Here is a 115,343-nt window from a genome sequence, read left to right as displayed (position 1 = left end):
GCCTCGATGTCCTTGATCTGGTAGCTGACGGCGGCGGGCGTCAGGCCGAGTTCGTCGGCGGCGCGACTGAAGTTCAGATGGCGGGCGGCGGCCTCGAAGGTGCGCAAGGCCCGGCCGGCGGGAAAGACGCGGCTCATGATCTTCAAATTCTGCTTGATGGTGCTTCGAAAAATACTCGTTTCCCATGCCAGCATCAATAAGGGATATTGAACGCCATCTCATTCCGTTCAAACATCCCATGACGACAGATCCGCTTTCCCCGAATATCCGCTATGTCTCTCAGGTCGACGGCCAGGACGCAGACGCCGCCGCGCTGGCGCCGCTGGCCTTCGCCGGCTATGCCCACTTCACCGCCCTGCAGATCCGCGACGGCCGCGCGCGCGGCCTGGACCTGCATCTGGCCCGGCTGCGGGCTGGCTCGCAGGCGCTGTATGGGCAAGCGCTGCCCGACGAAGCAGTGCAGGCGCGCCTGCGCGCGGCGATCCAGGCCGGGCCGCCGGACCTGTCGCTGACGGCCACGGTGTACTCCCCCGCCGGTGAATTCACCATCGCCGGTCCCGGCGCGCGCCCGCGCCTGCTGGTCCGCACCGCGCCGCCGTCCAGCGGGCCCGCCGGCCCCTTGTCGCTGGCGCTGGTCGAGCACGAACGCATGCTGCCCGGGGTAAAGCATGTGGGCGAAGTGGCCAAGACCTATCTGCTGCGCGAGGCCGCCAGCCAGGGCCACGACGACGCGGCCTTTGTCGATCGGCGCGGACGGCTGAGCGAGGCCACGATCTGGAACCTGGCGTTCTGGGATGGCGAATACGTGGTGTGGCCACGGGCGGCGATGCTGGGCGGCACCATGATGGGCATCGTGCGCCGGCAGCTGGACCGGCTGGGCGCGCCGCAGCGCGAGCAGGAGCTGAAGGCTGAAGACCTGCGCGCGCTGAAAGGCGCCGTGGTGATGAATTCGTGGACGCCCGGCGTGCCCCTGCGGCGCATCGGCGCGATCGACGTGCCGCCGGCGCCCGGCTTCCTGGCGCTGCTGCATCGCGCCCACCAGGCCGAACCCCTGCTGCCGGTCTGAGGCCACGGCGGAGCGTAGGGGGATAATGCGGGCAGGTTTCCCCACGATTCATACAGAGAGATCCGCATGCATTACACGCAAGATCCCGCGTCCCCGCCCGCCGACGCCATCGGTTTCGACGATTTCATGAAGGTGGACATCCGCGTCGGCACGATCCAGACCGCCGAGGCCTTTCCCGAAGCGCGCAAGCCCGCCTACAAGCTGGCCATCGATTTCGGGCCGGGCGTGGGCGTGAAGAAAAGCTCGGCGCAGATCACCGCGCACTACACGCTGGAAGAACTGCCGGGCCGGCGCGTGATGGCCGTGGTGAATTTCCCGCCGCGCCAGATCGGCCCGGTGCGCTCGGAAGTGCTGGTGCTGGGCTTCGCCGACGCGGCCGGCGACATCGTGCTGGCCGCGCCGGACGCAGACGTGCCGAACGGCGCGCGGCTGACCTGAGCGCCGCGCGCCACCCAAAACAAAACCCGCGCCGTCTCCATGGAGACGGGCGCGGGTTTCGCGCAAAACCGGCGGGGCGCAGGCCCCACCAGGCTTAGCCGGCCACGCGGAAGCGCTCGGCGTCGTCCATGAAGGCCTTTTCGCCGAAGCCGGCTTCGTTCGAGCCGAACGGCATCTGCGCGCGCAGCTTCCAGCTGGCGGGAATGTTCCACTCGCGCGCCACGTCGGCGTCGACCAGCGGGTTGTAGTGCTGCAGGCTGGCGCCCACGCCGGCGTTGGCCAGCGCGGCCCAGACCGACAGCTGGGCCATGCCGCCAGCCTGTTCCGACCAGACCGGGAAGTTGTCGGCGTACAGCGCGAACTTCTCTTGCAGGCTGCGGACCACGTCCTGGTCTTCGAAGAACAGGATGGTGCCGGCGCCGGCGGCGAAGCTCTTGAGCTTGGCTTCGGTCTTGTCGAAGCCTTCGGCCGGGGCGACCTTGCGCACGGCTTCGATGGCCAGATCCCAGAGCTTCACGCTTTCGGCGCCGAACAGCACCAGCGCGCGCGAGCTTTGCGAGTTGAACGACGAGGGGCTGTGCTTGACCGCGTCCTTGACCAGGGCGACCAGCTCTTCCTTGGACAGGGACAGGTTGCGGCCCAGCGCGTACTGCGTGCGGCGCTTCTTCAGCGCGTCGATATAAGCGTTGCTCATGAGAATATTGCCTTTCGACTGGTAGATAGAGAGTTCGATGTGGACGAATTCTACCGTCGGGCACATGACATGAACCATCGGAAACGCATGTTCTGGTCGGAACAAACTGTTCTACCGATGGTGTTAATCCCGCCTCGCTTTCATCACCGACAGGACAGCGCGCCGGCGCTGACCGGACCTTGCCTGCGGACTTCCAGCGCCGTACAACCCCTGGGCGCGCCACCGGCGCGCGCCAGGGCATCGCCGCCGGCACGACGTTCCCGCCTAGATCCACACATCGTTTGGCGCGGTCCGCTCCCCTTCCCGGTCGCCGGTATTGCGCACCCCGCGCGGCTCGATCAGCAGGACGCAGGCTTCGCGCTCGGCATGGGGCCTGTGTTCGACGCCGCGCGGCACCACCGCCATTTCCCCTGCCGCCAGCGTCACGGCGCCGTCGCGCAGGTCGATGCGCAGCTCGCCGTCGATGACGATGAAGGTCTCGTCGGTATCGGCGTGCGAGTGCCAGACAAACTCGCCCTGGATCTTGACGAGCTTGAACTGGTAGTCGTTCATCTCGGCAATGACCTTGGGCGTCCATTGCTCCTTGATGAGGTTGAACTTGCGGGCGAAATTGATGGCGGCGGACATGCTGCGACTCCTGGAATGTGAAAACTCCAGGCTACCGGTCGACGGGATAGCGGTCTTGTAAGATCGTGCAGCTTGGGCGGCCCTGCCTGGCCGCACCGCTGCACGTCTCAGGCGCCCGCCCTCAGCATCGCCAGCCAGCGCCCCGGCGGCATGCCATAGGCTGCCGAGAAATGGCGGCTCATGTGGCTCTGATCGGTGAACCCCGCGGCCAGCGCGGCCTCGGCCAGGCCCTGCCCCGCCAGCATCAGCCGGCGGCACACATCCAGCCGACGCAGCGTGGCATAGCGATAGGGGCTGACGCCGTACAGCGCGCGGAAATCGCGCGACAGGCTCCAGCGGTCGCGACCGCTGGCTGCTTCCAGGTCCGCCAAGGTCAGCCGGCCGGCCAATCCATCATGGATGCGCTGGCGTGCCCGCTCGGCCGCGCCATAGTCGAACGCGCGGCGACCGCCACGCTGGCCGGCGACGGTGGCCAGCGCTTGCGCCAGATCGTAGAGCGCGTCCGCCTCTTCCAGCGGATCCAGGGGCTGGCTCATCGTCCGCAGCAGCGGCTCGGCAGCCGCGCGCAGGCGCGGATCGTCGGACAGACCGCCCGGCACGAAAGGCAGGGGCTGCCCGCCCAGCATGCGCTGCACCAGGGCGGGCTCGACATAGAGCATGCGATAGCGAAAACCCGCGTCGGTGCCGGCCTGACCGTCGTGCGCCTCGTCCGGATGAAGCACCAGCGTGCCGCCGGGCAGGCTGTGGCGCAGTCCGCGCCGGTAGTGAAAGCTCTGCACGCCGGACAAGGTGCGGCCGATGGCATAGGTGTCGTGGCGATGCATCTCATAGCCGCGACCGCCGAAATAGGCTTCGATCCGTTCCAGCCCGGCGGTCCGCGGGGCGCGCGCCACCCAATCCTTTCGCCTGTCTTTGCCGTCCATGCACTCGCCCCCGCCGTCCCCGGGCCGGCAACAAGCCGGCTCCGGCTTCATGGTAGCAAGCCCGCGAACCCTGCCCTTCCGCAAGCCGCCCCAGGCCCGCGCCCGCGCTTGGCGGCACCGGGGATTTCCCTTGGTTTTCCCCCGCGATGCCCCGAGCAGCCATCCGATTCCGCCGCAGTGAAAGCCAATCGGAAGTCTCGCTCCCTAGACTCGCGTTCAACTGAAATTCAGTTTCTTTTAAACCAAGCGTCAGCAAGGCGTGCGTCCGGCGCCTGCATGCCGCAAAAAGGGAGGATCGAACCATGCAGCAACAATCCCGCGCCGTGCGGCGCGAATGGTGGGCCGGAGGCGCGATGATCGCGCTGGGGCTGGGCACCGCCATCCACGCGGCCAGCTACAACGTCGGCTCGCTGGCCCGCATGGGCCCGGGCATGTTCCCGATGATCCTGGGCGTGCTGCTGGCGCTGCTGGGCGCGGCCATCGTGCGGGCCGGCTACGCGCCGCAGGCGGCAGACGAAGAGGCCGAGGTCGACGCGGCGCCGGACTGGCGCGGCTGGGGCTGCATCATCGGCGGACTGCTGGCCTTCATCGCGCTGGGCAAGTTCGGCGGCCTGGTGCCGGCCACGCTGGCGCTGGTGTTCATCTCGGCGCTGGGCGACCGCCAGCACACGGTCAAGAGCGCGGCGCTGCTGTCCGTGGGCGTGACGCTGCTGGGCCTGGCCGTGTTCTCCTGGGGGCTGCAGTTGCAGTTCCCGCTGTTCCGTTGGGGTTGATCGGCCATGGAAATCTTCAACAACCTGATGCACGGGTTCTCCATCGCCTTCGCGCTCGACAACCTGATGTGGGCGGCCTTCGGCGTGTTCATGGGCAACCTGATCGGCGTGCTGCCCGGCATGGGCGTGCTGGCCGCCATCTCCATTCTGCTGCCGCTGACCTACACCATGACGCCGACCGCGGCGCTGGTGATGCTGTCGGGCATCTACTACGGCTCGCAGTATGGCGGCGGCATCACCTCCATCATGCTGAACCTGCCCGGCACGGCCTCGCACGCGGTCGCCTGCCTGGACGGCAATCCGCTGGCGCGCAACGGCAAGGCCGGCTCGGCGCTGTTCATGCTGATGTTCTCGTCGTTCTTCGGCGCCTCGATCGGCATTCTGGCGATGATCCTGTTCTCGCCGCTGCTGGTGGACGTGGCCTTCAAGTTCGGCCCGGCCGAGTACTTCTCGATGATGATGCTGGGCCTGTTGGCCGGCGCCACGCTGGCCAAGGGCTCGGCCATCAAGGGCGTGGCCATGGTGGTGGTGGGACTGTTGCTGGGCGTGGTCGGCACCGACGTCAATACCGGCGTGATGCGCTTTCACTTCGGCGTGCTGGAACTGAGCGACGGGCTGCAGATCGTGGCGCTGGCGATGGGGCTGTTCGGCGTGGCCGACTTCCTGAAGAACATCAACCGGCTGGGCGGCGACGCCAAGGTCACCGCCGCCAAGATCAGCATGAAGTCCATGCGCCCCGAGGCCGGCGACATCAAGCAGTCGCGCGGCGCGCTGGTGCGCGGCACGGCCATCGGCGCGGCCTTCGGCATCCTGCCCGGCACCGGGCCGACCATCGCGTCCTTCATCTCGTATGCCACCGAGAAGAAGGTCGCGCGCGACCCGCGCCGCTTCGGCCGCGGCGCCATCGAAGGCATCGCCGCGCCCGAGGCCGCCACCAGCGCGTCCACGCAGACCGGCTTCATCCCGACCATGAGCCTGGGCATCCCCGGCGATCCGGTCATGGCGCTGATGCTGGGCGCGCTCATCATCCACGGCATCCAGCCCGGACCGCAGATGATGGTCGAGCACGCCGACATGTTCTGGGGGCTGATCGCCAGCTTCTGGGTCGGCAACATCCTGCTGCTGTTGCTGAACCTGCCACTGATCGGCATGTGGGTGCGGCTACTGACGGTGCCGTTCCGCTACCTGTTCCCGGCGGCGCTGTTCTTCGTCTGCGTGGGCGTGTACAGCACCAACAACAACCTGTTCGACGTGGGCATGGTGACGCTGTTCGGCGTGGCCGGCTACGCGCTGATGCGGCTGCGCTTCGAACCCGCGCCGCTGCTGCTGGGCTTCGTGCTGGGACCGATGGTGGAAGAGAACTTCCGCCGCGCGCTGCTGCTGTCGCGCGGCGAACTGTCGATCTTCGTGACGCGCCCCATCAGCCTGGGCTTCGTGGCCGCCTGCGTGCTGCTGATCTGCCTGTTGATGGTCTCGGCGGTGCGGCAGCGGCGGCGTCGGGAAGTGTCGTTGCTGGCGGCGCAAGACCGCTAGGGGATATGGCATCGCGCCGCACGCCAGCCGGTACGCGCCCGGCCTGGCGGCCGCGTTGCCGCACAGGCGGCGCAGCAGGGCCTTCTGCACCCGACCGATATAGCCGCTGAAATCCGCGTCGCCGCTGCGCGGGCAGCGCACAGGCATGGCGCTCTCCGGCCAGACGGTCCGCTTGCACGGCAGCGGACGGCGGCTCACCCCCGCCGTTCGCCAGGGTGGACGCCTCGGGGTACATCAGACACACTCCTGCCGGTGCCAACACACTGAGCAGTGCCGGGATGCAACTCATCGCGCGAAATCGGGCATGGGATGGGGCAAATGGCCCTGCCATGACAATTGCGGCAGAGGGGTGGCCGGGATCTCAGGGGGCTCGCCGGGATTCTCCCACGGGAGCCAGCATCCTTGCCGTTTCCCGGGAAAGATCGACGCTCTTCTCGTCGCGCTTCACGTCACCCCAGATATACGAACCCACGCGTGGCAGCTTGCCCACGCATTCCGCCACGCCATGCGTATCGCTCAGGTCCACGATATTGACCCGTAGCCGGGGCTTTTCCCGGATGATCTGCTTTACGTACGCGCAGATGTCCTGGCCGCACGCGTCCGTACCTCCCAGGAACAGGAAAACCAGGGCGTCGCGCTTGACGCCGTCCACGGATGCCGCCGCCATCTTGAGGCCTTCGACCAAGGCGGCTTTCCCGTCGTCCGGCGCTCCTTGCACCGTCTTCAACAGATCCGGGCGCTTCTGCGCCGGAAATACGCCATGGCCCACAGGCGATCTGCACTCACCAGCAGGAAACGTGAATAGTTGCGTATCGGTATCCTTGGGCAACCTGCCGACGATCCGCTGGATCTCACCGCGCCCGATAGCCGTGCGAGACAGACCGCCTCTCTTGTTCGGCTGCGAACTCATGCGATCCGACGTTTCCAGGACAAAGGCGAGCTCCGTAGGCCACTCGGAATCTCGTTTGGGCTCGGGCTTTGGCTCTGGCTTGGGTTCGGGTCTTGATTCTGGCACCGGCACAGGCACAGGCACCGGTACGGGCACGGGCACGGGAGCAACGGCCGCAACGGACGGCGGCGCCACGGGATGCCTGAACCACCACCACAGCACGGCAAGCATCGCCGCCAGAAGGAGCAGCGCGCCCAGCGCCACGCGCCACCAACGCACCGGCGGCGCGCTGGGCGCCACCGCGATGATGGGTGGGGGCTCAGGATCCTGTTGCAGGCGCACCAACAATCGCCCGTCGACGCTGTACAGTCTGTCCAGCGCCGGCGGCGTGCGCAGCGCCTCGATCTGTCCGGCCTGTTCGGCCAGTCCTCTCGCACGCATGGCCTCGATCAGGCCATCGAGCGTGGCAAGGTGGGCATCGTAAGCACGCAGCAGCGCCTGCTGAGCGTCGGCGCTCAAGGCTGCATAGGACGTCACCATTCCCTGCTGCGACGTCCACCATTCGAGCACGCCATCCGCGCCCAGCTGCGGGGTGGCGTATACCGCGGCAACCCCCGGCGGGAAGTGCTTGCGAATGAGCGCAATCCGCTGTCCGTAGGCGCTGGACAGCGCCGACTGGGACATGTTCCCTCCCAGGTCCCTAAAAAAGCGTTGCATGACGATGTCTCGAATGATGGGCGTTGCAGGGCGCGGGTATGCGATTTCGCTAGGGAACGAGCTCCATGCTCTTCTGCAGCTTGTAGACCTCGGCCTGCTTGGCCTTGATCTGCGCCTCCAGGGCGGCATCCGAGGCGTTGACGTTGACCGGCGTCTTCAACGCCTTTTCGGACTGGGCCAACTGCCGCTTGAGCTCCGCACTGTGCTGTGACTTGGCCCTGGCCTGATCCAGCAGCTTCTTCACTGAAGCCGACAACGCGTCGCGCGCCTTGGTTTTCTCCGCTACGGACTTGCCGATAGCCTCACGCTGAGCTTCCAGATCGGCCAGCACCTGCCTGGCCTGGGCGTTCTCGACCTGAGCCGCCCTCACCTCGTCCTCGCGCTGAGCGACGTGCTTGCCATAGCCTCCGCCCGCGTCGCAGTTCATCTTGGTCAGAAAACCCGCATTCCTGTTCGAGGGATCGCAATCGGCCGCCGTGGTGGCGCAGCCCGCCAACACGACCAGAGTCAGGACGGGCACGGCCCGCAGGATTCGAATTGACATGCGCGTCATGCCTTCTGCTCCCCGAGATCAATGGCGCTACGCAGGGCGAAGTAGCTGTCCGCTTCCTTGTTGAGTTGGGCAATCTTGGTCTCCAGCGCGGCGAGCTGCTGCTGCATTTCCCGGGTTTCCTTGGCGGAGCCTCGGGTCTGCGCGCCAGCCTGGCGATACTGGTCGGCCACATTCTTCATATTGCTCAGATCCTTCTTGATGACGCCGATGTTGGCGTCGATCTGCGCGAGTTCCTTCTTCGCGGCGGCCTGATCGCCGGTCTTGGCCGTAATGTCGGACTGGAGCCTCTCCAACTTCCTCTTGTCATCGGCCATCACGGCCTTGATGGAATTGCTGCGTGCCTGCACTTTCTGCGTATCGGTCTTGATGTCATCGCCCATCGCCTTGAGCTGGTCGGACGTGTTCTGGTACTGGCCGCGGCGGACATCCAGGTAGTAGTTGGCGCCCATCGCCACGCCGCAAGCCGCGACCGCGCCAACCACGGCGGCCGTCCCCTTGTTCTTTCCTCCCGCCAGCAGGCCTACCACCGCGCCCGCTGCCGCGCCCATCATGCAAGCCTCCAGGCCAGACTGACTGAAGAACTTTGCGTCGTTGCCCTGCGTCAGGCGGGGATCCGGCCTGACACCTTTGCCAAGCATGGAACTGCCCGTACTGGCGCATCCGCTGATCGCCACCGAGCAAGCCACCATGAGCGCGACGGGTATACGCTTCCACTTCTGTGCGAGAAAAGACATATGAACTCCTTGGTTTTTATTTATTGACGGCTATACACGAATCCAGCCACGCGGCGCGGTCGATTTTCCTGTTCCCCAGATATGCCTTCTGATGCGACCAATAGGCGACGAGGAACGGCCGCAGACCGTTGAGCTGCTTGTTCTGTTCGAACATCTTGTCCAAGACAGGCACCTGCCTGGCCAGGTTGTCCGCGCCATAGAGAATGGCGGAGTCGACCAGGCTGCTGGCGTAGTACTGGGTCACGCCTTCCACCCGGCGTTCATGGTTCGTGAGCAACTGCTTGCGGCGTTCGCAGGTGGCATCCGCATTTCCGCCCTCGCAGGTGGATTTGTAGACGTCACGCAGGAAATTGCGATGTTCGCCGTCATCCTTGAGCTTCGTGCACAGGAATGCGCCCAGGTTCAGGCTGGCCCGGATAGCCTGGTCGCGCGCTTCTTCCTGTTGCTGATTGCTGGCACGCAGCTTGCCTTCCAGGCTGGCCAGTTGCTCCTTCAATTTCTTGTCCGTGACCGTTCCGGCCAGCGTGTTCAGTTCCCTCACGGCCGAAGCGCCCTTCTCGGATGCATCCGACGACACCTGACCGTCGCCCAACTTGTTGTAGCTGTCTTCCAGGTCCTTGACGTGCTTGGCGGATGTCATCTCTCTGGACGCTATCACCCAGCGGAAACCCACGGTCTTCTCCTGGATCTCGCCGTTCTCATCATAGAGATTGCCCTCGCGGCGCAAGGCTGCGCGCAGGTCCGATTCCGGCTGCATGTAGTCCGAACCGCGGATCACGTAGCTGCCTGCGGAGCCGTACTGGCGATCGAACTTGTTGAGCCGGAACGCGTCCAGCGTCATTTCGGAAACGTTGCCCAGCATGTCGTGCAGCCCCAGCGGGTTGGGCAGTAGCACGCCGATGCGGTTGATCTTGCTGTTGGAGGACTGCGTCCCGCCAAACCACTCGTATTGGTTGATCTTCCCGTCCGGCATGGGATATCGTGGCTCGGCGAACTCGGCGGCATTGACCTTGATGCCGCCGCGCGCCGCAAACTCCCACTCGACCTCGGTGGGCAGCCGCACAAAGCCGGAAATCAGATCCTCCTTGGGCAGCACTCCCTTTGCATGCTGGCGCAGCCAGACGTTGTACTGGTGCGCCGTGCGCAAGGCGTCGAACCAATTTACGTTGGTGACGGGAAAGCGCCCATCCGAGGCCTCGGGATTTGGACACTGCGCAGCGCCACCATTGAGAGTATTCAAGGCCTGATACTGCGAGATCGTCAGTTCATACTTGGCCATCAGGTAATAGCTGGACTTCGACTTCTTGTCCGAGCTGCTTTCAGTGAATCCGCCGGCGATGAACGCCGGGCGGCTCTTTTCCACGAAAGAGTAGGCGCCGCCCTCCTGCCCCACCTGGATGGGCAGGTCGGCCAGCGGCCCGCCTACCGGGACGATCACTTTCCTGAAGACAATGCCGCCGTCGCACGGCAATGGCAGCACGATATCGCCGTCCGCCGGACGCGGATTGTAGAAGCGCGCATCCCATTTCGGCTTGGCGACCGGTGCATCCGCGGCCTGCACTGCGTGGCATGCCGGCAACGCCAGCAGCACTGAAACGCCCCATCGGGCAAGCAATCTATATTTCACGCAGACTCTCCGCGGGTTGAATACGTTTGGCGCTGGCCGCGCCGATCATTGACGCCAATACCGCTACTCCCAGGGCCAGCATGAACGCCAGCACGCCATGCGCCGGCGTGATCCGGCAGGCGAATTGCCCGGATGACCTGACCACACCGAGCACGCTGTTGAACACGGCGCTCCCCATGAAATACACGGTCAGTCCGGCCCCCATGGCCACGACCGTGAGCGCGATCGCCTGCGTCGCCAGCAGGGTTGCAATCTCACCTCCGCCCAGGCCCAACAGGCGCAGGGTTGCGATATCACGCCGCTTGCGCCTGACATTGGCCAGGAACGCACCCGCCAGCGCCGCCACGCAGCCGGCGATCGCAGTGAGGGAAATAATGCTGAACACCGTCGTCAACAGATGGTTGATCGCCTTTAGATTGCGTATGTCGGCCAGTCGACTGCTGGTCTCGATGCGCCGGTCGATCAGGCTCTGCTCCAGGCCTTCCACGGCATCTAGATCCGTTGCGTAGATGCGTGCGCGGGCAAACCGCTGCCGTGCGCCATTCACGGGCTGGCCGTCCTCGGCGCCCATGGAGGCGATCGCGAATCCGTCCCGATACCATTCCATGTCGCGCAACAGGGCCGGCTGGACGAATGCCGCCGGGCGTTCATAGGCATCGCCGGGCAGAACCGCGAACACGCCAAGCTCAACCACGGCTTGCTGATCCACTCCGTTCATGCGACGCGCGATCCGCATGCGCAGCGTATCCTTCGCCTTGACATCCAGGCGCTGCGCCGCCTGAGCGCTCAATACCACGCCCATGCCGCCCAATGCCGACACGTCCATGCCAGCCAGCAGGGGATCGCCTGCGGACGTAGGCAGCACTTCGACGTTCTCGAGGAATCTGGTCGCGGAGCGGATGAAATCGGCCTGCGTGTTCAGCGAGCGCGTCATGCCCACGACAAAACCAGCGCCCGGCCGCCGAGCCAGTTCATCCACCCACGCCTGGTCATAGCTGCCGCTGCTGAGCATACGGATCTCCAGGTTGCGCGGATCCCTGGCCAATTCATCCTGCATGGAACTCACCACGCCATGCTTTAAGCCAAGCAACAGGAGCAGCGGCGCGATCACCGCCACCAGCGTGGCAATCATGCACAGGGAGACGAGGCGGTCGTGCCAGAGATCCTGGCCTGCCAGTCGAGCGATCTGCCATGCGCGCATCACAATTCCCCGCGCATGCTGAAAGTGCTTAGTCCAGGCTGCAATGCGGGCTCCAAGCACGGCAGGCCGAACCGGCGCACCAGATCCCAATCATGCGACACGACCAGCGTGGCCAAGCCGCAGTCTCGCGCCAGGTCGATGAACAACTGGAACAGCTTGCCCGCATTGTCCGGATCCAGCGCCGAAGTCGGTTCATCGGCCAACAGCACGTCCGGATCGTGCGACAGCGCGCGCACCACCGCCACACGCTGCCGTTCGCCGATCGACAAGTGGGCGGGTCGCTTTTCCAGCAGCCGCCCCAGAGACAGCACCTCGATGGCATGGCGCACGCGCTCGCCATCCGCCGGCAAACTGAGCAGGCGGCGAGGCAGCAGAATATTCTCCCGCACAGACAGGTACGGCAGCAGGCCGCCGGTCTGCAACACAAAACCGATGCGCGATGCGCGCAAGGCTGCCAGGGCGGGCTCGTCATCGCGGCCCAGCAGCGCCGCGACATCGGCGTTTTCTCCCAGCGCATACGCGCGGACCCGCTCGGGCTTCAACAGCAAGCCGATGCCTTCCAACAGAGTGCTTTTGCCACAGCCGCTGCCGCCCACGACCGCCAACACGTCGCCGCGCGCCATGCGCAAGGCTGGCAGACGGACTTCGTAGGCAGAATCGCCCTGCCCGCGCAGCAGGCGCAAATCATCAATAGCAAGCATCGTCTTCCCGTCAGGGCATCATTTCCAGAGGGACGGGGTAGACGTGATCGCGCGGGTCGCTATTCGGCGCAAGAGACACCCAACGGTCTACATCAGCGTTGTAGACCTGGTAATGACGCAGTTTGGTCGACAGATTGCGGATGAATTTCTCCTGGGCCAGGCCATCCCAGCTTTTCCACGTCTGCTCATCCAGATTCAACACCTCGCTATGGTAGGGCAGGCCTTCCAGGTACTCGGCCATGAAACCCATCTCGGCCAACTTCTTGTCCGACTTCTGCAACTGGTTCGGGTCGGCCCCCATTGTCGCCGCCACGTTGCGCAATTGGTTGAACATTTCGGTCGGTGAAATCAGCCCTTGATTGGCGGCATCGACGATCTTCTTCATGATGTCGTTCAAATCGCTGAGCTGCCCCTTGGTCAAAAGCACCCGTACATCGGTCGTCGGCACGGTCTGCTTGATCGGATCGCGGTCGCTGATCCAGGCTTGGAACACGGGCGGCGCCTTGGCGCCAATGCGTTCGCCCAGATATGCCAACTTCATCGCATTGCCAACCAATGCAGCATCCGCCAGCATTTTTTCCTCAGCGGTGACGGGCTTCTTGCCAGGGTCCGCCGCGTTGGCCGCACTGCCGATGGCATCCTCGCCCTGGTAAGCCGCCTTCACCTGTTGAGTGATGGCTTCGGACAAAGCGTCCACCTTCTTGCCGAACTCGTTCACGTCGCCGGCGTTGACCGGGTAATAAAGCGACAGGTTGGTACCGCCATACGAGGACAAATTGCGATACTGGGCTTCCGCGTTCGCATGATTCTTTGCCCCTGCCGGCGTTTTCAGATGCAGCGTGTAGATGGCCACGCCCGGCTTGGCAGCCTCAAGCCGTACCTGGCTGGCACTCATGCCAGTGGAAGAAAGCTTGTCGCCCCCTTCAATGGCGCCCGCATCAGTGATCAACACCACGTAGCGCGCGCCATAAGGCCGCCAGTCGATACTATTGACCGCGTCCATCACGCCGGCATAGGCATCTTCGTCGAACGCACTGCTGGACACCTTGGCCTGCTTTAGCTCGGCCACCTTGGCCATGAAATCTGCGCCATCCTTGACCTTGTTTGGATCGGCGTAGATCTTGCTGACGTACTCCAGCGCAGGCACGGCCTTGGTGCTGGAACGGAAGGCCACCAGGCCGAACTTGACCTTGTCGCCCAGCTTCTCGGCCTCGACCTTGGCGTAGATCTTCCTGACCGCCTCGCGCGTGCGTTCGATGTAGGGGTCCATCGAAATGGTGGAATCGATGACGAACACCACCGCCGAACTGAACTCCTTGATCTGCTTGGTGCGTTCGTGCGCTGTGGACTGATCCTGACCCGCCTTGGCCGAGTCCACTGCGTCCGCGGCGCTGACGGATGCCACGTTCAGCACCCGCACCCGCATGTTCTGTTCCGTCATGACTTCTTCGCCACCGAGAATTGGCAGCAGGTAGAAGTTCTTGGCCATGTCCACAAACAACTCGGGCTCCTGAGCCACGATGCCCGGCGCCTGCCCCTTGGTCTTCAGCTGCTGGCGCACAGGCGCGATCTTTTCGACTGGGTCAATGGCGTTGAACACCGCGTCCAGGGCCGATCGGTCCTTGAAAAACAGCATGCGATCGCGCCCGGCGGGATTGGTGAACGCCAGGGACATCTGCATCCTCCAGTCCACCGTGCACGACCTGTCGAGCCAACCCAGCGTCTTGCCAAAAGAGTCCGGTCCGACCTGCACCCAGCTCTTGCCTGCTTCGTCCTTGCCTGCATAGACGTAGAAGCGGCTGAAAGTCGGCTGCACGGCGCCCGGCTTGCCACCCGGCGCCTCGTGCAATGCGCAACCTGGCGTAGTCAGCACTCGCTGATAGAGCGTTTTCTTGCCTTCCTGCAACAGCGGAGGCGCTGCGTGCGCAGCAGTGACCAGGCTGATAAGGCCCAGGGCCAGGGCAATGTTCCTCATTTCGGCAGATCCTTCAGGCGTGCCAGCGCCTGTGCGTTGTCCTTGTCCTTGTCCAACACGGCCTGATACCAGTACGCAGCTGTAGCGGCGTCCGCCTTGAAGCAAGCGTTTTCCTTGTAGCCCGCGGGGTCGTACTCCTGCGCATAGGCCAGGGCGATGGGCACGTCCCCAGCCTGCGCCCGATTGGCGTAAAGGCGCTGTGCGATCGAACATTTGCCCGCCTCGCGCGCCGCCTGGATGATGCCCAGCATGGCGGCGGCGTCCTTTACGTCACGCACGCAATCCTGCACAAAGGCCATTTCCGCGGCGGAAGCCAGATTCTCCTTCGAGCAGGCAGCGGCCGCAGGCACAGGCGCAGCGGCGGGTGCAGCGGGTTTGGCCGGCGGCTGCGGAGTCTCGTCCTTCTTCATCAAGAACCATGCCGCCACACCCGCGGCGACGAGCAGCGCCAACGCACCGCCGATGATGGCACCCATGCGTTTAGGTTTGGGCATCGTGGGAGCTTGGGGTTCGGCCGGCGCGACGGCCTCCTCCTTGACCACTGACGGTGCGAGCGGCTCCTCGGCGGGCGGCGAGACGGGCTCGGGCGACTTCGGCGCGATATCGACGACGGTGGCCTGCACCGGCGCCTCGCCGGCGGCAGTGGATGGCGTCACATCATTGGGGATCGGACGAACCGGGTACTGCCGCAGTTCACCCCCGGGCTTGCGCACCTCGATGCGGAAGGATGCGTTGCGCCTGACCTCGAGCAGGGCGTCGACGATCGCCGGGCCGACCTCGATGACCAGCCGGCTCTCGCGCGCCTGTCCGTCTCCAAATCGCAACCACTGCTGCTCACCGCTCCACTTGCCCATGGCATCAAGGTGGGCCGGCGACGAATTGCGCCGGATGCTGAGCTCGACGTCCTGCGCGCCGCCGTTCCAACCCTCGACGTGGAGTTCAGCGTAACCTGCGCGCTTGCTGGGCAGCGGATTGAAAGAAACGAATACAGCCATATATCAACCCTTTTTGATGTCGGCGATGATGACGCCCAATGCCTCGTTTTGATCGTCGCTGATTTCCTGCCCAGCCGTGAAGCCGGCATTCTTCATGATCATGTCGATCAGGCACGCCACCCAGTCCTTCAGGAACTCACGCCCCTTGCCCATGTCATTCTTCTCGGGCAGGTCGGGCAGGCCGGAAGCAGAATCCAGCGCCGTGGTCCTGGCGAACACCTTGCCGTTGGCAACCGACGCGCTTGCAGGCTTGGCGCCTTCATTCATATCCAGGTAGCCCAGCCAGGCGATGAAATCGCGCAGCACCATCTGCACGCGCAGCACCTGGCTCATGACCATCTGGTCGCGCTTGGACGCGCTGTCCGTCCGCGAAAGCAGGCTTTGCAACATCTGGGCCGGCAAGTTCAGGCCCAGGGCGTTCTCCCGGTAGGCGGCGTTGCGCAGCTCTTCGACGACGATCTCCAGGATGTCCTGGGGAATGTTCTTCAGCATCGAATGCTGGCGCGTGCGGCCCGGGATCTCGCTCAAGTGGTTCAACCACAGCTTGAACGCAGAATCGGCGAACCAGTGTTCATACGTATCCACTCGCGCGGCATCCGCCGTCGATCCGGCCTGTGCGCTGTCCTCCGCGCCGCCGCCCAACAGGCTGGCGAACAGGTCATCGGCATCGCCGCTGGCGCTGCTAGCAGCCTGCGCCCCGGTCTCGGCAGTCGCCGCCTGCTGCACATCGGCACCGCTCAGATACAGGTTGCGCAACGCCTCGCTCGGCAGCTCCAGCGCATGCATCAATTCCGACAGGATGAAGTAGGCCTTGGGATTGTCGGCGATGCTGCGCAACACCGGAGCGACCTTGTCGGCCAGCGCCCTCTTCTTTTGCCTGGCGCCTTCGGCGTCGCTGCCTTCACGATGAAACAAACCAACGCCCACGTCCACGATCTTGCGATGTGTCTCGTCGAGCTGCATTCCCAAGCGGGCCAGCTTGAACTCGATGTCACTGATATCCGAGATGGCCCCGGCCAGTCGACCCATGCCACCATCATCCAGCTGCATCATCGCATCCCAGGACTCCCCCGCTTGCGGGAAGCGGCCGCGCAGTACGTCCGATTCGACGAAGCTAGCGCGCATCAAACCCAGGATTTCCTTCTTGTCGGGCGACACTCCCACTTCCTTGTCACCCTGCTTGACCGTGAAATCGGTATAAGACGGGGTGCGCACCATGAAGGTATTGCTGAATGGCCTGCCGCCTCGCCAATCCCGCATGAACTCCAGGCTTTCGTAGATCTTGAAAGCGATGTCATTCAGGCCTTTCCACTCCTGATGCCATTTATCCTGCTTCTGCAGCATGTCCGTGACACGCGCATTGAACATGGTCACCGCCCACAGCAATCCCGAGCGTTCGGCGCGGTCTCGGGCGGTATCTCCCTGCGTACGCCTGACCCAGCGGTCGAGCACGGGCACCACCGCGCTCGTTTCGGGCTGCTTGTGCGCGGGCGTGCACAGCACGAGTCCGTTCATTTCCTGGTTCTCGGTGTACAGCTCGAACAGATAGGCAACCTTCCCGCGACGCAGCAGCTCCCCCACGGGGTTGTTCGGAATTTCACTCAGCCTGGCCTTGTCGTAGCGGCCACGGTAGCCCGGAAAATCCAGCAGATCCACAGTCTCCAGGCACTTTTCCCGGGGTGAATTCGCCAACGGAAAAACCAGCTCGGTCGTCAACGCGGCCAGGTGCGAGCGCCGAATGGCGACCGGCTCGCCCAGCTTTCCGTCCTTCACTCCGCGTATCTTGATCATTGCGCTGTCGCCGCCGATCTGATCAAGCATCGTGACATTCATGATGCTGGGCGGACCATCGCTGTGATCCTGCACCGCTTCCAACGGAATATGAGCGACACCGGCGTTGCCGATTTCCTGTAGGCTTTCGGCGATCTGCGCATAGGCTTGCGTTAGCTGCCGCTCCTCGCCCCACAGTATGGAAAAGAACTCCGCGCGGTCGCCGGGAGACAGATAGGGCGCCAGCGCGGCAGCCTGGGGCCAATAGCCGCCCTGCAAATCACCTTCCAATGCCTGGACATGGTTGCCGAACGATTCCACGACGTAGTCCCAAAGGGAAACGACGTCATCGGCGTCGACGCCAGGCTGGCGTTCGCCTCCGGCGCGGCCGGCGAACCGGTCCAGCATGGACTTGCAGCGATTGGCATCGATCTTGTATTCAACCTTGCCCTGGTCGAAGTCCTTGAACCACGCGTTGGCCAGTATCTTGGCCAGGTCGATTTCCCGGAACAACCGGACTTCTATCGGATAGCCGCTATCCTGGATCTCGGGTTTGACGCGCGTGAATCGCGTCACCAGTCCAGTCGCCTCACTGCCGCCCCCGGAGGGGTTGACCGAGGTAAGGAAGTCCACTCGCTGGCCGCCATATTCGGTTTCCAGGCGGCCGTTCTCACCCGCCGCCAGTGTGGAAATCAAATAGGACTTGCCCGCCTGGGACAAGCCGAAAAAGCCGATAGCCATGGGATGGCCAGCCGCCCGCTCCAGGCTGCGCGCCTTGTTGCTCGCCCGGCGCAAACCGTAGATCAGGCCGTCAGCCTTGTCTTCAAGTTTTCGGGAATTCCCGCGCACCGCATCTATCCATGCAATCGCGCGGCCCGCACCTTCATGAATCGCACGCCACTGGCGTGCAAGTTTTTCCTGAGATTCGCTCATGTCGCCATCAACCCTGAATCAACCTTTCACGCTGCCGCTGTCCAGCCAGTAAAAATTCGCCTTCCCGATCCGGAGCTGGGTATTCAATTGCAGCCTGACGCTGGGCTTTCCGCGGCCGTCATCGGTCAAGGGCGCCGTCTTCGCGACCAACAACCGGTCGCTGATCAGGCCTGCCTTGCGTTCCTGGTCAGTCGGCTTGGCCACTTTGAAATACACGCGCCCCGAAGCATGGGACTTGTTCGGATTGGATTCCTGGGAGCGCTTGTATTCCTGCTCCCATTCCCGATCGAAGCCCAGGACATACGTGGGCGTGGCGGGCCAACGTTCGGCCTTCAACTGCCGATAACCCAGGCGGGCGGTGTTTTCAATCTTGAAGGGGATGACCTCGCCATCCGCATCTACTGGCAACTCGATGCTCTGGTCCATGGATGTCTTGCCATCGTCCGACTGCTGCGTACGGATGTCGGAGAACAGCACGTTGCCATGCTTGAGCATGTTGTCATTGCCAATCTCGCCGAAGTAGCGGATCAGCGGTTTCGGCCGGAGCGTGCCGGTATTGATCTTGAAGGTCGGAATACGATTGTTTTCGCACAGCCAGATGACCATGGCGCCGACCGAGGCCGTCGTCTTGGGATCGTCGATGCAGCCCGCCTTGCGGAACGGGAACCAGTCGCCCGTGCGGTAGTTGTGCATGGGCACCAAACGGCCCGGCGGGAGCGGCACTGCCTTGCGTATGACGGCCTGCACGCCTGGCAGCACCGACGGCCTGCCAGTCAGCAACAGTACATCGCAATCGTAGTAGTTGACGATTTCGCACAGGTTCCGCAGGGTATTGCAGATGTCCAGGTTATCCGTCAGGAAGTCGAAATGCATCTTGAGCGGCTCGCAGGTCAGCAGCACGCCCTCTAGATCGAAATTCACCGGCCGGCCGGCAGACTCATTGAGCGCCTTGCCAACGAACCCGCGTACCGCGGCGCTCAAGGGCTGCCTGTCGCACAACCATTCACCTATCGTCTTTTCCTTGCGCTCCGTCGGCACTTCCGGATCGTAGCCCTCATACTCCTTGAGCAGGACCAGCGCCAGGGGATAGAAGCACTGCAGGGTAAGCTGCTGTCGCAGCAGACGTTGCCTTTCGTCATCACCCGTGCTGCCACACAGCACGTCCATCAGCGCGGCGGCATCCCTGGCGCCCGCCGCCTTCAGTGCAACCTCAAGATAGGGCAGCACATATTTTCGAATGACTTCCAGCACTATGTCGTCACCGGCCACCTTGAAACCATCGCGAAAGCGCTGCGTAGGCGTGATGGGAACGAAGCTGTTTGCCGATTGCCGCGCGCCTCGATCGAGCTTGTAGTCGGTAATGACCAGATCGGTCGTGCCACCGCCTATATCCAGCGAAGCCACAGTGATGCACTCACGATCCGCCTTTTCCCGGCGCGCCAGCGCGTCGAAGAACTCTTCGGCATAACCGCTGAAATTCGTCACGACCTCGGTGTACAGATACACCAGCTGTCCGCAGGTCGCCTCGTCCCACTTGATGACGATCTTGGGCAAGGGGAGGACGAAAAGATCAAGCTTCTCGTCCTCGTCGTCCTCGACGGGATCTCCTTCGCCAACATGCCAGCCCATGCTCTTCCATAGCAGGCTCAGGGCACGCTGCGCGTGCTGCTTGAAAATGCCGCGCTCGACTTGTGGCATGCTGGGCGGCACGGTCAGGATGACGGCGCGCAGGTAGCGCGGCAAGGTGCGGTCCTTCTTGCGCGAACGGTATAGCCAGCTGTTGATCTGCGAAACCGCTTGCGCAAACACCTCATTGAGCATGAATCCCATCAATGAACTGCGCGTGTAGTGCGCTTCGAACGCGGGAAAGCCCGAGGTTTCCTCGTCCTCGTAGAGCGGGCACGGCCCATACAGGGGAATGCCCTTTTCATCGATCAGATTCTTCAGGGGACCGAGCGTCGCCCATTCCGGCGATTCGCCCTTGATCGTCGACGAGTTGGGCCGCCATCCGGACTCATACGCATCCTCGGCATCCCACAAATAGCGTTTGGGGCTGGACAGTCCAGTGGATCCTTCTGTTCCTTCCTTGCGCGCGGCCAGGTTGCTTGCTTCGGTGCCGACGCGCGCCATCGAAACCCACACGAACGCGTCATCCCGCCCGCCCTGCATGGACAGATCGTCCTTGCCAAAGCTTACCGGCGCGAACTCCACGCGCGATTCGAACGGATGGTGATAAACATGCTCCGGCCTGGTCATGTCGCGCAAGGTCAGGAAGCTGTAGTCATTTAGCCCATTGTCGTTCTGCTTGTGCTCCTCGATCAGGATGCCGCAGGTACGCGAATTTCCCACGTCCAGCACCAGATCGACCGGGATGCTGCCACCCTTGATGACCTTGCGGCCATCGCTGTTGGGTGCCAACATGTTCAGCACCTTGATGCGCGGCAGCTTGATCTTGACCTTTTCCTTCAGTTCTTTGTTGGAACGCGTGGTAGGCGCAGCTTCGCGCATCAAGCTGAGCAAGTTGAGGTAATGGGCGAGATGTTCCTTCTTCGCCAGCGCCTTCTCGATTTCCCGGTTCTCAAGATCGTCGCGACGTTCGCGGAAAATGCTCTCCAACCATTTGACAACCCACTCCTGCTCGTCCAGGAACCACTCCATTTCGTGCAGATTGAAGGCAAGACGGAACAAGGCGCCGGTTTCCATGTCTTCATCGTAGGGCTCGATGTAGTCACGGGCGTCATCCCTGGCACGGGTACGCGTATCGAAAGCCAAGGTCAGGCGGTGCGTATTGCCATTGGCGTCGGCCTGCGCCAGCTTGACGAAGCGCAGGCGGGCCCAGTTCTTGGGGCCCCGATCGAACTGGCTGTCCGACTTATAGCGAAAGAACGGCACCGGCAACCAAAAGCCGTCGAAAAGCTCCAGGCTTTCCTGCATAGGCAATGAGAACGCAGCCTTGGTTTCGAAGAAGCTTCCTGGTTTGTCTTCATAGCCAGGCTTACCGTCAGCGGGCACATAAAGGCGAATGGGCATCCGGCCCGATGGATGCATGCAGAACTCGCCTTCCGGCTCGCGCTTGAGGTCTGGCAACGCGCACGCCAAATCCAGGAACTGGACGCCTGTATTGCCGAAAAGCTCGACGTTATCCTTGTCAGCATCGTAGGTATCAACAGGGGGCAACATGGCAAATACTCTCGACGATTAGGGTTGGACGCGGCGCATGGATATGGGAAAGCTCTCATTCCCATAATTGCCGGCGCATGAGGCGATGTTGGTCATGCCCGGCTTGCACTGGATCAAGGGCATGTCGTAAGTGCCACCATCCGTGCATCTAGCAGCCACGCTATTGCTGATCGATAGCGCGCCCTTGTCCACTGCAGCGCTGACCGGCGCCGCACATTGCACGCCGTTATGGCGATTGACCGTGACCTGCCCCTCGCCATTCTTGAACTGATAGTGCAAGCGCAACGGTTCACCCGTGTCGCGGTCCTGGATGCCGGCCCCTGCACGCCAGTTGCCGTTGAGGAAATCGGCATTGCCATCGCGGGCATCCGTCGGAATCCGCAGGTCATCCTGGCTGTCGGGCAAGGTAGGAGGCGCGACATAGCCATGCTCGCCAGCCCCTTGCGCAGCCTGCCGAGAGGGCAACGTTCCGGGGCCTTCAACCGCGGACTGCGCGGGCAGCTTTGCGTCACCGTTCGCCGCAACACCTGGAGGCAGTGTGCCGACAGCCGGAGCATCAACCGATGCCGGTGCGTTGGCCACAGAGGCTGCGCCACGCTGCGCGCCGGGTAATGCGAAATCGCCTCCCGTGCCGCTACCCGTCAGCGCTGCGCCACCGGGGATGCCCATACCCGAAGTGCCGGCATGCGGCAGCGACGGCGTGGACAGCTTGACATCTGGCAAGGTCGCGTCACGCGGAGCGGAACCCGGCAAGGATAGGCCCGGCACCAGATTCGGGGCGCAAGCGCGCAGGCCGAACAACAAGGCCAGCAACAGCAGCAGCAGTGCCAGCCAAAGCCACCAACGCTTCCACCATGGCCGGCGTTCGAGCGTCGCGTCAAGGAGGGTGGTAGTCGCCGCCGCCGTTTCAACTGCCGGCGCACGCACTGGCGCGGCCACGGGCACGGCGGGACGCAAGGCATGCAAGGGGTCGAGCGTGCGGTCGGCGCCGTTGTGGACGAATCCCCAGAATGTGATGACGGGCTGCCCGTCGACCAGGAAAACAAAGCTGGAGTCGGGATGATGCAGAATCCACTTCAGCAACTGCCCCAGCAGAGCCGCGTCGTTGCCGCTACCTTTGGCCAGAACGGAGTCGCGCAGTTGCGCAACGCCGGCGCGCACTGCGTCTAACCGGACCAGCGCACCGGCTTGCTCGGTTGCGGTCGCCGCATTCCAGGAGATCACCGAACCGGGAGTCGGCGCATACCAGTCTATGCGGCGACCATTTTCGCTCGGTTGAGGCACCGCGAAATTCACAAGCAAGTCGGGACGCTTGTTTTTCAAAACGGTGAGAATCTGGCTCGCGACCAGATGAATGGCTTGTCCCCGCTCGCCCAGAACATCGAATTGATCGATTTTCTCGCTACGTAATTTTACGCCCAGCATATTTTGTTACTTCTCTGCTACAGATGGCCAGAAATGGGGAACAAACGATGGACCTTGCCCAGCCCTTGAGCAAGACGATCGCCTCAAGCGTTAATTTGAGATAATGTTAGATTATAAGGAATATGTTAACAATGCGTCACAAAAATTTGCATCGTTACCTTCTTTGCCTATTGGTGCCATTCTTGCTGGCGGCCTGCTCGCGAGAACCCGAGTTCGACCGGAACTTCAAGAAAAGCTGCGAAGCGACGAGCTACGGCAAGACTAGCTATTGCGAGTGCGCATTAGGGATCGTGAAGCGGAATATCAAGGGAGACGCGCTATTGACCATGTCCACAAAGGACCTTGAGCCACTGGCCCCCGAAATTCTCGGAACCTGCCCGGCAAAATAATCAGGATGAGGCAATAAAAAACCCACATTTCCATACAAGAAATGCAGGCATTTAATCTAGCCAGACGACGGTTCGAAAAACCCTATTCCGACGGCAACCAGGATCAGGCCATACCCCTGTCGACAAAATGCCGTGGCGGCCAGCCCTTGCAGCAAAGCACATGCCCCATCGATATGGCGGACCAACAAACAAAAACAGCTCACCCACAGGCCCAGATAGCAGAAAACCCGCAATCTCGCGGCGGAGATGCGGGTTTTATACTCCCAGGACGGAGCCCGGACAAATTCTTGGTGCCGACGGCGAGACTCGAACTCGCACAGCTTTCGCCACTACCCCCTCAAGATAGCGTGTCTACCAATTTCACCACGTCGGCGGGGTCATGCGTCTTGCTCGTTGCCTCAAGCCCGAAGGCCGGCACCTGCTATTCGCATGCCATTCTGGCGCTTGTCATGAAGGCAATGCCAGAAAGTCGAGCATTCTAGCATGAAATTACGTAATCAACTCACGCTACTCACGGCCCAATGTGCTTGACGCCCACCAAGCAAAAAGCCGGCTCACGCCGGCTTCTCGCTGCGTAGCCACAGCCGCCCCCTGTGCACAGGGGCCGGCCGCGAGCGCATGCCTTACTTGGCAGGGGTTTGCGCCGGCTTGTCGCCCGAGGCGGGAGCCGCCGGAACCGAAGGCACCGAGGCGTCGGGCTTGGCCGGGGCGGAAGCCGCGCCGGGAACCGACGAAGCGCCAGGAACCGACGAAGCGCCCGGAACCGAGGATGCGCCCGGGACGGACGAGCCGCTGGGAACCGATGCGCCGCCCGGCACCTGGGGCACGGAACGGTCGGCCGGGAAGTTCTGCATCACGCCGCCGTCCAGGACCGAGGAGGAGCCCTTGTGGCTGACATAGGCCAGGCCGGCGGTGGTGGCAAAGAACACGACGGCGGACCACTTGGTCATGCGCGACAGGAAGTTGGCCGCGCCGGTGGCGCCGAACAGGCTGCCGGCCGAGCCGCTGCCAAACGCGGACCCCATGTCGGCGCCTTTGCCTTGCTGCAGCAGGACCAGGATGATGATGGCCAGCGCCGAGATCACTTGGACGGCCAGCAGAACTTTGAGAATCAGGGGCATTACGGACTCCGGAACGGAAACTTTTAGATGGCGGCGATGCGCAGGAATTCATCGGCCACGAGCGACGCGCCGCCGACCAGGGCGCCGTCGATGTCGGCCATGGCGAACAGGCTGGCGGCATTGGCCGCCTTGACGCTGCCGCCGTACAGCACTTGCACCTGGGCCGCGCCCAGCGCGCGCAGGGCGGCGCGGATGGCGCCGTGGACTTCCTGGGCCTGCTCGGGGCTGGCGCTGCGGCCGGTGCCGATGGCCCAGACCGGCTCATAGGCCAGGACCATGCGCGACACGGCTTCGGCGCCCAGGGCCAGCACGGGCTTGAGCTGGCGCTCGATGACGGCCAGCGTGTTGCCGGCGTCGCGATCGGCCAGCGATTCGCCCACGCAGACCACGGGAGTCAGGCCGGCGGCCAGCGCGGCGCGCGACTTGTCCGCCACGATCTGGTCGGTCTCGCCGTGCAGCACGCGACGCTCGGAGTGGCCGGCCAGGGCCCAGCGGCAGCCGAATTCCTTCAGCATCGCGCCGGAGACTTCGCCCGTGTAGGCGCCCTTTTCCTGAGCGCTGACATCCTGCGCGCCCCAGCTGACGCTGCTGCCGGTCAGGGCGGAAGCGGCCTGGGCCAGGTACGGGAACGGCACGCAGACGCCGATCTGGCAATGGCTGGCGGCATCCACGGCGCGCAGTTCGGTCAGCAGCGCGGCGTTCTCGGCCAGGTTGCCGTTCATCTTCCAGTTGCCCAGCACGAGGCGGGCGCGGTTTTCGACTGAAGTCATGGCGCAAAGGTCAGAAAGGGTGAGCCCGGGAGGCCGGCCGCCGGCCAGCCGCGAGGCCAGACCGCCGCCGGACGGGTGCCTCCGGGCCGGGGGGCTGCCGCTTGGGCGGCACCAGGAGTGCGCCGACGACGGCAGGCTGCGGCCCATGAAACATTCGCCCACGGGTCTGCCTGGAAAAAATTCCAGGCGAAACCTGCGATTGTATCCTGTTGTGCGCCGGCGTGCCGACGCACCCGAGTTTCCCTATACGGTCAGGATGATCTTGCCGATGTTCTCGCCGCTTTCCATCATGGCGTGGGCCTGGGCGGCCTGGGCCAGCGGGAAGGTGGCGTGGACGATCGGCTTGATGGCGCCCTGCTCCAGCAACGGCCAGGCGCGCTCGCGCAGCGCGCGGGCGATGGCGCCCTTGAAGGCCACTGGGCGCGGACGCAGCGTGGAACCGGTGATGGTGAGCCGGCGACGCATGACCTGCGCCGTGTCCACATTGGCATGGGCGCCGCCCAGCTGCGCGATGATGACAATGCGGCCGTCGTCGGCCAGGCACTGGATGTCGCGACCGATGTAGTCGCCCGCCACCATGTCCAGGACCACGTCCACGCCGCGTCCGCCGGTGGCGTCCAGCACTTCCTTCACGAAGTCCTGGGTCTTGTAGTTGATGCCGCGCGCGGCCCCCAGCGCTTCCACGGCGCGGGCGCGCTCATCGCTGCCGACGGTGGCGTAGACCGGGTTGCCCATCGCGCGGGCCAGCTGGATGGCCGTGGTGCCGATGCCGCTGGCGCCGCCATGGACCAGCAGCGCCTCGCCCTCGGCCAGACCGCCGCGGTCGAACACGTTGCTCCAGACGGTGAAGTAGGTTTCGGGCAGGCCGGCGGCTTCGATGTCGGAAAGGCCGCGCGGAATCGGCAGGCACTGGGCCGCGGGCGCGACGCAGTATTCGGCATAGCCGCCGCCCGCGACCAGCGCGCAGACCTTGTCGCCGATCGCCAGGCCGCCGGCAGCCGCGTCGCCGGACACGATTTCGCCGGCCACTTCCAGGCCGGGCAGGTCCGACGCGCCGCGCGGCGGCGGATAGGCGCCCTTGCGCTGGAATACGTCGGGACGGTTGATGCCGGCCGCGCTGACCTTGATCAGCACCTCGCCCGGACCGGGCTCCGGCATGGGTCGTTCCACCGGCACCAACACGTCCGGACCGCCGGGGCGGGAGATTTCAACAGCCTTCATCATGCCTCCTGGGTAGCAAATGGATTATTATTGCGCCCTTCGGATGGCATGCAAGCCATCGCCGGCAAAACGTTTGCCTGGCGATCGGCGCCGTCCCGACACCAGGAAGCGTGGCCGAGCGGTTGAAGGCACCGGTCTTGAAAACCGGCAAGGGTTTACGCCCTTCGTGGGTTCGAATCCCACCGCTTCCGCCAACACGATGCCGCGCATGGCCCTATCCCTAGCCTCCCTTCCGCTACCCGACGGCTTCGAACCGCGCGGGGAGCTTGCCGTCGAGCACGACGAAGAATCGGGCAAGGTCTACGAGATGTGGATGCTGGACACGGCGCTGCCGTTCGACGCGGCGGTCGCCGCGCTGTCTGAGTTCGCGCAGCGGCACTTTGGCGGCCAGAAAAGAGAAGCCGCCACCAAGCTGCCGGGCGTGCGCAGCTGGGCCGCGAACTGGACCCTGGGCGGCCAGGAAGTCTCGGCGCAACTCACCTGCGCGGACGCAGACAGCGCGGGCTATCTGCGCAATGCCTACCCCTACACGTCGTAGGATTGCTCGCCCAGCCGGAACCCCATGTCCGTGCCCCAGCGGTCGACATAGCGGATCCAGCGCGTCTGGCATGACACACAGCAATAGTGCTCATAGCGGTTGACCGGGTCGCCGTCGACCTCCACGCAATCCACCAGGCCTAGCCGCGGATGCGACTCCATGCTGACCGCCATGCCCAGCGGCAGGCTCAGACAGGACTCGCACATGGATGCGGCCCGCGCCTCGCCCGAGGCCGGCTCCCCCCTTCCGGTCCCGGCGCTCCCCCCGGCGCCGGGACCGGGCGCGCTCGCGCCGTCGGAATGCGCCTCGGCCTCGGCGCAGATCCGGATCAACAGATCGAGCACGGTCAGTTCGCTAAGACTCACCACGGCGCGCCCCTCGGATACATGGGCGACACGCTAGGCATAGGCTTTCTGGCTGGCGGCGAGCGCCATCACGGGCATCAGGCGGAATCCCTGCGCGTAGACGCTGCTGAGCTGGAGCCCGTTTTCAGGCTGCAACTGCAGCTTCACCCGCAAGCGGTAGACATGCGTGTCCAGCGTCTTGGAATCGAATTCCAGCGAGCGGCCCCAGATTGCTTTTTCCAGCACGATGCGCGGCACCAGACGACCAATATGCCGGAACAGGTACAGGCCCAGATCGAATTCGCGGCGCGACAGCTTCACCGGCTGGCCGCGCAACATGGCGGTCCGGCCCACGGGATCGATTTCATAGTCGCCGACCCGGATCAGATCGGCCGGCAACGCCTGATCGGGATACGCCCGGCGCAGCAGCGCGCCCACCCGCGCCGCCAGCTCGCCGGCGCGCACCGGCTTGCTCATGCAATCGTCCGCGCCGTCTTCCAACGAGGAGGTCACGCAGTTTTCCAGATCCGCCGCCTCCGCCAGCAGCAGGATGGGCTGGGCGCGCCCCGCCGCCGCGCGGACCTTGCCCACCAGCAGCGGATCCATGCCCCCCGTCGACAGGCCCGCATCCACGACAAAAAAGTCGTAGTCCTGCGCCTGCCCGGACTGCAGGAACACGCTGCCCTGTCCGTGGACGGAGCACTCGTGCCCAATCGCGTTCAACAAGATGGCCGTCACTTCGGCCTGTTCGCGCTTGCCACCCAACACTGCGATCTTCATGATTCACCTCAATGCGCCGCATGACCAACCGGCCCGTGCGCCTAATCCACAATTCGGGATAAACCCTGTACTGCCTAAAGCTGCGTTAATTGATATAAATTGAAAAATATTCAGCCGCCGCTTCGACACCCCCAACATCCAGGGCCCGGAACAAGCCCGACGCCCCTCCTGAAACCGCCTCGGACCCTCGATCACCCACTTCGAAACAAAACGACATAAAGTGACGATGCAAGGCATTCGAAGCAGATGCGTGCGTTTTCAATATCTGAATTACGCAACGGTTACTAATCTAAGCAGAGTCTCAGCGCGTAACAATCGACAATGCAGCTCCAACCTATGACCTAACGGAATACCTTTCGGGCTTTTTCCATGCGATTGCTGCTCCCTTCCATGCCCGAACTCCATGCCTTTCTCGCCGTCGCGCAGGTGGGCAGCTTCTCCGCCGCGGCACAGACCCTGTGCGTTACGCAAGGCGGCGTCAGCCGTTGTGTGCAGCGCCTTGAAAGCCGCCTCGGCATGCCCTTGTTCCTGCGCAACGGCCGTGGCGTTTCGCTGACACCGACAGGGCAACGGTTGTACGAACAGATCGAGCCCGCGATGCGCACGCTGGCGGACGCGGTCGCCAGCGTCCAGGCCCACGCATCGCCGCGCGGCGTGCTGCGCCTGCGCACCGTCTCCACGCTGTCGATGCGCTGGCTGGTGCCGCGCCTGCCCCAATTCCATGCGCGCATGCCAGGCGTGCGCGTGATCATCCAGCCCAACGTGCTGGACGACGATTTCCTCGAAAAGGACGTGGACTGCTGGCTCTACTGGCGCAAATCGGCCACCGGTCAATGGCCCCGGCATCTGCGCAGCACCTACATCATCGGCCGCGAGATCGTGCCCGTCTGCCACCCTTCGGTCCTGCCCGGCATCCATTCGCCCGCGGACCTGCTGCGCCAGCCACTGCTGTATCACGTGGAAGCGCCGGAGATGTGGCAGCAATGGTGCGAGGCCTACGGACAGCCCGCTCCCAAGATGCTGGATTCCGAGTTCAACATCATGGCCGCCGCCATTGACGCGGTGGCCAACAACTTCGGCGTCGTGCTGTCGCCGCGCTGCCTGGTGCAGATGGATGAGCAGGCTGGCCGCGTCGCGGTCCCCGCCGGCATGTCGATCTCGAGCCGCCGTGGCTACTTCCTGTGCACGCCGAAAACGCGCGACGGCGATCCGCTGATCGATGCATTCCGCAGCTGGCTGCTGGAATGCGCGGCCACCGACTTCGAACAAGACTGAAGCAAGGGTCCGCACGCGCGGGCAGGCCCGGCCATTCTCATGGCCGATAGAATTTGAATTTCAACGCGAATTGCCCGCCTACACTGACCAGGCCCTTAACCGCCGCGTGCCCGGCGCGCAGGCGTCCGTCCAGATTCCTGCAGGCGCATTGCCTGCACGCACAGGGCGCATGCCTGACGTCGTCCGACATACGCAATACGCCATGCGCCTGCAGCTTCCCCCCATGCCAGAATTGCACGCCTTCGTGTCCGTCGCGCGCTCCGGATGCATCACCGCGGCCGCGGACGGCCTGGAGATGACACAGGGCGGCGTCAGCCGCAGCATCAGGCGCCTGGAGTCACGGCTGGGCGTCATACTGTTCCTGCGCGGCGGCCGCGGCGTCACGCTGACCGAAGCCGGACGCCAGCTGTTCGATCGGGTCGAGCCGTCGCTGCGCGTGCTCAGCGACGCGATGATGGAGATCGATACGCAGGCCTCGCCGCGCAGCCGGCTCACGGTGCGATCCGTATCGACGCTGGCCACGCGCTGGCTGATCCCCAAGCTGCCGGAGTTCAACCAGCAGATTCCGAATGTGCGTGTCGTATTGCAGCCCTACGCGCCCGACGACGATTTCCTCGATACCCAAACGGATTGCTGGATCGTGCCTCGGCCGCCCAAGGGCAATCCCTGGCCGCGTCATGTCATGGCCACGTACCTGGCGGGGCAACACATCGTGCCGATCTGCCATCCCGATCTCGCGCCCCAGATCCTCAAGCCAGAAGACCTTTTGCGCCATCCGCTGCTTTATCACCTGGAGCAACCGGACGACTGGCGCATCTGGCTGGAGACGCAGAGCGGCGTGCAATCCTTCTCGGTGGATTCCGGCTTCAGCACGGTCGCAGGCATCATCGACGCGGTGGCCGACAATTTCGGCGTCGGCATCGTGCCGCGCTGCCTGCTGGACGCGGACCTGAAGACGCAGCGCGTGGCCTTGCCCTTCCCGCACCCGGTGCCCTCTCACGGCGGCTACTATTTCTGCATGCTGCGCTCGCGCGGCGACGATCCGGTCCTGGACGCGTTCTCGCAATGGCTGCAGCGCCGCGCGCAGCAGGATCTGAACGACTTCTGACTCCCGGCCCGGCAGCCGTCAAGGCCCCAACGCCAGCCCTTCCGCCAGGCTGTGTTCGTTCCTGCCCACGCTCAGGTGGCCGACGAACACATAGCCACGGCCTCGCACGCTCCTGATCGGCAATGTGACGCCCAGCATTTCGGCCCGGCGCTTCAGGCGGCTGATCACCACGTCGATCGAGCGCCCGGTAATGCTGGAGCCATCGGCGGCCGATATCGTGTCGTTGCGCCGCGCCTCCATTCCCTCATGGTGCGCGAACCATTGCAGCAGCGTGCGCTCCGACTTGCGCAGGTCTATGCGCGTGCCATCGGCGGCCGCCAGCATCCAGCCGCCGTCCGAAAGCACCCAGACGCCCTGCCTGCCGCCGTCCTCGTCGGCCCGCGCCACGGCGACCGCCTGGGCCATGTCGACACGCCGGGCATCCGCGCCACCCTTGCGCCGGATCGCCTGCAGGACCGCGGCCAGTTCTTCCGGGCCGGCCTGCGCGGACAGGCAATTGTCGGCACCCGCCATATAGGCGTGGATGCGCCGATCAATGGCGGAGAACTCGCCGACCGCCAGTACGGTCGCGTCCGGAAAGCTGCTGCGCACCTGACGCAGCAGAAGCAGGAAATTCAGTCCCACGGGCAGGATCAGGTGCGTGATCCCGCGCCCCAGGCGCCACTCGCCGGCCAGCGGCGCGGGGCCGACGTCGACATCCTGGAACGGCAGGCCCAGGCTGTTGAGCAGGAATGCCTGGCGCGTCCTGGCATCAGGCTCCTCGAAGATGACGAATATTTCGGCAGTGGCACGCATCATGGTTGGATTCATCCGATCTCGCACGGCCCGATCCAGGACGGGCCGCGGCTTGCTCAAGACAGCGTCACCACCTGGATCAGGCGAAAACCCTGCGCATACACGCTGGCCAGTTGCAGGCCGTTTTCCGGTTGCAATCTGAGCTTGACCCGCAGGCGGTAGATGTGCGTGTCCACCGTCTTGGAATCGACGCCCAGCTCCCTGCCCCAGATCGCCTTCTCCAGCGTCGAGCGACTGACCAGACGGCCGACGTTGCGGAACAGATACAAGGCCAGGTCGAACTCGCGACTCGACAGCTTGACGGGCTGCGCATTGAGATGGAGCCGGCGCGCGGCCACGTCGATGACATAGGCGCCTACCTTCAGCACGTCCGTCTGCAGCTCCTGGCTTGGATAGACACGCCGCGCCAGCGCCAGCACGCGCGCCGCGAACACGGCGATGCGCAAGGGCTTGAACATGACATCGTCGGCGCCCGCGTCGTACAGGTCCGCCAACTCGGATTCCGCCACCGCCGCCGTCAGGGCCAGGATGGGAGGCATGTTCCTGACCTGAGAACGGATGCGCGCGATCAGGTCCACGCCATCGCCAGCCATGGCGTCCCCCAGGTCCAGCACGATCAGATCCACGCCACCCGGGCTGACTCGCTCCGGCCAGGCATCGAATACGCCGACCTGGAAGCCTTGCTGTGTCAACAGGCGCGCCAGTTGGTCCGCCTGCTGCCGCTCATGTCCGACGAGCGCGACATACAGCGATGAGCCGGCCGTTCTGGCTCCGCCAGCATCCTCTGGTTTATGCCCGATGTGGGCTTCCTCGCGATCCTCGGGCAGATAGGAAGCGTGTGTCCCGGTGTGCATGCGCACATCAAGGGATTCCTGAACGGCATGGCGATTCCAATGCATATACCTTCCTGCAAATCTCGGACCTCACGGATCCCGCTTTCGTGGAACGCGCGCCGCGACCCGCGAGTCGCTTGCGGGCGGAATGCTCCGCCACGGCCCTTGTCGCTCCAACACCGCGTCGGGGTCTGCCGCCCCGTGAGCAGTGATATTTGAAACTTGTGGACACCGCGTACATGTCGAAATACTACTGACCGAAAGGGGTTGAAATTCGAACAATAGTCAAAGCAAGGAACTTTCCTTTCCACCTCGCCATAGGCGCGCACGGCGCATGCCGATCCATCTTGCAAGCATGTAGGACCAGGCTGATTCAAGCGCGCGAAGCGCGATGGAAGAATGCTCTCGACTCATAAGGCGGCCACCGCGCAAGCAAACCATGATCGAGACCATCCTCGTCGTCGATGAATACGACACGCACCGCGTGGGCCTGGCAAGCGTGCTGCGCAAGGCCACTGGCGCGGACGTCATCGCCGCGCGCAACGGCAGGATCGCGCTGGACGAGATCCGCCAGCAGCGATGGGACATCGTGGTGCTCGACCTCGACCTGCCCGACATGACCGGCCTGCAATTGATCGACGCATTGGCGCGGCACGGCGGCGCCGGCGGCATCATCCTGACCAGCGGGCATCCCGCCCGCCTGGTCCAGGCCGCGGCGGCCTACGCGCAATCGCGCGGCATCAGCGTCCTGGCCACGCTGGAAAAGCCGCTGAAGTCCGGCCGCGTGCGCGCCGTGGCCGCCACGCTGCAAGGCGAGCTGCGCATGCAGCGCGACGCCGCGCTCGTCAGCAAACCGCAAGCGGCTGTTTCAAGGCTGTCGCGCGACGACCTGCTGCTGGCGCTGGCCACCGGCCGCATCGAAGGCCACCTGCAGCCACAGCACCATGTCGACAGCGGCCGCCTGCGCGGCGCCGAGATACTGGCGCGCTGGCGCAACGACGACGGCACGCTGCTGGAGCCGGCCGTCTTCCTGCCGGCGTTCGAAGGCGCAGGCCTGATGCGACCGTTGACCGACTACATGATCGAGCAGGCGCTCGCCGCCCAGATCCGGCTGGCCTGGATACGCGACCTGAGCATCAGCATCAACATTCCCACCGGCATCGCCAGCTCCGTCGACTGGGCGCAACAGCTGGCCCAGCAGGCGAGGCTGGCTGGCGCCACGCCCAGCCGCCTGGTGATCGAAATCATCGAGGACGGCGACGCCTCGGCCATCCCCGCCCTGACCGGCGCGGTGACCCAATTGCGCCTGCGCGGCTTCAATTGCGCGATCGATGACTTCGGCACGGGCAGCTCATCGCTGGACCGCCTGCTGTGGGTGCCGTTCAACGAACTGAAGATCGATCGCCACATGATCAGCCAGGCGCGCCACCATCCGCACGCGCGGCGCATCCTGTCCAGCACGATAGGCATGGCGCGCGGGCTGGGCATCGCGGTCGTGATCGAAGGCATCGAGTCCGAAGACGACCTGAAGCTCGTGACCGGCCTGGGTGGACAGATCACCCAGGGCTATCTGCACGGCAAGGCCATGACGCTGGAAGCGTTTGAAATCTATGCCGCCACGCAGCGGACCCGGCAACGCCCGCCCGCCACGCTGGCCGCCATCGCGACCTGCTGATCTCGGGCGCAGCGCGGACCACCCGTGCCCCGGCGCGGGCCCGCGGCTAGGCGCGGAGTTCGTGCGGCCGCATCTGCAAGGCAGCGCCCTAGGCGTCGGCCAGACCCGTCTCTATGCCGTAACGCAACAGCTCGATATCGCTCTGCACGCCCAGCTTGAGCATGGCGGTGCCCTTCTGCGTGCTGATGGTCTTCTTGCTGCGGTCCAGCCGCTGCGCGATCTCGTTGACCGTCAGGCCAGCCAGAAACAGCCGGACCACTTCCATCTCGCGCAAGGTCAACGCCAGCAGGCCCGCCCGGCCATAACCCGCGGCCTGCGCCAGCGCCTCGATGCGCGGCGACAGATAGCGCCCGTCGCCGCGCGCGCGCAGGATCGCCGGCAGCAGATGGCTAAGCTCGTCGACCTTGCTAACGATGCAATGCACGCCCCGGCTCAACAGCATGTGCACGACGCCAGCGTTCTCCAGCCGCGTGAGGATGACAATGCGCAGGCCCGGATAACGCTGCCTGATCACCTCCAGACAAGGCGCTGAGCCGGCGCTCAAGCCGCCCAGCATCGCGTACTCGCATACGAGTACGTCATAGGCCGCGGCTTCGAGCGCCTGCTGCATGCCACCCGCGCTGCGCGGCGCACAGCTGACGTTGATGTTGGGGGATTGGATTAACGCATGCCGCACGCCGGCACAGACCGCGGGATGATCATCCGCGACCAGGACTTTCACGCTTTGTGGACTCATGATCCGACACTACGAATAAAACGCCATCGAGGCGCCCACTTGATACGGCCGCGGAACATTTGTGCTGGCGCGGCCCTCAAGACCTTACATAGACAAGACAACTCATGGAACTTGTCCGACGTGGGGCGCAGTGTAGGAGCGCGGGCAGGGTCAAAGATTGAACTTTGACAATTGTTCAATCTTCAATTCGGATGATCAAAAAGCGCGCACGGAAGTTCCACCGAACGGAATTCCGCGCATGCTTCAATGCGAGTGTTCGTCTTTGCTTGGTCCTCCGCAGCGCACGTCCACGATCGGCAACCACGGCTCGAAGCGCTCGCGGTTTTCTTGACGGAAGCGACCGGCGCGCAGCCGCGTTCAAACGGACAGGGTGCGCCAGAGATACTGCTCCAGCAGCGGCTGCAGACATCGCCGCAACGCAGACGCGGCCGGATCGCGCAAGGCATCGGCGCGCCAACCCAGCTCGATGGCATAGCCCGGCATGGCGACGGGACACGGCAGCAGCGCCAAGCCTGCCGCCCGCGCCAGGCCGCGCGCGGCATGCTCGGGCAGCGTGGCCAGCGCCGCGCCGCCGCGCAACAGGAAGGCCAGCGCGGAAAAATGCGAGGTCGAGGCCTGCACGCGACGCTTCAGGCCCATGCCGTGCAGCACCTCGTCCACCACGCCGATGAAGCCGCCCGACGACACCAGCACATGTTCCCGGCGCACGAACTCCTCGACCGACAGCGCTTTCTGGCCACGCCGCAGGCTGGCGGGATCCAGCAGACAGGCGTAGCCGCCATGACCGACCAGCGCCTTCTGCAAGGCGGCCGCGCTAAGTCCTCCGGACGCGATCACCAGATCGGCCTCGCGCGCCATCAGCATGTCCGCCGCCATCCGGCTGTGCGCCTGCCGGAAGATCACGCGCAGGCCCGGCGCCTCGATGGCCAGCCGGTCCATGAGGTCCCGTCCCAGCGCGATCTCGAAGTCATCGGACAGTCCCAGCGTGACCGAGCGGCCCGCCACGCCCGCGCGGCCTGGCCGCGCCAGCGCCAGGCTCTGGCGGCACTTGTCCAGCGCCTCGCCGATCACGGGCCGCAGTTCGCGCGCCCGCAGGCTCGGGGCCAGCCCGCGTCCGGTGCGCGTGAACAGCGGATCGCCGTAGAGCGCGCGCAACCGTGCCAGCGCCGCGCTGACCGCGGACTGCGTCACGCCCAGCCGCAAGGCGGCGCGGCCCGCGCCGCCTTCGTCGTAGATCGCCTCGAACACCTTGAGCAGATTCAGATCGGGCAGATTCCAGTCCGTCGGATCCCCAGCCGCCACGCGCGGGGCCGTCGATGCGATATCAGTTTTCTTCATATCAATTATCTTCAGACAGGATTGATTGATTTTAGGCAGGGCGGGAGACTGACGAACACATCCACCCCATTCCAGGAATCGCCATGACCATCAGCACCGTCGCCGCCCTGCAAATCGGCTCGTCCCCCGAAGGCAAAACCCGCACGCTGGAACACGTACTCGCATTCGAATCCGAGATCGCCGCCGCCGGCGCCGCGCTGGTCGTCATGCCCGAGGCGCTGCTGGGCGGCTATCCCAAGGGCGAGATCTTCGGCACCCGGCTGGGCTACCGCCTGCCCGAAGGCCGCGAGGCCTATGCGCGCTATCACGACAACGCCATCGACGTGCCGGGACCGGAAACCGAGGCGCTGGCGGGCCTGTCGCGGCGCACCGGCGCCAGCCTGGTGGTGGGCGTGATCGAGCGCGGCGGCAGCACGCTGTATTGCACTGCGCTGTACTTCGATCCCTCGGCCGGCCTGGTCGCCAAGCACCGCAAGCTGATGCCCACGGGCACCGAGCGCCTGATCTGGGGCCAGGGCGATGGCTCCACCCTGCCGGTGGTCGACACGCCGGCCGGCCGCGTCGGCGGCGCCATCTGCTGGGAAAACCACATGCCGCTGCTGCGCGCCGCCATGTATGCGAAAGGCGTGCAGATCTGGTGCGCGCCCACCGTGGACGAGCGCGACATCTGGCAATGCTCGATGCGCCATATCGCCCACGAAGGCCGCTGCTTCGTGATCAGCGCCTGCCAGGTGCAGCCCTCGCCCGCCGAGCTGGGCCTGGACGTGCCGGGCTGGGACAGCCAGCGTCCGCTGATCAATGGCGGCTCGGTCATCATCGGCCCGCTGGGCGACGTGCTGGCCGGCCCGCTGCATGGCCAGACGGGCCTGCTGACCGCCCGCATCGACACCGCCGAGCTGGTCCGCGCGCGCTACGACTTCGATGTATCCGGGCACTATGCCCGGCCCGACATCTTCAGCCTGACGGTGGACGAACGGGCCAGGCCGGCCGTCCGCTACCTCTCCTGAGTCGCCCGCGCGGGCGGCATGACCCTCACGGCAGTGATGGTATAGTCACGCCCTCTGGACGCCCCCTCGCGGACGCGTCCCGCCGCCGGCGCAGTCAGGCCGGCCGCGCCCGAGTGGTGAAATTGGTAGACACAAGGGACTTAAGACAATTTGAGCCCTCCGGGGGAAACCCCGAAGGTGTAGCCCGTCAAACTCGGCGAAGGCCCTGGACCCGTTCCGCGCTGACACCGAGCCAAGCCCGGCCCGCAAGGGGCGGGAAGGTGTAGAGAGCAGACGGCGGGCGCCTAAGGCCGCAAGGCTATGGCGAAGGCGTGCTCCAGACCACGAACGGCGCGTGACGCGCCGGCGGCGAAAGCCGAAGTGGTACGAAAATCCCTCGGCCGCAAGGCCGTACCGGTTCGATTCCGGTCTCGGGCACCACCTCCCGCCGGCACGGCATGCCTGCCGTGATGACGGCTCAAGCTGCTGCCGCCATGGCAGTCCTTCCGCTAGAAGGGCGGCAAACGCATGAGCATGCTGTCGCACGCCGAGGTCGACAGCGATGCGCTGTAGTCAGTCGCATAGATGATTCCCTGGTGGTCAAAGGAAAAGCTGATCGTGCACGAAGCCGTGCCCGCCGGTTCATAGGTGTAGCTCTTTCCCGAGAACGGCATTTTTCCCTTGTCCGTCTTGACCTCTCCCGTCAAGTACGTCGCTTTCTCCTGGTACAGATCGCGGCTGGCCCTCCAGGACCAGACCTCTGTCAGTTCTCCATTCTGCCGGGTCACAAGTCCTCGCTCTTGCGGCAGTCCCAGCCGATCAGCGATTCTGCCGATATGCCTGCCATGTGAGTACTTCAGCGCCGAATCCACCGGCATCAACCAAACGCACCCGCTCAACACGCTCGCCGCCGTCACGCCGATAAGCCACTTCATGTGAGATTTCCTGGTTGTTATTCAGCCTCCCGGAACACGCGGGACAAGCCTTGCTGAGGTCCCTCGCATCCGGGCCTATGGATTATCTCCAGCGCATTCTCGCGGGCCAACAGGAAGCCGCACGCCGCGCGCACGCTTCGATTTCACTGCATTACGAAGTACCTCGTACCAGCTATGGCGCGGTCCGCATCGGCACGCAGGCCTGGCGCGATGCCTTGCCTCGCCCGCATCGCGCGGATCCGAAGAAAAAGCACTATTCTTGCGCCTGCCCATCTTCTTATCGCCTTCCGGCCCCGCATCCGCCGGGCCCAGCCCATCTTGACCGCCAACCCGCTCCCCGCCCCCTTCATCGTCCTGGACGCCTGCGTCCTCATGTCCGGCATCGTCCGTCGACTGGTTCTCCGGCTGGCCGAGGCCGGCGTCTACCAGCCGGTCTGGACCGAACGCATCGGCGAGGAATGGCGACGCAACGCCTCGCGCATCTGGGAGATCCCGCCGGAAGTCATGGCGGAGCAATGGGCGGACATGAACGCGCGCTTTCCGCAGGCCCTGGAGCGTGACGCCCAGGCCTACGAAGCCTCGCTGCGCTACAGCGACCCCAAGGACTTCCACGTGATCGCGGCCGGGCTGGCCAGGCGCGCGCGCTGCGGCCTGCAGCAAGTGCCCGTGGTGCAGGTGATGACCTGGAACCTGAAGGACTTCAACCGCTCGGAACTGCGCCGCCAGGGACTGGACGTCTACAACCCCGACCGCATGCTGGCGCAATGGTGGCAGGAAGACGCCGGGCGCATGCGCGCCGCCGTGGCGCGGATACCCGCGGACTACGTGGCCCTGGGCCGCGAACCCGAGGCGCTTGCCGCGACGCTGCACCGCGAGCGCCTGTACCGCCTGAAATCCCTGGTCGCGCGCGATGCTGCCAGCGCCGAGGCCACGCAAGTCTGAACGGCGTTGATGCGCCGCGTGCCGCGAGGCGTATCGCAGGCGCAAGTCCTGTGACTAGGACAAAGGGAAATCTGCCTGTGCGTCCGCGCAACACCCAATCTCCACGAAAGCGCATCAAACGGAAACTATCCGCGGGTTTCCGTTGAATCATTTCAAAAAAGCGCGCATCGCTGCCCGGCGCCGTCGGTTGAATTCCGAACAATCGTCAAGCGATGATTTTCAACGCGTTTCCGCTGCCTAGACTGGCCTGCCATTTGGCAAATCCTTCAGTCCACGCACTCTCAGGAAACGCAGATGAAATCCCTCTCCCTCACCAAGGCCGCCGTGCTCATCGCGCTGGCCGCATCCGCCCAGGCTGCCCTCGCCGCCGACGGCACCGTGAACTTCGTTGGCAAGCTCATCGACACGCCGTGCTCGGTTTCGCCCAATAGCGCGAACCTGACCGTGCCGCTGGGCTCCGTGTCCACGACGTCGATGAACGGCGGCGTGGGCAAGCGCTCGACGCCCGCCAAGTTCACCATCGATCTGCTGAATTGCAGCCCCGCCGCTGGCGCCACCGCCACCGTGTCGTTCACGGGCACGGCCGACGCCAGCGGCAACAGGCTGCGCGTCGGCGTAGGTGAAGCGAGCGGCTTCGCCACCGGCGTCTCCATCGAAATCGCTGACTCGGCGGGCACGCCGATCAACCTGGGTGCGTCGTCGGTCGCCTATCCGCTGGTGGCGGGCAACAACCCCCTGCGATTCCAGGCCTCGTATTACTCCACGGCGGCCACGGTAACTGCCGGCACGGGTAACGCGGTCGCGCAATTCACTGTCGCTTACCAGTAAGCCGTGTTTTGAGCCTGGCTCTTCCCGGCGGCTCTCTCCCTCGCGCGGACGAAGCCGCCGGCGGCGATCCAGTGCGCCACCCTTGCATACGTATTCGCCACGCCGCGCTGGCGCCCCGGACTTATCGTGCATCAGAGAACCGCAATGTCCTTCATCACCACCACGCGAGCCGTCACCTGCGCCCTGACGGCTGCCAGCCTGTGCGCCGCGATAGCCGCGCCCGCGCATGCCGCGGTCCTGCTGGGCGGTACCCGCGTGATCCTGAACGAAAAAGACCGGGAAGCGTCGATCTCGATGAAAAACGAGGGCAAGGCGCCCTACGTGGTGCAGGCCTGGCTGGACGCCGGCGAAGGCAAGAACAAGACCCCTTTCCTGATCACGCCGCCCCTGTCGCGGCTGGATCCAGGCATGGAGAACCTGCTGCGCATCATGCGCGTGTCCTCCAACGACCTGCCGGCCGACCGCGAATCGGTCTTCTGGCTCAACGTCAAGGAAATTCCTGAAAAGGCCGAGGGCGAGAACGTGCTGCAGATCGCCGTGCGCACGCGCATCAAGCTGTACTACCGTCCTGCGGCGCTGCGCGGCGGCGACGCCTCGCTGGCGCGCAACAGCCTGAAGTGGGCCGTGGCGGCCGGCGCCAATGGCCAGGGCGCCGTGTTGAAAGTGGTCAATCCCACGCCTTATCACGTGACGTTCACGGGCTTCCGAATCAACAAGAATCAGCAGGAGATCCGCACGGAAATGCTGCCGCCCATGGCGGAGCAGAGCTATCCGCTGAAGGCGATCAAGACGCCCCAGGCGATCACGGTGACCTACACCACGATCAACGACTACGGCGGAGAAACCCCCGTGGAAATGGTGAACGTGCCCGCGGCCAGCGAGCCCGTGCCGCTCAAGCCCGAACCCGTGCCCGACAGCGCGGGGAAACCCTGATACATCGAGGGTACGCCGTGACTTCCGCTCCATGCTCCGCGCCGATTCGCAACTACGCCTTGCTGGCGCTCGCCCTGGCGCTGGCGCCGCAGGCTGGCAGGACCGCGCAGCCGGCGGCCAGCATCTTCAACGAAGGCTTCCTGGGCATCGGCGGCGATCAGCCCAACGCGGACCTGTCCGTGTTCAAGTTCGGCAACCAGGTACTGCCGGGCTCATACATGGTCGACGTGGTGCGCGACGGCAATGCGCTGGGCCAGTCCCAGCTGCGCTTCGAGGAAGCGCCGGGCAAGCGCGACGCGCAACCCTGCCTGACCCGGAGCATGCTGGAATCGTGGGGAGTGAACGCGGCCGCCATCGGCGGCCTGGCGACGCTGCCGCCGGAAAGCTGCGTGGATCTGGCGACCAGCCTGCCCGATGCCTCGTATACGTATGACGCGGGCCGCCAGCAACTGTCGCTGAGCATTCCGCAGGCGGCGCTCAAGCGCACGGCGCGCGGCGCGATCGACCCATCCAAATGGGACCGAGGCATCAATGCCGCCATGCTGGATTACCAATTCAACCTTACGCAGTACGACGGCACGCGTCCGAGCGCCGGTCCGGGCCCGACCATCAACGGCCCCTATGGTCCGCAGCCGGGCAGGGCCGCCAGGAACAACGCCGTGTTCGCCGGCCTGCGCGGCGGCTTCAATCTTGGCGATTGGCGCTTCCGCAACTACTCGACCTACAACCGCGACCAGTATGGCCAGGGCCGCTGGCAGGCGGTGCAGACCTATGCGCAGCGCGATCTGCGCTCGATCCGGGGCCAATTGCTGCTGGGCGACGGCAGCACGCCGGGCGAGCTGTTCGACAGCGTGCAATTCCGGGGCGTGCAGATCGCCTCGGACGATTCCATGCTGCCCGACAGCCTGAACGGCTATGCGCCGACCATACGCGGCGTGGCCCAGACCAATGCGCGCGTCACCGTGCGCCAGAACGGCTACATCATCTACAGCACCTATGTGCCGCCCGGCCCCTTCGCGCTGGACGACCTGTATCCCACCTCGGCCGGCGGCGACCTGGACGTGACCGTCACCGAGGCCGATGGCCGCGAGACGCATTTCGTGCAAGCCTATGCCGCCGTGCCCACGCTGCTGCGCGACGGCGCCTGGCGCTACAGCGCCACGGTCGGGCAGTATCGCAACGGCTACGTCTACAACCAGGGCGACATCCGCCGGCCTTACTTCCTGCAGGCCACGGCGGCCCGCGGCATGCCGATGGATTTCACGCTCTATGGCGGCACGACGCTGGCGCAGAATTACCAATCGCTGCTGGCGGGCGCGGGCAAGAACATGCGCAGCCTGGGCGCGGTGTCGCTGGATCTGACCCAGGCCCGCACGCAGCAGGACCAGGGCGGCACGCTGTCCGGCCAGTCGCTGCGCTTCCTGTACGCCAAATCGCTGGAACAGACCGGCACCAACTTCCGCATGGCCGGCTACCGCTATTCGACCAGCGGCTATCGCACGTTCCCTGAATCGGTGCAGATGCGCTATGCGCAGGAATACGGCCTGCCCTTCGCCAATCGTCGCAACGAGATCCGCCTCGACGTCTCGCAGCCGCTGGGAAACTGGGGATCCGTGTACGTGTCGGCGCGTCAGCAAAGCTATTGGAACAGCTCGCACACGGACAAGCTCGTCCAGCTCGGCTATTCCGGCAGCTATGGCCAGGTCAACTACAACCTGTTCTACAACCAATATTCGAACCAATATGGCCCATCGAACCGGCAGGTCATGCTGACGCTGTCGATCCCGCTGGGCAAGACCGGCGCGACGGCCATGTACTCAGCGTCTCACGACAGCAACGGCCGCGTGGCCCAGCAGGCCAGCCTGTTCGGCAGCGCGATGGACGACTACCGCCTGACCTACGGCATCACCGCGAACCAGTCGAACCAGGACAGCAGCAGCGGCAGCGCCAACCTCAATTACAAGGGTCGCTACGGCAATGTGACGCTGGGCCGCAGCCAGGGCTCGGGCTACGGCCAGACCAACCTGGGATTATCCGGCGGCGTCGTCGCCCACGGCGACGGCGTGACCCTGTCCCAGCCGTTGGGAGAAACCATCGCGCTGGTGCGCGCGCCCAAGGCCTCGGGCGTGGGCGTCGAGTCCCAGGCCGGCGTCAGCACGGACGGCGCGGGCAATGCGGTGGTTCCGAACGTCACCCCATACCGCAGCAACCGGTTGGCGCTGGTCACCCAGGACCTGGACGACTCGGTGGACGTGAAATACGCGGCCCGCGACGTGGTGCCCACGCGCGGCGCGGTGGTGCTGGCGCCGTTCGAGACGTCCGTGGGCTACCGCCTGATGCTGACGCTCAAGGGGCGTGACGGACGAGCGCTGCCCTTCGGCTCGCGCATCGAGAACGAAGCGGGCCAGGAAGTCGGCATCGTCGGCCCGGAGGGCCAGGCCTATGTGAGCGGCGCGCCCGAGGCCGGCACGCTGAAGGTGATCTGGGGCCAGGACGCGGCCGCGCAATGCGAGGTCAAGTACGCGCTGCCCCGCGAGGAAAAACCCTTGCCGATCCGCCAGTACGAAGGCAACTGCTCATGATGCCGCGCGTCCATCCCTGCATGCCGGAATGCTTGCGCCTTGAGGCCGCGCCCACGTCGCCCTGCTCTGGCCAGGTTCTCGTGGCTGAAAACGGAGTTTTCGAATGAAATGGCTACACACGCTCTTGCTGCGCGGTCTGTTGATCGCGGCGAGCCTGCTCTGCGCCGGGCAGGCCTGGGCCGTCTGCTCCTACTCGTCGCGCATGAATCTCGGCGACATCGTCATCAATCCCGGCTTGGTGCGGGTCGCCCAGGCTGCCGCCATCGGCGCCACCGTGGGAAGCCAGACCGTCACAATCCCCAACACCGGCGGTCTGATCTGGATCGGCCAATGCGCGGCCAACGGCTACGGCGGTTTCTACATCGCCCTGGATGTCAACCAGGGAACGGCCGTGGCGGGACTGAACAAAGTCTACAGCACCAACATCCAGGGCATCGGGTTTCGGATCAGCACGCTGGGCAGCAACGCGAACACCTGGCCGACCGGCACCGGCGTCTTCTACTCCTCCGCAGTCTCCGTGTATATAGGCTGGAGCCAGATTCAGTTCGAACTGGTGAAGACCGCCTCCATCGTCGGCAACGGCCAGCTGACGCCAGGGGAATACGGCCGGGTCAATGTCTCCGGCAACCCTTTCGATCAGTACTTCCGCGTCGTGGTGGCCGGCGGCAGCATCCTCACCCCCACCTGCAGCGTCGATGCCGGCTCGCAGAACATCACCGTGCCGCTCGGATCGGTCTACCGCAATGCGTTCGGAGGCGTGGGCTCCACCACGGCGCCCAGCGCTTTCTCGATCCGTCTCAACTGCAATTCGCTGCCGGCGGGGCAGGGCAACACGGTCATGATGACAATGGACGCGACCGCCGACCCGTCGGGCCAGCCCGGAACATTGCGCCTGGCCACCGCCGGGCCGGGTCCGATCGCGGGTGGCGTGGGCATACAGGTGCGCAATGCGCTCAACAACCCGGTCGTGTTCGGCCAGGCGGTCGACGTGGGGCCGTCGCAGTCTACGGGCTATGTCGTGTCCTTCACCGCGCGCTACATCCAGACCACCGGCACGGTGACGGCGGGCCAGGCCAATGGCCTGGCGACCGTGACCCTGACGTACAAATAAGACGGCTCGGCCGGCTTCAGTGGTCGTGGTTGCTGGCGGCGAAGCCTGCGTTGTTGAGCACCTCGATCACTTCCTGGATGTGATCGTGGCCCCGGGTCTGCAGCACGAAGTCCACTTCCACGTTGCGCACCGGCAGCGAGGTGAAGGCGCGCTGGTGGTGGACCTCGGTGATGTTGGCCTGGGCGTCGGCGATGAGCTTGGTGGCATGCGCCAGCGCGCCCGGCAGGTCGCGCAGGTCGACGCGGATGCGCGCCAGCCGGCCGGCGCGCACCATGCCGCGCTCGATCAGCTCGCCCAGCATCAGCGGGTCGATGTTGCCGCCGGTGAGCACCAGGCCGATGCGCTTGCCCCTGTAGCGATCGCTGCCCTCTTCCTGGGCGCGCAGCAGCGCGGCCAGGCCGGCCGCGCCGGCGCCTTCGACCACGGATTTCTCGATCTCCAGCAGCACCACGATGGCGTGCTCGATATCGCTCTCGCTGACCAGCTCGATGCGGTCGACCAGCCGGCCGGCAACCTCGCGCGTGATATCGCCGGGCGATTTCACGGCGATGCCCTCGGCGATGGTGTACGGCCCCTGCGGCATGGTCACGCCCTTGAGCGCGGCGTACATGGACGGGAAGCGCTCGGTCTGCACGCCCACGATCTCGATGCCGGGCTTGAGCGCCTTGGCCGCGGTGGCGATGCCCGAGATCAGGCCGCCGCCGCCGATGGCCACGACCAGCGTGTCCAGCTGCGGCTGGTCTTCCAGCATCTCCAGTCCCACCGTGCCCTGCCCCGCGATGACGGCCTCGTCGTCGTAGGGGTGGATCATGATCAGCCCGCGCTCCTGCGCCAGCTCGTAGCCGCGCGCCTTGGCATCGTCGAAGGTGTCGCCGGCCAGCACCACCTCGGCGCCGAAGCGGCGCGTGTTGGCGACCTTGACGGTGGGCGTGAAGCGCGGCATGACGATCACCGCCGGCACGCCCATGCGCTGCGCATGGTAGGCCACGCCCTGCGCGTGGTTGCCGGCGGACACGGCGATCACGCCCTTGGCGCGCTCGGCCTCGGACAGCGTCAGCATGCGGTTGAGCGCGCCGCGCTCCTTGAAGCTGGCGGTGAACTGCAGGTTCTCGAATTTCAGCCAGATCTCGGCCCCGAAGATGTCGGACAGCGTGCGCGACAGCGTGAACGGGGTCTTGAGCACCTGGCCGCGCAGGTTCTCGCGGGCGGTCTGGATGGAGGCGATGTCAATCACGGTGAACGGTCCTGTGGGCGCCTGCGTGGCGGTTGTCCTGTGGAACGCGGACGGCATCGAGAGGACTGCGCGCCGCGCCCTACCGCACCGGCAGGAAATTGAACAGCAGCAAGCCCTGCGCGTAGTTGATCCCGATGCGCCTGGAGTTTTCGCCCAGCAGGTTGGCGATCAGGTCCAGCCGGCCGATGATGGCGCCGAACTCGCGCTCGAAGCTGAGATTCGTGGCGTTCTGCGACATCTCGTTGGCCAGCAGCAAGGGCTCGCCCTGGCTGTTATGGCGCGACGCCAGCAGCCAGGCGGCGGCCTCGACGTTCCGAGCGGCATTGTAGACCCGCTGGCCGTCCAGCGCGTCGGACACGTACAGCCGGGTCTTGCCGTTGTGGGCGGCGATGATGGTGTCGGCCAGGCCGTAGATGAAGGCGGCGACACGGTCGCCCGAATAGTTGGGGTCCAGCGAGACGGCCAGGATCTGGATGTCGCGCAGGCCGGACAGGCCGGGCGGCGGGCGGCGCTCCTCGATGGCGCGCTTGACCCGCGCCACGGCGGCGGGCTGGTCGGCGGCGTCGGTCTTGCGCCATTCGCGGGGATTGCGGCGGTAGAGCTTGTCCAGCAGGACGTAGAGGCTGGCGAGGTTGTCGCGGACCTCGAGCGTGACCGTGCGATTGAAATCGGTCTGGCCGAACTGGTCCGCCGACATGCTTTCGCTGCGGGGACCCTTGCCGTCAGGCGGCGGACTGCCGGCGCAGCCGGCCAACAGCGCGGAAAACGCCACCGACATCAGCGCCGCGATGCTGGCGGCCATCAGTCGTTCCGTCATGCCCAGACCATCCGTTTCCCCCCGAATCCCGCGTCCGGACGCCTGGCTCGCAACGCGCCGCGTCCTGTCCTGTGCGCTGAACTTTACCGTAAGAAGCGCGAGGATGGGAACCGTAGCGATCGCCTCCGAGCCAGGGACGGGGGCATCAGAAGCGATGGGTGATGCCCATCGTCATCAGCGTCTGCCGACTGGAGTCCGAACTCATGCCCACCCCCGCGATTTCGGCTTGCGCGGCGCGCCCGATCACGGCGCCGGCGGCGCCGCGCAGCGGCGCGATGCCATCGCCCGCCGCCTTCTGGAAGATAAACACGCCATACAACTCCGTTCTTTTCGACAGCGAGTAGCTGGCGCCCAGGTTGATCTGATGAAACTTGGGCCGCAGGCCTTGATAGTCCGCCTTGCCGATGTTGTAAATGTAGGCCGCGCCGACAGACAGCGCGGAATTCAGCCGATAACTCGTCATCAACTCGTAGCTGTCCATCGTGAAGTCGCCGCCGCTGCCGGCTCCGGGAAAACCATTCACCACGAAATAGCGGCTGTTGCGCAGCAGGGTGTGGGCATAGGTGAATCCGATGGTCGCCGCCCCCACCGTGTAGGACGCTCCCGCCCCGATCACCTTCATCGCATCGGCATCCTGCAGGCCGACATACTGCCCCAGGGAGCCGACGTAGTTGCCGTTGGACTCATACACGCCGCCCGTGCCATTGGCGCGCGTCGCCGGCGGATGAATATCCAGGTAACCGATCGCCATGGAGAGCGGTCCGCTCGTATAGGCCGTTGCCAGCGCCCAGGAGCGATTGGCCGCGTAGTTGCCGAACTGCCCGCCGAAGCTGTACATGCCATGCATGCGCAGGCCGCCGAACTCCGGACTCACGTATTTGACGGCGTCATTGATGCGGATGGATTGATTCAGATTGTTCAGATCGCCGAAATGCGATCCATAGCCCGTCGCGAAATTGTTGCTCGACGGGAACATGCCGACCGTATCCGACAACGAATCGTACTGCCGCCCCAGCGTCAGCGTGCCATAGCGCTGATTGGCAAGGCCGACATAGGCCTGCCGGCCGAACATCAGGCCGCCCTGGCCGGACTTGCCATTCTGAAGATTGAAACCGCTTTCCAGCACGAACAGACTGGACAGGCCATCGCCCAGACTTTCCCTGCCCCGCAGCCCCCAGCGGTTGCAGCCCTGCGGACCGCAGCCGTCGGTCCGGACCGAACTGCCGCCCGCGCCATTGCTGATGTATGTCATTCCTGAATTCACCATCCCGTAAAGCTGGACGTTGTTTTCGTCGGCGGCAGCCTGCCTGGCACAGACGAGGAACAGCAGGAACAAGCCAATGTTCTTCATGGAAAATTCTCGAGCACAAATCATGGAAATCTCTCTAGCACTAGGTTTTCAGGGACGCAGCCGCCCCCACCAGGCAATGGCTGCCCGGACAACAGGAGCAACGGCGTATTCATGCTTCGGGAGGCGAACGCATCCCGAGGGCTTTACCGGGTCAGGTTGTTTGATTTCCGGCGCGGACTCGGGGCGACGTTGAATGAATGCCGATGGCCACCGCGGACGGTCGCGGCATCGGCGTCAGAAGACTCACGGCTATCAGGACCAGCGCATTGATGGCCATGGCGATCAATCCCGGCTCCCATTCGGGCACGGCGCGGGACCAATAGCTGGACGCGAACGGCGCCAGCAAGGCGACGAAACCCGCCACCAGCCCGGCCAGCACGCCGTATGCCGTCGCGCGCCGCCACAGGAATCCCAAGAACACCGGCGGCGCCAGCATGCCGATCGCCGCGTAGGCATTGAGCAGGATGCGCACCAGGGAGCTGCCGTCGGATATGGACAGGAACGCCGCCAGCGCGGCAAAGCACACCAGCGCCGCGCGCGACAGGCGCAGGGAAGCCGCTTCCGACAGGGCCCCGCAGATCGGCTGCGCGATATTGCGCGTGAAAATCGTGCCGGCCGACAGCAGCAACAGGGAGCCGGGCACCAGCGCCAACAGGAACCCCGTTCCGGCCACCAAGCCGATCACCCACGCCGGATAGGACGTGGCGACGAATTGCAGCAGCGCCGCGTTGAGATTGTTGTCGGGCGGCTGCACGCCCGCGAGCAGCGCGGCGAAGCCCAGCAGGATGATGAAGAAATACGCCAGCGAGTACAGCGGCTGCCACACGGCGTTGCGCCTGATGGCGGTGGCGCTTTGCGCCGAATAGCACATCTGGAACAGGTGCGGAAACACCCAATTGCCCAATGCGATGTTCACGGCGGAAGTCATGAGCCAGACGGACGTGGTCGGCGAGGCGGGATCCTTGCCCGGAAAGGCGCCGATGCCCGGGTAGGCCTGGTCGGCCATGTGGAAGATGTCCAGCAGGGACGCCGCGCCGACCTTGCCCGCCACGGTGGCGCTGAGCACGACCACGACCACGATCATCAGCACATCCTTGACGCCGGCGGCGAAGGCCGCCGAACGCAGGCCGGCGATGAAGACGAAGGCGATCATGAGCGCCGCGGCGATGAGCGTGGCGGCGACCGTGGACAGGTCCGAGCCCAGCGTGAGGCGAACGATGAGCCCCAGGCTGATGAGCTGGATCTGCACGTAGATCACCAGCGAGGCAATGCCGATCACGCCCGTCAGCACACCCAGCCAGGGCGCCTCGTAGCGCGCGGCGAAGTAGTCCGCCTGCGTCACGAAGCCTTCCTGGCGGCCCGCGCGCCAGATCCTGGGCATGAGCCAGTAACCGACCGCGTAGCTCAACGACACCGAACAGAAAGCCAGATAGGCAGGCGCGCCAAGCGCCCAGGCATAGCCTGAGATGCCGAGCACCGCGAAGGTCGTGTATACCTCGCCCGCGTTCATGAACCAGAAGATCAGCGTGCCCAGGCTGCGTCCGCCCACGGCCCATTCAGTCAGCGTGTTCTCGCCGCGCGCGCGCCGGCCGTAGCCCAGCGCCCCCGCGAGCGTCGCCAACAGGATGGCGCAAACAATAGCGAGCGTCATGAGTGTCCCCTTTCCTGCCCCGCCGTCGCGGCGAGAAGGCCCGCCTCCTCATCCCCGAGTCCGGCGCGCTGGTCGAGATGGAACACCAGCCCGATCACCAGGCTCGCGTACACGATGCCGGCCATTTGCCAGGCCATGGGAAAGGGCAGGCCCAGGGGCTGGTACCCGATGTCGTTCACCAGGGGCGCCAACGCCGCCTGCCAGATGAAGGGCGTCACTAACAGCCAGCGATACCAATGGCGCGGAGCATGGCCGGCCGTGGAGGTCGAATTTGTCATGAAGGTCTCACGTAAAGTGAAGCTATACAAACGTCGCGATCTTTGTGCAGTCAAACTGCACGAAAGTCTAATCTGAGAACACCAAACCCTGGCATAGGTGTTTTCGATAGGGTTTTAATTTCTGAAAAAGAGAGATCGACAACGTTGTATATGTAAAATTCAAGTGCACAACCCATGAAGTTTTTGTACATTAGTAGTGCACAAACATCCCATGATCCACGGAAACAAGCAGCATGATTGGTGAACGCCTGAAGGAACTTCGAACCGCGAGAAACCTGTCGCTACGCGACCTGGCGGCCCAGGCCGGGGTATCCGCCACCCTGCTCAGCCAGGTCGAACGCTCGGTCACGGACCCCAGTCTGGAAACAGTCCGCCGGCTGGCGGCCGTCTTCGGCGAATCGATCACATCGCTATTCGCCGAGCCCAACGCCCCGGCCGTCTGGATCAGCCGGCCGGGCAATCGCTCGAAGCTGACCGCGCCGGCCGGGCGGGTCAGCTATGAGCGACTCACCGCGGGCCAGAGCGACCTGGAAGTGCTGCGGGCCGTCCTGGCGCCCGGCCAGGTGTCCGCCGACGAGCCTCGCGGGCATCCGTCCACCGAGTGTGTCTACGTGATCCAGGGGGAATTGGTGGCGCAGATCGCGGGCGTCGACCATCTGGTCAAGAGCGGCGAGAGCATCTCCTTCGACGCGCGGCTCGCGCACCGCTACCGCAACGACTCATCCGGGACGGTGGAGATCATCCTGTCCATCACGCCGCCCAGTCCCTGAGTCCCCCCTCCCCGCGCCAGCGCCGCCAGTGCGGGACAAACGCAACCGTGTTCATCCTTTACCCTGTCCTGGAGCAACGCCGTGCAGACCAACCCCTTGGGCATACTCCGCCTCGATCACGTATCCTGGACCGTCAGGGAACTGGAGCCCGTCGTCGCCTTCTATGAGCGCGTGTTCGGCGCCACCGTGCAGTACCGGCTCGGTCCGGTTGACAGCGCGGCGCTGCCTCGCGCGCAGGACGGGCGCGACTGGACCGACGCTCATCTTGGCGTCGAAGGCGCCAGGCTCGAGCTTGCGATGCTGGCGCTGCCGGGCGGCGCCAGGATAGAGATCTTTGCCTATGACCAGCCCGCCAGCCACGCCACCCGACCCGCGCCCAGCCATCAGATCGGCAGCTATCACCTCGGCATAGAGGTGCAGGACCTGGAGGCGGCCGCGCAGATCCTGCAAGACAACGGCTGCCCCCTGTTCGACCGCATCGCGTTTTCCGAAGGCCCCACGGCCGGCTCGCGATTCCAGCGCTTTCTCGACCCCTGGCAGAACATCTTCGAGCTTTCCGTCCATACCCGGCCCAATTGAAACGCGGCCATCCACGCCCGCATGCCTTCCGGAGATCCCTCTCGTGACACGCCACGCCATCAACCCTGAATCGCTATACCCCAGCCTGCCGTTCGGCTTTTCCCATGCCACCGAGCACACGGGCACGCGCAGCCTGCACCTGGCCGGGCAGGTCGCCTGGGACAAGGACCGGAATCTGGTGGGCGCCGGCGATGTCGCGGCGCAGGCCCGCCAGGCCCTGGAAAACCTGCGCCAGGTCCTAGCCGAGGCCGGCGCGACGCCGGCGGACGTGCTGCGGCTGCGCACCTATGTCGTCAACCACAGGCCCGAGCTGCTCGAACCGATATGCGCGCAGATCAGCGCCTTCTATGGCGACGCGCTGCCGGGCGCCAACACTTTCATCGGCGTACAGGCGCTGGCCCTGCCGGAGTTCCTGATCGAAATCGAAGCCGACGCGGCGCTGAAGTGACACGGAGCGCTTGCCATGGATCGCAATGACATCGCCTGGACAGGCTACATTCCCGCCATCACGACGCCGTTCACCCGCGAGGGAAACCTGGATTGGCCCGCGCTGGCGCAGCAACTCGAGTGGTACGTGCAGGAGCGCATGCATGGCGTGATCCTGGCCGGCACCTCGGGCGAGTGGTTCAGCCTGAACGAAGCCGAGCGCGCGCAACTCTTCGCCGAGTCAGGCCGCAATATCGGCGGACGCATCACCGTCCTGGGCGGATGCAACGCCTACACCGCCGCGGAGGCCATCCGCCATGCGCGCGCCGCGCAACGCGCGGGGCTGGACGGCATCATCCTCACCCCGCCCCCTTACATCGTGCCCAGCCGCAGGGAACTGGTTCAGTTCTACCAGGACGTCTCCGACGCGACAGACATCCCCATCTGCATCTACAACTGGCCGCGCGGCTGCGTGGTGGACATGGACGTGGAGCTGCTGGAGGAACTGTCCGACATCGACCATGTCGTCGCCATCAAGAATTCCACGCCGGACTTCGGCATGTTCCTGCAAGGCGCATATCGGCTGCGCCACAAGGTCCGCTACTTCAACATGCCCACCTCGGCGCTGGGCGCCGATCTGGCGGCGTTGGGCGTCGGCGACGGCCTGATGGGCGCCGGCGGCGTGCTGGGCGCCGATCATCCGGACTTCTGGCGCCGGATCGCCGCCGGCGACAAGGCCGGCGCGGTCACGCTGGGCGAGCGCGACCGCGTCATCATGAAAGCCTGGTTCAACAAGGACTTCGCCGGCAACTTCGGCAGCGCCCAGGCCATCCTCAAGACAGCGCTGCGCCTGCGCGGCGTTCCGGCCGGCCATGTGCGGCGTCCGCTGCTGGACTTGAGCGCGGCTGAAATCGAGCGGGTGCGCGCCACGCTCGAAGGTCTCGGCATCGAGACCAGGCCCCTGGACCCCGCCTGATGGATACGTCCCGGCCCGTCGCCGGCGCGCACGCATCGCCCGCTGTCCTGGTCATCGGCGGCGGCCTGCTCGGCTGCGCCATCAGCTATTACCTGGCGCGCGCCGGCGTGGACGTGATGCTGGTCGAAAAGCGCCAGCTCAACAGCCAGGCCTCGGGACGCAATGCCGGCAGCCTGCACTTCCAGCTTGAGTACCGCATGATCGAGCATGGGCTGGACAGCGCGCGCAAGGCGGCCGAAGCCCTGCCGCTGCATCTGCATGCCCAGCATGCATGGAGCGATCTGGCGACCGAGCTGCAGGAAGATCTTGGCGTGATCCAGCACGGCGGCCTGATGGTCGCCGAGACGGCCGAACAAGTGACGCTCCTGGAGCAGAAGAGCGCGCTGGAACGCGAAGCGGGCCTGGAAGTCGAGATGCTGGACCGCGACGCGTTGCGGACCCTGGCGCCTTACCTGGGCCCGTCCATCCTGGCCGCCGCGTTCTGTCCCGGGGAAGGCAAGGCCGATCCCAGGCGCTGCACGCTGGCGTTCGCCAGGGCCGCGACGCGACGCGGCGCCTGCATCCGCAGCGGCGTCCGCGTGCAATCCCTGCGGCGCAACGGCCACGGATGGCGCGTCGGCATCGACGACGGCGCATCGATCCAGGCCGGCGCCGTCGTGCTGGCCGCGGGCATCTGGTCCGGCCGTATCGCGCAGATGGCCGGCGTGACGCTTCCCGTCAGCGCGGTGGGGCTGACGATGGCGGCGACCGCAAGAACCGCGCCCTTCATCAAGCATCTGGTTCAACACGCGGGACGCCGACTGTCGATGAAGCAAACCCAGGAAGGCAACGTGCTCATCGGCGGCGGCTGGCCAGCGGCGCTCGCTCAGACCGACGGCGTCATCGACCTGGAGAGTCAGCCCGAATTGCTGCTGCCGTCCCTGGCGGGCAGCATGAACGCCGCCGCGGCGGTCGCGCCCGACGTCGGCAAGCTGCAGGTCCTGCGGGCCTGGACGGGCGCCACCGCGCTGGTGGCCGACCAATTGCCCTTGATCGGCGCGGTCCCCAAAGCGGCCGGGCTATTCATCGCCACCGGCGGATCGGCCTTCACGCTCGGTCCCACCTACGCTCAAATCCTGGCCGACGACATCCTCAACCACCCCAGGATGTTCGATACCACGCCCTATGACCCCGGAAGATTCGGGAGCCTGACCTTTGCCTAACGCCACGCTTCGACTGCGGGATGGAGTCTCCAGGCCCGCTCCGATCACCATCCATATCAATGACGCACCGTCACAGGCCTACCCTGGAGAATCGGTCGCCACCGCGCTGCTGGCGGCCGGCGTCTCGGTTTTCCGTCGCTCTCACGGCCAGGCCGCCCATGCGCCGGTCTGCAACATGGGAGTCTGTTTCGAATGCCTGGTCACGATCGACGGACGGCAGGCCATACGCGGCTGCATGACGCAAGTGAAGGAAGGCATGCGCATAGAGGTACCCACCCATGAGGCCTGAAGCACTCGCCAGCGCCCCAGGCCGGCAAAGCGCGGGCTTTGACCTCATCATCATCGGCGCGGGCCCGGCCGGCGTATCGGCGGCGCTGACCGCCGCCGAACAAGGCCTGCGCGTGGTGGTCATCGATGAACAGCACGACCTCGGCGGCCAGATATTCAGACAGCCCCCGGCCGCGTTCCAAGGCCCGCCAAACAGCGCTTTTGAAAGCAATCCCTTCGGCAAGCCGATGCTCGACGCCGCCCGCCGGTCGAGCCAGGTGCAGTGGCGGTTCGGCACGACGGCCTGGGGAGTGTTTCGCACGACGGCGCATCCCGGCGTCCGGGTCGCCATCAGCCGCGACGACGGCGCCGCCTTGATCGACGGCGCCGCCCTGCTCATCGCCACCGGCGCCTATGACCTGCCGGTCGCCTTCCCGGGCTGGACGCTGCCGGGCGTGATGTCGGCCGGCGGCGTCCAGACCTTGATGAAGAGCCAGTTCCTGCGTCCCGGCCAGCGCTTCGTCCTGGCCGGCTCTCATCCCTTGCTGCTGCTGGTGGCCGATCTGCTGCTCAAGTCCGGCGCACAGGTGGCCGAAGTCGCCTTCGCCCGCCCGGCGCCAGGACTCGCCGACATGCTGTCGCACTGGCGCGCCCTGCCCGGACATTTCGCGCCGCTGAAAGAGGCCGCCCGCGCGCTGCTGAACCTGCGGCGCCAGCGCGTGTCGATACGCTTCGGCACGCTGATCACGCGCGCCGAGGGAGAGCAACAGGTGCAGCGCGTCACGCTGAGCCGCGTCACGCCAATGTGGGAACCCGTGGCGGGCAGCGAAAGATCGCTCGAGGCCGACACGCTGGTTGTCGGCTATGGCTTGCTGGCCTCCTCCGAGCTGGCCCGCCAGGCCGGTTGCGCCATGCAATGGAAGCCGGCCGAAGGCGGCTGGACCGTCGTGCATGATGAGCAGATGCGCACGAGCCAATCGCGCATTTTCGTGGCCGGCGAACCCGCCGGCGTCGGCGGCGCCGAACTGGCCGCGATCGAAGGCCGCATCGCCGCCTTGCAGGCCACGCTGGACCTGCGCGGCCCAGGCTCCGCTTCCCTGACCTCGCGCTTGCGCCAGGCACAGCGCGCCAGGCAACGCGCGCTGCATTTCAGCCACGCCGTGCAGCGGTTCTTCGAACCTCGCCTGGACGCGCTGGCCCGATTGGCGACGCCGGATACGACCCTTTGCCGCTGCGAGGAAGTCACGGCCGGCGCCATACACGCATTCCTGGCCGACAATCCGCACGCCTGCGACGTCAACAGCGTCAAGCTGGCCTGCCGCAGCGGAATGGGGTATTGCCAGGGGCGCTATTGCCAGCATGGCGTGGCGCAGCTGCTGGCGCAGACGCGCGGCAAGGACGTGGCGGAGCTGGGCGCATTCACGGCGCGGGCGCCCGTCAAGCCGGTAACGGTGGCGGCGCTGCGACAGCTGGACCCGTCAACGGACGAAACCCCATAAAAAACCCGGATCCGGTGTAATACCGGATCCGGGTTTTCGGCCCCGCGCCTCTGACGACTCAAGGATCTGATGTCGGTTCAGCGCGGCGCCATGCTCCAGCGTATGCGTAAGCCTTATTCGGGCTGCGCCTCGGCTTGCGGAGCGGCTTCGGCAGCGGCCTGCTGCTGCTCGATGCCACCGATGGCCTTGATGGACAGGCGCAGGCGGCCCTTGTCGTCGGCCTCGATGACCTTGACGCGGACTTGCTGGCCGACCTTCAGCACATCGTTGATGTTGGCGATGCGGTAGTTGGCGATCTCCGAGATGTGCAGCAGGCCGTCGCGGCCCGGCAGCACCTGGACGATGGCGCCGAAGTCCAGCAGGCGCAGCACGGCGCCTTCATAGACCTGGCCCACTTCCACGTCGGCGGTCAGCTCGACGATGCGGCGCTGGGCTTCCTTGGCCTGCGCTTCGTCGACGCTGGCGATCACGATCGTGCCGTCGTCGGAGATGTCGATCTGCGTGCCGGTCTCTTCGGTCAGCGCGCGGATGGTGGCGCCGCCCTTGCCGATCACGTCGCGGATCTTCTCGGGGTTGATCTTGATGGTCAGCATGCGCGGAGCGAAAGCCGACAGCTCGCCGCGCGAACCGTCCAGCGCTTCCTTCATCTTGCCCAGGATGTGCAGGCGGCCTTCGCGGGCCTGGGCCAGCGCCACCTGCATGATTTCCTTGGTGATGCCCTGGATCTTGATGTCCATCTGCAGGGCCGTGACGCCGTTCTCGGTGCCCGCGACCTTGAAGTCCATGTCGCCCAGATGATCTTCATCGCCCAGGATGTCGGTCAGCACGGCGAACTTGCCGCCGTCCAGGATCAGGCCCATCGCCACGCCGGCGACGTGGTCCTTGACCGGCACGCCGGCGTCCATCATGGCCAGCGAACCGCCGCAGACCGAAGCCATCGACGAGGAGCCGTTGGACTCGGTGATTTCCGAGACGAGGCGGATGGTGTACTGGAAGTCTTCCGGGGCCGGCAGCAGCGGGATCAGCGCGCGCTTGGCCAGGCGGCCGTGGCCGATTTCGCGGCGCTTGGGCACGCCGATGCGACCGGTTTCGCCGGTGGCGAACGGAGGCATGTTGTAGTGCATCATGAAGCGGTCGCGGTACTCGCCCATGAGCGCGTCGATGATCTGCTCGTCCTGCTTGGTGCCCAGCGTGGCCACGACCAGCGCCTGGGTTTCGCCGCGGGTGAACAGGGCGCTGCCGTGAGCGCGCGGCAGCACGCCCAGGCGCACGCTGATCGGGCGCACGGTGCGGGTGTCGCGGCCGTCGATGCGCGGCTCGCCGTTCAGGATCTGGCCGCGCACGATGGCGGATTCCAGCGAGAACAGGATGTTGTCGACGGTGACGGCGTCAGGCGCCGGCTCGCCCTTCTCGGCGGCGGCGGCGTTCAGCGTGGCCGACACGTTGGCGTAGACTTCGCGCAGCTGCGTCGTGCGGGCCTGCTTTTCGCGGACCTGGTAGGCGGCGTTCAGGCCGGGCTGGGCGGCGGCGGTGACGGCGGCGATCAGGGCCTCGTCCTTCGCCGGAGCCTGCCAGTCCCACTCGGGCTTGCCGGCGTCCTTGACCAGGTCATGGATGGCGTTGATGACGGCCTGCATCTGCTGGTGGCCGTAGACCACGCCGCCGAGCATGACTTCCTCGGACAGCTGGTCGGCTTCCGATTCCACCATCAGCACGGCGTTCTCGGTGCCGGCGACCACCAGGTCCAGCTTGGAGGACTTCAGCTGCGAGGCGGTCGGGTTGATGGCGTACTGGCCATCGATGTAGCCCACGCGCGCGGCGCCGATCGGGCCGTTGAACGGGATGCCCGAGATGGCCAGCGCGGCCGAGGCGCCGATCATGGCGGCGATGTCGGGGTCGATTTCAGGGTTGACCGACAGCGTGTGGATGACCACCTGGACTTCGTTGTAGAAGTCTTCGGGGAACAGCGGACGCAGGGGACGGTCGATCAGGCGGGAGGTCAGCGTTTCCTTTTCGGACGGCTTGCCTTCGCGCTTGAAGAAGCCGCCCGGGATGCGGCCGGCGGCGTAGGTTTTCTCGATGTAGTCGACGGTCAGCGGGAAGAAGGTCTGACCCGGCTTGGCCTTCTTGGAGGCCACGACGGTCGCCAGGACCACGGTGTCCTCGATCGACACCACGACGGCGCCGGAGGCCTGGCGAGCGATCTCGCCGGTTTCCAGGACGACCGTGTGCTGGCCGTACTGGAACGATTTAGTCACTTTATTGAACATGACGGTTATTCCTTACAAATGAAAAACCGTGGCCGCCGCGACAAGAGTCGCACCGGCCACGGTTGCGTCATGGGGAGCCAGCCCCGTCGATCACTTGCGCAGACCGAGTTTTTCGATCAGAGCGCGGTACGAATCGGGATTGCGGCCCTTGAGGTAGTCGAGCAGCTTGCGGCGGCGGCTGACCATACGCAGCAGACCACGGCGCGAGTGATGGTCCTTCATGTGTTCCTTGAAGTGACCAGTCAGTTCGTTGATACGGGCGGTGAGCAGAGCCACCTGAACTTCGGGGGAACCGGTGTCGCCTTGAGCGCGTTGGAATTGCGCAACGATATCGGCTTTCTTGATGTCAGCAACAGACATTTATGACCTCTTCGGACATGCGACAGGGCCGAGGCGCCCTGACGTGGTTGGGAAAAAAATCGCGGACCGGATTGGCGTATTCGCTTTCTCACTGCTGCCTGCAGAGGCTGGTGGAACCTGGCTCTTGGCCTGGCCCGCCGCCGCTGCCGCCGGCGCGATTCGGCATCATGCGAAACGGATGCCTGGATAAAGCCCGACGATTATAGCTGATTCGATAGAATTGCCCTACTGGCGCCCCAGGGGCGCCCTTCCGCCTTCGAGGGGAGCAAAATATGACACTTCATTACAAAACGGCCCGCATCGCCCTGGCGGCGGGCGCCCTGCTGGCCCTGTCGGCCTGCGCCAACCTGGCCCAGGTCGCGCCTGGCACGCCGCTGGCCGACGTGCAGGCCCAGTTCGGCCGGCCCAACTTCGAATGCCCGCAGGCCAACGGCGGCCGGCGTGTCATCTGGACGCAGCAGCCCATGGGCCAGTACGCCTGGGGCGCCAATGTCGGCGCCGACGGCCGGGTGGACAAGGTGCTGCCGCTGCTGACCGACCCGCACTTCAAAGTGCTGGAGACCGGAACCTGGAGTCCGGACCGGGTGCGCTGCGAATTCGGCCCGCCGGCCAGGATCGATGAAGCAGGCCTGGGCGAGAAGCGCGAAGTGGTCTGGTCCTATCGCTACAAGGAAAACAGCGTCTGGAATTCGCTGATGTACGTGTACATGGGCCGCGACGGTTCGGGCGTGACGCATTTCCATCCCGGGCCGGATCCGATGTACGACGAAGACAGGTTCATGTGGCGCTGAATGCCTCGGCCATGAAAAAACCCGCCCAACGGCGGGTTTTTCAATTGCATCCCAGCAATGATGTCACGACCCCTGCCCGCGCCGTTCCTGCTGCAAGCGACGCGCGCGGTTCCAGCGCAGCGCCCAGATGATCCAGCCCGACAGGCCGTACAGCACGAACAGGCCGAACAGCACCACCGGAGGATCGCTGGAGACGAACACGAACACGGCCACCACCAGCAGGATGCCCCAGAACGGCACGCTGCGGCCCAGGGCGAAGCTCTTGCCGCTGAAGAACGGCGCGTTCGACACCATCGAGATGCCGGCGTACATGGTCACGGTGAATGCGACCCAGGCCATCACGCTGTCATGGATGGGCAGCTTGTTGTCCACGGCCAGCCAGACGAAACCGGCCACCAGCGCGGCGGCGGCGGGGCTGGGCAGGCCCTGGAAGTAGCGCTTGTCGACCACGGCGATATTGGTGTTGAAGCGCGCCAGCCGCAGCGCGGCCCCCGCCACGTAGACGAACGCGGCCAGCCAGCCCCAGCGACCCAGGTCGTTCAGAATCCATTCGTACATGACCAGCGCCGGCGCCACGCCGAACGAGGTCATGTCGGACAGCGAGTCGTACTGCTCGCCGAAGGCGGACTGGGTATTGGTCAGGCGCGCCACGCGACCGTCCATGCCGTCCAGCACCATGGCCACGAAAATGGCGATGGCGGCGACCTCGAAGCGGTTGTTCATGGCCTGCACGACGGCGTAGAAGCCCGCGAACAGGGCCGCGGTGGTGAACGCGTTGGGCAGCAGGTAGATGCTGCGATGGCGGTTCTCGGAATCGCGCATGGAGAAATTGGGCATGGTCTGGAAAACTTGCGGCGGACAGATCGAAAGGTTAACCCATCTGGCCCCGCTTGCGGGCCGGACGGCCTTACGCGCCGGCGCGGCGCGGGGCGTGCTACGCCTGCGGGGAAAAGAAAAGCGGCATGCCCTCGCAGGCATGCCGCCGTGACGCAGCCTGGGGCGCCGGGCAGGCCCGGCGCCCTGGCGGGCATCAGTTCTTGGACTTGTCCACCAGCTTGTTGGCGGCGATCCAGGGCATCATGGCGCGCAGCTTGCCGCCCACCTGCTCGATCTGCGATTCCGCGTTGATGCGGCGGCGCGAGGTCAGCGTCGGGGCGCCGGCGGCGTTTTCCAGGATGAAGCGCTTGGCGTACTCGCCGTTCTGGATGTCCGTCAGGCACTGGCGCATGGCGGCGCGGGTGTCGTCCGTGACGATCTTCGGGCCGGTCTCGTATTCGCCGAATTCGGCGTTGTTCGAGATCGAGTAGTTCATGTTGGCGATGCCACCTTCGTAGATCAGGTCGACGATCAGCTTCAGCTCGTGCAGGCACTCGAAGTAGGCCATTTCGGGCGCGTAGCCGGCTTCCACCAGCGTATCGAAGCCGGCCTTGATCAGTTCGACGGTACCGCCGCACAGCACGGCCTGTTCGCCGAACAGGTCGGTTTCGGTTTCTTCGCGGAAGTTGGTCTCGATGATGCCGGCGCGGCCGCCGCCGTTGGCGCTGGCGTAGGACAGGGCCACGTCGCGCGCGGCGCCGGACTTGTCCTGGTACACGGCCACCAGGTGCGGCACGCCGCCGCCCTGCTTGTAGGTGTTGCGCACGGTGTGGCCCGGGGCCTTCGGCGCGATCATGATGACGTCGATGTCTTCGCGCGGCACGACCTGGCCGTAGTGCACGTTGAAGCCGTGGGCGAAGGCCAGCGCGGCGCCGGCCTTGATGTTGGCGTGCACTTCCTTGTTGTAGACCGAGGCGATGTTCTCGTCGGGCAGCAGCATCATGACGATGTCGGCGGACTTGACGGCGTCGGCGACTTCCTTGACGTCCAGGCCGGCGCTGGCGGCCTTGTTCCACGAGGCGCCGCCCTTGCGCAGGCCGACGACGACCTTCACGCCCGAGTCATGCAGGTTCTGCGCGTGCGCGTGGCCTTGCGAGCCGTAGCCGATGATGGCAACGGTCTTGCCTTTGACGAGGGAGAGATCGCAGTCTTTGTCGTAGAAAACTTTCATGTTGTGCTCCAGATTCCAGTATGTGGATATTCGATTGATTCAGTTGCAGGGTGCGGCCGGGAAATCCCGGCCTCAGATCTTCAAGATCCGTTCGCCGCGGCCGATGCCGGACACGCCGGTGCGCACGGTTTCCAGGATGGCGCTGCGGTCCAGGGCCTCGAGGAAGGCCTGTACCTTTTCCTGCACCCCGGTGAGTTCGATGGTGTAGGACTTGTCGGTCACGTCGATGATGCGGCCGCGGAAGATGTCGGCCATGCGCTTCATTTCCTCGCGTTCCTTGCCCACCGCCCGCACCTTGACCAGCATCAGCTCGCGCTCGATGTGCGAGCCTTCGGTCAGGTCGACCACCTTCACCACGTCCACCAGGCGGTTCAGGTGCTTGGTGATCTGCTCGATGATTTCATCCGAGCCGGTGGTGACGATGGTCATGCGCGACAGCGTGGCGTCCTCGGTCGGCGCGACGGTCAGCGTCTCGATGTTGTAGCCCCGCGCGGAGAACAGCCCCACCACGCGCGACAGCGCGCCGGGCTCGTTCTCGAGGAGGACGGAAATCACATGCTTCATGGTGGCCTCCTTACAGGTCTTCAGAGCCGAGCAGCATTTCGGTCAGCCCGCGGCCGGCCTTCACCATGGGCCACACGTTCTCGGTGCGGTCGGTGATGAAGTCCAGGAAGACCAGGCGGTCCTTGTGCTTCTTGAACGCTTCGCGCAGCGCCGGCTCGACGTCGGCCGGGCGCTCGATGCGCAGGCCTACGTGGCCATAGGCCTCGGCCACCTTGACGAAGTCGGGCAGCGAATCCATGTACGACTCGGAGTAGCGCGAGCCGTAGTCGATCTGCTGCCACTGCCGGACCATGCCCAGGAAGCGGTTGTTCAGGCAGACGATCTTGGGCGTCAGGCGGTACTGCGCGCAGGTCGACAGTTCCTGGATGTTCATCTGGATCGAGGCTTCGCCGGTGATGACGGCGATCTCCTGGCCCGGATTGGCCATCTGCACGCCCATGGCGTACGGCAGGCCCACGCCCATGGTGCCCAGGCCGCCGGAGTTGATCCAGCGACGCGGCTTGTCGAACTTGTAGTACTGCGCCGCCCACATCTGGTGCTGGCCCACATCGGAGGTGACGAAGGCGTCGCCGCCGGTCACTTCCCAGAGCTTTTCCACCACGTACTGCGGCTTGATGACTTCGTCCGAGCCCGCGTACTTCAGGCATTCCTTGCCGCGCCAGGTCTCGACCTGCTCCCACCATTTCGTGATGGAGGCCGGCTTGTGCTCGGCGGCTGCCGCCTCGTACTGAGCGCTCAGATCGGCCAGCACGTCCTTGACGTTGCCGACGATGGGCACGTCCACGCGCACGCGCTTGGAGATCGACGAGGGATCGATGTCGATATGGATGATCTTGCGGGCGTTCTGGGCGAAATGCTTGGGATTGCCGATCACGCGGTCGTCGAAGCGCGCGCCGATGGCCAGCAGCACGTCGCAGTGCTGCATCGCCATGTTGGCTTCATACGTGCCGTGCATGCCGGGCATGCCCACGAACTGGCCGCTGCTGGCGGGATAGCCGCCCAGGCCCATCAGCGTGCTGGTGCAGGGCGCGCCCAGCTGCGTCACGAGCCTGTTCAGCTCGGGCGCGGCGTTGGACAGGATCACGCCGCCGCCGGTGTAGATCATCGGACGTTCGGCGGCCAGCAGCATCTGCACGGCCTTCTTGATCTGCCCCTGGTGCCCCTTGTTGACGGGCGCGTAGGAGCGCATCGTGATCTCGCCCTTGGGCGGCGCGTACTTGCACTGCGCGACGGTGACGTCCTTGGGGATGTCGACCAGCACCGGGCCGGGACGGCCGGTGCGCGCGATGTAGAACGCGCGGCGCATGGTCTCGGCCAGATCCTTGACGTCGCGCACCAGGAAGTTGTGCTTGACGCAGGGACGCGTGATGCCGACGGTGTCGCATTCCTGGAAGGCGTCCTCGCCGATCGCCGCCGTGGGAACCTGACCGCTGATGATGACCATCGGGATCGAGTCCATGTAGGCAGTGGCGATGCCGGTGACCGCGTTGGTCACGCCGGGGCCGCTGGTCACGATGCAGACGCCGACCTTCTGCGACGAGCGCGAATACGCGTCGGCGGCATGCACGGCGGCCTGCTCATGGCGGACCAGGATATGCTGGAATTTGTCTTGCTTGAAAATCGCGTCGTAGATGTAAAGCACCGCGCCGCCGGGGTAGCCGAAAACGTGTTCCACGCCTTCTTCGGCCAGGCAGCGCACGACGATATCGGCGCCATTCAGTTCCATGTTGTCATTCCTTTCAAAACCGGCCCTGCTAACCCTGCCTGCTGCCCGCCCGGATACGGCGGCAACTGAACCCATACCGGCTGCGACAACATGATCCGGCGCTTTGCGGCTCACGGAGCCACGCCACCCGGACACCTTGCCGACCCGGCATACGTTCGACAGAACGCAGCGCGAACGCCCCTTGGGGACGCTGGAGGTCGAAATGGAAGCCTTGGCAACACACGCTTGTGGCGCGGCCAACGGCAGGTGTAACTGCTGCGGAAGATCCTGGAAGGTGGTCCAGAAAATCCGCCTCAACGCGCCGGCTTCGGATAGGCAGGCCAGCGCAAGGCAACGACTCTACCGCATTGCGTCATCCGTAGCAAATCATGCGTGGCGCGGTGTTGCGCCCAGGTATCGCGGAAGATCCGACCCCGGATTCTGCGGCGCGGGCGGGCCGCTGCCGCAGGTCCACATGCTGGTCCTTTGAGGTCCATATTGTGGTCCCGCATCATTTTGGAATCCGGCTCGGACTTGTCCTGCCTCGGCCCCCAAACCCGGACCAGGAACCAAATCCGAAGCGACGCCAAAGCGCCATCGCGGCAACAATCTGGCGCAGTAATCCGGCCCCGAAAAGCCCGCCGCTCTCTATACTTGTCGCATCAATCAGCCCGCACGCCGCTCGCCCATGGATTTGCGCATTGCCAGCATTCGCCGCTTCCTCTACAGCCACTACTTTTTCGGAGGGGTGCGCCAGGCGATAGGCATGCTGTTGCCGGTGCTGGTGCTGGGCGGACTGTTCGGCCACTACGCCACGGGACTGGTGGCCACCTTCGGCGCGCAGTGCCTGGCCATCATCGACCAGCCCGGCGGTCCGCAACGCCACCGCACCAACGAAATGCTCGGCGGCGCCTTGCTGGGCACGCTGACCGTCATCATCACCGGGCTGGCGTCCACGCACCCTGTGCTGATCTGGCTGGCGGTCATCGCCCAGTGCTTCGTCTTTTCCATGTTCACGGTCTTCGGCAAGCGCGGCGGCCTGATCGGCTTCGCCGCCCTGCTGCTCATGACGCTGACCATGCATTCGCCGCTGGAGCCCGATCAGGTCCTGGCCCATGCCGCCGCGACGCTGGGCGGCGCGCTGTTCTACGTGGCGTTCAGCCTGGGCTTTTCACGCCTGTTCTGGCTGCGCGAGGAACAGCAGGCCATGTCGGTGGCGCTGTTCGCCACCGCCGACTACGTGGCCGCGCGCGCGGCCTTCTATGACGCGACCGCCGACCTGGACGACGCCTACCGCGCGCTGATCCAGAGCCAGTCCGTCATGACGGAAAAACACCAGGCGGCGCGCGACATGGTGCTGCGCGCCCTGCCGCGCGGCAAGGGCCTGGGCGACCGCCAGCGCGTGATGATCTGGAACATGTTCGTGGACATGTTGCAGCTGCTGGATACGCTGGTAGCCACGCACACCGACTACGCCGCGCTGCGGCGCGCGCTGGCCGGCAACGACTGCCTGATCTTCATGCGCGACGCGCTGGTGAAGATGTCGCTGGAACTGAACCGCATCGCGCTGGACGTGTCGCGCGGACGCAAGGTGCAGTACCGCAGCAGCGCCAAGGCCAAGCTGCGCGCCATCGAATACGAGATCGAGCAACTCAAGCAACAGGGCTTCGGCGAACGCGAGCCCGAAATGCTGGCGCTGATCATCCAGGTGCTGCGCCGCCTGCGCAATTCCACCCGCATCGTCGACCGGCTGGCCGACCACACCGCCGCCTCGCCCGATGCCAAGCCCACCGACGTGCTGCGCATCAGCAAGTCGCTCACGCGTTTCATCTCGCGCCAGGAATTCCGCTTCGGCCTCTTGACCAGCAACCTGCGCCTGGATTCGCCGCACTTCCGCTACGCGCTGCGCGTGACGGCGGCGGCGGCGCTGGCGATGACGCTGGCCAGCCGCTGGCTGTCGCCGGCATTCTCGGCGCACAACTACTGGATCATGCTGACCATCGTGATCATCATGAAGCCCGGCTTCGCGCTGACCCGACAGCGCAATGGCTGGCGCCTGACTGGCACCGTCATCGGCTGCGTCTGCGCCCTGCTGCTGTTCAACCTGACCGACAGCCCCGAGATCCTGTTCGCCGTGCTGCTGGCCGCCTGCATCATGGGCAACAGCCTGGTGCAGCTGAACTACATGGCCAGCGCCATCTTCAACACGCTGTTCGTGGTGCTGGTGTTCCACTTCGTTTCTCCCGGCACGGTGTCCATGTCGGTGATCGGCGAACGCGCCATCGACACGCTGATCGGCTGCGCGCTGGCGCTGGTGTGCAGCTACATCCTGCCCTGGTGGGAGGCCCGCTACCTCAAGCCGCTGGCGGCGGCGGCCACGCGCGCCAACCGCGAGTACCTGCTTGCGGGCATGCGATACGCCGACGCGATGCAGGCGCCGGCCGATCCCGCGCCTGACGCGGCCAGGGACGGCCAGGCCCCGGCCATCGCCGACGCCGACCTCGCCTGGCGGCTGGCGCGCAAGAACGTGCACATCGCCTTCAGCAATTTCGCCGAGGCGTTCTATCGCATGATGAGCGAACCCACGTCGCATCAGGTCAACGTGCCCGAGCTGAACAACCTGCTGATCCAGAACCACGTGCTGGCCTCGCAGATCACCGCCACCATTCCGATCCTGGCGGCGCTGCCGCAGACGCCCGTGCCGGTGCGCGAGGCGCTGGACGGCATGGCCCGGTTGCTGGACGAAAACCGGATGCAAGGGCCCGCGCCGGTCCTGCCGAGCCAGTTCGACACCGACGGCGAGCAGGCGGCGCTCGTCTACCCGCTCAAGCAGATGATCAAGGCCACCCACATGATCCGCCAGGAACTGCTGGCGCTGGACGAGCCGGCGCACGCGCCGGGCGCGGCGGCGCCGGCCTGAGCGGGCGGCGCCGCCGCGCCGATATCGCGACGCCCCAAGAAAATGACCACCCCGAAGGCGGCCATTCTCGTTACAGCAAGCCGGAAGCTCAGAGCTTGCGGCGGAACACCAGCTTGTCGTCAGACGATGCCGACGCGTCGTAGGCATAGCCTTCAAGATCAAAGCCCTGCAGCCCTTCGGGCTTGGCGACCTTGTGCTGGATGGCATAGCGCGCCATCAGCCCGCGCGCCCGCTTGGCGTGGAAGCTGATGATCTTCCAGGCGCCGTTCTTCCAGTCCTGGAACACGCACTGCACCACCCGCGCCTTGAGCGCCTTCAGGTCCACGGACTTGAAGTATTCCTCGGACGCCAGGTTGACGATGACCGGCGACTTCTGGCCTTCCTGGCGTTCGTTCAGGTACTGCGCGATCGAACTGCCCCAGTAGTCGTACAGCGTCTTGCCCTTGGGCGTTTCCAGGCGCGTGCCCATTTCCAGGCGGTAGGGCTGCATCAGGTCCAGCGGACGCAGCACGCCGTACAGACCGCTGAGGATGGCCACGTGCTCCTGCGCCCAGTCCAGCTGCTTGGCCGACAGCGAGGACGCGTCCAGCCCCTCATACACATCGCCATTGAAAGCCAGCACCGCCTGGCGCGAATTGGCCTGGGTGAAGCTGCGCTTCCAGCTGGCGTAGCGCTGCACATTCAGCTCGGACAGCGCCGGGCTCAGGCTCATCAGCGCGGAAATGTCGTCGGCGGACTTGGTTTTGAGCACCTTGATCAGGCCGGCGGCCTGATCGACGAACAGGGGCTGGGTATGCGTCTCGACGTGCAGCGGCGAGTCATAGTCCAGTTTCTTGGCGGGGGAAAGCAAAAACAGCATGAGAGGGGTTCCTACCTGATGTCAGCGCGCGGTCCAGCCGCCGTCGACGGAAATGGTGGTGCCGGTGATCTGCGCGGCGGCGTCGGAAGCCAGGAAGACGGCGGTGCCGCCCAGCTGTTCCGGCGTGACGAATTGCAGCGAGGGCTGCTTTTCGCTGAGCAGCTCGCGAGCGGCGGCTTCCTGGTCCACGCCGTTCTTCTCGGCCAGCGCGGTGATCTGCTTCTCGACCAGCGGGGTGCGTACCCAGCCCGGGCAGATGGCGTTGGCCGTGATGCCCTGGCCGGCGGTTTCCAGCGCGGTGACCTTGGTGAAGCCGACCACGCCGTGCTTGGCGGCGACATAGGCGGACTTGTAGGCCGAGGCCACCAGCCCGTGGGCCGAGGCAATGTTGATGATGCGGCCGAAGCCCTGCTTCTTCATGTGCGGCAGCGCGGCGGCGGTGCCGTGGAACACGGCCGACAGGTTCAGCGCGATGATGGCGTCCCACTTCTCGACCGGGAAGTCCTCGATCGGCGCGGTGTGCTGGATGCCGGCGTTGTTGACCAGGATGTCGATGCGGCCGAGCTGGCGCACGGCGTTGTCGACCAGGCCGCGCACGGCCTCGCCCTTGGACAGGTCGGCGCCGTCGTACACGACGCGCACGCCATGCTGGCTGGCCAGCCCGGCGCGGATCTTCTCGATCTCGGCGGCGTCGCCGAAGCCGTTCAGAACGATATCGGCGCCCTGCTGGGCGAGCGCGCTGGCGATGCCGAGGCCGATGCCGCTGGTGGAACCGGTGACGACTGCGACTTTTCCTTTGAGCATGGGAATTCTCCTGTGATCTGGCGCGAGAGGCGGACGGTGAGGCGAAGCCTCGAGTGTAGCTGGCCCGGCATCACGGGCCTCACGGCCCTAGCCAGGCACGCAGCCCATCCGTGGCGCGGTCCATCGCGGCCGGCCTGGACATTGCCGGATTGTTGGCGCCGCCGGCGAATCCATCGGCAACGCCGGGAATAATGAAAGCGCTCTCAAAATAAACAGTCAACTTTATATATTCGACAATTTAATTTATTGACAAATTATTGATCGCTCGTTAATTTTTTCGCGCACCCTTTCATTCCGCTTTCACAAATAAAAAATGTCATGCATGCGGATATGGGTGAGACGGATGCTGGCGCTGCTATCTCAAGATGGTTGATCAACCAAGGATGCTTCACAAGCAATGAGACAGATTCTGCCCTATGCCCTATTGCTCGGAATATTGCTGGTGGTGCTCTATGCGGTCTACGACCTCTATCGGATATACCGCCACAAAAAGAAGCGCCCGGACACTCCGTATATCCCGAATCAGAAAATCTACAACTACATAGCCGTTTTTCTTGTGATTTGCGGGGTTATTGCGCTCTATCTCCGCCACTCTTGATCAAGGAGTTCGCATGAGTTGGGTCAACCTATTCGTCGTAACAGGTTCAGGCGCGGAAGGCATCTATTCCGCTCATGCCGATGGACGACCTGTTGCCATCATGTCCGGAGACGGACAAGCCCTGGTTGGCATCGTCAACGGCGTTGCCTCCGTCGCAGGCAACCGCATACCAGGCCTTGCCCAAGCGGTAGCCCTCGCCACCAACCCGATGGCAGCTACATGGACAGTCGCAAAGATCGGCATGGATATTCGCGACTTCAGGAAATTGTCCTTGTCGGATGCGATCTCAATTGTTGGCAACGGCTTTGCCATGGCGGCGGCAGTCATCAGCGTGAGTGCCGGAGGCGCGGCAGCAGCCATCCCGTTGCTCGCTATCGGAGCTGGCCTGACTATAGCGGGGACCCTAGCCAGCTTGACCGGCCATACATTTCCCCTCGGGGGACCCGGTCCCGGTCGCAGCCCCCAGGATCCAACCGACCCCTCTGACCCATCCAACCCCGACAACCCCGCCGCCGGCATGGGCGGTGCAAAAAAGGCGGTCAGCCCGCTCATCCTCGACCTGGACGGCGACGGCGTGGAAACGCTCTCGTATACGTCGGGCATATTCTTCGACCATGACGGCGATGGCTTCGCCGAGGAAACGGGCTGGGTGGGCAAGGACGACGGCCTGCTGGTCTGGGACAGAAACGGCAACGGCCAGATCGACGACGGCAGCGAGCTTTTCGGCAACAACGCCTACCTGCCCGGAGGCGGCCGCGCGTCCGACGGGTTTGCGGCGCTGGCGCTGTTCGACAGCAACGGCGACGGCAAAATCGACGCCAACGACGAACGCTTCCATGAACTGCGGGTCTGGCGGGACAGTAACAGCAGCGCCGGCGTGGACGCGGGCGAACTGATGACCCTGTCCGAGGCCAACGTGCGCTCGATCGACTTGGGCTACACCCGCAACCCCGGCGGCGTGGACGCGCAGGGCAACAACCATGCGCTCGCCAGCGGTTATACGCGCACCGACGGCTCGGTTCGCGGCATGAACGACGTCTGGTTCGCGATCGACCCCGCCATGACGATCGAGAAGGACACCGTGGCGATCAACAGCACCATCGCTGCCCTGCCGAACGTCAGGGGATCCGGCACGGTGCACAGCCTGCATCAGGCCATCGCCCGCGATGGCAGCGGCCAACTCCAGGCGCTGATCGCGGCGTTCGTCGCCGAGCAAAACCGCGATGCCCGCCTGCTGGCGTTCGATCAGTTGGTCTTCGCCTGGGCCGGCGTCGCCGGGATTGCCCCCACCAGCCGCGGCGAATACATGCACGACGCCCGGAAACTCTACGCGCTGGAAGCCTTTCTGGGCGACAAGTTCCTGCAAAGTGCCGGAACCAACGCCGGCACGCCCAATCCAGGGCCCAATTCGGCGGCCCTGCTGCTGGACGCCTACGAATCATTGCGCGAAATGCTGTATGGCCAATTGATGGCTGCATCGCACTTCTATTCCTTGATCGGCCAGGTCACGATCACCGACATCGTCGACAACAAAATCCTGTTCGATCTTTCCCAGGTGGCCGCCAGCCTGCGGAACTCCTATGCGGCGAACCCCGCCGAAGCCCAGCACCTGATCGAGGAATTCGGCCTGGCATTGCACGGCCTGGGCGAACGCGGCGCCGAATTCATGCGGGCCCTGCGCCAAATCGGAGCATCGGGCAGCGACGACTTCTCCCGGCTGCTGGCCGATATCGGTCAATCAGGCTCTGACGTACTCACCGGGGACGACCAGGACAACACGCTGTCCGGGGAAGGCGGCAACGACATCCTGCGCGGCGGCGGCGGCAACGATACGCTCCTGGGCGGCGCCGGCAAGGACCAGCTCTACGGCGACGCCGGCGATGACATCCTGGACGGCGGCGTCGGCCGCGATTTCCTGAGCGGCGGAACGGGCGCGGACACCTATCTGTTCGGCCTCGGCTCGGGCGTGGATACGATAGACAACTACGACGCGGACCCGTTGGGCGTCAATGCGGACACGATACAGTTCAAGCCGGGCATCGCACGCGCCGACGTGTCATTCCTGCGCTCGGAAAACGATCTGCACATCATGATCAAGGGCACGACGGATCTGCTTGTCGTGTCCAACTACTTCCTGCTGGACGCCACCACGTCCTATGCCGTCGAACGCATCAGATTCGACGACGGCACCGTCCTTTCAATTGGCGAGATAAAGAACATCGTCCTCGCCGGCACCGAACAGTCGGACCGGTTGACCGGCTATGGCAGCGACGACGTGCTGAACGGCGGCGGCGGCAACGACCATTTGCAGGGCATGGGCGGCAACGACATCCTGGATGGCGGAGCGGGCGACGACACGCTCGAGGGCGGCAGCGGCTCGGATACCTATCTGTTCGGCCGCGACTCCGGCAACGATCGCATCATTGAACTCAACGACGCGTCGCCCGCGGACCGGGTGCTGTTCGACGCCGACGTAATGTCGTTCGATGTGACGATCTTGCGCACAGGCGCCGATCTCCGAGTCACCATCACCGGCTCGGGCAACACCCTGCTGATCGAAGGATACTTCTCGCGCGACACCCTCCATGCCGGCATCGACACGCTGGAGTTCTCGGACCGCGTCCTGAACTTCGACGATGTCGCGAACCTGACCATGCAGGCTTCCGCCGCCAACGACGTCATCGACGGCACCTTCCGCGATGAGACAATCGCGGGGCTGGACGGCAACGACACACTCTACGGCCGGGCGGGCAGCGATACGCTGCTGGGCGGCGCCGGCAACGACATCCTCGACGGCGGTGAAGGCAACGACACGCTGGACGGCGGCAGCGGCGACGACATCCTGCGCGGCGGCATCGGCGATGACACGTACCTGTTCGGCCACAACGCCGGCCACGACACCATCCAGGACGAAGGAGGCCTGGACCGCATCGTGTTCGAGGCCGGCATCGCGCCTGCCGACCTGCGCATCGCGCGCGACGGATCCTCTTTCGACCTGCTCATCACGCTGCAAGGCGGCGGCAGCTCCCTGCGGATCAAGGACTACTTCTTCGGCACCAATGGGCGCTACGTCGTGGATCGGCTCGAATTCTCCGATGGCTCCGTCCTGACCTACGACGACATCGTGGCGGGGATCCTCGGCGCGACTTCCGGCGACGACATCATCTATGGCACCAATGCCGGCGAGACCATCCGCGGGCAGGAAGGCAACGACACGCTGTATGGCGAAGGCGGCGACGACATCCTGGACGGCGGCGCGGGCGACGACACGCTGTACGGCGGCGAAGGCTCCGACACCTACCTGTTCGGCCGACATTCGGGCAACGACACCATCAGGGAAACCGGCCTGTATGGCGATGCTGGTGACCGGGTGCTGTTCGATGCGGACATCCTGCCGTCGGACATCACCTTCACCCGCGCAGGCACGTCGAACGATCTGCTCATCACCGTCCAGGGTTCGGGCAATACCCTGCTCGTTCACGACTACTTCCAGCGGGCGTTGCAACGCTACGGCATCGATCTGTTCGAATTCGCCAACGGCACCGTGCTGACCTTCATCGACATCGCGGCAATCACGATGGGGGCCACCAACGGCGACGACGTGATCACCGGCACTGCCGCCGACGATGTCATCAACGGACTGGCCGGCAACGACATCCTGAACGGTGGTGACGGCAACGATACGCTGCTGGGCGGTGATGGCAACGACACCTTGAACGGCGAGGCCGGCAACGACACCCTGGACGGCGGCGCGGGCGACGACGTGCTGGATGGCGGCGTGGGAGACGATACCTATCTCTTCGGCCGCCATTCCGGCAACGACACCATCAAGGAAGGGCTGCTCATGTCCGGCAACGACAGGGTCCTGTTCGATGCCGACGTGCGGTTCACGGATGTCCAGTTCCAACGCGTGGGATCGAGTCCGGACCTGCTCATCACGATCTCCGGTTCAGGCAACACCCTGCTCATCAAGGACTATTTCGATCGTCTCGGCACGGACAGCGTACGCATCGAACGTCTCGAATTCGGCGACGGCGTGGTCCTGGGCTATGCCGACGTGGCGGCGATCGTCATGCGCCCCACGGAAGGCAACGATGTCATCTACGGCACCGACGGCAACGACCGCATCTTCGGCGAGGGCGGCGACGACATCCTGTACGGCGACCGGGGCGATGACATCCTGGACGGCGGCGCCGGCAACGATCTCCTGATCGGCGGAGAGGGTTCCGACTCGTACTGGTTCGGCCGCAACTCCGGCAATGACGTGATACAGGAAGAAGGCCTTTTTGGCGGCACCGACCGGGTTCAGTTCGACGACGACATCCAGCGCGCCGACCTGCGGTTCACGCGCGTCGGCACGTCCCAGGATCTGCTGGTCACCATTGCGGGCTCCAACAGCACGCTACTGTTGAAAAACTATTTCACCCGCGCCATCGCCAGCTATGGCATCGAGCTGTTCGAGTTCGCGAATGGCGACAGCCTGAACTTCGCAGACATCATCACCCTCACCATGACCGGCACGGCAGGCAATGATCAACTCATCGGTACCACGGACGACGACACGATATCAGGGCTGGACGGAGACGATACGATCTGGGGTCGCGATGGCAATGACCTGCTGCTCGGCGGCAATGGCAACGATGTGCTCTATGGCGAGACAGGCAACGATACGCTGGACGGCGGAGCCGGCGACGACACGCTGGACGGCGGCATCGGGAACGATACCTATCGGTTCGGCCGGAACTCCGGAAACGACACGATCCTCGAAGGCAAGCTGTTCTTCGGCAACGACCGCGTCGTCTTCGATGCCAGCATCACCCAGGCGGACCTGAGCTTGCAACGGATCGGATCTTCCTACGACCTGCTGATCACGCTCGCACCCACCGGCAACACGCTGCTCATCAAGGACTATTTCGACGGCGAGACGGCCGACGCCGGACGGGTGGAACGCCTGGAATTCTCTGACGGCAGCGCGCTGACGCTGCCGGACGTCGCGGCGATCACCATGCGCCCCACCGAAGGCAACGACACGATCTACGGCACCGCCGGCAACGACGTGCTGCGAGGCGCCGGCGGCAACGATGCGCTCTACGGCGGCGACGGCAATGACGCAATCTACGGCGACGACGGCAACGACACGCTGTACGGCGAACGCGGCGACGACACGCTGGATGGCGGCGCCGGCGACGACCTGCTGATCGGCGGCGAGGGCTCGGACACCTACCGCTACGGCCGCGGCTCGGGCAACGACACCATACGGGAAGACGGCCTGTTCGGCGGCACGGACGTCATCCAGTTCGACGCCGGCATCCTGGCCGGAGACATCAGCCTGCAACGCGTCGGCACGAGCAATGATCTGCTGATCACGCTGGACACCGGCAATACGCTCACCGTCCTGGACTTCTTCTTCCGTCCGCTGTCCGGCTACGGGATAGAAAACCTGGCTTTCACCGATGGCACGGTATTGAGCTACGCCGACATCGCGGCCCTCGTCTCGAACGCCAACGGCTCGCCCGTCACCCCGTCCGGCGCCGCTGCGACGTCCAGTGCGACCACAGCGCTGGGCAGCCCGGAAGAGGCCGCCGCGCAACGGCTGTGGCTGGGCAGCGCCAGCGGCTTTTCGGAAGCGGCTCCCGCCGCGGCCACGGCGTTCGGCCTGGCCATGGAAATCATGACCGGAACCCCGCCCGTCCCGGCCGGCCCAGCGGAACTCCAACAGGTGGATCAACGCATGTTGCAACTCATCGACGCCATGTCGGCATTCTCCCCCGAGGATTCCGTTGCGGGATTCCACAGCCCCGAACAGCAGCCCCTGGTCGCGCCGATGCTGGCCGCCTCGTCCCGCTAACCCGCCGCAGGGCCGGAGCCCGGCATCCGCCGGCTCCGGCCCGCCCGCGACGACACGCCGATGCGCGGCGTCCGCCGCATTGCTGACAGCAGGCCGGCATGGCCGATATGGAACCAGGTGCACCCCCGATGTCTTTGTCGTCCGGCCATATCGCAGTCGAAGAAAATTCCGATACCGCGCAAGCGCAACCCGCCGCCACAGCGCAACCCGAGCTTGACACGGGCATCGTCGCGTTGATGCTGCTTGCCAGATACCATCAGCTGCCGGTGGATCCAGCGCAAATCCGGCACCAGTACTCGGACGAGGGCAAGCCGCTATCGACCGAGCAGATCCTGCTCGCCTCCCGGCGGCTGGGCCTCAAGAGCCGCCTGGCGACGGTGGATATGAGCAGGCTGGGTACCACGCCGCTGCCCGCGATCGCGGTCATGGACAATGGCGACTTCGTCATCCTCGCCCGGCACGACGGCGACCGCGTCCTGATTCAACACCCCAGATCTGCCGGCCCGGAGATTCTGTCGATACAGGTTTTCGAAGCCTCGTGGTCCGGCAGGCTGATCCTGGCGACGTCGCGCGCGTCCGCCGCGGGCGCGCTGCAGAAGTTCGATTTCAGCTGGTTCGTCCCGGCCATCGTGAAGTACCGCAAGATGCTGGCGGAGGTATTCGTCGCCTCTTTCTCGCTGCAGCTCTTCGCCCTGGTAACCCCCCTGTTCTTCCAGGTGATCATGGACAAGGTGCTGGTGCACCGGGGGTTCACCACGCTGGACGTGATTGCGGTCGGGTTGTTCGCCGTCGTCACGTTCGAAGTGCTCATCACCGCGCTGCGCAGCTATCTGTTCACGCACACGTCCTGCCGCATCGACGTCGAGCTCGGATCGCGCCTATTCCGGCACCTGCTCCATCTGCCGCTCAACTATTTCCAGGCGCGCAGGGTCGGGGACTCCGTGGCCCGCGTGCGGGAACTGGAGCACATCCGCTCCTTTCTCACCGGCAACGCCATCACCCTGGTGCTCGACTTGTTTTTCTCGGTGCTGTTCCTGGCGGTGATGTTCTACTACAGCGCCAAGCTGAGCTGGATCGTCGTCGCCTCGCTGCCCTGCTACTTTCTGCTGTCGCTGGCGATCACCCCGTCATTGCGCCGCAAGCTTAACGAGAAGTTCTCGCGCGGCGCGGAAAACCAGGCCTTCCTGGTCGAGACCATCACCGGCATAGAGACCGTCAAGGCGTCCGCCGTGGAGCCGCAATGGATGCGGCGCTGGGACAATCAGCTCGCCGGCTATATCAAGGCGGGATTTCACGCCTCGCGCGTCGGCATCCTGGCCAACGGCGGCGTCACCTACATCAGCAAGCTCGTCACCGTGGCCACGATGTGGCTGGGGGCCAAGCTGGTGATAGACGGGGAACTGACGGTCGGACAGCTGATCGCCTTCAACATGCTGGCCGGCCACGTGGCGACGCCGGTCATGCGGATCGCCCAGCTCTGGACGGATTTCCAGCAGGTCGGCATCTCCGTCGAACGGCTGGGAGACATCCTGAACGCGCGGACCGAGCCGTCGACGCAGAAGAGCACGCTACCCACCCTGCAAGGCCGTATCGAGTTCGACAATGTCGCGTTCCGCTACCAGCCCGGCATGCCCGAAGTGCTGCGCGGCGTATCGCTCGACATCCGGCCGGGCGAGTCCATAGGCATCGTGGGCCGATCCGGCTCCGGGAAAAGCACGCTGACCAAATTGCTGCAACGGCTGTACACGCCGGAGCGCGGCCGGGTCCTGATCGATGGCGTCGATCTGTCGACGATAGATCCCAGTTCCCTGCGCCGCCAGATCGGCGTCGTGCTCCAGGACAACATCCTGTTCAACCGCAGCATACGGGAGAACATCGCCCTGGCGGACCCAGGCGTCGCCCTGCCCGACGTGATCCGCGCGGCCCGCCTGGCGGGGGCTCACGATTTCGTCGCGGAACTGCCCGAAGGCTATGACACGATGGTCGGAGAGCATGGCGCGACGCTCTCCGGCGGGCAACGCCAGCGGCTGGCGATTGCCCGGGCGCTGATCAGCAACCCTCGGATCCTGATCTTCGACGAGGCCACCAGCGCGCTGGATTACGAATCCGAGAGCATCATCCAGGGAAACATGAAAGAGATCTCACGCGGCCGTTCGGTCATCGTCATCGCGCATCGCCTGTCCGCCGTCAAGCACGCCGACCGGATCATCGTTCTGGACAAGGGACTGGTCGTCGAGCAAGGCGCGCCCGACGAACTGGCGCAGCGGGCTGACGGACATTACGGCGCGCTGCTGCGCATGCAGCAGGGTTGAGCATGCGCGACTCGACACGCTTGGGCGCCTTCAAGGAACTGCTGGCCAAATATCGGGATGCCTGGCGCACGGCGTGGGCCACTCGCAGCGAAACGGATCCCCGACGCTATCGTGATGAAGAGGCTGAATTCCTGCCCGCCGCGCTTGAGCTGCAATTGCGGGCGGCCTCTCCGCTTCCGCGCGTCCTGTTGTGGTCGCTGCTCGGCATCGCGGTCGCCACTCTGCTGTGGGCGACCCTCGGCAAGGTGGACATCGTCGCCGTCGCGCAAGGCAAGATCATTCCCAGTGACCGGACCAAGGTCATCCAGCCGGTGGGCACGGCGACGATAAAAGCCATCTTCGTCCAGGAAGGCGATACCGTGGCCGCCGGCGACATCCTGGTGGAGTTGGATGATGTTGCCGCCAAGGCCGATATCGCGCGCATCTCGAACGAGATCGCCGCCCTGTCCATCGAGGCCAACCGGGCGCAGGCCATGCTCGACGCGATCCAGACGAACACGGCGCCAACGGTGGCGCGGCCCGACGATGCGCCGTTGACGGCCTGGCAGGATGCTCAGAACCTGACGCGTGGCGAATTCGCCACCCATGCGGCCAAGCTACGCGCGATAGACGCGGAAATCCTGCAGCGCAAGGCGGAATGGACATCGGTCCAGGCCCAGGTCAAGAAGCTGGAGGCGACCCGCCCCATTGCCAGGCAACGGGCCGCGTCCTTGCGGGAACTGGCGCAAGAGCAGTATGTCCCCAGGAGCGCCTATCTCGAGCGCGAACAGCTGCGCCTTGAGCTGGAGGGCGACCTCGCCTCGCAGACAAGCCGCCTGCAAGAGCTGCAGGCTCAGATTGCCTCCGCCGAGGAACAAAAGTCGAGCCTCATCGCGGAATCCATCCAGGTCAATCTGGAACGCATCCGCGAAAGCCGGCAAAAGATCGAGTCATTGCGGCAGGAACAGATCAAGGCCGGGCAGGTCCTGTTGTACACGCGCCTGACGGCGCCCGTCTCCGGCACCGTCCAGCAACTGGCCGTGCATACCGTCGGCGGCGTGGTCATGGCGGCGGAAAAGCTGATGCTGGTCGTTCCCCACGAGGAAAATGTGCTGGTGGAGGCCTTCCTGCCTAACAAGGACGTGGGCTTCGTGAAGAAAGGCCAGACCGCGGAGATCAAGGTCGAGACCTTTCCCTATACGCGATACGGAACCTTGCCGGCCTTGATCGAGTCCGTGTCGGAGGATGCGATCGAAGACAAGGAACTGGGCCTCATCTATGCCTTGCGCGCCAGCATACCGAAACGGACGATACGGACGGAAAACCGGGAAGCCAGGCTGATGCCCGGCATGCAGGTCACCGTCGAGGTCAAGACCGGCAAGCGCAGGATCATCCAGTATTTCCTGGATCCCCTGACCCAGTACGCGCAAGAGAGCATCCGCGAACGATGAGCCCACGACACTGCGCCCGGCGACCTGAGCGCTCCGGGCATTGGCGCCGCCGCGCGGCCATCGCCTGGATGGCCGGACTCGTCATGCTGGGCGCCTCGCCGGCCCGCGCGCTCGACCTGATCGAACTGCACGCGCTGGCGGTGCGGAACGACCCCGCCTTCCAGGCCGCGCTCAAGGACCGGGATGCGGGCGTGGCCCAGAAGGATATCGGCCGCGCCGGACTGCTGCCCAGCATCAATTACCGATACTCCACCGGCCAGAACCGCTCCAGGGTGACGCAAAGCACGTTCCTGGGCGACATCACCGAACACCGGAACTATCGCAGCTACTCCTCTTCCGTGGAATTGCAGCAGCCGTTGCTGGACTACGAAGCGATCTCCGCGTATCGGCAGGGCGAGGCGCTGGCGCTCTTCTCCAACGAAACATACCGAGGAAAAAGCCAGGAACTGGTGGTCCGGGTATTCGAAGCCTATACGCAGGCGCTGTATGCCAAGGACCAGCTGTTGCTGGCTCAGGCGCAAAAGCGGAGTTTTTCGGAACGCATGCAACTGAACCAGCGTCTGCTCGACCTCGGCGAAGGCACGCGCACCGACATCCTGGAGACATCGGCCCGCTACAACCTGGCGCAAGCCCAGGAGATCGAGGCGCAGGACAATGAAGACGCCGCCAATCGCGAACTCAGCGCCCTCAGCGGCCTGCCGCTCAATGCCCTGACGCTGGCGCCGTTGCACGGGCCGTTCACGATCAAGCCCCTGCTGCCCGATGAGTACGAAGCCTGGCAGGCACTGGCGCTACGGCACAATGCAACGCTCCAGTCGCTGGCTCACTCGATCGACGCCGCCGCGGCCAATGTCGAAAAGAGCCGGGCGGGGCATCTTCCCAAGGTCGGCCTGTACGCCCGCGCGGGCAAGGACAGCTCGAACTCGGAGAGCAGCTACAACCAGACCTATTCCACCAACAGCGTGGGCCTGCAGGTCAGCATCCCCCTGTACGCGGGAGGACGGGTGTCCGCCCAGACCGGACAGGCGGTCGATTCGATGGAAAAGCTGCGGTACGAGCGCGACGCGCGGCGCGACGCATTGCTCAACGATCTGCGCAAGCAATACAACCTGTACAAGAGTTCCGTCGCGAAGATCCGGGCGTATGAGTTGGCGGTTGCGTCGGCCAACCAGTTGATCGTCGCCACCCGCAAGAGCGTGGCCGGAGGGGAACGCGTCAACGTGGATGTATTGAATGCCGAACAGCAGCTGTATGACGCGTTGCGCAACCTGGCCCAGGCCAGATATGGCTACCTGGGCGCCTGGGTCAAGCTCAAATACTACGCAGGGACGCTGGATCCGGCCGACCTGGAACAGGTAGCCAGCTACTTCGGCCGCTAGGCCTCGCATGCCGGGCCCGGCCCGATTCCGCGAATTTTCGGAAGGGGCTACACAAACCAAAAAATCTATGTATAATTGCGGGCTTCGCTGCTCCGACAACGTAGATCCTTCCGACCAGGGATCTAACTGCGGGAAGCCTGGATTTTTCAAGCCCCTTTCAAACCCGAAGCCTGGGTGTAAAAAGGAAAAGCAAAAACCAGGACAACCGCCGTTACGGAACCCAGCCACGGAGAGGTGGCAGAGTGGTCGAATGTACCTGACTCGAAATCAGGCGTACGGTATCCCCGTACCGTGGGTTCGAATCCCACCCTCTCCGCCAGTATTTGAAAGCCCCCTGACTCGTCAGGGGGCTAATGAGATGGTCAGCCCGATCCCCACGAAGCGGTACGCTGAGTGGGGATTGTTCTTTTTGGGAGACCTCTCATGAGCACCGTCACGCTGATTGGCATCGATCTGGGCAAACACAGCTTCCATCTGCATGGGCAGGACGCGGCCGGCAGGATGATGTTTCGCAAGAAGTGCTCGCGCCAGGATCTGTTCAAGTTACTGGGCAACACACCGCGCAGCACAGTGGTGATGGAGGCCTGCGCCGGCGCGCACTGGATGGCGCGCCGCATCGAAGAACTGGGCCACCAGGCCAAGCTCATTTCCCCCCAGTTCGTGCGCCCCTTCGTACAGGGCAACAAGAATGACTTCGCCGATGCCCAGGCGATCTGCGAGGCGGCCTCGCGCCCGAGCATGCGGTTCGTGAGCGTGCGCAATCAGGCTCAGCAGACCGTCTCTGCCCTGCATCGGGTGCGTGAATCACTGGTCGCTCAGCGCACGGGCGTGATCAACCAGGTGCACGCCTTTTTGCTGGAGTTTGGCATCAGCCTGCCTCGTGGTCAGGCGATCCTGCGACGCTTGCCAGCGGTTCTGGCCGAACACGCGCTGCCGCCCCAACTAGGCGCGCTGCTGGAGCGGCTGCGATCGCACTTTCAGTATCTGGATGAGCAGGTAGGCCAGATTGAGCGTGAGCTGTGTCTACAGCTGCGCGAGGATGAACGCAGCCAGCGGCTGCTTCAGATCCCCGGCATCGGGCCAATCACTGCTAGCGTGCTGATGACTGAGCTGGGCGATGCGCGGCAATTTGGTTCGGCGCGCCAGTTCGCCGCTTCGGTAGGCTTGGTGCCTCGCCAGTACAGCACGGGCGGCAAACCCACGCTCCTGGGCATCAGCAAACGGGGCGACAAGAACCTTAGACGATTGTTGGTACAGGGCGCTCGCGCGATCATGCGACACGTGGAGCGACGAACCGACCGGCTAGGCGCCTGGGTGCGCGAGCTGCAGGCCCGACGTCACTCGAACGTGGTCGCTTGTGCGCTGGCCAATAAATTGGCGAGGATCGCCTGGGCCATCCTCGCCAATGGAACGAACTACCGAAGTGAGCAGACTGTAGCGCCAGCCTGACCTTCATCACCGTTTTACGCAGTCACTTCCTGGTTTTGCGACGCGAGTACGTGAAGACATAAACGGCTCAACGGCCTGGCAAGAAACCTGACATGAAATCCAGCACCGCGATGCTGAGGGGCTTTTTAGGTTTGCCGGGCGCGACTCTCATCATGGAGCGGGGGGCCTAGCCCCAACTGACTCCGAATAGATTTGAGCAAGCCCAATTTACGCCTACACCGCCTCGCTTGCAAAAATCGGGCTGACCATAGATTTTTCTTTGGTTCGCGCCTCGCCGCCATCTGCCGCCCTGGCGCCGCTTGCCCAACCCGCTTGCCCAACCCACACCCCCTGCTAGCATGTGCCAGGCCGTCAGGCAGACGACCCGCTCATCCGCAGAGGACCGTGAAGCAATGGCTGAACCGCTTTTCATCGTGGCCGACATCGACCTCAGCGCCCCGGCGCTGCGCCGATGGCTGAAGTCCGCGCCGCAGTCCGTCGCGGCATTCGATGACTGGCCGGAGTCTGTCCGCCTTGGCGCTCCAGGCCTCACCGAGCTGGCCCCGCCCGTGGAACCCAGCGTCGCCGATGCGCTGGTGAGCTACTGCGTGGACAGTTTCGGACGGGAAGATGGGCATCTGCACTGCCAGCACGACGAGCAGGCGCATGCGCTCCGGTTCGCGGCGTGCTTCCAGTATGGCGACGAGGCCGGCGCCCTGGCGTCCGCGCTTTTTCTCTGCGCCCTGCTGCGGGGGCTGGCGCAGGCCTACACGGCAAGGCAGCCCTCATTCATCCGCCTGTTCAACGCCGACGACGATCTGGTCTGCATCGGGATCGGCAAGCAGTCCTCGCGCGTCTTGTCCGCTCCGGCTCATGCGCGGGTCTCGCCCCCATGGTTCGACGACTGGATCAGCCAGGACAACCTGGGCGACCCGGGCAGGCTCATGGCGGCGCTGTTCCCTCCCCTGGCCCGCGCCCTGAAGAAGCAGCTGGCGCTGGGCGCGCTGCAGGCCAGCCCGCAAGCGCCCCACCGCTACGACAGCTGCTTCTGGACCGACGGCGAGCGCGTGTATCGCTGGCCTGGCGACGCGCCAGTGCAAGACGCCGCCCCCCTGACTTTCCGACGGGTCACGCCCGCCAACGCCATGGACTCGGCGTTCTACACGGATGGACGCCAGGTCTGGTACCACCGGCCCATGGTGGGCGCCGTGCCCGTGCAGCCGCTTGAACCCGGAACCGCCATGCAAGGCTGGCGGCCGTTCGGCTCCGACGGCGAGCCGATACTGCGTTGCGGCGATACCGTGTGGGCCGTCGCATGCATGGACTATCCCGATGGCGGGAACGTGCCGGACGAGGCGAACTACCCGCTAGGCGGCAATACCCCCGCCAATGTCGAGCGCGTCCTGGGCGGCATTGCCTCGCAGGGCGGCATCCCCACGTGGGAAAAGGCCTACGACTACGAATACCTGCGCCCCACGCGGGTGCTGGGCCGGTCGTTCGCCCATCTGAAAGACAGCCTGTTCGAAGATGGCGAATCCGTCTATGTCCAGGCGGCCCAGGGCCTGCTCCGCCTGGAGGACGCGCGTCCCGGGATGACGACGGACCTGGGTGCGCTGAGCCTCAACAACGGGCGGCTCTTCCATCGCGGACAGGCCATCCGGCGCCAGCCCGATGCCGCCACGTTGCGCCATATCGGCCACGATCTGTACGCGGACGACAGGCGCGTCTACCTGCTGAGCCAAGAGATGGACGGCATCCATTCCCATCCGGTCCTGCGGATTCTGCAGGACGCGGATCCGGAGCGCTTCCGAATCACGCACGTCCTGCCGAATGCCATCCTCGGCGACGACGAACAGCAAGCCTGGCTCAACGGCGAACCCCTCCACGGCGTGACGCCCCGCGCCATCAAGCTCATGGGCCTGTTCTTCTGGACGGATGGCGTCCACGTCTATCACTGCGAAAAACGGATTGCGCAAGCCGATCCGGCAAGATTCGAAGTGCTGACCGACTCCGACTACGCGCGCCAGGACGAGGCCGTCTACTTCCGCGACCAACGGATTCCCGGCGCGGACGCGGCCAGCTTCGTCGCCGACGACATGAGCACGGCGCACGACCGGCTCCGGCGATATCTGTTCGAGGAGCCGGTCGCGAGCCAGGATGCCGCCACGGAATCCTAGCCGCGCGCGGCTGGCCAGGCTGGCGGACGAATTCAACATAAAATACGGCGGCGCACTCCATGCGCCCAACTCCGGAGCCCCACGGCTCCGCGTCGCCGATGCTCAAATTCATTCTTCGCGTCTTCGTCGTCGCCGTCATCAGCTTCGCCGTCGCGTACCAGATCGTGAACCGCGGCCTGGGCTATCTGGTCGAGCCCATGGTCGAAGACCTGGCCGTGCGCACCATGCGCGGCCAGGTGTACGCGCTGCACAAGGACCTGGACCCCGTCGCCCCCGCCGACCGCGCCACCTTCCTGCTGCAGCAGGTCCTGCCCCACTACGGCCTGGAGCTGCGGCTGCTGGCGGACGCCCAGGTCCAGCCCACCGAGAACGAATTCCGCCAGATCGACAGCGCCGGCTTCCTGATGCGCGACGACTTCGAGACCGTCGTCATGCCGCTGCCCGGCGAACCCCGGCAATGGCTGGAAGTGAAGCTGCCGGGCGATGACCCGATGGACAAGGCGCTGACCTGGGGCGCCTGGATCGTGCTGAGCCTGCTGCTGACGGCCACGTTGCTGCTGCTATGGGCGCTGCCGGTCTGGCGCGACATGGACGCGCTGCGCAACGCCGCGCTGCGCATGGGCCAGGGCGACCTGGGCATACGCGTGCGGCTCTCGCGCATCGCCGGCATCCGCCACATCGGTGAAACCTTCAACCAGATGGCTTCGCGAATCTCGGCGCTGATCGAGAACCAGCGCAGCATGACCAACGCCGTGTCCCACGAACTGCGCACGCCGCTGGCGCGGCTGTCCTTCGAACTCGACCTGCTGGCGCGCGAAGAGGCCGCGCCCAAGCGCGGCCTGATCATCCAGGACATGCACGCGGACATCGAGGAACTGCAGGGCATGGTGGCCGAGCTGCTGGTCTACGCCCGCCTGGAACGGCCCGCCGAGGAGTCCGTCAAGCTCGAGACCGTGGACACGCTCGACTGGCTGAAGGAAGCGCTGGCCCTGGTCGCCTTCCAGGCCGAGGCCCGCGACGTGCAATGCCACATCCAGGAAGGCTACCCGGACCACATCGACCTGCATCCGCGCTACATGAGCCGCGCGCTGCTGAACCTGGTGCAGAACGCCGTGCGCTATGCCGACGGGCATGTGTACGTCTCGGTCACCGCCTGCCCCGAGGGCGGCTTCCAGCTCATCGTCGACGACGACGGGCCCGGCATCCCGGCCGCCGAACGGGAGAGCATCTTCGAGCCCTTCATCCGCCTGGACGACAGCCGCGACCGGGGCACCGGCGGCGCGGGCCTGGGGCTGGCGATCGTCAAGCGGGTAGCGGCCAGCCACAATGGCAGCATCGAAGCCTGCGCCAGCCCGCTGGGCGGCGCGCGCTTCATATTGCGCTGGCCGGCCGGGACGAAAGCGGACTAGCGCCGGCGCTTGCCGCTCAGGACACGGACAGCCGCAAGGCCGAAGCCTGCGGCAGCGCGGCGGAAGCCTCGCCCTCCACATCCACCACCTGACCGCCGCCCGGCAGGCGGAAGGCGCTGACGGCGCGCTTCAGGTCGGCGGCCTGGTCCTGCATGGAACCGGCCGCGGCGGCGGCCTCTTCCACCAGCGCGGCGTTCTGCTGCGTCACTTCGTCCATCTGCGACACCGCGCGGTTGACCTGCTCGATGCCGTCGGCCTGCTCGGCCGAGGCGGCGGCGATCTCGCCCATGATGTCGGTTACGCGCTGCACCGAGGCCACGATGTCCTGCATGGTGACGCCGGCGCGCTGGGCGCTGTCCGAACCCTGGCCGATCTTGCCGACGGTGTCCTCGATCAGGCCCTTGATCTCCTTGGCCGCCTGCGCGCTGCGCTGCGCCAGCGTGCGGACCTCGGCGGCGACCACGGCGAAGCCCTTGCCCTGCTCGCCCGCGCGCGCCGCTTCCACGGCCGCGTTCAGCGCCAGGATGTTGGTCTGGAAGGCAATGCCGTCGATCACCGACACGATGTCGGCGATCTTCACCGAGCTGGCCGAGATCGCGCTCATGGCGCCCACCACTTCCGACACCGTGGCGCCGCCGCGCGACGCCGTGTCCGATGCCGCCGCCGCCAGCTGGTTGGCCTGGCGCGCGCTGTCGGCGTTCTGCTTGACGGTGGAGGACAGCTCTTCCATGGACGCCGCCGTCTGTTCCAGCGACGCGGCCTGCTGCTCGGTGCGCGACGACAGGTCGGTGTTGCCGGCGGCGATCTGGCCCGAGGCCGAGGCGATGTTGTCCACGCCGGCGCGGATCCGGGCGACCGTGGCGGCCAGGTTGCCGTTCATCGTCTGCAAGGCCCGCATCAGCTGGCCGATCTCGTCGCGCGAGCGCACGGCGATGTTGCTGGTCAGGTCATTGGCCGCCACGGTGCGCGCCACGGCCAGCGCGTCCGACAGCGGATGCGTGATGCTGCGGGTCAGCAGCACCGCCAGCAGCAGCCCGCTGAGCAGGCCGATGGCGCCGATCACGATCATCCACAGGTTGGCGCTGGCATATTCGCCCTGGATATCCTGGGCGCGGGCGTCGATATCGGCGCGCTGCACGCTGGACAGTTTCGAGATCAGGTCGATGAACTGCCGCGTCGCCGGCAGGAATTCCTGGGCGAATACGCGCTCGGCGGTGGCCACGTCGCCGTCCTTCTTGGCCTTGAAGATGGTATCGCGCGTGCTCAGGTAGGCCTGGCGCGCCTTGGCGATGCCGGCCCACAGCTCCTTTTCCTCGGGGCTTTCGATCAAGGGTTCGATCTGCTGCTGCAGCTGCGAGGAATTGCGCGTGGACGCGGCCGCCTCGTCGGCGAAGAAAGTCGCCAGGCTGGCGTCGGCGCTCTTGGCGATCGCCGTGGTGCGGGTCACGCCGGAATGGATGTTGCGAGCCCAGTCGTTGACCAGCCGTTCCTTGACCAGCGAGCGCTGCGTGACGGTTTCCACCGAGCGGTTGATTTCAGCCAGCCCCAGCAGGCCGACCACGCACATGATGATGATCATGGCGAGCAAGACGGAGAAACCGCCGGCCAGGCGGGTTCCCAATTTCAGGTTTTTCATAGCTTCCCCGGTTTTCCCGCCGGCACCAGGCCGCCGGCCGTCGGGAAAATCCGCCCCAAGATAAAAGTCGGTGTATCGGTAAATGTGCCAGCGGAGCGTTTGATTTCGTGGATTTCCGCAATGGCCCAGGAAATGCTAGCAGCGGCGATCCGGCCGGCATCGCGGGAAATGGAGAAGGTTTTGACTCAAGCTCCAGGCTTTGCACGGCCGGCGCGACGGCCGGCCAGGCAGTCTCCCGCCGTTGCGGGACGCCCGCCTTGACATCCCGCAAGCGGGGACGCGGCCAGCTCAGGCCGCCAGCGGCGCGCCTTCGCCCGGCATGCGCTGCGGCGGCGGCGTGTTCTCCACGTTGCGCAGGTAGTACTTGATGAACTCGGCCGCCGGCATGGGCTTGCCATAGAGCCAGCCCTGGCCGAAATCGACTTCGCGCGCCTTGAGATAGTCGGCCTGGTCCTGGCGCTCGATGCCTTCGGCCACGGTCAGCAGATTGAGCGACCGGGCCATGCCGATGATGTGCTCGGTGACCTTGTGCGTGGCCGAATCGGTGCCGATGGCATCGACGAAGGTCTTGTCGATCTTCAATGAATCGAGCGGCAGGCGCTGCAGGTAGGCCAGGCTGGAATAGCCCGTGCCGAAGTCGTCGATGGCCACGGCATGGCCCAGCCGGCGCGCCTCGGCGATGACGGGACCGGCCGTGTCCACGTCCATGAAACCGCGTTCGGTGGCTTCAAGCCAGATCTGGCGCGGCTCGATGGACGTGTGCAGCAGCATGCGCTCGAGCACCCGCAGCACTTCGCCGTCCTTCATGTCGCTGGCGCCCAGGTTGACCGAGATATGCACGCCGCGGTCGACGGCGAGCAGCTCCTCCATGTCCCGGATCACCAGCCGGAACACCTCGGCCGTGATGCGCGGCAGGATGCCGTTTTCCTCGGCGATGGCGATGAACACGTCCGGCCGCATCTGCTTACCGCCGGGACGTTGCCAGCGCACCAGCGCCTCGGCGCCCACGCAGCGGCCCGAACGCAGGTCGATGATGGGTTGGTAGTGCACCGCCAGCTCGCGCCGGCTGACCGCGGTGGCCAGCTCGCCCGCCAGCGACAGGCGCCGGCGCGACAGCCAGCACACCAGGCCGATCATGACCAGCGCGGTCATGCCGCCCATCGGCAGCCAGAGATTGCGTTCGCGCCGCAGGGAACTCAGGGCCTCGCTGGCGGGTTCGAGCAGGACCACGGTAATGTCGTCACCGCGCGCGACGGCGGTCAGGTAGTCCTCTTCCACGTCGAGCTTGCCGCCGTTGAGCGCCTGCGCCACCAGCATGAGGTCGGGATGGTTGTGGCTGCCCAGCATGCCCGAGCCCGGCAGCACCAGCGCCATCTGCACGCCATCGGTCGGCGTCAGCTGGGTGAACCGGCCGGGCTCGATCAACGCGCTGTAGTCGCCGTAGCGCACCGCCACCATGCGCAGGCCCGGACTCACCACCGGCACGGCGTCCAGCCGGTGCAGCACTTCCACCGTCTGGTCCAGCATGCCTTGCGTGTACTGGAGGATGCGCTGCGCCTGGTTGTCCAGGCTCTGCTGCTCCAGCGCCACCGCGCGCGACCACGACATTTGCAGCGCGAAGCCGATCGGCAGGAAGGCGCCCGCTGCGGCCAGCAACACGGCAATTCCGATCACATACTTGCGCGGCATCGGGGCGGGTCTCTAGAGTTCGCTTCTGCGGCGAGGTTTTAGGCTTTTACACGCTTTATACGTCAAGCGCGCGTCTTAGCTGCCGTACACGCAATAATGTCTCATCCTCGGAGGCCAGATTCGTGAATCCCAGCAACAGTCCCTGCCGCGTCGCTTCCCCTGCATAGCGCGCCGACAGGGGCTGGACGTTCAGGCCCGCCGCCTGGGCGCGTCGCGCCTGCGCGGCGTCGTCGCCATATTCCGGCAGCCGGACGATGAGGTGCATGCCGCCCTGCGCCAGCCCGATCTCGGCGCCGTCGCCGAACACCTGCCGCAGCGCCGCCGCCAGCAGACGCCGGCGGCGGCCGTACAGCTGGCGCATCTTCTTGAGATGACGGGAAAAATGCCCTTCGGCCATGAAATCGGCGACGATGGCCTGGACCAGCTTGGGGCAACCATTGGACCCGGTCGCGGCCGCCTGCCCGCAGGCCTGGACCAGCGGCGCGGGCGCCACCAGGTAGGCCAGCGCCAACCCGGGGTAAAGCACCTTCGAGAAACTGCCCGTGTAGATGACGCGGTCATACGCATCCAGGCTCTTGAGCGCAGGCAGCGGCGGGCCGGCGTAGTGGTATTCCCCATCGTAGTCGTCCTCGACCACCCAGGCGCCGGCCTGCGTCGCCCAGCCCAGCAGCTCGGCACGCCGGGCCAGGCTCATCGAGACGCCCAACGGCGCTTGATGCGACGGCGTGACGAGCGCCATGCGCGCCCCTGGCGCGCGCTGGCGTCCGGCCTCCACGATCAGACCCTCGCCATCGACCGGCACCGGCACGAGACGGCAGCCGTGGCGCTCCAGAACCTCGCAGGGCGGCGCGAAACCCGGTTCTTCCACCCAGACCGGATCGCCGGGCGCCAGCAGCGCGCGCGCCAGCAATGCCAGACTGGCCCGATGGCCCGCCGTGACGAAGACCTGCCCCGGTTCACAAGCCGCGCCGCGCGAAACCGACAGATAGGCCGCGATCGCCTGCCGCAAGGGCCAGTAGCCGGCCGGATCGCCATAAGCCATGTCGGCCGGACTCAGGGCGCGCAACCTCCTGGCCGCCAGCCGCAGCCACTGCTTGCGCGGAAAGGCATCCAGCGCCGGCATGCCCAGCTGAAACGGCGGCGGCGCGGCGTCAAAGCCATGCATGGCCGCCACGCCGGGCGCTGGCGCCATGGCGGCCTGTGCCGGCCGGCGGGGCATCCGCGCCGCGGCCGGCAGGCGCGGCGACACCACGGTGCCGGCCTGGCCCCTGGCCAGGAAGTAGCCCTCGCCCATGAGCTGGCTGTAGGCCAGGTCCACCGTGCCGCGCGCCACGCCCAGCTCGCTGGCCAGACTGCGCGCCGACGCCACCCGGTCGCCCGGCGCCAGCAGGCCCTGCTCGATGGCATCGCGAAAGCGCCGGTATATCTGGCGGTACAAGGGCTCGCCCTGGCGACGTTCCAGGTCCGGCAGCGGGGTACGGGGAGGGCTTTTCATGGACCAGTATTCTTGTACAGATATGGCTCTTTCAACTGAGCCATGGTAGCCCTATTCTGGCGGCATGAACAACGGATCCCATGGGGCCATCGCAATGCAAGACCGAATTTTCCTGGCGGGCGCCACGGGCGCCATTGGCACGGCGCTGATCCCCCTGCTGCGCGCGGCCGGCTACGAGGTGCATGGCGCCACCCGCAACGCCGATCGCTGCGCGGCCCTCGAAGCCGCCGGCGCGACGCCCGTCGTAGTGGATGTGTTCGACTCGGCCGCCTTGCGAACCACGCTCGCCCGCATCCGGCCGCGCCATGTCATGCACCAGCTGACCGATCTGGCGCTGCTGGGCGACCCCGCCCGCGCCGGCGAGGCCGCGCGGCGCAATGCGCGCATCCGCGACGAAGGCACGCGCAACCTGGTCGCTGCGGCGCTGGCCGCCGGCAGCGAAACGCTGGTGGCCCAGAGCATCGATTGGATATATGCACCGCAGGCGGCCCGCCCCTGCGACGAGGCACAAGCGCTGGACCTGGACGCTCAGGGCGACCGCCGCGTCAGCGTGATGGGCGTGGTTGCACTGGAACGACAGGTGCTGGGCGCGCCCGGCATCACGGGCACGGTGCTGCGTTACGGCCGGCTGTATGGTCCCGGCACCGGCGCGACCGCCCGGCCCGCGACGAACGCGCTGCATGTGGAAGGCGCCGCCTGGGCGGCGCTGCTGGCGCTGCGCCATGGCGGCGGCGTGTTCAATATCGCCGAGGACGAATCGGAAGTGAGCACGGCGCGCGCCCGCGCGACGCTGGGCTGGCGTCCCGGCATGAGCGGGCTGCCGGCCATCGCGGCCTGAGGCCGCGCGCCGCCGGTTCAGCTGGCGGCGTCCAGCCCGTAGCGGGCGACCACCACGCCACCGGTCAGCACCAGCCTGCGCGGCGCGCGCTGCGCCACGGCCTCGGCCGCGCAGCTCGCGTCCACCAGCGCCAGGTCGGCGCGCGCGCCCGGCGTCAGGCCGTAATCGGCGAAGCCGCAGGCGCGCGCGGAGGATGTCGTCACGCACTCCAGGGCCCAGCCGATTTCCTCGTCGCGGCGCAGGTCGTTGCGCATCCCGATCAGCATGGCGCGCGCCAGCATATCGGGTTCGCCATAAGGCGACCAGGTGTCGCGTATGCCGTCGTTGCCGCCGAAGATCGTCACGCCCGCCTCGCGGCAGGCGCGCACCGACGGCACCGGCCGCGACGGCGGCGCGGTGGTGAGCAGCGCCACGTCCAGCGCGGCCAGACGCGTCAGCAATCCGTCCAGCCGGCGCGCGTCCAGGGCGCCCAGGCAGAACGCGTGGCTGACCACGAGCCGGCCGGCCATGCCCAGCGCCTGGCAGCGATCCAGCATCAGGTCGAGCGTGAAGGCCCCCAGCTCGCCGGGCTCGTGCAAATGTATGTCCAGCGGCTTGCCGTGGCGCTCGGCCAGATCGAAAAGCAGATCCAGGGAACGCGCCGGATCGCGGTCGATGGCACAGGGATCCAGTCCGCCGAGCACATCGGCGCCAGCCGCCAGCGCGCGGTCCAGCAGTTCCGCCGTGCCCGGCCGGATGAGCAGCCCGGACTGCGGAAACGCCACGATCTGGATGTCGACCCGGCCCGCGAGCGCCTCGCGCGTGGCCAGCACGCCGTCAAGGTGCCGCAGGCCCGCTTCGGTATCCACGTCCACATGGGTGCGGATGCGCGTCGTGCCCAGCCGCAGGAAGGCCAGCGCCAAGGCCTGCGAATGCACATGGGCGTCGTGGCCGCTGGCGGCCCGCCAATCGCGCTCATTGTCGATGCGGTCCGTCAGCGCCGAACCCACGTCATTGACGTACCAGGACGATCCCCAGGTGGTCTTGTCCAGATGGGCATGGCCTTCGACCAGGCCAGGCAGCAGCAAGGCGCCGCCGCCCTCTTCCACCGGCAACGCGCGCCATTCGGGCGCCAAGCCGACGTTCTCGCCCAGGGCCGCGATACGGCCCTGCCGGATCGCGACGTCCACGCGCCTTCCATCCGGCGACCGGACATTCTTCAGCAGCAAATCGGTCATGGGGAATATCCCGCCGGCGGCATGCGCCGCCGGCCAGCCGGATCAGGCCTGGGGCGGTTCGATCCAGAAGAAGCGCTCGCCCTGGCGGACCATGTCGGCCACGCCTTCGGGCGTCAGGCGGTAATCGGTGCCCATGAGCGTGGCGCCGCCGTCGTCGTGGATGTGGATCACGGCCAGCGGATCATTGGCCATGGTGTACCAGTAGTAACCGGGCTTGAGATTGTGCAGGTTTGTGTTCATGGGTCCAGTATACAAACAAGCCCGCGAATACCCCATGACCCAACATCAAAGATAAAAAATGTCGCAACGCGCCTGACACCGGACGCGCCAGGCGGCATACTCTTTGCGTGCCCCGGCCGAGATGCACCCGACGCGCGATACGGAACGCCCGGCGGCGGCGCCATTCGCACACCAGCGTTGACTGCGAGGGGAAAAACAAACGTATGAAACGGCAGGTACTCCAATTCAGCGAGCCTCTCAAGCAAGCGATTCTGGACGGCTACAAAGTACAGACGCGACGCATCGTCAAACCCCAGCCCACCCAGCCCACCACGATCTGGTATGCCGACGCATCGGACTCCGGCAAGTGGGTGGCCATGGGACCGTCCCGCAAAGGATCGGCCGAACTGCGCAAGACCTCGTCCTGGATCAGCTGTCCCTACGGCAAGTCCGGCGAGAGCATCCTGCTTGCCGATGAATCGGGCACGCCCTTCGCCAGCGCGGTGGTCGTAGGCGTGCGCATCCAGCGCCTGCAAAGCCTGTCCGAAGCCGACGCCCGCGCCGAGGGCACGCTGGCGCTCTATCATTCGTCGTCGCTGCTGCCTGGCGTGCCCCTGCAGACCGCCTTCGCGCTCAATTGGTGCGAACGCTACGGCACCCATGCCTGGGCGGCCAACCCCTGGGTATGGGTAGTGGAATTCCGCCGCCGGCAGGACGGGCTGCAGGAAGACTGAGCGCGCTGCCCGCGCCTGCCGTCGCGACCGCTCTCCAGATGGTGACTGCCTGTAACTCACCGGCAGGAATCAGCGGTATTCCGCCGCATTTCAGTCGATTTCAGCTCAGGGTTTACCAGGGCGAAAAATGAATGCGGCAACGCAACACAGCCACGCCATAACACTGGGGGACGGTTGCGTATTGTCGCTATTGCGCAGGCTGCGCTTACCAATTCCGCGATGAAAGGCGGGAAAATAGCGTCGACAAATACTCAACTTTGCTGCGTCACGCAGCGGGCAGGTGCAACATGAACAAATGGCTTATCGCTGGCGCGACCGCCGCCGGCCTGGTGATATCCAGCGCGGCCATGGCTCGCGTGGACGTGGGCATATCCATCGGCGTGCCGGGCGTCGTCTACCCGGCCGCTCCCGTCTACGTGGCGCCGCCCCCACCCGTGTACGTGGCGCCGGCGCCCGTCTACGCGCCGCCCCCGCCTGTCTATTACCGGCCCGCGCCCGTCTATGTCGCGCCGCCCGTGATCTATCCCGCGCCGGTGTACTACCGCGGCGGCGGCCGCTACTGGCACGATCGTGGCGGCTATTACCGTCACGGCGATTGGGGGCACGGTCACGGCCACCGCCGCTGATCCGGCGCGCAGCCAAGCAAAAAGCCACTCTTTCGAGTGGCTTTTTTTCGAGCAGGGCGGCAACGCCGCTCGTGAGCTGATGCGCCGGGTGTCAGGGCGATGTCCGGTCGCCCGACGGTAGGGACGAATCAGACAGCAGGGACCGGCAGCGGCTTACCGGCAACGGCCGGCTTCGCCAAGGGCGCCTGCTGAACCTTGCCGCCTTCCCAACGCGACGGCTCCTGGACCAGATCGATCCACCGACGGGGCGCGCTCGACGCCCGCCACCAACCATTATGCGGACGCATGAGCAAACTCCGGTTCACCGTTGAAACGCACGCCGTTGATTTCTTCGAACAGATTGCGGCTTTCCTGCTCCGCCTCGTCCAAGGTCGCGAACGGCTCCTGTCCGGGCACCGTCCAGCATTTTTCCGGCGCACTGCCGCCGATGCGGCGAGTCCAGATCTCCACGCGGTAGCCCTGGTTCTCTTCCTGAGCCACCGAGCATCTCACGCGAAAATCTCCAATCATTCTTGAAGTCATGGATAACTCCTTTGTTATTTATAAGTGAATGATGCGTGTATACGCCTGCGTATTGTGCCGCAACTATCCGGCCCTTATATCGGATTACACAATTATTAACATTTGAACCAAGCACTTATCCACGCAGATTAATCAGCAAAAACGACAGGAATATGGCTGGCCCGCACATCGCACAAGCCGATATGGGTGAATAAAACCGGGCTTGTGTTCCGAGCATAAAAAAAACGGACTCCCGAGGGAGTCCGTCATTTTTCCCTGCGTCCGGACGATAGCCGGATGCAGGAGGCCGATGTCAGCCGCCCGCGCTCAAGGCTTGAGCACCGTCAGGCCGCCCATGTAGGGCTGCAGCGCCTTGGGCACGACCACACTGCCATCCGGCTGCTGGTGGTTTTCCAGCACGGCCACCAGCGCGCGGCCCACGGCCAGGCCGGAACCGTTCAACGTATGCACGTACTCGGGCTTGCCCTGGGCATTGCGGAAACGCGCCTGCATGCGGCGGGCCTGGAAGGTCTCGCAGTTGGACACCGAGGAAATCTCGCGCCAGGTGTTCTGCGCCGGCAGCCAGACTTCCAGATCGTAGGTCTTGGCCGCGCCGAAACCCATGTCGCCGGTGCACAGCAGCACCACGCGGTACGGCAGTTCCAGCAGCTGCAGTACGCGCTCGGCGTGGCCGACCATGTCTTCCAGCGCCTCGTAGGACTGGTCGGGCGCGGTGATCTGCACCATCTCGACCTTGTCGAACTGGTGCTGGCGGATCATGCCGCGCGTGTCGCGGCCGCCACTGCCGGCCTCGGAACGGAAGCACGGCGTATGGGCGGTGAGCTTGAGCGGCAGCTCGGCGGCGGCCAGGATGGAGTCGCGCGCCACGCTGGTCAGGGTGATCTCGGAGGTCGAGATCAGGTACTGGTCCTCGCGCACATAGGGCTTGCCCTGGTCGTCGACCTTGGGATCGTCATCGCCGCCGCCCTTGGACACGGCGAACATGTCGTCCTTGAACTTGGGCAGCTGGCCCGTGCCATACAGCGTCGAAGCATTGACGATATAGGGCGTGTAGCACTCGGTGTAGCCGTGCGTGCCGGTCTGCAGGTCCAGCATGAACTGGGCCAGCGCGCGGTGCAGGCGGGCGATCGGGCCGCGCATGAACGAGAAGCGCGCGCCAGACAGCTTGGCGGCCATATCGAAATCCAGGCCCAGCGGCTCGCCCACGGCGACGTGGTCGCGCGCTTCGAAGGCCAGCGGCTGCGGATTGCCGTCGGGGCCGGCGGCGGCCGGCAGCCAGCGGCGCACTTCGACGTTGTCGTCGGCCGACTCGCCCAGCGGGGCGCTGGCGTGCGGCAGGTTGGGCACCGACATGAGCAGCTCGTTCAGCGGCTGCTGCAGCGCAGCCAGCTCTTCTTCCAGCTGCTTCAGGCGCACCGGCACGGCCTGGGACTCGGCCATGACGGCGCTGGCGTCCTCGCCCTTGGCCTTGAGCTGGCCGATCTGCTTGGCCAGCGCGTTGCGGCGGGCTTGCAGGGATTCGGTCTCGGTCTGGACGGCCTTGCGGCGGGATTCCAGGTCGTTGAACCGTTCCGTGTCGAAGGACACGCCGCGTGTCTTGAGGCGGTCGACGACGGTTTGCAGGTCTTTGCGCAGCAGTATCGGGTCTAGCATGGTGATGTCGGTGAGGTTGCGGAGGGCAAGCGGGCCGGCGGCCCCTTACCGTTTCTTGGCGCGTTCCTGTGCGTCCAGCTCGCGCAGGAATGCCAGCTTTTGCTGGATTTTAGCCTCCAGGCCGCGGTCGGTCGGCCGGTAGAAGGAAGGATTCAATCCATCGGGGAAATACTGCTCGGCGGCGGCGTAGCCATGCGGCTCGTCGTGGGCGTAGCGATAGGCCTTGCCGTGGCCCAACTGCTTCATCAGCTTGGTCGGCGCATTGCGCAAGTGGATGGGCACCGGCGCGCTACCGTGCTCGGCCGCGAACTTGCGGGCCTGGTTGTAGGCGTTGTAGACGGCGTTGGACTTGGCGGCGCAGGCCATGTAGACCACCGCCTGGGCCAGCGCCAACTCGCCTTCGGGCGAGCCCAGCCGCTCGTAGATGTCGGCGCCGTTGACGGCCAGGTCGGTGGCGCGCGGATCGGCCAGGCCGATGTCCTCGACCGCCATGCGCACCAGCCGGCGCGACAGGTATTTGGGATCGGCGCCGCCATCGATCATGCGGCAGAACCAGTACAGCGCCGCGTCCGGATTCGAGCCGCGCACCGCCTTGTGCAGGGCGCTGATCTGGTCGTAGAAGGCGTCGCCGCCCTTGTCGAAGCGCCGCAGGTTCTGCGATAGCGCGATTTCCAGCCAGGCCGCGTCCACGCTGTCGCGTCCGGCGGACTGGGCCGATTCGGCCACCACTTCCACCGCGCTGATCAGCCGGCGCGCGTCGCCGTCGGCCCAGGCCGCCAGCTGCTCGCGCGCGTCCGGCTCGACGCGCATGGCGGCGCCGGCCTCCAGGCCGTCGTTGAAGGCCGCGATGGCGCGGTCGACCAGCAGTTGCAGTTCCTCGGGCGTGAGCGATTGCAGCACGTAGACCCGCGCCCGCGACAGCAAGGCCGAGTTGACCTCGAACGAGGGGTTCTCGGTGGTCGCGCCGATGAAGGTGAACAGGCCGCTTTCGACATAGGGCAGGAAGGCATCCTGCTGCGCCTTGTACGAACGGTGGAGAAAGCTTTGCACTCGTTGATTTATTTAAGTAAAAGCTGACCCAACGAGCCGAATCTGCACATAAGCGCCGATTTCTCGCACAACATTTCGCACAACTCTTCCACTTGTGCAGCGAAGCTATCCATGACGATTTCTACCTAGCGTTGCCGACCTCCGATCCCTACTGCCTGTTTGAAAAATCTAGCCCCATACTATACAGCCACACGCCACAGGACCTCAAGGTATGAGCGACTCTAAATTCGACCCCTATGAACAACAAGCTCTGATAGAACTTCTAAGAATCGGCGAGCAAGAAAAACGCAGTGGCCGCCTTCTGACTGCAGAGATCGTCTTCGCCGAAATCGAGAAGAAAGACAACGCTGCCGCAAATGGAAAAGAGAGAAACTTATACGATTCTGCCGAAGCAAAGGCAAACTAGTGGGCGCCTTCCTTTCCTCACGGTAGAGATTTGACCTCGGAATACAGGGTCTTCAAGTGAGCGATCCCCAAGTCTAGGATCGGCTCATACATGAATGAATTCAAATGAATGTTCTCAGGTGTCATCAGATTAACCTGCTCAAGCACCAAAACATCTTCCGCCCTGCCAACCCCCAGTTTCTTATACTCTTGAAGGAGCTTAACCGTTTGATTCTCCTTAATCGCGTCGACAAAAATAGGATTATTAATAGCCCTGATCATATGACGCTCCGCAAGAAGCCGAATAGCAATTGAAAGAACAATTTTTCCTTCAAGCTCTACCATCTCTTCCTGAGCATTAAAAACCGCCTCCGCTTCTTCATTGATCAGGTCAATTACGAGCCTTTCTTGTGGAACCAAAGTCAACTGTTGTCTATCAGCCAATATTCTCTTATAAATCGTACAAAGCTCATCAAGCGTCATCGTATCCGTATCTGGCTTAACATGAAGCAATGAAGTCAGCTTAAGAAACTCATCACCCCACCCACAGTATTCAGCCAGGTTTCGGACAAATGGAATCGCCGAAATGCAGAATGCGGATATTGTTAAATTATCCTTCCAATGATTGAAAGGATTTTTTTGATATTTCTCTTCGATGAGCCTCAGCTTTCGCCCTGTCTTGGCGGCATGTAGCTTGCATTCGCGTCGCAATCCAAGCCTTCCACTGATACTTCTATAAAAATCAAAATTGTGCGACAGGAACAGGCATAGAAACTTACCTGAAGACGAAATATCCTTCAGATACTCGATAATTGCATACTTATTCTTATAGTCAAAAGAATCAGCAATATCATCAATGACCAAAATTGTGGGCGCCTCTTGCTTTCTTCTCGTCTCAATTTCGAAGAGAATATTTAATATATAAAGGGCCCGTCTTTCCCCTTGACTTAGCACCTTCAGCAAGGATTCTCTAGCGACCTCTCCTTCACCATCACCATCCTTGAACCTGAATGCAATGGCTGGCTGTGAGCCTTTTAGAATTACATCATCCTGGTTTGAGACGCTTATCCTGAACGGGACAGAGAATCGTTTGTTGAATGCTTCAACGACGGCCTCCCATTCTGTCCTTTCACTCTTCGCTTGCTCAATGGCTTCTTCAATAGTGACCTTGCTGGTTCTGAAGGCTTCCAAAAACTGGCCATAGAGTTCTTTTTGGTCAATGAGGTAGCAAACCCATAGATCCTTTTGAAGCCGCCTGAAGTCTTTCAGATATGGAAGGATGTGCTGATTATCAAAGAGGTAATCCCTGAACCTTCTCAATTCAGTGTTCTGTATTTTCTTATCAATCGCATCAAATTTTGCAGCCAGATCCTTATCTGTCAGAATTTTTCTTCTTTCATCCTCAATCTTTTCCGCAAGCTCATCAGCAGTCGAAATCTCCTTAATTCCGTCCTTGGTTCTGAGATTTACTGTGTGTTTCGCCTCAAAAAATCCATTATCTTTAAGCTGTTTATTTACCGTAGATGCGCCGTGGTGATTGAATCGCCTGCTAAGAACATCGGACTTAGAAACTAGCTCATCGTATTTCTGGATGTATTCCTCTATCTGATCTTTGATCGAGCCAGATTCGAGAAGCCCGATGGTCTTGTCATTGAAAACTTCCGCATAAACTACAGTGGAAAGCTGCGAGGGAGTTCCAGCGTTAATCTGCCTCTCTAACGACTCCATCAAGTCTGCAAGCGACTTCTTGCCGAAGCATTTCAAAATCTCGGTTTCGAGAGTAAACGTTTTGCCTGTCAGACCGGACAACTGCTTAAGTTTCGCAAAAAGATCTGATTGCTTGTCTGCGATTTGTTTGAGCGCATCATCGTACTTTTGCTTCGAATCACTATTCACTAGAAGCAATGATGTTTTTTCAGACGAAAAATCGGCATTGTAGGGTTCAACGACGAAGACAGAATCAGGAGCGATGTCGTTGCCATCACCGTCTTTAATTGTTCTTCTCGGCTCCCTGTCTGGAAATATCAGGTCTTTAGTTTCTCTGCCCTTTGCCAGATCATCAAAGGTCTTTGAAAAAGAAGTCTTCATGAAGCCGTTTGGCGCATAAACAGCAAAGCCACCAGTGTTACCAAAATCAAACTCATGCACCAGCTCACTGATGCCATAGCAGTTCTTAAGGTCTACAGACAGCTTCATGGGTATTCCTTTTGATAGATTGCAAAAAAGCACCCAGAGGGTGCTTTTCATTCTCTAGCCTGCTAAACCAAGGCTAGATCAACTTCGTCAGTTTCCATAAATCTGATTGAGGATTTCAAACCATTTGTCGATTAGGGGCTTCTTCTTAAAGCGGACGTGCCAGGTAGGGTTAGAAATATCCTTTAACGACAGGAACAGACCAGTTCCATCGTCCTGCTGCCTTAGCTCTTGCGCAATAGTGGCAAGGTGTTTACCGTCTCCAATACCAGGCTCATATGTCGCCCATTTGTAGGACCGAACATCGTCCAGGGCATAGGCTTTAAGATTCGAGAGATTGCAAAGAACGATTTTTCCGGCATTGGTTATGGCAATTCCAGAAAGGTCCACAAAATCAGCATACTTAGCACCACCATTGGACTCCACTAACTCTTCGAACCGCCGCTTGTAGGCCTTGCTCAAATAGCTTTTCAGGATAATCACCGCGACTAGTGGCAGCATGAGCAAAAGCCCAAACTGAAGCGGACCAGAAGAGTCATGCACCGAACCTGTAGCGCCTATAGCAAAAACGATCACTCCCAGAAAGAAAGACAGGAAGGAGAAGAAGAACAATGCTCGAAATAAAACCCGCATAACAGATCCTTTCCAGTTAGGAAGCTGCTGCAACGGAAACCCGCCACAAACCGAACCGCAATTGAATTGGAAAAACCGAGAAGCCTGGGATTCACTTATAGGGCCAGTGACTAGTCTTTAGCAGCAAGTCGTCCGGCTGAACTGGCTTGTAGGTTTCTTTAGATATCGTGTAATCAAGTGCTATGGGCACCAACATTATTTTGTTCGAACCATCAACTCCTGCAATTTTTGAATACACCGTTACATCGAACCGGAGTTGCTGTCCGCTTACCCGCATCACCTCCAGTTGCTTCGCGACTGCCTGATCGGGAACCGGCAGATAGCAAAAGGGGCTATTGTTAGTATTAGCGAAACTCACCATGGCACCGGATCTCACGGAGTATGACATGTTAGAGTTACAGAAGGCGCTGACCAATTTGAATGATTTTTTATCAAAATCGTAGCCTGCGGACCCCTCAAGGAATACAGTGAAATTATCAATAGGAGTCTTTTTTCGTGCAGTTATTGCCAAGTATTCTACTTTCTTGACTTGTTCAAGTTTTTCTTCAATGCGAGCAAGCTCTTTCGTCTTGATTGCTTGACGTTCGAAGCTATCTTGATTCGAGTACCACGCTTTCGACAGTACTCCGAGCCGCGTATCGGAGTCTTGAGCATCCGCGTTCCAAGCCATCGCTATCCAGGTGGCCCAATCGCTGTTTTCGTCGCCAATGCTCTCTGCGGATACATAAGATGCGGGAGCGGACGGCGCTCCTTGAGGATCCATTCGTTTCTTTTGTTCTTGTTCCTTACGACCATCCTCTTGTAGCTTCGCGATCAGAGCGCTGTCGGCGTCCGTCTTCTCAGAAATCTCGAAGCGATTCCCGCTGTCGTAATAAGAATTCCCACTGCGTCGGAAGTTGAGTGATCGGGTTGAATCGAAATTGACTACAAGATCGTCGCCTGCCAGGGTGTACTTCAAATCGGAAACTTTGCCGGATTTAATGTCCGTGACCTTCACGTTCTCTTTGTCGGTGAAAGCAAACTCAGTGCCCATTTTATTAAAGTATGTCTTTCCGATGACTTCTACCGGACCCCGAGGATCGGGCTTGCATCCCGTCAGCAGGATCAGAGCGAGGAAAGTACTGCCAAGAAGCCGCTTCATACAATTAATTCCAATTAAATTTTTCGGATCTTGCGGTTCAAAAATATATTCTAAAATGTTCTATGGCGGTGGTCGGGTTCTTGGCCTATCTTCGCTCGAACCTGAAGCCGTACCACCTAAGCCGGAACCTTGGGTCCCGCAAAGCCTTCCCGTGCGGTGGAGCGCGCTCCTCGTCCTTTTCTTGCTAGTCAGCAATTCATTGATAATCGCGGTTACTGCAGCGTCAAAAATGGCCGACTTCTCATCACGAACAAAGACGTATCAGACCAGAAGACTATTATTTAAGCAGCGATAACCGTTTTACGGCCTCGCTTTCATCATAACTAGCAGGATGAAGACCAAGAGTTTTGTCAGCCGGGAGTCAATTAAAAGTCACCTTCACTTTGCTTAACCGCCAATATGAAGATGACCGTTAGTTGTAACACAAAACGCCAAAATGTCGCTCGATGCTATCATACATTTCTAAACTTGTCTATTCGATGACAAAGGAGATCGGACGGAAGAAAGACTTCCGACTACGGAACCCGCTTTCAGCTCTTCGACGCCTACCCTCAGCAAGAATGAGGATATGACCGCAGTCAAAGCTGGTAAATGTAGAACGCCATCCTGGTGCCCGTCTTCGAGTACAGCGCTGGCACCGCAAGACCCGCCTATATGCGCTCGATGGCCTCAATGATCTAGCTTTTAGAACGTATCGACGTCTTCATTCAGCACAACGGCCGGGGCGAGAGATTTTCCTTTTGACCCCGTAGCTTACGAAACCAATCAGCCCATGCAAAACTACGTGCAATATAAAAGCACCCAATTGGGTGCTCTTTATACCAGCCAGAATCACATATTTCTTACTTTAAGTTAATCGTTTTTGTCCCACAGTTCATCTCTATCTTGGAGAGAAACTTGTTTCCCCGGATCGCCCCTGACCCCCACATCCACCCCATCAAAAAACTCAGAAAGCCCCACCTAGACTAGCCGCTTTCCATCAGACCTCTTCGGAAAAATCAAAAACAGGATTTCTCAAGTGGTTCCGGGAACTTCGGCCTCAGCGAATACCTTAAATTGCCGGTGTTTCTCTATTTCCCAGTTTGGCATCGCAAAGCTTTCCCGTTATGGGTAGTCGCAAATTTCGCATCAACTACGACATCAGTGTCCGACTCTGTTTTAGCAATGCATTTTTCCCCATATTTCCCTGACTCGGCGGAACCACGCTTGGCAAAGGCGAGACGGAGCTCTTCTGGTGTTTTGGGCATAGCTTCCTATTTGGCGTAGCGACTAATACACAGGCCACACATCCATTCACCATCATCATAGATACCACCCGTCATATCGGCCTTCTGGTGGCACCATTCACACACCGCGTAAAGGGCAGTGCTTTCACGCCAAGTCCGTGCTGGCTCCCGGTAGCCTTTCTGATTGGAAGGCAGAAGCTTGGGATCTGGGGGAGAGGCAAATCTCCCGCAGTTTGTACACCACTGCCCACCATGATGCTCAATCGTGCTCGCCGCTTTGCAATGAGGGCAAACAACGAGATCAGGGGCAATGATTGGCGCCGCAGCAGCGGGCATCAGGTCCCCGATACTCTCCACCCTTTTGCAGCTCATACCGTTGGCGTTCAGATGGTTCAGCAAGGGATCAAACCCCTTATCGCCACTCAACACGAAGCATTGGGTATCTGGCGCGGTTTCAAATGTCCGACCAAGCTCAAAGGCTATGTGGAAGTCCAAGGCATTCTTTCCAGCACCCGAAATTTTCAGAAAATCTACTCGACTGAACCTATGGGCCGTTACAGGTTTCTTCGCAGCCTTGGGAGGGTTCTGATTAGCTCCCACAAAGATGATCGCTCGGAAGCTCTCGTCTAGCGAGGAAAGATCGACCTTCTGCTTGTTTTCAAAATCAATCAACAACAGCTTCTTGTCGTTCACTGGTTATCCTCAGAATTCTCTTGGACAGGAGATTCATCGTGATTGAACTACAATCCGAAGCAGATCTCAACTTCGTCTATTCGCCCTGCGCCTCATCATCGAGCTTTCTGAGGAATGCCAGTTTCTCGGCAATCTTCACTTCCAATCCCCTAGGGACTGGTACATACCAATATTGATGTCTCAGACCATCAGGAAAGTATGTCTCTCCTGCCGCATATCCATGTGGCTCATCATGAGCATATCGGTAAGCATGACCATGCCCCAATTCTTTCATTAGCTTGGTTGGAGCATTGCGAAGGTGGACAGGTACTTCCCGACTCTTATCTTGTCGAACAAATGCCTTGGCAGCATTGAAAGCGTTGTAGCCAGCATTGGACTTCGCCGCGATAGAAAGATAGATAACCGCCTGACCGAGAGCCAACTCACCTTCAGGGCTACCCAATCGTTCAAAAGTTGAAGCGGCATCGTTTGCTATCTGAAGAGCTCGTGGATCTGCAAGTCCAATGTCTTCCCATGCCATGCGGACAATTCGGCGGGATAAATATTTTGGATCTGCCCCACCATCTAGCATGCGAGTAAACCAATAAAGGGCAGCATCAGGATTGGAACCCCGCACAGATTTGTGAAGGGCACTTATCTGATCATAGAAATTGTCTCCACCTTTATCGAACCTGCGGGAGTTCAAAGTTAGGGCATTGGATACAAAATCTGCAGTGACCGTCTCAACATTGGAAACCTCAGCGGCAGCCTTAGTCTGCTCCAACAGATTGAGAAATCTGCGGGCATCACCATCGGCATAGCCAATCAAAGTGTTGAGGGCTAGCTCATCAAAGTCAAGCTCAGGGAATACGTTCTCCTTTGCCCGTTGAAAAAGCTCCTTAAGTTCATCCTCACTCAATGACTTCAACACATAGACTTGGGAGCGAGACAACAGAGCCGAATTAACCTCAAAAGATGGGTTTTCGGTAGTGGCTCCGATGAACGTCACCAGTCCTGATTCGGCATAAGGCAACAGAGCATCCTGTTGCGCTTTATTGAACCTATGGATTTCATCGATAAAAAGGATAGTGCGCTTGCTATTGGCTTGGTTTCGCTTTGCCTGCTCCATCGCGTCTCTGATGTCTTTGACACCAGAAAACACAGCAGACAGGGCAATGAACTCACAATCAAAAGCGTTTGCCGTCAATCTCGCAATGGTTGTTTTACCCACACCAGGCGGCCCCCACAAGATCATGGAGTGAGGTCTGCCAGAATCAAAAGCAAGGCGCAACGGCTTACCTTCACCCAGCAGATGAGACTGCCCAATAACCTCCTTCAAGGTTGCGGGCCTGAGTGCTTCCGCAAGTGGTTGGGGTGCCTTGGTGGCGAAGAGATCTGACATGGATTCGATTCAATATTTCAACAGGGCGCACGAAACCGTCCCACTCAGCGGCCCCAAATTTGGACGGCAAGGAAAACGGCGAGCACTTCCAAAGACGAACCGCAGATCCTAGCTGCCCCAACGAGCTAGTGCTCCAGGAACTGGTCCTAGCTCGCAGTGTGAGTATGGCTTAGAATGGACCAAACACCGATAGTCACCAAGAGTTTCATTTCTTGACCTTTCCTCGAGCGTAGATGCGCGGAAGAGGATGATTGGGATGTAGGCGCGCCCTTCACACTTTCTTCGGATCATCATGTCTCGCAGTAGATGTTTTCGATAAAGATGGCAAGCGGTTTACACCTCGGGAGTGGTTCATTGCTCCACTACACATCATCGAAGCAGCAGCCAACATGCTGATAAGTGGCGATATCGTCAACTATAAATACAATGCGGAATTGCAAAGCATAGAAGAGCGATAGAGCTTTCCTTTTTCGGAGTTTGCGATGGACGAGAAGAAAGTGGCGGAAGCCCGCAAATTTTTAACTGCCATTACGGACAACAGGGTCCGTGCCTTTATCGACTTAAAGAAGCTTTGTCAATCTGGTATCTACGAACATGTTGTGCAGATGGCTACTGAACATGCACAAAAGCATGGGGACTTCAGTTTTCTCAACAGCATATTCGGCCTAGTTGATGGGTCGATCTATAGCAACGCCTTTGTTGCCTCTCTTCGCCCAAAGCTCAGCTTTATCGTTACAACGGCGGCACCGCGCAAATTAAAAAAGGCCACACCAGCTCAGGTCGCAAAAGCAGCCGAAACCAAGCTTCCGCAACCCTCACCGCCCGTACATACCCCGACTGCGAAAAAAATGGTTCAGGCTTTGCCCCGCACCAAGAGCGAGGATTTATTGGATTCGCGGTTCATGATGCCCGGTAGTTACGGAACGGGCAGGCGAAGGTAACAACCGATAAGAACAATCATTTAAATACTGCGGTGGCGACTTCAACGAATTCTTCCTGAGAGACTTCCACAGGTTCCAAGAATTTTTTCAAAGCATCCTGTTGTTCTAACAGAAACGGAGCGTCCTTGACCTTGCTGTGAAGACTTAGCAATCTTTTTTCGGCTCGTACCAATATGGTGTCGTACAGCAGTGGAGAGATCTTGACCTCTTCACCATGGGTTGTCGGCTCGTTTTCACCGTACTCAATCTTGTCGCCCAAAACGAAACCGTCTACCCGTGTGTATCTTTTCAGATAGCCCTTTTCGCGCAGCTCCTTCACATACTTCCATATTTGGTCCTTTTCCTTGCTGCCCAAGACTAGACCCGTGGTCTTCAGATCAATGATGACCAGGTGTTCCACACCGTCTTCGTCGTGGTTATCGTCATACGACGCACGAGCATAAAAACCAACGCTACTGTCAGGCAACGCCACAAAATCCGGGCGATTTCTCGTACCCTTCCCACCTCCGTCCTTAAAAATCGTCTTGATGACGTTAGTCATGCCCTTATTGGATGTGAACTCAATGGATTCGAATTGAGCTCCAAACATCCATAATCCCCGTTCAAACAGCGGCTGTAACTCGTGGACCTCATCCACGCCGACTTGCTTAAGCTTGGTACGCAATTCACCGATCAGTCTCAAACGATTTTGGATCTCATCTAGCACCAGCTTTGCCATGCCAATGGTCCACTCTTTCAGTATGTCGTGGAGGGTGTCGTAATCGGTCGGCTCACATTTATGGAGAAGATCGAGCAGTCCATAGCGCGACTTGGACTGCTCCAACTTCGCGAGGATGCTGGATAACTGCACAATCTCAGCCTCGCCAAAATTCGGGCATGTATCAATGACCTCGTTAACGAAGCTTTCAACTCTATCTTTGCTTACGAGAGACAAGGCGTTCATCGTGCTGCCGATCTTCTCAATCACGGAGCTGCGGCGAGTCTCCCTTTCGGTCTTGCTAGCATGGAAGATGATTTGACGGACTCGGTCTTGCACTGCCTCACGCGTCTTCACCCACGCATCGTTTTCATCCTTGAAACCACTCCAATCACCCTGAACGGCATCGTACGCATTAAGGTAGTCTGCTTGGACGATAAAGGTGAAACGCTTCGCCTCAGATGTCCGACCGTCAAGGACCCGCTCGTAGTCACTTCGACTCCATCTGCACTGACCAACAGCTCTCCCCTGCACCCACCAAGCCAAGCCATGCTGCTTCGTCGTTTTATCTGCTTTTTTCGTATCGATATGAAGAATGATGGCCTTACCATACCCATCGACGGACACTTCGCTCTGGGAGAGGAGGTCGGGGATGTCATTGAAGGTGATCTCGCTCCCATTGAGCTTTACTTTAAACGACGGGTTGGCGAGAAATCGACTGCCAATTAATTCACGTGCTTTTTCGGCCGTGAACACAAATTGTGGGATAACACCGTTCCCGACGATCTCTGTCCCATGTCCGACAACACCCGTGTCTCTAAAAGAGATCTCTTCAAGCACGAGCGGATCAGTGGCGGTTCGATGGACACGACACACGAATTCTTGACCATCCTTCCGCGAGGTAATGAGGTATTCAGAGGCGAAGCAAAAACTAGCAAATCGCCCCTTTCCGTTCTTGCCAAACACAAGACGAGGGGCACCCTGAACGTCGTCAGGCGGAACAGTAGTAGCCGTGCCCGATGAAAGGCGGTTATAGGCAATCGTGCGCCAGATGTACTGGAACTCATCGCGAGTCATGCCATGACCGTTGTCGCTTATCTTGAACTGTCGTTCTATCGACGCGTCAGGCCAAGAGACATTCACTTCGGTAGCGTAGGCATCCCAGCAATTGGCTACCAGCTCAACAATGGCAGTGGCTGCGTCGGTAATGATGGATCCTGCATAGCTCTCCAGGAACCGCTCATCATAGAGAAGTGTTCTCTGCTCCATCTCAGCCTCTATCGTCACTAGTCAAAGTGTGAGAAGTCTAATCTAACCACCGCCTTCTCAATACCTATTTTTCCGAAGAAGAAATGACAAACATGAAGGCACCACTGACCTCCCAAATGGCAAATGCCTTAGGGAATTGAAAACCAAAATGTCCCGACCTTCTTGTGTGCTTCGGCTAGGGGCTGGGGTGCCTTCACGGCGAACAAATCGGACATGGTTTCAGCTCAAAATCCTTGTGGCAAGCACAAATAATCGCACAAACGACTACGTAAGCCGTTGATTTTAATGGAGGTTGACTGCATTGTTGAAGCGGTGCACCTCGTCCACGAACAGGATGGTGCGCCGTCCCTGCCCCTGCGCCACCTGCGCCACGGTGACGGCGTCGCGGATGTCCTTGACGCCGCCCAGCACGGCGGAAATGGCGATGAACTGGGCATCGAAGCCGTCGGCCATCAGGCGCGCCAGCGTGGTCTTGCCCACGCCGGGCGGCCCCCAGAAGATCATGGAGTGCGGCCGGCCCGATTCGAAGGCCACGCGCAGCGGCTTGTCCGGGCCCAGCAGGTGCGACTGCCCGACCACGTCGGCCAGCGTGCGCGGACGCAGGCGCTCGGCCAGGGGCACGTAAGGCCGATGGGCAGGATCGGCCGCGAAGAGATCGTTGCTCATTGGCAGCAGATGGGGGAATAAGGCAAGGGTTTCAAGACAGCATTACACCACGGCGGCCAATGGGAATCCGCCCGGCCGGGCGGACGCCGGCCCCCGCCCCGCCAGCGACGCTCAGGCCAGCTCCGGCGCCGCGAAGCGGCGGTTGGCCAGCACCGGCAGCACCTTGCGCGCGTGCGCCAGCCGCTCGGGATCGATCTCGGCGACCACCAGCGCCGGCCCCTCGCCCGCGCTGGCCGTCACCACGCCCAGCGGATCCACCACCATGCTGCGGCCGATGTTGCGCTCGCCGCACTCGCCGGTGGCGGCAACGTAGCAGGTGTTTTCCAGCGCCCGCGCCGTCACCAGCACTTCCCAGTGGTTTTCCTTGAGCGAACCGCGCACCCAGGCCGCCGGCAGCGCCAGCAGGTCGGCGCCGTCCAGCGCCAGGCGGCGGGCCATTTCCGGGAAGCGCACGTCGTAGCAGGTCATCAGTCCGATTTTCAGGCCGTCGATCTCCAGCAGCAGCGGGATCCGGTCGCCCGGCGTGACGTTGGTCGATTCCTTCATGTTGAAGGCGTCGTACAGGTGCAGCTTGCGGTACTCGGAAATGATCTCGCCGTCACGCAGCGTGACCAGGGTATTCCAGACGCGGCCGTCGCCCGTGGGCACGTGCACGCAGAACAGGGTGGCCAGCCGCGAGCCCCGGCTGGCGGCGAGCAGGCGGGACACGAAGGGGCCGTCCAGCGGCTGGGCCGCCTTGAGCACGATCTGCGGGTCGGTGATGTCGCGGGCCAGGATGCCTTCCGGCAGGATCAGCAGGCCGGCGCCGGCCTCGCGGGCGCGCCGCATCAGGTCCTCGCAGACCTGGGCGTTTTCTTCCCAGACGCGGCTGACGGCGAACTGGCCCAAGGCGACTTTCAGCATGGTTTTTCCTCGAAACGGAGTGGCGGCCGGGCGGTGACGCCCTGGCGGGCGATGCCTGCGCGGCTACGCGGCCCTCCATTGTCGCGCCTTCCGCCCCGAGACGGGCGTCTTAGGGAAACCCCCAGCTCCCGCTTGTAAATTTCTTTCACGATAATGAAAAAAAACGGATTTCCCGTAAATATTTTCCAAGACTGCCCACCAAGACCCGCCAGCGCCATGAGCATCTCCTCCTTCCCCGCAGCCCCCCTGGACGTGAACGGCAAAGGCCTCGGCGCCTTCCCGGCTTCCTGTACCACCGCCGGCGTGGCGGACCTGGGCTGGAATCTGCTGGCCGAGGACGTCAGCCTGCCGGCCGCCGTGCTGTACGAAGCCCGCGTGCGCCACAACCTGCAATGGATGCAGCGCTTCATGGAAGCCTACCGCGTCAAGCTGGCGCCGCACGGCAAGACCACCATGAGCCCGGCCCTGTTCCAGCGCCAGATCGACGGCGGCGCCTGGGGCATCACGCTGGCGAACGCGCCCCAGGTGCAGGCCGCACACAACCACGGCATCCGCCGCGTGCTGATGGCCAACCAGCTGGTGGGCCGCGCCAACATGGCCATCATCGCCCGCATCCTGCGCCAGGATCCGGACTTCACCTATTTCTGCATCATCGATTCGCCGGCCAATGCCGCCCACCTGGGCGCCTACTTCGGCGAACAGGGCCTGACGCTGCCCGTGCTGATCGAGCTGGGCCCGGCCGGCGGCCGCACCGGCGTGCGCGACGACGCGCAATTCCAGGCGGTGGCCGACGAGATCGCCCGCTGGCCCGCGCTGGCCCTGGCCGGCATCGAAGTCTACGAGGGCGTGCTGCAGGAAGAACAGGCCATCCGCGCCTTCCTGCGCCGCGCCACCGGCGCGCTGCGCGGCCTGGCCGAAGCGGGCCGCCTGCGCAAGAACGGCCCGGCACTGATCTCCGGCGCCGGCTCGGCCTGGTTCGACGTGGTGGCCGAGGAATTCTCGAACCTGGATATCGGCGCGCCGCTGGACGTGGTGCTGCGCCCCGGTTGCTACCTGTCGCACGACGTGGGCGTCTACCGCTCGGCCGCCGAGCGCATCAACGCGCACAACCCCGTGGCCCGCAAGATGGACCCGGGCCTGCAGCCCGCGCTGCAGGTCTGGGCCTATGTGCAATCGCTGCCCGAGCCGGGCCGCGCCATCATCGCGCTGGGCAAGCGCGACGCCGCTTTCGACGCCGGCCTGCCCACGCCGGCCCAGCGCTACCGTCCCGGCCAGGCCGCCCCCGGCGCCGCCCCGGCGCACTGGAAGCTGACGGCCATGATGGATCAGCATGCCTTCATGCAGATCAGCGAAGGCGACGACATCCAGGTCGGCGACATGATCGCCTTCGATATCTCCCATCCCTGCCTGACGTTCGACAAGTGGCGCCAGGTCCTGCTGGTGGACGAGCAGTACCGCGTCATCGACGTCGCGGAAACATTTTTCTAAGAAGCGCCCCCTGCGGTAATGCGCCAGGCCCCCAAGGGGGAAAAACTTGGGACGGCCCGGCGCTTTCCTGAATCACGCGACAACTGTTTTTGACCCTCTGGAGAGAGACATGAACTTCCGCACCTCCCGGCGCGGCGGGCTGCAACGCCTGCTGCTGGCCGGCGCCATCGGCTTGACCACCCTGTCCGCCCCTGCCTTCAGCGCCCCGACGCCGGTCAAGGGAGGCACGATCTCGGTCGCCACCATCGGCGAGCCGCCGACGCTGGATCCGATGAGCAGCACCGCCGATCTGGTCGGCATCCTGACGCAGCATTTCTTCGAAACGCTGTACACCTTCGACGCCCAGTGGAACCTGACCCCGCTGCTGGCCGACAAGATGCCCGAGATCAGCGCCGACGGCCTGGTCTACACGATTCCGCTGCGCCAGGGCATCACCTTCCACGACGGCTCGAAGATGGATTCGTCCGACGTGCTGGCCTCGCTCAAGCGTTGGACCGAAACCGCCACGCGCGGCAAGGGCGCGGCCAAGGTCATCTCCAGCATCGAGGCGCCCGACGCCAACACCATCCGCATCACGCTCAAGCAGCCCTACTCGCCGCTGACCGCGCTGCTGGCCATGAACAACGCCGCCGCCGTCATCATGCCCAAGGGCAAGATCGCCCCGGTCCTGACCGAGATCGTCGGCACCGGTCCTTACCAACTCAAGGCGCGCGTGCCGGACCAGTACATCCAGCTGGTGCGCTTCGACGGCTACAAGCAGCGCGAAGGCGAGCCCGACGGCTACGGCGGCGCCCGCAAGCAGTACCTGGACGAAATCCGCTTCGTGCCGGTGAGCAACGCCAACACCCGCACCGAAGCCGCCGTGGCCGGCCAGTTCGACTACGTCGACTCGCTGCCGGTGGAATCGCTGGACAAGCTCAAGGGCGGCCGCTCCGATCCGGTCATGCTCAAGCCTTTCGGCTGGCCGCGCCTGGTGCTCAACACCAAGCAGGGCATCATGTCCAACCTGGCCGTGCGCCAGGCCGTGCAGCTGGCGCTGAACGAAGAGGACATGCTGTTCGCCGCCTTCGGCAACAAGGAGTTCTACAAGCTCAACGGCGACCTGTACCCCGAGGGCTACCCCTGGGCCACGTCGCTGGGCGGCAAGGTCTACAACAAGGCCGACACCGCCGCCGCCAAGAAGCTGCTGGACGGCGCCAACGTCGCCGACAAGAAGATCCGCATCCTGACCAGCCAGCAGTACGAGTTCCACTACAAGATGGCGCTGGTCGCCGCCGAGTACCTGAAGGCCGCAGGCTTCACGGTGGACATGCAGGTGGTGGACTGGGCCACGCTGACGCAGCGCCGCCAGGATCCGGCCGTGTGGGACATCTTCATCACCCACAGCGTGTTCCTGCCCGAGCCCGCCCTGATCGACTTCCCGTCCAAGGACGCGCCGGGCTGGTGGGACACGCCGCGCCGCGCCCAGGTCATGGATGCGTACAACCAGGCGCGCACCCAGGAAGAACGCGTCAAGCGCTGGGCCGACGTGCAGCAGGCCGTGTATGACGAGATCCCCTTCATCAAGGTCGGGGACTTCAACGCCCAGGGCGCGCGCTCGTCGTCGCTGCAGGGCACCAAGCCGGCGCCATGGCCGTTCTTCTGGAATGCCTGGAAGAGCGCCAAGTAAGCGATGCGCGGGGCGGCGGGCCGATCGGGTCGCCGCCCCGCCCTTGCAGGAATGCCCCGAGTTTTCGCCTTGATCTAGGACACCATCGTGTTGCGTTATCTCTTGAACCGGCTGGTCGGGCTGGTGGCCGTGATGTTCATCGTCGCGACCATCGTGTTCGTGATCATCCGCATCACGCCGGGCGATCCGGCCGCCGTCATGCTGGGCCCCCAGGCCAGCCAGCAGGACATCGACGCGCTGCGCGCGCAGCTCGGACTGGACCAGCCCTTCGCCGTGCAGTACGTGAGCTGGCTGGGCAAGCTGGTCCAGGGCGACCTGGGGCAATCCATCTTCATGAACAAGCCGGTGCTGTCGGCGTTGGCCGACCGCGCCGAACCCACGCTGCTGCTGACGCTGATGTCACTCATCATCGCCAGCGCCATCGCGCTGCCGGTGGGCATCCTGTCCGCCGTCAAGCGCGGCACCACGCTGGACCAGTCGGTGCTGTCGTTCTCGATGTTCACCTCCAGCGTGCCCAGCTTCTGGCTGGGCCTGTTGCTGATGCAGGTCTTCTCGGTGAAGCTCGGCTGGCTGCCGGTGGCCGGCTACGGCGGCCCGGACGCCTCGCTGGCGACGCGGCTGTCGCACCTGATCCTGCCCGCGGTGGTGCTGGGCCTGGTGAACTCGGCGCTGATCACCCGTTTCATCCGCGCCAGCATGCTGGACGTGCTGCGCGACGACTACGTGCGCACCGCCCGCGCCAAGGGCCTGCCGGAAGGCCAGGTGATCCTCAAGCACGCGGTGCGCAACGCGCTCATCCCCATCCTGACGGTGCTGGGCCTGACCACGGCGCTGCTGATCAGCGGCGCGGTCGTGACCGAGACCGTGTTCGGCCTGCCCGGCGTGGGCAGCCTGGTGGTGTCGGCGGTGTTGCGGCGCGACTACCCGGTGATCCAGGGCGCGCTGCTGATCATCGCGGCGATCTACGTGCTGATCAATCTGTTCATCGACCTGCTGTACCTACTGGTGGACCCCCGCGTCCGCTATTGATGGAGGCCCACCCCCGATGGAGGCCCACCCCCGCAGCGCTGCGCGCTTCCCCCTCGAGGGGGCATGCCGGCGGACCGGCAAAGCCGGCTCCGCGGCATCCCGATGGGGCTGCATCCTCTCGTGCGTTGTCGGCAACGCGTGGCGTTTTGGAGCACTGATATGACGAATGCAATTACCGCAACTCCCGGCGGCGCGGACCGCTGGCAGGTGCTGCGCCTGCTGGTTTCGCGCAAGACCGTGCTGATCAGCCTGATCGTGCTGATCGTGCTGATCGGCGCCGCGCTGCTGGCCCCCTGGGTCAGCCCCTACGACCCCATGAAGCTGTCCATCATGAACCGGCTCAAGGCGCCCGGCGCCGCGCACTGGTTCGGCACCGACGATTTCGGCCGCGACGTATTCAGCCGCGTGATCCACGGCGGCCGGCTGTCGCTGACGGTGGGCTTCTCGGTGGTGGTGCTGTCCAGCGTGCTGGGCATCGCGCTGGGCCTGGTCGCCGGCTTCTTCCGCTCGGCCGACAAGATCGTCTCGCGCGTGATCGACGCCATGATGGCCTTCCCGGACATCCTGCTGGCGATCTCGCTGGTGGCCGCGCTGGGTCCGTCGCTGACCAACGTGGTGATCGCGCTGGGCATCGTGTACACGCCGCGCCTGGCCCGCATCGTGCGCGCCTCGACGCTGGTGATCCGCGAGCTGCCCTTCGTGGAGGCCGCGCGCGCGCTGGGTGTGCCGACCTGGCGCATCATCAGCGTGCACGTGCTGCGCAACCTGGTGTCGCCCATCCTGGTGCAGGGCACCTTCATCTTCGCCTACGCGATCCTGGCCGAAGCCGGCCTGTCGTTCCTGGGCGTGGGCGTATCGCCCGACATTCCCACCTGGGGCACCATGATCAACGCCGGCCAGCAGTACATGGGCTCGGCCGACTGGATCATGATCTTCCCCGGCATCGCCATCATTCTTTCGGTGCTGTCGCTGCAGCTGGTCGGCGACGGCCTGCGCGACGTGCTGGACCCGCGCCTGCGCAAGGAGCTTTGATCATGTCGGCAAGCACCCGAGACGTCGTGCTGTCCGTTGAAGGACTCAAGACCTGGTTCCACAGCCGCGACGGCGTGGCCAAATCCGTGGACGGCGTCACCTTCGACCTGGCCCGCGGCGAAACCCTGGCCATCGTGGGCGAGTCCGGTTCCGGCAAATCCGTGACCAGCCTGTCCATCATGGGCCTGCTGCCCAAGCCCGCGGGCCGCATCGAGGCCGGCAAGATCCGCTTCCGCGACCGCAAGGGCCAGGAGCATGACCTGGCGCGGGCCACGCCCGCCACGCTGCGGCGCATCCGTGGCGCCGAGATCGCCATGATCTTCCAGGAGCCCATGACCAGTCTGAACCCGCTGTACACGGTGGGCGACCAGATCGCCGAGGCCATTCTGCTGCATGAAGGCGGCTCGCGCGCCGACGCCCTGCGCCGCGCCCGCGAAATGCTGGAGCGCGTCGAGATTCCGGCGGCCGAGCGCCGCGTCAACGAGTACCCGCACCAGATGTCCGGCGGCATGCGCCAGCGCGTGATGATCGCGCTGGCCCTGGCCTGCAACCCGGCGGTGCTGATCGCCGACGAGCCGACCACCGCGCTGGACGTGACCGTGCAGGCGCAGATCCTGGACCTGCTGCGTCGCCTGCAGGCCGAGATGAACATGAGCATCCTGTTCATTACCCACAACCTGGGCGTGGTGGCCGAGATCGCGCACCGCGTGGCGGTGATGTACGCCGGCCGCGTGGTCGAGGACGCGGGCGTCTACGATCTGTTCGAGAAGCCCACGCATCCGTACACGCGCGGCCTGCTGTCCTGCCTGCCCACCGCCGCCCTGCTGGCCTCGGGCGAACGGCTGCGCGCGATTCCCGGCAACGTGCCCAGCGTGCTGTCGCTGCCGGCCGGCTGTACCTTCGCGCCGCGCTGCCCGCAGGCCGACGACAGCTGCCGCCGCGACGTGCCCGAACTGATTCCGGTGCAGCCCGAGCACCGTGCGCGCTGCATCAAGGTGACTCCGCTATGAACGCCCTCCCCCAGAACGAGATTCCCGCGACGCCGGCCCTGGAGCCGGCCGCCGCCGGCCGCTCGCGCCAGCCCGTCGTCCGCGCCGCGGATCCGCTGGTGCGCATCGAGGAACTGAAGGTCCATTTCCCGACCTCGCAGTCGCGCAACGCGCCCATGGTCAAGGCGGTGGACGGCGTCACCTTCGACGTGCCGCGCAACACCATCGTCGGCCTGGTCGGCGAGTCAGGCTCGGGCAAGACCACCACCGGCCGCGCGCTGCTGCGCCTGTTCGCGCCGACCGCCGGCCGCATCCTGTTCGACGGCCAGGACATCACGAACCTCAGTGAAAAGCAGATGCTGCCGTGGCGCCGCCGCATGCAGATCGTGTTCCAGGATCCCTACGCCAGCCTCAACCCGCGCATGACGGTCTCCGAGATCCTGGGCGAGGCGCTGGACACGCACAAGCTGGCGCAGAACCGCCGCGCGGCCCGCATCGGCGAACTGCTCGAACGCGTCGGCCTGAACGCCGACCACGCGCGCCGCTATCCGCACGAGTTCTCGGGCGGCCAGCGCCAGCGCATCGGCATCGCCCGCGCGCTGGCGGTGGAGCCGGACTTCATCGTGGCCGACGAGCCGGTCTCGGCGCTGGACGTGTCGGTCCAGGCGCAGGTGCTGAACCTGCTGCAGGACCTGCAGCGCGACCTGGGCCTGACCATGCTGTTCGTGGCCCACGACCTGGCGGTGGTGGACTACCTGTGCGACGAAGTCGTGGTGATGTACCTGGGCCGCGTGATGGAACGTGGCCCCACCAGCGAGGTATACGCCCGGCCGCGCCACCCCTATACTCGCGCCCTGCTGTCGGCCGCGCCGGTGCCGGACCCGCGCGCGCCGCGCTCGCGCATCCTGCTCAAGGGCGACATTCCCAGCCCGGTCAACCCGCCGTCGGGCTGCGTGTTCCGCACCCGCTGTCCGCACGCGACCGAGGCCTGCGCCGCGCCGCTGCCGCCGGCGGCCAATGTCGGCCCGGGGCATCATGTGGCCTGTATCCGCCTCGGAGATCCCGAGCTGGCGGCCTAGACTGCGCCCCCGATCCAGGACCCTTCCCATGAAGAACAACATCCGCGACATCGTTTTCCAGATACGCAGCCGGCGCGACGACCTGAGCGTCACCGAGCGCAAGGTCGCCGACGCCATCCTGGACAACATCATCTGGAGCGCCAGCGCCACGGTCGACCAGCTGGCCGCCAAGGCCAGCGTCAGCATCGCCACGATCTCGCGCTTCGCCCGCACGGTGGGCTGCGAAGACACCCGCGACCTGAAGATGAAGCTGGCCCAGGCCAGCACCGTGGGCAGCCGCTTCCTGGACCCCACCGCGCCGGCCGA

At 63.9% G+C, this 115,343-nt stretch carries 95 protein-coding genes, 3 tRNA genes and 2 pseudogenes (2 of these 100 running past the window's edge); 45 read left to right on the top strand and 55 right to left on the bottom strand.

All coding sequences use genetic code 11. The annotated features are described in order from the left end of the window. On the bottom strand, nucleotides 1-137 hold the 5' portion of the coding sequence (locus C2U31_RS11900; protein WP_103276345.1) for a LysR substrate-binding domain-containing protein. It extends 784 nt beyond the left edge of the window; only the first 137 of its 921 coding nucleotides appear in the window; the start codon lies at nucleotides 135-137; its stop codon lies beyond the left edge, outside the window. Between the two features lie 101 nt (nucleotides 138-238). Here C2U31_RS11900 and C2U31_RS11895 point away from each other — a divergent pair, with 101 nt between their 5' ends. Both C2U31_RS11895 and C2U31_RS11890 read left to right on the top strand, forming a co-directional pair. After that, complete coding sequence (locus C2U31_RS11895) at nucleotides 239-1,066, top strand: aminotransferase class IV family protein (protein ID WP_103272975.1); 828 nt, start codon at nucleotides 239-241, stop codon at nucleotides 1,064-1,066. A 66-nt stretch (nucleotides 1,067-1,132) separates the two neighbouring features. Continuing rightward, nucleotides 1,133-1,504: a tRNA-binding protein gene (locus tag C2U31_RS11890; RefSeq protein ID WP_103272974.1), complete on the top strand. Its 372-nt coding sequence runs from the start codon at nucleotides 1,133-1,135 to the stop codon at nucleotides 1,502-1,504. Nucleotides 1,505-1,598: 94 nt separating this feature from the next. On the opposite strand, the gene C2U31_RS11885 is transcribed toward C2U31_RS11890, so the two are convergent. From C2U31_RS11885 to C2U31_RS11875, 3 genes are all read right to left on the bottom strand, one after another. Next, nucleotides 1,599-2,198, bottom strand: a complete 600-nt coding sequence (locus C2U31_RS11885; protein WP_103272973.1) for a nitroreductase family protein — start codon at nucleotides 2,196-2,198, stop codon at nucleotides 1,599-1,601. Nucleotides 2,199-2,462: 264 nt separating this feature from the next. Beyond that, nucleotides 2,463-2,825, bottom strand: coding sequence for a cupin domain-containing protein (locus C2U31_RS11880; protein WP_103272972.1), 363 nt, complete (start codon nucleotides 2,823-2,825; stop codon nucleotides 2,463-2,465). Between the two features lie 107 nt (nucleotides 2,826-2,932). Further along, nucleotides 2,933-3,748 carry an AraC family transcriptional regulator gene (locus tag C2U31_RS11875; protein ID WP_103272971.1) on the bottom strand — a complete coding sequence of 272 codons (816 nt, stop codon included), beginning with the start codon at nucleotides 3,746-3,748 and terminating at the stop codon, nucleotides 2,933-2,935. Between the two features lie 302 nt (nucleotides 3,749-4,050). On the opposite strand from C2U31_RS11875, the gene C2U31_RS11870 reads away from it, so the two are divergent. Both C2U31_RS11870 and C2U31_RS11865 read left to right on the top strand, forming a co-directional pair. Then, entirely contained in the window at nucleotides 4,051-4,521 is a 471-nt protein-coding gene (locus tag C2U31_RS11870; RefSeq protein ID WP_103272970.1) for a tripartite tricarboxylate transporter TctB family protein, read from the top strand. A gap of 6 nt (nucleotides 4,522-4,527) precedes the next feature. Continuing rightward, nucleotides 4,528-6,054 carry a tripartite tricarboxylate transporter permease gene (locus C2U31_RS11865; RefSeq protein ID WP_103272969.1) on the top strand — a complete coding sequence of 509 codons (1,527 nt, stop codon included), beginning with the start codon at nucleotides 4,528-4,530 and terminating at the stop codon, nucleotides 6,052-6,054. 361 nt (nucleotides 6,055-6,415) lie between these two features. Here the strand turns inward: C2U31_RS11865 and C2U31_RS30510 are convergent, their stop codons facing one another. The 15 genes from C2U31_RS30510 to C2U31_RS11785 form a co-directional block, all read right to left on the bottom strand. Then, entirely contained in the window at nucleotides 6,416-7,660 is a 1,245-nt protein-coding gene (locus tag C2U31_RS30510; RefSeq protein WP_158658356.1) for a hypothetical protein, read from the bottom strand. Between the two features lie 49 nt (nucleotides 7,661-7,709). Beyond that, nucleotides 7,710-8,213 (bottom strand): hypothetical protein, encoded by a 504-nt coding sequence (locus C2U31_RS11850; protein WP_103272966.1) that lies wholly within the window; start codon nucleotides 8,211-8,213, stop codon nucleotides 7,710-7,712. Beyond that, the gene (locus C2U31_RS11845; RefSeq protein WP_103272965.1) at nucleotides 8,210-8,947 is read right to left on the bottom strand and encodes a hypothetical protein; all 738 of its coding nucleotides are present in this window, start codon (nucleotides 8,945-8,947) and stop codon (nucleotides 8,210-8,212) included. The genes C2U31_RS11850 and C2U31_RS11845 overlap by 4 nt, the downstream gene beginning before the upstream one ends. 16 nt (nucleotides 8,948-8,963) lie before the next feature. Further along, nucleotides 8,964-10,574, bottom strand: coding sequence for an SUMF1/EgtB/PvdO family nonheme iron enzyme (locus tag C2U31_RS11840; RefSeq protein ID WP_199770986.1), 1,611 nt, complete (start codon nucleotides 10,572-10,574; stop codon nucleotides 8,964-8,966). Beyond that, nucleotides 10,564-11,775: an ABC transporter permease gene (locus tag C2U31_RS11835; RefSeq protein WP_103272963.1), complete on the bottom strand. Its 1,212-nt coding sequence runs from the start codon at nucleotides 11,773-11,775 to the stop codon at nucleotides 10,564-10,566. The genes C2U31_RS11840 and C2U31_RS11835 overlap by 11 nt, the downstream gene beginning before the upstream one ends. Further along, on the bottom strand, nucleotides 11,775-12,476 hold the full coding sequence (locus C2U31_RS11830) for an ABC transporter ATP-binding protein (protein ID WP_103272962.1): 702 nt from the start codon (nucleotides 12,474-12,476) through the stop codon (nucleotides 11,775-11,777). Before C2U31_RS11830 ends, C2U31_RS11835 begins: the two co-directional genes overlap by 1 nt. A gap of 10 nt (nucleotides 12,477-12,486) precedes the next feature. Beyond that, entirely contained in the window at nucleotides 12,487-14,451 is a 1,965-nt protein-coding gene (locus C2U31_RS11825; RefSeq protein WP_103272961.1) for a vWA domain-containing protein, read from the bottom strand. Then, nucleotides 14,448-15,446, bottom strand: coding sequence for a hypothetical protein (locus C2U31_RS11820; protein WP_103272960.1), 999 nt, complete (start codon nucleotides 15,444-15,446; stop codon nucleotides 14,448-14,450). Before C2U31_RS11820 ends, C2U31_RS11825 begins: the two co-directional genes overlap by 4 nt. Nucleotides 15,447-15,449: 3 nt before the next feature. Beyond that, nucleotides 15,450-18,149 (bottom strand): virulence factor SrfC family protein, encoded by a 2,700-nt coding sequence (locus tag C2U31_RS11815; protein ID WP_103272959.1) that lies wholly within the window; start codon nucleotides 18,147-18,149, stop codon nucleotides 15,450-15,452. Between the two features lie 18 nt (nucleotides 18,150-18,167). Beyond that, on the bottom strand, nucleotides 18,168-21,329 hold the full coding sequence (locus C2U31_RS11810; RefSeq protein WP_103272958.1) for a virulence factor SrfB: 3,162 nt from the start codon (nucleotides 21,327-21,329) through the stop codon (nucleotides 18,168-18,170). 18 nt (nucleotides 21,330-21,347) lie between these two features. After that, nucleotides 21,348-22,754, bottom strand: coding sequence for an SrfA family protein (locus C2U31_RS11805; RefSeq protein ID WP_103272957.1), 1,407 nt, complete (start codon nucleotides 22,752-22,754; stop codon nucleotides 21,348-21,350). 677 nt (nucleotides 22,755-23,431) lie between these two features. Further along, nucleotides 23,432-23,516 (bottom strand) — tRNA-Leu (locus C2U31_RS11800). Nucleotides 23,517-23,766: 250 nt separating this feature from the next. Next, complete coding sequence (gene secG / locus C2U31_RS11795) at nucleotides 23,767-24,264, bottom strand: preprotein translocase subunit SecG (RefSeq protein WP_103272956.1); 498 nt, start codon at nucleotides 24,262-24,264, stop codon at nucleotides 23,767-23,769. Between the two features lie 23 nt (nucleotides 24,265-24,287). After that, entirely contained in the window at nucleotides 24,288-25,034 is a 747-nt protein-coding gene (tpiA, locus tag C2U31_RS11790) for a triose-phosphate isomerase (protein WP_103272955.1), read from the bottom strand. Between the two features lie 243 nt (nucleotides 25,035-25,277). Continuing rightward, a complete protein-coding gene (locus C2U31_RS11785; protein ID WP_103276344.1) occupies nucleotides 25,278-26,255 on the bottom strand; it encodes an NAD(P)H-quinone oxidoreductase in 978 nt (325 codons plus the stop codon). Between the two features lie 104 nt (nucleotides 26,256-26,359). On the opposite strand from C2U31_RS11785, the gene C2U31_RS11780 reads away from it, so the two are divergent. Both C2U31_RS11780 and C2U31_RS11775 read left to right on the top strand, forming a co-directional pair. Then, a tRNA-Ser gene (locus tag C2U31_RS11780) sits at nucleotides 26,360-26,449 on the top strand. 14 nt (nucleotides 26,450-26,463) lie between these two features. Next, nucleotides 26,464-26,793 (top strand): hypothetical protein, encoded by a 330-nt coding sequence (locus C2U31_RS11775; RefSeq protein ID WP_158658355.1) that lies wholly within the window; start codon nucleotides 26,464-26,466, stop codon nucleotides 26,791-26,793. Here C2U31_RS11775 and C2U31_RS30505 read toward each other — a convergent pair. Both C2U31_RS30505 and C2U31_RS11765 read right to left on the bottom strand, forming a co-directional pair. Continuing rightward, the gene (locus C2U31_RS30505) at nucleotides 26,781-27,158 is read right to left on the bottom strand and encodes a hypothetical protein (protein ID WP_158658354.1); all 378 of its coding nucleotides are present in this window, start codon (nucleotides 27,156-27,158) and stop codon (nucleotides 26,781-26,783) included. The genes C2U31_RS11775 and C2U31_RS30505 overlap by 13 nt on opposite strands. Before the next feature lie 33 nt (nucleotides 27,159-27,191). Then, a complete protein-coding gene (locus tag C2U31_RS11765) occupies nucleotides 27,192-27,917 on the bottom strand; it encodes a response regulator transcription factor (RefSeq protein ID WP_103272952.1) in 726 nt (241 codons plus the stop codon). Nucleotides 27,918-28,286: 369 nt separating this feature from the next. Between C2U31_RS11765 and C2U31_RS11760 the strand changes: the two genes are divergently transcribed. Together C2U31_RS11760 and C2U31_RS11755 are read left to right on the top strand one after the other, a co-directional pair. Continuing rightward, nucleotides 28,287-29,192, top strand: a complete 906-nt coding sequence (locus C2U31_RS11760) for a LysR substrate-binding domain-containing protein (RefSeq protein ID WP_103272951.1) — start codon at nucleotides 28,287-28,289, stop codon at nucleotides 29,190-29,192. Between the two features lie 223 nt (nucleotides 29,193-29,415). After that, entirely contained in the window at nucleotides 29,416-30,300 is an 885-nt protein-coding gene (locus C2U31_RS11755; RefSeq protein ID WP_158658353.1) for a LysR substrate-binding domain-containing protein, read from the top strand. A gap of 18 nt (nucleotides 30,301-30,318) precedes the next feature. Here C2U31_RS11755 and C2U31_RS11750 read toward each other — a convergent pair whose 3' ends face one another. Beyond that, nucleotides 30,319-31,098, bottom strand: coding sequence for a response regulator transcription factor (locus C2U31_RS11750; protein WP_103272949.1), 780 nt, complete (start codon nucleotides 31,096-31,098; stop codon nucleotides 30,319-30,321). A 53-nt stretch (nucleotides 31,099-31,151) separates the two neighbouring features. Further along, the gene (locus tag C2U31_RS11745) at nucleotides 31,152-31,949 is read right to left on the bottom strand and encodes a response regulator transcription factor (protein ID WP_158658352.1); all 798 of its coding nucleotides are present in this window, start codon (nucleotides 31,947-31,949) and stop codon (nucleotides 31,152-31,154) included. Between the two features lie 418 nt (nucleotides 31,950-32,367). Between C2U31_RS11745 and C2U31_RS11740 the strand changes: the two genes are divergently transcribed. Then, nucleotides 32,368-33,603, top strand: a complete 1,236-nt coding sequence (locus C2U31_RS11740; RefSeq protein ID WP_158658351.1) for an EAL domain-containing protein — start codon at nucleotides 32,368-32,370, stop codon at nucleotides 33,601-33,603. 88 nt (nucleotides 33,604-33,691) lie between these two features. Here the strand turns inward: C2U31_RS11740 and C2U31_RS11735 are convergent, their stop codons facing one another. Together C2U31_RS11735 and C2U31_RS11730 are read right to left on the bottom strand one after the other, a co-directional pair. After that, entirely contained in the window at nucleotides 33,692-34,339 is a 648-nt protein-coding gene (locus C2U31_RS11735) for a response regulator transcription factor (RefSeq protein ID WP_103272946.1), read from the bottom strand. A 357-nt stretch (nucleotides 34,340-34,696) separates the two neighbouring features. Further along, nucleotides 34,697-35,677: a LysR substrate-binding domain-containing protein gene (locus C2U31_RS11730; RefSeq protein WP_103272945.1), complete on the bottom strand. Its 981-nt coding sequence runs from the start codon at nucleotides 35,675-35,677 to the stop codon at nucleotides 34,697-34,699. 83 nt (nucleotides 35,678-35,760) lie between these two features. Between C2U31_RS11730 and C2U31_RS11725 the strand changes: the two genes are divergently transcribed. Beyond that, nucleotides 35,761-36,684, top strand: a complete 924-nt coding sequence (locus C2U31_RS11725; protein ID WP_103272944.1) for a carbon-nitrogen hydrolase family protein — start codon at nucleotides 35,761-35,763, stop codon at nucleotides 36,682-36,684. Between the two features lie 488 nt (nucleotides 36,685-37,172). Here C2U31_RS11725 and C2U31_RS11720 read toward each other — a convergent pair whose 3' ends face one another. Continuing rightward, nucleotides 37,173-37,598: a hypothetical protein gene (locus C2U31_RS11720; RefSeq protein ID WP_103272943.1), complete on the bottom strand. Its 426-nt coding sequence runs from the start codon at nucleotides 37,596-37,598 to the stop codon at nucleotides 37,173-37,175. 372 nt (nucleotides 37,599-37,970) lie between these two features. Here C2U31_RS11720 and C2U31_RS11715 point away from each other — a divergent pair, with 372 nt between their 5' ends. The 5 genes from C2U31_RS11715 (at nucleotide 37,971) to C2U31_RS11695 (ending at nucleotide 43,994) form a co-directional block, all read left to right on the top strand. Next, nucleotides 37,971-38,540 carry a PIN domain-containing protein gene (locus C2U31_RS11715; protein ID WP_233772847.1) on the top strand — a complete coding sequence of 190 codons (570 nt, stop codon included), beginning with the start codon at nucleotides 37,971-37,973 and terminating at the stop codon, nucleotides 38,538-38,540. Nucleotides 38,541-38,834: 294 nt separating this feature from the next. Continuing rightward, complete coding sequence (locus C2U31_RS11710; protein ID WP_103272941.1) at nucleotides 38,835-39,368, top strand: fimbrial protein; 534 nt, start codon at nucleotides 38,835-38,837, stop codon at nucleotides 39,366-39,368. 144 nt (nucleotides 39,369-39,512) lie between these two features. Beyond that, nucleotides 39,513-40,301: a molecular chaperone gene (locus tag C2U31_RS11705; RefSeq protein WP_103272940.1), complete on the top strand. Its 789-nt coding sequence runs from the start codon at nucleotides 39,513-39,515 to the stop codon at nucleotides 40,299-40,301. 17 nt (nucleotides 40,302-40,318) lie between these two features. Next, a complete protein-coding gene (locus tag C2U31_RS11700) occupies nucleotides 40,319-42,883 on the top strand; it encodes a fimbria/pilus outer membrane usher protein (RefSeq protein ID WP_103272939.1) in 2,565 nt (854 codons plus the stop codon). A gap of 103 nt (nucleotides 42,884-42,986) precedes the next feature. Continuing rightward, the gene (locus tag C2U31_RS11695; protein WP_103272938.1) at nucleotides 42,987-43,994 is read left to right on the top strand and encodes a fimbrial protein; all 1,008 of its coding nucleotides are present in this window, start codon (nucleotides 42,987-42,989) and stop codon (nucleotides 43,992-43,994) included. A 16-nt stretch (nucleotides 43,995-44,010) separates the two neighbouring features. Here C2U31_RS11695 and C2U31_RS11690 read toward each other — a convergent pair whose 3' ends face one another. From C2U31_RS11690 to C2U31_RS11670, 5 genes are all read right to left on the bottom strand, one after another. Further along, nucleotides 44,011-45,228, bottom strand: a complete 1,218-nt coding sequence (locus C2U31_RS11690; RefSeq protein WP_103276343.1) for a threonine ammonia-lyase — start codon at nucleotides 45,226-45,228, stop codon at nucleotides 44,011-44,013. A gap of 79 nt (nucleotides 45,229-45,307) precedes the next feature. After that, the gene (locus C2U31_RS11685) at nucleotides 45,308-46,045 is read right to left on the bottom strand and encodes a hypothetical protein (RefSeq protein WP_369869771.1); all 738 of its coding nucleotides are present in this window, start codon (nucleotides 46,043-46,045) and stop codon (nucleotides 45,308-45,310) included. 145 nt (nucleotides 46,046-46,190) lie between these two features. Further along, a complete protein-coding gene (locus C2U31_RS11680; protein WP_158658350.1) occupies nucleotides 46,191-47,396 on the bottom strand; it encodes a porin in 1,206 nt (401 codons plus the stop codon). 151 nt (nucleotides 47,397-47,547) lie between these two features. Further along, nucleotides 47,548-49,047: a sodium:solute symporter gene (locus C2U31_RS11675; protein WP_103272936.1), complete on the bottom strand. Its 1,500-nt coding sequence runs from the start codon at nucleotides 49,045-49,047 to the stop codon at nucleotides 47,548-47,550. After that, on the bottom strand, nucleotides 49,044-49,325 hold the full coding sequence (locus tag C2U31_RS11670; RefSeq protein WP_103272935.1) for a DUF3311 domain-containing protein: 282 nt from the start codon (nucleotides 49,323-49,325) through the stop codon (nucleotides 49,044-49,046). The genes C2U31_RS11675 and C2U31_RS11670 overlap by 4 nt, the downstream gene beginning before the upstream one ends. A gap of 233 nt (nucleotides 49,326-49,558) precedes the next feature. Between C2U31_RS11670 and C2U31_RS11665 the strand changes: the two genes are divergently transcribed. From C2U31_RS11665 to C2U31_RS11635, 7 genes are all read left to right on the top strand, one after another. Next, the gene (locus tag C2U31_RS11665) at nucleotides 49,559-50,095 is read left to right on the top strand and encodes a helix-turn-helix domain-containing protein (RefSeq protein WP_103272934.1); all 537 of its coding nucleotides are present in this window, start codon (nucleotides 49,559-49,561) and stop codon (nucleotides 50,093-50,095) included. Nucleotides 50,096-50,176: 81 nt separating this feature from the next. Then, complete coding sequence (locus C2U31_RS11660; RefSeq protein ID WP_103272933.1) at nucleotides 50,177-50,674, top strand: VOC family protein; 498 nt, start codon at nucleotides 50,177-50,179, stop codon at nucleotides 50,672-50,674. A gap of 43 nt (nucleotides 50,675-50,717) precedes the next feature. Beyond that, a complete protein-coding gene (locus tag C2U31_RS11655; RefSeq protein WP_103272932.1) occupies nucleotides 50,718-51,122 on the top strand; it encodes a RidA family protein in 405 nt (134 codons plus the stop codon). 15 nt (nucleotides 51,123-51,137) lie between these two features. Next, complete coding sequence (locus C2U31_RS11650; protein WP_103272931.1) at nucleotides 51,138-52,076, top strand: dihydrodipicolinate synthase family protein; 939 nt, start codon at nucleotides 51,138-51,140, stop codon at nucleotides 52,074-52,076. Next, nucleotides 52,076-53,278, top strand: coding sequence for an FAD-binding oxidoreductase (locus C2U31_RS11645; protein ID WP_103272930.1), 1,203 nt, complete (start codon nucleotides 52,076-52,078; stop codon nucleotides 53,276-53,278). The genes C2U31_RS11650 and C2U31_RS11645 overlap by 1 nt, the downstream gene beginning before the upstream one ends. Then, on the top strand, nucleotides 53,271-53,567 hold the full coding sequence (locus C2U31_RS11640) for a (2Fe-2S)-binding protein (protein ID WP_103272929.1): 297 nt from the start codon (nucleotides 53,271-53,273) through the stop codon (nucleotides 53,565-53,567). Before C2U31_RS11645 ends, C2U31_RS11640 begins: the two co-directional genes overlap by 8 nt. Next, nucleotides 53,557-55,044, top strand: coding sequence for an FAD-dependent oxidoreductase (locus C2U31_RS11635; RefSeq protein WP_103272928.1), 1,488 nt, complete (start codon nucleotides 53,557-53,559; stop codon nucleotides 55,042-55,044). The genes C2U31_RS11640 and C2U31_RS11635 overlap by 11 nt, the downstream gene beginning before the upstream one ends. A gap of 113 nt (nucleotides 55,045-55,157) precedes the next feature. Here the strand turns inward: C2U31_RS11635 and pnp are convergent, their stop codons facing one another. After that, nucleotides 55,158-57,314, bottom strand: coding sequence for a polyribonucleotide nucleotidyltransferase (pnp, locus tag C2U31_RS11630; RefSeq protein WP_103272927.1), 2,157 nt, complete (start codon nucleotides 57,312-57,314; stop codon nucleotides 55,158-55,160). A gap of 90 nt (nucleotides 57,315-57,404) precedes the next feature. Then, nucleotides 57,405-57,674: a 30S ribosomal protein S15 gene (gene rpsO, locus C2U31_RS11625; RefSeq protein ID WP_012248532.1), complete on the bottom strand. Its 270-nt coding sequence runs from the start codon at nucleotides 57,672-57,674 to the stop codon at nucleotides 57,405-57,407. Nucleotides 57,675-57,946: 272 nt separating this feature from the next. Here rpsO and C2U31_RS11620 point away from each other — a divergent pair, with 272 nt between their 5' ends. Next, complete coding sequence (locus tag C2U31_RS11620) at nucleotides 57,947-58,465, top strand: hypothetical protein (RefSeq protein WP_103272926.1); 519 nt, start codon at nucleotides 57,947-57,949, stop codon at nucleotides 58,463-58,465. Between the two features lie 63 nt (nucleotides 58,466-58,528). Here the strand turns inward: C2U31_RS11620 and pssA are convergent, their stop codons facing one another. From pssA to C2U31_RS11600, 4 genes are all read right to left on the bottom strand, one after another. Next, nucleotides 58,529-59,302, bottom strand: a complete 774-nt coding sequence (gene pssA / locus C2U31_RS11615) for a CDP-diacylglycerol--serine O-phosphatidyltransferase (protein WP_103272925.1) — start codon at nucleotides 59,300-59,302, stop codon at nucleotides 58,529-58,531. A gap of 193 nt (nucleotides 59,303-59,495) precedes the next feature. After that, entirely contained in the window at nucleotides 59,496-60,512 is a 1,017-nt protein-coding gene (gene ilvC, locus C2U31_RS11610) for a ketol-acid reductoisomerase (RefSeq protein ID WP_103272924.1), read from the bottom strand. Nucleotides 60,513-60,584: 72 nt separating this feature from the next. Continuing rightward, nucleotides 60,585-61,076, bottom strand: coding sequence for an acetolactate synthase small subunit (gene ilvN / locus C2U31_RS11605; protein ID WP_103272923.1), 492 nt, complete (start codon nucleotides 61,074-61,076; stop codon nucleotides 60,585-60,587). A gap of 10 nt (nucleotides 61,077-61,086) precedes the next feature. Next, a complete protein-coding gene (locus C2U31_RS11600) occupies nucleotides 61,087-62,802 on the bottom strand; it encodes an acetolactate synthase 3 catalytic subunit (RefSeq protein WP_103272922.1) in 1,716 nt (571 codons plus the stop codon). Nucleotides 62,803-63,469: 667 nt separating this feature from the next. Here C2U31_RS11600 and C2U31_RS11595 point away from each other — a divergent pair. Continuing rightward, nucleotides 63,470-65,701 carry an FUSC family membrane protein gene (locus C2U31_RS11595; protein WP_103272921.1) on the top strand — a complete coding sequence of 744 codons (2,232 nt, stop codon included), beginning with the start codon at nucleotides 63,470-63,472 and terminating at the stop codon, nucleotides 65,699-65,701. A gap of 88 nt (nucleotides 65,702-65,789) precedes the next feature. On the opposite strand, the gene yaaA is transcribed toward C2U31_RS11595, so the two are convergent. Together yaaA and C2U31_RS11585 are read right to left on the bottom strand one after the other, a co-directional pair. Beyond that, on the bottom strand, nucleotides 65,790-66,560 hold the full coding sequence (gene yaaA, locus C2U31_RS11590) for a peroxide stress protein YaaA (protein WP_103272920.1): 771 nt from the start codon (nucleotides 66,558-66,560) through the stop codon (nucleotides 65,790-65,792). A 21-nt stretch (nucleotides 66,561-66,581) separates the two neighbouring features. After that, nucleotides 66,582-67,364: a 3-hydroxybutyrate dehydrogenase gene (locus C2U31_RS11585; RefSeq protein WP_103272919.1), complete on the bottom strand. Its 783-nt coding sequence runs from the start codon at nucleotides 67,362-67,364 to the stop codon at nucleotides 66,582-66,584. A 397-nt stretch (nucleotides 67,365-67,761) separates the two neighbouring features. Between C2U31_RS11585 and C2U31_RS11580 the strand changes: the two genes are divergently transcribed. The 9 genes from C2U31_RS11580 to C2U31_RS11540 all read left to right on the top strand — a co-directional run bounded on the left by C2U31_RS11580 (nucleotide 67,762) and on the right by C2U31_RS11540 (nucleotide 83,945). Next, on the top strand, nucleotides 67,762-67,962 hold the full coding sequence (locus C2U31_RS11580; RefSeq protein ID WP_103272918.1) for a hypothetical protein: 201 nt from the start codon (nucleotides 67,762-67,764) through the stop codon (nucleotides 67,960-67,962). A 13-nt stretch (nucleotides 67,963-67,975) separates the two neighbouring features. After that, nucleotides 67,976-73,810, top strand: a complete 5,835-nt coding sequence (locus C2U31_RS11575) for a calcium-binding protein (protein ID WP_158658349.1) — start codon at nucleotides 67,976-67,978, stop codon at nucleotides 73,808-73,810. 107 nt (nucleotides 73,811-73,917) lie between these two features. Further along, nucleotides 73,918-76,122, top strand: coding sequence for a type I secretion system permease/ATPase (locus tag C2U31_RS11570; protein ID WP_369869786.1), 2,205 nt, complete (start codon nucleotides 73,918-73,920; stop codon nucleotides 76,120-76,122). A 2-nt stretch (nucleotides 76,123-76,124) separates the two neighbouring features. Next, on the top strand, nucleotides 76,125-77,552 hold the full coding sequence (locus C2U31_RS11565; protein ID WP_103272915.1) for an HlyD family type I secretion periplasmic adaptor subunit: 1,428 nt from the start codon (nucleotides 76,125-76,127) through the stop codon (nucleotides 77,550-77,552). Beyond that, nucleotides 77,549-78,931 (top strand): TolC family outer membrane protein, encoded by a 1,383-nt coding sequence (locus C2U31_RS11560; protein ID WP_199770985.1) that lies wholly within the window; start codon nucleotides 77,549-77,551, stop codon nucleotides 78,929-78,931. Before C2U31_RS11565 ends, C2U31_RS11560 begins: the two co-directional genes overlap by 4 nt. A 228-nt stretch (nucleotides 78,932-79,159) precedes the next feature. Further along, nucleotides 79,160-79,250: transfer RNA gene (locus C2U31_RS11555), tRNA-Ser, on the top strand. Between the two features lie 104 nt (nucleotides 79,251-79,354). Then, entirely contained in the window at nucleotides 79,355-80,380 is a 1,026-nt protein-coding gene (locus tag C2U31_RS11550; RefSeq protein WP_103271115.1) for an IS110 family transposase, read from the top strand. 392 nt (nucleotides 80,381-80,772) lie between these two features. Next, complete coding sequence (locus tag C2U31_RS11545; RefSeq protein WP_158658348.1) at nucleotides 80,773-82,536, top strand: DKNYY domain-containing protein; 1,764 nt, start codon at nucleotides 80,773-80,775, stop codon at nucleotides 82,534-82,536. A 98-nt stretch (nucleotides 82,537-82,634) separates the two neighbouring features. Next, nucleotides 82,635-83,945 carry an ATP-binding protein gene (locus tag C2U31_RS11540; protein ID WP_103272912.1) on the top strand — a complete coding sequence of 437 codons (1,311 nt, stop codon included), beginning with the start codon at nucleotides 82,635-82,637 and terminating at the stop codon, nucleotides 83,943-83,945. Between the two features lie 16 nt (nucleotides 83,946-83,961). Here the strand turns inward: C2U31_RS11540 and C2U31_RS11535 are convergent, their stop codons facing one another. From C2U31_RS11535 to C2U31_RS11525, 3 genes are all read right to left on the bottom strand, one after another. Next, nucleotides 83,962-85,581 (bottom strand): methyl-accepting chemotaxis protein, encoded by a 1,620-nt coding sequence (locus C2U31_RS11535; protein WP_103272911.1) that lies wholly within the window; start codon nucleotides 85,579-85,581, stop codon nucleotides 83,962-83,964. 288 nt (nucleotides 85,582-85,869) lie between these two features. Then, a complete protein-coding gene (locus C2U31_RS11530; protein ID WP_103272910.1) occupies nucleotides 85,870-87,270 on the bottom strand; it encodes an EAL domain-containing protein in 1,401 nt (466 codons plus the stop codon). 55 nt (nucleotides 87,271-87,325) lie between these two features. Further along, the gene (locus C2U31_RS11525; protein WP_103272909.1) at nucleotides 87,326-88,765 is read right to left on the bottom strand and encodes a PLP-dependent aminotransferase family protein; all 1,440 of its coding nucleotides are present in this window, start codon (nucleotides 88,763-88,765) and stop codon (nucleotides 87,326-87,328) included. Between the two features lie 94 nt (nucleotides 88,766-88,859). Between C2U31_RS11525 and C2U31_RS11520 the strand changes: the two genes are divergently transcribed. Further along, on the top strand, nucleotides 88,860-89,603 hold the full coding sequence (locus tag C2U31_RS11520; protein ID WP_103272908.1) for an NAD(P)-dependent oxidoreductase: 744 nt from the start codon (nucleotides 88,860-88,862) through the stop codon (nucleotides 89,601-89,603). Nucleotides 89,604-89,620: 17 nt separating this feature from the next. On the opposite strand, the gene C2U31_RS11515 is transcribed toward C2U31_RS11520, so the two are convergent. Further along, nucleotides 89,621-90,820 (bottom strand): amidohydrolase family protein, encoded by a 1,200-nt coding sequence (locus C2U31_RS11515; RefSeq protein WP_103272907.1) that lies wholly within the window; start codon nucleotides 90,818-90,820, stop codon nucleotides 89,621-89,623. Nucleotides 90,821-90,862: 42 nt separating this feature from the next. Next, nucleotides 90,863-91,060 (bottom strand): hypothetical protein, encoded by a 198-nt coding sequence (locus tag C2U31_RS11510; RefSeq protein WP_199771083.1) that lies wholly within the window; start codon nucleotides 91,058-91,060, stop codon nucleotides 90,863-90,865. A gap of 203 nt (nucleotides 91,061-91,263) precedes the next feature. Here C2U31_RS11510 and C2U31_RS11505 point away from each other — a divergent pair, with 203 nt between their 5' ends. Together C2U31_RS11505 and C2U31_RS11500 are read left to right on the top strand one after the other, a co-directional pair. Further along, on the top strand, nucleotides 91,264-91,773 hold the full coding sequence (locus C2U31_RS11505) for an ASCH domain-containing protein (protein ID WP_103272906.1): 510 nt from the start codon (nucleotides 91,264-91,266) through the stop codon (nucleotides 91,771-91,773). 287 nt (nucleotides 91,774-92,060) lie between these two features. Next, nucleotides 92,061-92,399 (top strand): virulence factor, encoded by a 339-nt coding sequence (locus C2U31_RS11500; protein WP_103272905.1) that lies wholly within the window; start codon nucleotides 92,061-92,063, stop codon nucleotides 92,397-92,399. A 273-nt stretch (nucleotides 92,400-92,672) separates the two neighbouring features. On the opposite strand, the gene C2U31_RS11495 is transcribed toward C2U31_RS11500, so the two are convergent. The 3 genes and pseudogenes from C2U31_RS11495 to C2U31_RS11485 all read right to left on the bottom strand — a co-directional run. Next, entirely contained in the window at nucleotides 92,673-92,921 is a 249-nt protein-coding gene (locus C2U31_RS11495; protein ID WP_103272904.1) for a hypothetical protein, read from the bottom strand. 306 nt (nucleotides 92,922-93,227) lie between these two features. Continuing rightward, a complete protein-coding gene (gene serS, locus C2U31_RS11490; RefSeq protein WP_103272903.1) occupies nucleotides 93,228-94,574 on the bottom strand; it encodes a serine--tRNA ligase in 1,347 nt (448 codons plus the stop codon). Nucleotides 94,575-94,619: 45 nt separating this feature from the next. Continuing rightward, a pseudogene (locus C2U31_RS11485) lies at nucleotides 94,620-95,612 on the bottom strand (replication-associated recombination protein A); the annotation flags it as partial. Between the two features lie 223 nt (nucleotides 95,613-95,835). On the opposite strand from C2U31_RS11485, the gene C2U31_RS30500 reads away from it, so the two are divergent. Next, the gene (locus C2U31_RS30500; RefSeq protein WP_158658347.1) at nucleotides 95,836-96,030 is read left to right on the top strand and encodes a hypothetical protein; all 195 of its coding nucleotides are present in this window, start codon (nucleotides 95,836-95,838) and stop codon (nucleotides 96,028-96,030) included. 17 nt (nucleotides 96,031-96,047) lie between these two features. Here the strand turns inward: C2U31_RS30500 and C2U31_RS11480 are convergent, their stop codons facing one another. The 5 genes from C2U31_RS11480 to C2U31_RS11470 form a co-directional block, all read right to left on the bottom strand. After that, entirely contained in the window at nucleotides 96,048-98,204 is a 2,157-nt protein-coding gene (locus C2U31_RS11480; RefSeq protein WP_103272902.1) for a hypothetical protein, read from the bottom strand. 87 nt (nucleotides 98,205-98,291) lie between these two features. After that, nucleotides 98,292-98,867 carry a DUF4755 domain-containing protein gene (locus tag C2U31_RS11475; RefSeq protein ID WP_158658346.1) on the bottom strand — a complete coding sequence of 192 codons (576 nt, stop codon included), beginning with the start codon at nucleotides 98,865-98,867 and terminating at the stop codon, nucleotides 98,292-98,294. Between the two features lie 58 nt (nucleotides 98,868-98,925). Further along, the gene (locus tag C2U31_RS30495) at nucleotides 98,926-99,975 is read right to left on the bottom strand and encodes a hypothetical protein (RefSeq protein ID WP_158658345.1); all 1,050 of its coding nucleotides are present in this window, start codon (nucleotides 99,973-99,975) and stop codon (nucleotides 98,926-98,928) included. A gap of 1,253 nt (nucleotides 99,976-101,228) precedes the next feature. Further along, on the bottom strand, nucleotides 101,229-101,894 hold the full coding sequence (locus C2U31_RS30490; protein ID WP_158658344.1) for a PIN domain-containing protein: 666 nt from the start codon (nucleotides 101,892-101,894) through the stop codon (nucleotides 101,229-101,231). Nucleotides 101,895-101,970: 76 nt separating this feature from the next. Then, the gene (locus tag C2U31_RS11470) at nucleotides 101,971-103,275 is read right to left on the bottom strand and encodes a replication-associated recombination protein A (protein WP_103272900.1); all 1,305 of its coding nucleotides are present in this window, start codon (nucleotides 103,273-103,275) and stop codon (nucleotides 101,971-101,973) included. A gap of 482 nt (nucleotides 103,276-103,757) precedes the next feature. Here C2U31_RS11470 and C2U31_RS30485 point away from each other — a divergent pair, with 482 nt between their 5' ends. Beyond that, on the top strand, nucleotides 103,758-104,216 hold the full coding sequence (locus C2U31_RS30485; protein WP_158658343.1) for a hypothetical protein: 459 nt from the start codon (nucleotides 103,758-103,760) through the stop codon (nucleotides 104,214-104,216). 16 nt (nucleotides 104,217-104,232) lie between these two features. Here C2U31_RS30485 and C2U31_RS11460 read toward each other — a convergent pair whose 3' ends face one another. The 3 genes and pseudogenes from C2U31_RS11460 to C2U31_RS11450 form a co-directional block, all read right to left on the bottom strand. After that, nucleotides 104,233-106,182 carry an ATP-binding protein gene (locus C2U31_RS11460; protein WP_103272899.1) on the bottom strand — a complete coding sequence of 650 codons (1,950 nt, stop codon included), beginning with the start codon at nucleotides 106,180-106,182 and terminating at the stop codon, nucleotides 104,233-104,235. 297 nt (nucleotides 106,183-106,479) lie between these two features. Then, nucleotides 106,480-106,848: pseudogene (locus C2U31_RS11455) on the bottom strand (AAA family ATPase); the annotation flags it as partial. Between the two features lie 111 nt (nucleotides 106,849-106,959). After that, on the bottom strand, nucleotides 106,960-107,751 hold the full coding sequence (locus tag C2U31_RS11450; RefSeq protein WP_103272898.1) for a deaminated glutathione amidase: 792 nt from the start codon (nucleotides 107,749-107,751) through the stop codon (nucleotides 106,960-106,962). Between the two features lie 216 nt (nucleotides 107,752-107,967). Here C2U31_RS11450 and C2U31_RS11445 point away from each other — a divergent pair, with 216 nt between their 5' ends. The 7 genes from C2U31_RS11445 to C2U31_RS11415 form a co-directional block, all read left to right on the top strand. Next, the gene (locus tag C2U31_RS11445) at nucleotides 107,968-109,239 is read left to right on the top strand and encodes an amino acid deaminase (protein WP_103272897.1); all 1,272 of its coding nucleotides are present in this window, start codon (nucleotides 107,968-107,970) and stop codon (nucleotides 109,237-109,239) included. A gap of 109 nt (nucleotides 109,240-109,348) precedes the next feature. After that, entirely contained in the window at nucleotides 109,349-110,908 is a 1,560-nt protein-coding gene (locus tag C2U31_RS11440; RefSeq protein ID WP_103272896.1) for an ABC transporter substrate-binding protein, read from the top strand. A gap of 87 nt (nucleotides 110,909-110,995) precedes the next feature. Next, complete coding sequence (locus tag C2U31_RS11435; RefSeq protein ID WP_103272895.1) at nucleotides 110,996-111,937, top strand: ABC transporter permease; 942 nt, start codon at nucleotides 110,996-110,998, stop codon at nucleotides 111,935-111,937. A 159-nt stretch (nucleotides 111,938-112,096) separates the two neighbouring features. Beyond that, on the top strand, nucleotides 112,097-112,969 hold the full coding sequence (locus tag C2U31_RS11430; protein WP_103272894.1) for an ABC transporter permease: 873 nt from the start codon (nucleotides 112,097-112,099) through the stop codon (nucleotides 112,967-112,969). Nucleotides 112,970-112,971: 2 nt separating this feature from the next. Then, nucleotides 112,972-113,979, top strand: coding sequence for an ABC transporter ATP-binding protein (locus tag C2U31_RS11425; protein ID WP_103272893.1), 1,008 nt, complete (start codon nucleotides 112,972-112,974; stop codon nucleotides 113,977-113,979). After that, nucleotides 113,976-115,037 carry an ABC transporter ATP-binding protein gene (locus tag C2U31_RS11420; protein ID WP_233772736.1) on the top strand — a complete coding sequence of 354 codons (1,062 nt, stop codon included), beginning with the start codon at nucleotides 113,976-113,978 and terminating at the stop codon, nucleotides 115,035-115,037. The genes C2U31_RS11425 and C2U31_RS11420 overlap by 4 nt, the downstream gene beginning before the upstream one ends. A 28-nt stretch (nucleotides 115,038-115,065) precedes the next feature. Next, nucleotides 115,066-115,343 carry the 5' portion of a MurR/RpiR family transcriptional regulator gene (locus C2U31_RS11415; RefSeq protein WP_103272892.1) on the top strand. 598 nt of this gene lie beyond the right edge of the window, so only the first 278 of its 876 coding nucleotides appear in the window; it begins with the start codon at nucleotides 115,066-115,068; its stop codon lies off the right edge, out of view.

Origin of the sequence: Achromobacter sp. AONIH1 (assembly GCF_002902905.1) — a bacterium.
Classification (GTDB): Bacteria; Pseudomonadota; Gammaproteobacteria; order Burkholderiales; family Burkholderiaceae_B; genus Achromobacter.
This window is presented reverse-complemented; position numbering and strand designations above follow the sequence as displayed.

Bases quoted from the DNA above. Each gene is read 5' to 3' on its own strand.
- C2U31_RS11895 (WP_103272975.1), top strand. From the start codon at position 239: ATGACGACAGATCCGCTTTCCCCGAATATCCGCTATGTCTCTCAGGTC.
- C2U31_RS11890 (WP_103272974.1), top strand. From the start codon at position 1,133: ATGCATTACACGCAAGATCCCGCGTCCCCGCCCGCCGACGCCATCGGT.
- C2U31_RS11885 (WP_103272973.1), bottom strand. From the start codon at position 2,198: ATGAGCAACGCTTATATCGACGCGCTGAAGAAGCGCCGCACGCAGTAC.
- C2U31_RS11880 (WP_103272972.1), bottom strand. From the start codon at position 2,825: ATGTCCGCCGCCATCAATTTCGCCCGCAAGTTCAACCTCATCAAGGAG.
- C2U31_RS11875 (WP_103272971.1), bottom strand. From the start codon at position 3,748: ATGGACGGCAAAGACAGGCGAAAGGATTGGGTGGCGCGCGCCCCGCGG.
- C2U31_RS11870 (WP_103272970.1), top strand. From the start codon at position 4,051: ATGCAGCAACAATCCCGCGCCGTGCGGCGCGAATGGTGGGCCGGAGGC.
- C2U31_RS11865 (WP_103272969.1), top strand. From the start codon at position 4,528: ATGGAAATCTTCAACAACCTGATGCACGGGTTCTCCATCGCCTTCGCG.
- C2U31_RS30510 (WP_158658356.1), bottom strand. From the start codon at position 7,660: ATGCAACGCTTTTTTAGGGACCTGGGAGGGAACATGTCCCAGTCGGCG.
- C2U31_RS11850 (WP_103272966.1), bottom strand. From the start codon at position 8,213: ATGACGCGCATGTCAATTCGAATCCTGCGGGCCGTGCCCGTCCTGACT.
- C2U31_RS11845 (WP_103272965.1), bottom strand. From the start codon at position 8,947: ATGTCTTTTCTCGCACAGAAGTGGAAGCGTATACCCGTCGCGCTCATG.
- C2U31_RS11835 (WP_103272963.1), bottom strand. From the start codon at position 11,775: ATGCGCGCATGGCAGATCGCTCGACTGGCAGGCCAGGATCTCTGGCAC.
- C2U31_RS11830 (WP_103272962.1), bottom strand. From the start codon at position 12,476: ATGCTTGCTATTGATGATTTGCGCCTGCTGCGCGGGCAGGGCGATTCT.
- C2U31_RS11825 (WP_103272961.1), bottom strand. From the start codon at position 14,451: ATGAGGAACATTGCCCTGGCCCTGGGCCTTATCAGCCTGGTCACTGCT.
- C2U31_RS11820 (WP_103272960.1), bottom strand. From the start codon at position 15,446: ATGGCTGTATTCGTTTCTTTCAATCCGCTGCCCAGCAAGCGCGCAGGT.
- C2U31_RS11815 (WP_103272959.1), bottom strand. From the start codon at position 18,149: ATGAGCGAATCTCAGGAAAAACTTGCACGCCAGTGGCGTGCGATTCAT.
- C2U31_RS11810 (WP_103272958.1), bottom strand. From the start codon at position 21,329: ATGTTGCCCCCTGTTGATACCTACGATGCTGACAAGGATAACGTCGAG.
- C2U31_RS11805 (WP_103272957.1), bottom strand. From the start codon at position 22,754: ATGCTGGGCGTAAAATTACGTAGCGAGAAAATCGATCAATTCGATGTT.
- secG (WP_103272956.1), bottom strand. From the start codon at position 24,264: ATGCCCCTGATTCTCAAAGTTCTGCTGGCCGTCCAAGTGATCTCGGCG.
- tpiA (WP_103272955.1), bottom strand. From the start codon at position 25,034: ATGACTTCAGTCGAAAACCGCGCCCGCCTCGTGCTGGGCAACTGGAAG.
- C2U31_RS11785 (WP_103276344.1), bottom strand. From the start codon at position 26,255: ATGAAGGCTGTTGAAATCTCCCGCCCCGGCGGTCCGGACGTGTTGGTG.
- C2U31_RS11775 (WP_158658355.1), top strand. From the start codon at position 26,464: ATGGCCCTATCCCTAGCCTCCCTTCCGCTACCCGACGGCTTCGAACCG.
- C2U31_RS11765 (WP_103272952.1), bottom strand. From the start codon at position 27,917: ATGAAGATCGCAGTGTTGGGTGGCAAGCGCGAACAGGCCGAAGTGACG.
- C2U31_RS11760 (WP_103272951.1), top strand. From the start codon at position 28,287: ATGCGATTGCTGCTCCCTTCCATGCCCGAACTCCATGCCTTTCTCGCC.
- C2U31_RS11755 (WP_158658353.1), top strand. From the start codon at position 29,416: ATGCCAGAATTGCACGCCTTCGTGTCCGTCGCGCGCTCCGGATGCATC.
- C2U31_RS11750 (WP_103272949.1), bottom strand. From the start codon at position 31,098: ATGATGCGTGCCACTGCCGAAATATTCGTCATCTTCGAGGAGCCTGAT.
- C2U31_RS11745 (WP_158658352.1), bottom strand. From the start codon at position 31,949: ATGCACACCGGGACACACGCTTCCTATCTGCCCGAGGATCGCGAGGAA.
- C2U31_RS11740 (WP_158658351.1), top strand. From the start codon at position 32,368: ATGATCGAGACCATCCTCGTCGTCGATGAATACGACACGCACCGCGTG.
- C2U31_RS11735 (WP_103272946.1), bottom strand. From the start codon at position 34,339: ATGAGTCCACAAAGCGTGAAAGTCCTGGTCGCGGATGATCATCCCGCG.
- C2U31_RS11730 (WP_103272945.1), bottom strand. From the start codon at position 35,677: ATGAAGAAAACTGATATCGCATCGACGGCCCCGCGCGTGGCGGCTGGG.
- C2U31_RS11725 (WP_103272944.1), top strand. From the start codon at position 35,761: ATGACCATCAGCACCGTCGCCGCCCTGCAAATCGGCTCGTCCCCCGAA.
- C2U31_RS11720 (WP_103272943.1), bottom strand. From the start codon at position 37,598: ATGAAGTGGCTTATCGGCGTGACGGCGGCGAGCGTGTTGAGCGGGTGC.
- C2U31_RS11715 (WP_233772847.1), top strand. From the start codon at position 37,971: ATGTCCGGCATCGTCCGTCGACTGGTTCTCCGGCTGGCCGAGGCCGGC.
- C2U31_RS11710 (WP_103272941.1), top strand. From the start codon at position 38,835: ATGAAATCCCTCTCCCTCACCAAGGCCGCCGTGCTCATCGCGCTGGCC.
- C2U31_RS11705 (WP_103272940.1), top strand. From the start codon at position 39,513: ATGTCCTTCATCACCACCACGCGAGCCGTCACCTGCGCCCTGACGGCT.
- C2U31_RS11695 (WP_103272938.1), top strand. From the start codon at position 42,987: ATGAAATGGCTACACACGCTCTTGCTGCGCGGTCTGTTGATCGCGGCG.
- C2U31_RS11685 (WP_369869771.1), bottom strand. From the start codon at position 46,045: ATGACGGAACGACTGATGGCCGCCAGCATCGCGGCGCTGATGTCGGTG.
- C2U31_RS11680 (WP_158658350.1), bottom strand. From the start codon at position 47,396: ATGAAGAACATTGGCTTGTTCCTGCTGTTCCTCGTCTGTGCCAGGCAG.
- C2U31_RS11675 (WP_103272936.1), bottom strand. From the start codon at position 49,047: ATGACGCTCGCTATTGTTTGCGCCATCCTGTTGGCGACGCTCGCGGGG.
- C2U31_RS11670 (WP_103272935.1), bottom strand. From the start codon at position 49,325: ATGACAAATTCGACCTCCACGGCCGGCCATGCTCCGCGCCATTGGTAT.
- C2U31_RS11665 (WP_103272934.1), top strand. From the start codon at position 49,559: ATGATTGGTGAACGCCTGAAGGAACTTCGAACCGCGAGAAACCTGTCG.
- C2U31_RS11650 (WP_103272931.1), top strand. From the start codon at position 51,138: ATGGATCGCAATGACATCGCCTGGACAGGCTACATTCCCGCCATCACG.
- C2U31_RS11645 (WP_103272930.1), top strand. From the start codon at position 52,076: ATGGATACGTCCCGGCCCGTCGCCGGCGCGCACGCATCGCCCGCTGTC.
- C2U31_RS11635 (WP_103272928.1), top strand. From the start codon at position 53,557: ATGAGGCCTGAAGCACTCGCCAGCGCCCCAGGCCGGCAAAGCGCGGGC.
- pnp (WP_103272927.1), bottom strand. From the start codon at position 57,314: ATGTTCAATAAAGTGACTAAATCGTTCCAGTACGGCCAGCACACGGTC.
- rpsO (WP_012248532.1), bottom strand. From the start codon at position 57,674: ATGTCTGTTGCTGACATCAAGAAAGCCGATATCGTTGCGCAATTCCAA.
- C2U31_RS11620 (WP_103272926.1), top strand. From the start codon at position 57,947: ATGACACTTCATTACAAAACGGCCCGCATCGCCCTGGCGGCGGGCGCC.
- pssA (WP_103272925.1), bottom strand. From the start codon at position 59,302: ATGCCCAATTTCTCCATGCGCGATTCCGAGAACCGCCATCGCAGCATC.
- ilvC (WP_103272924.1), bottom strand. From the start codon at position 60,512: ATGAAAGTTTTCTACGACAAAGACTGCGATCTCTCCCTCGTCAAAGGC.
- ilvN (WP_103272923.1), bottom strand. From the start codon at position 61,076: ATGAAGCATGTGATTTCCGTCCTCCTCGAGAACGAGCCCGGCGCGCTG.
- C2U31_RS11600 (WP_103272922.1), bottom strand. From the start codon at position 62,802: ATGGAACTGAATGGCGCCGATATCGTCGTGCGCTGCCTGGCCGAAGAA.
- C2U31_RS11595 (WP_103272921.1), top strand. From the start codon at position 63,470: ATGGATTTGCGCATTGCCAGCATTCGCCGCTTCCTCTACAGCCACTAC.
- yaaA (WP_103272920.1), bottom strand. From the start codon at position 66,560: ATGCTGTTTTTGCTTTCCCCCGCCAAGAAACTGGACTATGACTCGCCG.
- C2U31_RS11585 (WP_103272919.1), bottom strand. From the start codon at position 67,364: ATGCTCAAAGGAAAAGTCGCAGTCGTCACCGGTTCCACCAGCGGCATC.
- C2U31_RS11580 (WP_103272918.1), top strand. From the start codon at position 67,762: ATGAGACAGATTCTGCCCTATGCCCTATTGCTCGGAATATTGCTGGTG.
- C2U31_RS11575 (WP_158658349.1), top strand. From the start codon at position 67,976: ATGAGTTGGGTCAACCTATTCGTCGTAACAGGTTCAGGCGCGGAAGGC.
- C2U31_RS11570 (WP_369869786.1), top strand. From the start codon at position 73,918: ATGGAACCAGGTGCACCCCCGATGTCTTTGTCGTCCGGCCATATCGCA.
- C2U31_RS11565 (WP_103272915.1), top strand. From the start codon at position 76,125: ATGCGCGACTCGACACGCTTGGGCGCCTTCAAGGAACTGCTGGCCAAA.
- C2U31_RS11560 (WP_199770985.1), top strand. From the start codon at position 77,549: ATGAGCCCACGACACTGCGCCCGGCGACCTGAGCGCTCCGGGCATTGG.
- C2U31_RS11550 (WP_103271115.1), top strand. From the start codon at position 79,355: ATGAGCACCGTCACGCTGATTGGCATCGATCTGGGCAAACACAGCTTC.
- C2U31_RS11545 (WP_158658348.1), top strand. From the start codon at position 80,773: ATGGCTGAACCGCTTTTCATCGTGGCCGACATCGACCTCAGCGCCCCG.
- C2U31_RS11540 (WP_103272912.1), top strand. From the start codon at position 82,635: ATGCTCAAATTCATTCTTCGCGTCTTCGTCGTCGCCGTCATCAGCTTC.
- C2U31_RS11535 (WP_103272911.1), bottom strand. From the start codon at position 85,581: ATGAAAAACCTGAAATTGGGAACCCGCCTGGCCGGCGGTTTCTCCGTC.
- C2U31_RS11530 (WP_103272910.1), bottom strand. From the start codon at position 87,270: ATGCCGCGCAAGTATGTGATCGGAATTGCCGTGTTGCTGGCCGCAGCG.
- C2U31_RS11525 (WP_103272909.1), bottom strand. From the start codon at position 88,765: ATGAAAAGCCCTCCCCGTACCCCGCTGCCGGACCTGGAACGTCGCCAG.
- C2U31_RS11520 (WP_103272908.1), top strand. From the start codon at position 88,860: ATGCAAGACCGAATTTTCCTGGCGGGCGCCACGGGCGCCATTGGCACG.
- C2U31_RS11515 (WP_103272907.1), bottom strand. From the start codon at position 90,820: ATGACCGATTTGCTGCTGAAGAATGTCCGGTCGCCGGATGGAAGGCGC.
- C2U31_RS11510 (WP_199771083.1), bottom strand. From the start codon at position 91,060: ATGAACACAAACCTGCACAATCTCAAGCCCGGTTACTACTGGTACACC.
- C2U31_RS11505 (WP_103272906.1), top strand. From the start codon at position 91,264: ATGAAACGGCAGGTACTCCAATTCAGCGAGCCTCTCAAGCAAGCGATT.
- C2U31_RS11500 (WP_103272905.1), top strand. From the start codon at position 92,061: ATGAACAAATGGCTTATCGCTGGCGCGACCGCCGCCGGCCTGGTGATA.
- C2U31_RS11495 (WP_103272904.1), bottom strand. From the start codon at position 92,921: ATGACTTCAAGAATGATTGGAGATTTTCGCGTGAGATGCTCGGTGGCT.
- serS (WP_103272903.1), bottom strand. From the start codon at position 94,574: ATGCTAGACCCGATACTGCTGCGCAAAGACCTGCAAACCGTCGTCGAC.
- C2U31_RS30500 (WP_158658347.1), top strand. From the start codon at position 95,836: ATGAGCGACTCTAAATTCGACCCCTATGAACAACAAGCTCTGATAGAA.
- C2U31_RS11480 (WP_103272902.1), bottom strand. From the start codon at position 98,204: ATGAAGCTGTCTGTAGACCTTAAGAACTGCTATGGCATCAGTGAGCTG.
- C2U31_RS30495 (WP_158658345.1), bottom strand. From the start codon at position 99,975: ATGAAGCGGCTTCTTGGCAGTACTTTCCTCGCTCTGATCCTGCTGACG.
- C2U31_RS11470 (WP_103272900.1), bottom strand. From the start codon at position 103,275: ATGTCAGATCTCTTCGCCACCAAGGCACCCCAACCACTTGCGGAAGCA.
- C2U31_RS30485 (WP_158658343.1), top strand. From the start codon at position 103,758: ATGGACGAGAAGAAAGTGGCGGAAGCCCGCAAATTTTTAACTGCCATT.
- C2U31_RS11460 (WP_103272899.1), bottom strand. From the start codon at position 106,182: ATGGAGCAGAGAACACTTCTCTATGATGAGCGGTTCCTGGAGAGCTAT.
- C2U31_RS11450 (WP_103272898.1), bottom strand. From the start codon at position 107,751: ATGCTGAAAGTCGCCTTGGGCCAGTTCGCCGTCAGCCGCGTCTGGGAA.
- C2U31_RS11445 (WP_103272897.1), top strand. From the start codon at position 107,968: ATGAGCATCTCCTCCTTCCCCGCAGCCCCCCTGGACGTGAACGGCAAA.
- C2U31_RS11440 (WP_103272896.1), top strand. From the start codon at position 109,349: ATGAACTTCCGCACCTCCCGGCGCGGCGGGCTGCAACGCCTGCTGCTG.
- C2U31_RS11430 (WP_103272894.1), top strand. From the start codon at position 112,097: ATGACGAATGCAATTACCGCAACTCCCGGCGGCGCGGACCGCTGGCAG.
- C2U31_RS11425 (WP_103272893.1), top strand. From the start codon at position 112,972: ATGTCGGCAAGCACCCGAGACGTCGTGCTGTCCGTTGAAGGACTCAAG.
- C2U31_RS11420 (WP_233772736.1), top strand. From the start codon at position 113,976: ATGAACGCCCTCCCCCAGAACGAGATTCCCGCGACGCCGGCCCTGGAG.